This window comes from Pseudolactococcus plantarum (assembly GCF_002441715.1).
GTDB lineage: Bacteria > Bacillota > Bacilli > Lactobacillales > Streptococcaceae > Pseudolactococcus > Pseudolactococcus plantarum.
Window position 1 is genome coordinate 1 of the sequence record NZ_JXJX01000005.1, and the last position, 115,343, is coordinate 115,343.

Genomic DNA, 115,343 nt, shown 5'->3' on the forward strand with positions numbered 1-115,343 from the left:
GTGACTCTAAGATTTAAGGATAGCATCAAAGATTCCATATTCTGGTTCCTTTTTTCTGAAATACCTTTACTGTTTACTGTTATAGACAAAGGTAAAGATAAATATATCTTTTTTAAAATTTTGAAAGAAAGTTTTGCTTTAGCAGTTGTTGTAGATTTTATTTTAAATGCTTGGAGTTTCAATTTTTTCATAGAACTATTTATAGTTCCTATTGCGGTGATTATTACTGGTGTCTATGTTTATTCAGAGAGGAAAAAAGAGCTCGCGAGTGTAAAAAAACTTTGTAAATATATTTTTATGATTTATGCTATTGCCGTAGTCCTGAGAGCATGTGTACACCTAATAACTGATGTGAGCGTTCTGTTAAATATACTCTCATTAAAGGAATTTGTTTTTCCGATATTTATACTAATTATTAATTTTCCGCTTATATACGGTCTTTCGTTATATAGTATATATGAACAAATTTTTATATTAATGAATAAAAATAAATTTAAGAAGAAAATTGCTATTATTAAATTTGCAAAAGTATCTATAACTAAGGCATATGCTGCTAGAACAGATTCAGATATAATATTATCATTAATAGAATCGGAAGAAGCTAATTTGAAAAAGAATCTAATAAAATTAAAATATAAATTGAATTTAAAAATAGGAGATAATTATATGAAGCGTTCAAATTTTTATATTATAATGAGTTCATTATTTCTCATTATTTTCACAACTATATTAGGTTTTTCTAGCAAGATTTTCTTGATTTCCCCTTTACTGTATCAGTATAAAAACATAATTATAAATACAAGTGGGTTCGGCTTACTTCTTTCTATTTTTAGCCTTATTTATTCTATTGGATTCAAAATGAAAAAAAATGAAGACTTATCTTTGGTGAAGAAGTATGCACTATTTAATTTCTTATATCTCATAAATAAACAGTATAAAAATATAGAAGAATTTCCATCTTTTGATAGGCCTGATATACTCTTTTCTAACTATATTAAAGTAGGTTATGAATTGATGCAAGAATGTACTAGTAATATAGAACCTTTAGAAAATCTTTTGACATCTTACGAGTGGGATTCGGTTAAAAGTCTTCAAAATTCACTATACAAGCTTCGCACAACCGTTGGGATAGAGGAGAAAGGATTTGATGAATTTAATACGGAAAAATTTGTGAAATATTATCATATGAAAAAAGACGAGTCTCTCACAAATGGAGATTATAACATATTTCAAAATATGATGGAGAGTTCGATTAATGAGTATATTGAAAGTGTAAAAAGAGTATACAATGAATTAAAGCAATATATTAATTATAAAGAATATAAAAAAAGTTTGTGATTCATTAACGCAAACTTTTTTGTTCCCATAGTTTTTTTACATATAAAAACCCCCATCAAATGACAGGATATTTTTGTGTTTTGCAAAAAAAAAATTATACGCGTTCTCCTTCTACTTGATTAATTTCAATATCGGTTGACCAACCGCTACATTTTTTTCATCAGTAGGTAGCATCTCTTCAAAATCATTTGAATTAGTGATAATAATAGGTGTTTCAGTACTAAATCCTTCAGATTTGATGCCTGCTAAATCGACAGTCATTAAAGGTGTCCCAACTGCTACTTGATCTCCTTTTTTAATATGAGAGGTAAAGTATTTGCCGTTTAACTTCACAGTATCGATACCTATGTGAATCAAAATTTCTGCCCCAGAATCTGATACTAGACCGATTGCATGCATCGTTTCATAAACTATCGTAATTTTACCTGCTATCGGTGATACAAATTCTGAACTTTGAGGTAAAATTGCAATCCCTTTGCCTAAAATTTCTTGGGCAAAGGTATCATCTGATACATTAGTTAGTGGGATCAGCTCTCCTGTCACTGGCGCATATATTTTTTGGAGTTTTTCTTCTGTTAGTGCGTCTTGTGACACCTCTAGTTCTGTTTCAACTACTTTTTCTTCTTTAAATAATAGGTATGACACGATAAAGGCAGTAACAAATGCAATGACACAACCAACTACCGCATAGGCTAGGTTAGTTAACCCATCTTTTCCGATGTATACAGGTAAGGTTAATAAACCAGGTGAGCCTGGTGCATAGCGACGCACCCCCATCAAGCCAAGGAATAAACCACCTAATCCTCCGCCCATCATGGCTGCATAGAGTGGTGTTTTAAATCGTAAATTAATCCCATATAGTGCCGGTTCTGTGATCCCACAGACTGCAGTAAAGCCACTTGAGAACCCTAATTGCTTGATATCATTATTTTTTGTTTTCAACGCAACTGCCAAAGCCGCGCCACCTTGGGCAATATTTGAAGGCATATTACTTGGCCCAATAATTGTATCATATCCTAAATTCATAATATTGGCTGGTCCAAGAGGTACGATACCATAATGTGTACCAGTCATCACTAATAGTGGTAATACAGTCCCTAATACCATGGGTACTAACCACCCAACATGTGCATCCAAGAATAACACAACACTTGCTAAGCCATTACCAATATGAAACCCAATCGGACCTGCGACAACTAGTGCGACTAATCCAGTTACAAATACAGTAATCAGTGGGACAACAAAGAAACTCAGCATTTTAGGTGTGATTTTTTTTGCAAATGCTTCAATATAGCTCATCAACCATATTGTCAAAATAATTGGCACTACAGAAGAGGCATAACTTGCTGGATAGATAGGCAAGAAGCCAAATTGAATACTCTTCCCACTTTCTTTTGCTGCAACTACCATCTGAATAAAGGTGGGATGTAGTAAAATACCACCAATCATCACTGCGAGATAGGTATTAGCTTGGAATTTTTTTGCAGCGGATATGGCAAGAAGTAAAGGTAAAAAATAAAATGCAGCATCAGCCATCAGATTGACAATTTGATAGATTTGCGATGTTGTATCAATCCAGTGAAATGCTGCCAATAAAGCAAGCACTGCTTTTAGCATACCAGATGCGGTGATAGCAGGTAAGACAGGGGTAAAGATACTTGAAATCGTATCTATAAAGCGACTACCTAATCCTTTTTTTTCTGTCGAAGACTTAACTTCTCCAACGCCAATATGGAGTAGTGGCAGGACAAGTCTGTATACTTTTTCCACATCACTACCGATAATGACTTGGTATTGTCCGCCACCTTTTGCGACACCTAATATGCCAGGTGTTGCTTTAAGTACATCAGTGTCGGCTAGTGATTCATCCGTTAAATTGAATCGTAACCGTGTCGCACAATGTGTCAATCCTGATACATTGTCAGCTCCGCCAACAAGTTCAACAATTTTACTAGCTAATGTTTCATAATTCATGTGTTTACTGCTCCTTTTTTAGTTTAGGAACGTGTTTTATTGTGCCGTAATTCTTCTGATATGTATTGTCAAATACATAATTTCATCTGCCGTTAATGTCAGTTGATAATTAGTCTGGAAATAATCACTTATTTTTAAAGTACAAAGATATTCTGCTTTGTACTTCGTCTTAAGCATCATCAGAAAATCTCCATCATCTTCATCAAGATGGCGTCCAGACAACATGCGTTGCATAAAAAATTTCAAATGCGTCACAAATCTTTCATAATGAATGGATGATTCATTTAGCTCGATACCAAAGTGATATCTGACGATCGTGAGGATATCTTTAATCGTCGATAATATTTTTTTGGCTTCTTCTGTTGTGACTGCATCTATATTTGCACTCGCAAAATGCAAGGCGATAAAGGCAGCTTCATCCTCAGGTAAGCTCACACCTAATTGCTGCTTGATGATCTCCAAAGCAAATTCACCTACACTAAATTCGGTTGCATAAAACCGTTTCGTTTCCCAAATCAAGGCATTGCGAATAACAAACCCCTCTTTTGTACGTTCAATCGCAAAATTAATATGATCCAACAATACTGTATATAGTGAATCAGGTAATTCTTTTGCAAGAGATACCTTGCCAAAATCTACAATCTGATTGGTTAATTTGATGACTTCGATGGGTATTTGTGACATTAGTTCCTCAAATCTAAGCGAATTAATATCATCATTCAAAATATAAATTTTTTCAATCTTTTCTGCAATAATCACTTCCCCAGCAGATTTATTAAACCCAATTCCGCTACCCATTACCAGTACTTCTCGATTTTCTTCATCAATTGACCTAACGATATTATTATTAATGACTTTACTTATTAACATACGTCCTCCTTTCTATATGACTTAATTTACTCATTTTTTGTGCAACAAAAAAATCGGCACTACTGCTGCACAGATAAAACACGTCTGCGAAATACAGTAGAGCCGACCTAACGTAACATCCATATTTGCTACCTTTATTATACTTTTTTATTTATAATTTTGCAAGCGCTTACTTACTTTGTTTCATTATTCCTATCATTTTTAAAAAATCTCTAAATCTGATATGTGTAAGCGTTACTTGATACATCACATACATGAGATGTTCAATCAAAAAAATCTCCACTAAAGAGATTTTTTAACTTTATTTTGCAAATTCCACATTTTTTACTGGTTTAGATTGAATTGGTTTTTTTAACAATCTATCAGTGACAATTCCAGCAACCATAGCATCACTCACATTTAGTGCAGTCCTTGCCATATCAATAACTGGTTCAACACTAATAACAAGTCCTACGATGGCAATAGGTAGATTCATTGACGATAAAACGATTAACGATGCAAAAGTTGCACCACCACCAACACCTGCAACACCTAGTGATGAAATGGTCACGATTGCAATCAACGACACAATAAATTGAATAGAAAAAATATTAATGCCAACTGTTGGTGCGACAATCGTTGCCAACATAGCTGGATAAATACCTGCACAACCATTTTGCCCTATTGATAAACCAAAACTTGCTGAAAAATTGGCCACTGCTTCATTGACTTTAAATTTTTCAACCTGTGTTTCAACATTCATTGGTAGCGTTCCAGCACTCGTTCTTGATGTAAATGCAAACAGTAGCGTTGACCAAGATTTACTTAAATATTCTCTTGGTGATACTTTAACCCAAATTAACAGCACTAAATGCAAAGCAAACATCAACAAAATGGCAGCATAACTAGCAATAATAAAGCGACCAAGATTGACTAATGCTGCAAAATCACTAGTCGCCATAACACGTGCCATTAAGGCAAAAATACCAAATGGTGTCAATCTTAAAACTAACGTCGTCACCCGTAAAATGATTTTTTCAAACGATTGAATTAACTCAGCAAATGTTTTAGCTTCACTGCGATACTTCTTTTGAATGCCAAGAAAAGCAATACCTAAAAATACCGCAAATATGACTACTGCAATGGTACTTGTCGGCCGTGTTCCTGCTAAATCAGCAAACACATTACGAGGAATTAGATTCAGTAGCTGTTCAGTAATCGGTACCCCTTTAACTTGAACTTGTTTTTCTGCAAGTGCCGCAATACGTGTTTTCTCAGCTACTCCTTCAGTAAATACAGCACCATTTAAACGAAAAGCAACAACAGCTAAGTAACCGACCACTGCTGATATAGCAGCAGTACCCAGTAAAATCGCAATAACATTACGTGCTAGCTTACCTAAATTTTTAGATACCTCTAACTTCGTAAAGGCGCCGACGATAGAAATAAAAACAAGTGGCATCACAAGCATTTGAAGCAAAGCAACATAGGCATCAGCCACTAAAGAAATCCAAGAGATACTGGTAGAGAAATGAGTTGTCTTTTGAAATAAAAGTCGAATTAAAAGGCCAAAAACAACACCACCTAATAATCCAAAAAGCACTCGCTTGTTAAAACTAATATGCTTAACTTGTAACCTAAAAAGCCACACCAAACTACCAATAAATCCTAATAATATAATGAGTACAGATAAAATAGTCATAAACACTCCTTTAAATTAATATATTATTATTCTCTCATGATAAGGTTATATCTGTTATATGAAAGAACTATCTCCGTGATCATATTTCTTAAAACCATACAGTTAAAGCATTATCAGATTATCTGCAAAAAAGCATTACTAAATTGTTTAGTAATGCTTTTTTATATGCTATTAGTCTTTCAATACATCTATAAGTTGTTGCATCATCACGACACATTTCAATACAAGTCTATTTTTGATAGCTTATTTTTTATTTTTTTTCAAGCGTAGCCCTACTACACCCATCATAACAAGTATCATCCCTGACATCATAGTCAACAGCATCATAATGTTATTTTCTCCTGTTTTCGGTAAACCATTTGTAGTTGGAGATACATCATTTTTGTTATCTGAATTTGGCTTAGGATTAACTGCATCTTTCGTATAGACGTAAGTCACGCTTTGCGCGTCAGCTGTGAACTGACCTGTCGCATTACCTATGATTGACTTGAACGTGTGACCAGGGATATGTTTTACCTCTGTCGTATAGCTATCGCCAACATTACCTGATTGGATCATATCTTCCGCAAGCTTATGACCACTTTCATCTTCATAGCTGACTGTGATATCACCGCCTGATACTGCATCTTTCGTATAGACGTATGTCACACTTTGCGCGTCAGCTATGAACTGACCTGTCGCATTGCCTATGATGGCTTTAAACGTATGACCTGGGATATGTTTTGCCTCTNTGTCACACTTTGCGCGTCAGCTATGAACTGACCTGTCGCATTGCCTATGATGGCTTTAAACGTATGACCTGGGATATGTTTTGCCTCTGTCGTATAACTATCACCAACATTACCTGATTTGATCATGTCTTCGGAAAGCTTATGACCGCTTTCATCTTCATAGCTGACTGTGATATCACCGCCTGATACTGCATCTTTCGTATAGACGTAAGTTACGCTTTGTGCATCAGCTGTGAACTGACCTGTCGCATTGCCTATGATGGATTTAAAGGTATGACCTGCGATATGTTTTGCCTCTGTCGTATAGCTATCACCAACATTACCTGATTGGATCATGTCTTCGGCAAGCTTATGACCACTTTCATCTTCATAGCTGACTGTGATATCACCGCCTGATACTGCATCTTTTGTATAGACGTAAGTTACGCTTTGCGCGTCAGCTGTGAACTGACCTGTCGCATTACCTATGATTGACTTGAACGTGTGACCAGGGATATGTTTTGCCTCTGTCGTATAGCTATCGCCAACATTACCTGATTGGATCATATCTTCCGCAAGCTTATGACCGCTTTCGTCTTCATAGCTAACTGTGATATCACCACCTGATACTGCATCTTTTGTATAGACGTAAGTTACGCTTTGCGCGTCAGCTGTGAACTGACCTGTCGCATTACCTATGATTGACTTGAACGTGTGACCAGGGATATGTTTTGCCTCTGTCGTATAGCTATCGCCAACATTACCTGATTGGATCATATCTTCCGCAAGCTTATGACCGCTTTCGTCTTCATAGCTAACTGTGATATCACCACCTGATACTGCATCTTTTGTATAGACGTAAGTTACGCTTTGCGCGTCAGCTGTGAACTGACCTGTCGCATTACCTATGATTGACTTGAACGTGTGACCAGGGATATGTTTTGCCTCTGTCGTATAGCTATCGCCAACATTACCTGATTGGATCATATCTTCCGCAAGCTTATGACCGTTTTCGTCTTCATAGCTAACTGTGATATCTCCGCCTGATACTGCATCTTTCGTATAGACATATGTCACGCTTTGCGCGTCAGCTGTGAAGTGACCTGTCGCATTACCTATGATGGATTTTAAGGTATGACCTGCAATATGTTTTGCCTCTGTCGTATAGCTATCGCCAACATTACCTGATTGGATCATGTCTTCTGCAAGTTTATGACCGCTTTCATCTTCATAGCTGACTGTGATATCACCGCCTGATACTGCATCTTTTGTATAGATGTAAGTTACGCTTTGCGCGTCAGCTGTGAACTGACCTGTCGCATTACCTATGATTGACTTGAACGTGTGACCAGGGATATGTTTTGCCTCTGTCGTATAGCTATCGCCAACATTACCTGATTGGATCATATCTTCCGCAAGCTTATGACCGCTTTCGTCTTCATAGCTAACTGTGATATCACCACCTGATACTGCATCTTTTGTATAGACGTAAGTTACGCTTTGCGCGTCAGCTGTGAACTGACCTGTCGCATTACCTATGATTGACTTGAACGTGTGACCAGGGATATGTTTTGCCTCTGTCGTATAGCTATCGCCAACATTACCTGATTGGATCATATCTTCCGCAAGCTTATGACCGTTTTCGTCTTCATAGCTAACTGTGATATCTCCGCCTGATACTGCATCTTTCGTATAGACATATGTCACGCTTTGCGCGTCAGCTGTGAAGTGACCTGTCGCATTACCTATGATGGATTTTAAGGTATGACCTGCAATATGTTTTGCCTCTGTCGTATAGCTATCGCCAACATTACCTGATTGGATCATGTCTTCTGCAAGTTTATGACCGCTTTCATCTTCATAGCTGACTGTGATATCACCGCCTGATACTGCATCTTTTGTATAGATATATGTCACGCTTTGCGCGTCAGCTGTGAACTGACCTGTCGCATTACCTATGATGGATTTAAAGGTGTGACCAGGGATATGTTTTGCCTCTGTCGTATAGCTATCACCAACATTACCTGATTGGATCATGTCTTCCGCAAGCTTATGACCATTTTCATCTTCATAGCTGACTGTGATATCACCACCTGATACTGCATCTTTCGTATAGACGTAAGTCACGCTTTGCGCATCAGCTGTGAACTGACCTGTCGCATTTCCTATGATGGATTTAAAGGTATGACCTGGGATATGTTTTGCCTCTGTCGTATAGCTATCGCCAACATTACCTGATTGGATCATGTCTTCGGCAAGCTTATGACCGCTTTCATCTTCATAACTGACTGTGATATCACCACCTGATACTGCATCTTTTGTATAGACATACTGCAGTTCCACATTTTGTACGCCAACAGCAATAGCTTGTTGATTAATATGCGCAATAAAGGCATCAAGCGTTTCTATATGAGAAGCAGCCATTGCTTCTTTTATGGTAATACTTTGCAAGCTACCATTAATTGTTGTAAGCACTTTTGATTTAGTAAGATCAAGCTGGTAACCATTAATGGGTTCTGCGACTGAAAAATTGAAGGTACCTCCAATTTGAGAAGGGACAGCTTTCGACGGTAATAAAGTGTTACCTGACTCATCTAGATAGGTGATAGTGCCGTTAACTGTTATATTATTATAGACATACTGCAGTTCCACATCTTGTACGCCAGCAGTAATAGCTTGTTGATTAATATGCGCAATAAAGGCATCAAGCGTTTCTACATGGGAAGCACCCATTGCTTCTTTTATGGTAACAGTTTGCAAGCTACCATTAATTGTTGTAAGCACTTTTGATTTAGTAAGATCAAGCTGGTAACCATTAATGGGTTCTGCGACTGAAAAATTGAAGGTACCTCCAATTTGAGAAGGGACAGCTTTCGACGGTAATAAAGTGTTACCTGACTCATCTAGATAGGTGATAGTGCCGTTAACTGTTGCTATCTGAGGTTGCCCTTTTCTAGACTTTAAAGTATTATTTTTCAAGTTGTCAGTATCATCTGTTGCATGGTGTTCTGGCGATGTAGGTGTTTGTATTTTTTGTGTTGAGTTAAGTACATCCTCAGTTGATAATTTCTTTTTATCTGTACTATTTTCTGGCGTCTCAATAGTATTTTGCTGTGATTCTTCTACTGTTACTGAATTTGCCAATACACCTAAATCATCAATTGGATTAGTCAATAATACACACAATAGACTAAATGATATACTTTTAATTATAGTTCTATGATTTTTCATTAAATTCCCCTTAATTTTAATCTTTATCTTTAATAAGTATAACACAAATTAGAAAATGTGTATATAAAAATTCAAATATTTTAATTTTCTTTGCATCAGCCAACAAGCTAAGTAATACACCTTTATTCATGCTACATTTACTAACTTTTAGTTATTAACTTTATTTTTTTTCACGCATTGGTTTTATTTATTCATTATTTAATGTCTTTTTTTGATGTGAATTTATAAAAAATAAAACATAAAACTAACTTGTTTGTTCAAAAATAATATAAAACTAAGTTATTTTTTGGTAAATGTATCGTTTAATTTCACCATTTAACTTATCATACAATCATTGTTAGATTTCATAATGCGATAAATAGTGTATCACACAGGTATTCTGTATAGCATATACTTTTAATTTATCTGCTTCTACTATAAGTCCAATAAGTTCAAAATATTTTTTACTGTATAAAAAAACAATATCAAATTTTGATATTGTTTTTTATTATTAGACTTACTTCGCTAATTCATATATCGCTTCTGCATAGATAGCCGAGGCACGAAGCAATACATCTACAGGTATGAACTCGTTTGCTTGGTGCATTGTGTCAACATCACCTGGGAACATGGCACCAAAGGCTACACCACGTTTGAGTAAACGACCAAACGTACCACCACCAATGATTTGTTCATGTCCTTTTAGTCCTGTTTGTTTTTCATACACACTTAAGAGCGTTTCTACCAAAGGATCTTCCATAGGCACATAGTGCGGTGTATGACCATGTGCTGATTTTGTAACACTTTCGACACCTGACAAACTGTTTAGCACATCATAGATCTTATCCTCATCTATCCCTTGCGGGTAGCGGAAGTTAAGTGCTATTGTATTATCATCTTGTTGATCTGAGAATTTGAAGACACCTGCGTTCATAGAGAGCGCACCCATTTTTGTATCTTCAAAAGCAACACCAAGTTTTTCGCCAGCATGATCTTCTATCAGTACTTGACCAGCAATTTTTGTAAATGGTGACACAACACCAATCTCATCTAAGAATTTAGCAAGATAAGTGGCCCCGTTTACACCTTTTTCAGGCATTGCACCATGTGCTGAACGACCATGTAGTGTTACTGTTAATTGACCATCCGCGGCTGACTTTGATTCAAACTTAAGGTTTTTATCTGCATAGTTTGCAACGAAAGCGTCAAATTTTGCTTGAATCTGCTCAATATCACCTGAAATAACAGCTGTTGCTGATTCAGGTACCATATTTTCTCGTAATCCTCCGATAAAACTGTGCAAGTGAACAGCACCAGTATTCTCACCTGAAAAATGTATATACTCGGTAATATTTCCTTTTTCTCCGTTGATAATTGGAAATTCTGCATCTGGAGAGAAACCTAAATCTGGTTCAGGTAGGCCAACATGTTTAAAGTAATAATCCATGTCTCCCCAGCCTGACTCTTCATCAGTTCCGGCAATAAAGCGAATTTTTTTAGTTAACGGCACATTAAGCTCTTTTAATATTTTCAGCCCATAATAACACGCCATCGTTGGCCCTTTATCATCTGACGCGCCACGTGCGTAAATCTTACCATCACGTATCTCAGGTGAATAAGGATCACTTTCCCAGCCTGTCCCAGCAGGCACAACATCCATATGTGCAAAAATACCGATTTCCTCAGCATCATCAGGCAGATCATCTCCATAAGTAAAGTGACCAGCATAATTATCTACATTAGTTGTTTGATAGCCATCGCGTTGTGCTAAGCTTAGAAATTTTTCTAATGCCGCAACTGGACCAGGTCCAAAAGGTGTTTCTGGGGTAACCTTAGCGTCATCTCGTTCTGAATTTATCTTTAATAAAGAGAATAAATCTGCTATCATATCGTCTTTACGTGCTGCAACTTCTGCTTTAAAATCTATTGTTTTCATTTTCGTCCCAAAAGCCTTTCTTTGTATTCATTGTATTCTGCTTCACTGATTAAATCTTCTTCCATAGCAAGTTTTGCCGAAGATAATTTTTCATACATGGTGGCTGTATCATAAACAATTTTAGGCTCTACTACTCTATCAGATGGTACATGATTAGGTTGCATATACTCAGTTTCTTGATCATTATAAGTCGCATTGCTATATAGACGACCATTTTTAATATCACTAACACCTTCTTGAATGCGTTTAGCGATTCGTCTCACAACACTTTTCGTCCAAAAAACCGAAAAATTATCCCCTAGAGATTCTACACGAACATGGCCCCATATAATATGCGTGATAGGTTCGATATTTTTGATATCGTTTAATGGAATTGAGGAAACTTTATGAAAGAATGGTCGCCATCTTGCATAAACAAGTCGATTTTCATTTGTAATGACATAGGCATAATACCCTTGGGTATTAAAAAATTTAGGCATGGGTTGACCACCTTCAATTTCTTCACCCTCATCGTCATCATAATCAGTATGCCGACCAATAAAGCTTGACACAGCAAATTCATCATCTAATAAACTCTCGGCTACAACTTTAAAGTGTAATCTCTGTAGCCACGCTCCCCAAATATTAAACCCTAATTTATTTTCTCTGGCAAAACGATACATATCATCTGCTGTCCAGAGTTGAGCTTTATCTGTCATTTGTCACCTCTTTTTTAGGTCATCAATTTTACCCTTTACAATAGTTTATCAAAAAATGTGAACAATTGTAAAAAAGAAATCAGTTGTCGTCTTCATTTTTTGCTAACACGTCCTTGATACGCTCTGCAACAGCAAGTGGAATACCTATTTCTTGAATGGCTAAAACACTCGCTTCTTGAATTTTGGTCAACGACTTAAACGTTCGCATTAACTTTTGTTTGCGTTTAGGTCCTAGTCCTTCAATACCATCTAATTTACTAGAGAACGTATTTTTGGATCTAACTTGCCTGTGAAACGTGATGGCAAATCGATGGACTTCATCTTGCATTCTTTGCAACAGGAAAAACTCCTGACTTTTTCGACTCAAGGGAACGATCGCGAGTGGCTCACCAAACAATAACTCTTGCGTTTGGTGTTTATCATTTTTGGCCAAACCTGCAATCGGAATATCAAGACCTAAATCATCTAACACCAGTTTTGCCGCATTAATCTGACCAATACCACCATCCATGATGATCAAGTCAGGTAAAACACTAGACTCTTTAATCGCACGACTATAGCGACGTAAGATAACTTCGCGCATGCTAGCATAATCATCAGGTCCAACAACTGTCTTAATCTTGAACTTTCGATAATCTTTTTTAGACGGCTTACCATCTATAAAAACAACCATCGCACTAACAGGACTCGTACCCATGATATTTGAATTATCAAAACTTTCAATCCTGTGTGGTGTTGGAATATGCATCAACGTACCAAGATTGGCTATAGCACCTTGTGTTTTTTCAACACTTTTTTCAACCAGATCAAACTTTTGTTGTAAGCTCACCCTAGCATTTTTAGTAGCCAAATTAACCAGTTGCTTTTTCTCTCCTCTTGATGGTTGGATAACTTTAGTCTGCGTTAATGCTTTAACAGATGCCAAATCAATATCAGAAGGGATCAAAACCTCTTTAGGCGTTAAGTGTGCATTTTCTTTATAGAATTGACCGATATAGGTCAAAAAGTCTTCTTCAGGATCGTTATAGTAAGGAAATAAATTAACGTCACGTTGAATCAATTTACCTTGTCTGACAAAAAAGACTTGAACACACATCCATCCTTTTTCGACAGCATAACCAAATACATCTCTGTCTTGTAGATCGTGGTTCATGACACGTTGCTTCGTTCTGAGTGTGCCGATATGCTTGATTAAATCACGATATTCAGCAGCTTTCTCAAATTCAAACGTTGCTGCCGCAGCATGCATCTTACGATCCAATTCGTCAATGATTTTATCTTCTCCACCATTTAAAAATCGGCTAATTTCCCCAATCATCTTGGTATAAACCTCAGGATTGATGTCAAATACACATGGTGCCAAACATTGATGAATATGATAATACAGACAAACTTTATTCGGTAGTACATGACATTTTCTAAGCGGAAAAATACGATCAAGCAATTGTTTGATCTCATTAGCTGCACTAACATCAGGATAAGGGCCAAAATAATAGGCATTATCTTTTTTGACTTGTCTGGTAATCATCAAGCGAGGATATTTTTCACGGGTAATTTTGATAAACGGATATGATTTATCATCTTTTAACATGATATTATATTTTGGCATGTTTTCTTGGATAAGATTAATTTCCAATAACAAAGCCTCAATATTTGATTCCGTTACAATAAACTCAAAATCGACAATTTCAGAGACTAACAACTCTGTTTTTGTGTCATGAGACCCTCTAAAATACGATCTCACACGATTTCTTAAATTTTTAGCCTTGCCGACATAGATGATCGTCCCATTTTTATCCTTATGTAGATAACAGCCGGGATTATTTGGTAATAGCTCTAGTTTTGCTTTAATCGTTGCATTCATATAGCCCTATTATATCAGATAACACAAAAAAACGCCCCTAAGGACGTTTTTACAACCTTTAATTAAAAGTTGTTAATATCGAAATCTTCACCCAAGAAATCAGCAAGAGAGAATCCTTCTTGTGTTTCTGGTAATGTATATTCTTGTTTTGGTGCACGACGTGGTGCGCGTGGTTTTGAATCACGACGTTGTCCACCGTCTTTATCTGAATCGTTTGAACGTTCTTTACGTGCAGGCGCTTCAGTAAGAGCTTTGATAGACAATGAAATACGTTCTTCAGCAGGTTTTACATCAAGAACTTTAACTTGAACTGCTTGACCAACTGTTAATACGTCTTTAGCGTTTTCAACACGTTCCCATGAAATTTGTGAAATGTGAACAAGACCTTCAACACCAGGGAAAATTTCAACGAATGCACCGAAGTCAGTGATACGTTTAACAGTACCATCAAGTACAGTACCAACTGGTGCTTTTTCTTCGATTTCGTCCCATGGGCCAGGCTGTGTTGCTTTAAGTGAAAGCGATACGCGTCCAGCTTCTTCATCAACTTTCAAGACTTTAACTTGAACAGTTTCGCCAACTTTAACAACATCGCTAGGTTTTTTAACACGGCCGTGTGCTAATTCAGTTACGTGAACAAGTCCATCTACACCACCAAGATTGATGAATGCACCGAAGTCTGTTGTACGTGCAACAGTACCTTCAACGATATCACCTTCATGTAGGTTAGCAAATGCTTCAGCACGTTGTGCTTTAGACTCTTCTTCGATAACAGCACGACGGCTTAAGATAAAGCGTTTTTCAGCTGCGTTTACTTCGATGATCTTAGCGTCAAATTCTTCACCAACAAATTTCTTAGTATCACGAACAAAGTAAGTATCGATCATAGATGCTGGGATAAATCCACGAACACCGTTAAAGTCAACTGATAAACCACCTTTTACGTCTTTTAAGACTTTAACAGTAACAACTTCGCCTTCTTTACCTTCAAGGTCAGTAAATGCTTTACGAGCAGCAAGACGTTTTTCAGAAAGCAAATAAACATTTGCACCTTCTGATTCTTTACCAACGATTTGCTTAACAACTAATAACTCTTTAACATCACCAGATTTAACAAAGTCATTTATATCAGCATCGCGTTCACTTGTAAGTTCACGGAGTGTTAAAACACCTTCAACACCAGTACCAACGATAGCTACAGTAGCTTGATCGTCTTCGACAGTAAGGATTTCTCCACTTACTACGTCACCAACTTTAACGTCACCGACGCTGTTCAATAATTCTTCAAATTCGTTCATCTTTTAAAAAGTTTCCTCCAACAATTTGACTCTATAGATCATTTAAGATAGATATAGTCCTAATAGCTATAGTATCATATTATATGCCAAAAGAAAAGGTATTTTAGCATATATTTATGATATTTCTTTTAGATTTTGTTAACACCTGCTAAAAATGCAATTATTTCATCTTGTCTCCCGTCATGAAGAGCTTGTACGATATATGACCCCACAATTACCCCGTCCACAACTTCATGGAATTTTTCTGCTTGGGCAACTGAAGACACACCAAAACCAGCTAATACTGGAACCTCTGAAAAACTAGATAGTTTTGCCAAATGATCATTCAAGTGTTCACCATAAGTTCGGCCGACACCTGTCACACCATTTACTGTTACAGCGTAGATAAATCCTTCTGCGCCACTAACAAGTTCTTTTTGTCGTTCAACTGTACTTGTTAATGTCACTAGTGGCACTAAGGTAATCTCTGTATCTGCCAGATATGGCATGATCATATTTTCATGTTCACGAGGCACATCTGGTAAGATAAGTCCGGCTACTGGTGTTGCTTTAAGGTCAGCTACAAACTGTTCAATGCCGTACTTATAGATTGGATTGATGTATGACATGATAATCAAAGGAATGTTTGTTTGAATACTTTGAAGTGCTTTGATTACTTTTTTTAGGGTTGTCCCGTTTGCTAAAGCTCTTATCCCTGCTTGTTCAATCACTGGGCCATCTGCTACTGGATCTGAAAACGGGATGCCTATCTCGATTGCACTTGCACCGTTTTCTGCTAAGAAATTGATGGTTTGTGCTAAACCGTCTAACCCATCAACATGATCCCCCGCCATAATATAAGGGACAATTAACATGTCTCCTTTGTCGACCTTATCTTTAAAATAAGTTCCTAACTTTTTCATCCATTTCTCCCATCATCAGTTAGCAAACTGCCATCTCAAACACTTGCTTAAAATTCGCCTTTATCTGCACGTTCTTTAATTTGCGCAACGTCCTTATCACCACGTCCACTGAGACATACAATAATTGACTCGTCTTTACCATAACGTTTCACAAGCTTAGGTAGCTGTGAAATAGCATGTGAGCTTTCTAATGCTGGAATAATCCCTTCAGTCACACAAAGTAATTTAAAGCCTGCTAACGCCTCATCATCTGTTGCTGAGATATATTCAGCACGTCCTGTTTCGTTCCAATGACAATGCTCTGGCCCAAGACCAGGATAATCTAATCCAGCAGAAATACTATAAGCTTCCTCTATTTGCCCATTGTCATCTTGTAATAAACGCATAAGATTGCCGTGAAGAATCCCATCAGAACCTCTGTTGATAGAGGCTGCTGTTTCACCACTATCAAGGCCCATACCTGCAGCCTCTACACCAATCATGGCAACTGAATCATCTGCTACAAATGGATAAAAGAGGCCTGCTGCATTAGATCCCCCACCTACACAAGCCACAACTGCTGCTGGTAACTTACCTTCTTTTTCAAGAATTTGAGCACGAGCTTCACGACCAATAACAGATTGAAAATCTCTTACCATCTCTGGAAAAGGTGCTGGTCCTGCTGCTGTCCCCAAAATATAATGTGTATCTTCAACACTTGCGACCCATGCACGAAGTGCCGCATTCACAGCATCTTTGAGTACACTTGAGCCATCTGTTACAGAAACGACTTCTGCGCCTAAAAGTTGCATTCTAAACACATTTAACTCTTGACGCTTAACATCAACCGCCCCCATATATATCTTACAAGACATACCAAAAAGTGCCGCTGCTGTTGCTGTCGCTACCCCATGTTGCCCAGCACCTGTTTCAGCAATGACTTTATTTTTGCCCATTTTTTTGGCGAGCATGACTTGTGCTAGAGCATTGTTAATCTTGTGAGCGCCTGTGTGGTTTAGGTCTTCTCTTTTAAAATAAATCTTAGCTCCACCTAATTTTTCTGTTAGGTTTTTAGCAAAATAAAGTGGATTTTCACGCCCTACATAATCTTTAAGCAAGTAAGCTAATTCTTTTTGAAATTCAGCATCTACTTGACTAGCCTCATACGCTGCTTTTAGTTCTTTCACAGCATACATCAGTGTTTCTGGTACAAATGTACCACCATAAGTGCCGAAGAACCCTGCTTCATCTGGTTGATTATACGTCATTTGTTACTCCTTTTATCTAAAGTTAAAGTAGCTGTTTGCAAAAATTCAATCTGCTTCTGGCATATCATGCGTGGACAACTTTTTGCTATTTTCTAAAAATAAACTTATTTTTTTCACATCTTTTTTACCATCTGTTTCAACACCGCTTGACACGTCAACGCCAGTCGGTTGAAAAAAAGAAATTGCTTTGCTAACATTATCAGGATTCAATCCACCTGCAACAAAAAACTGATAACCAGATAACTTTGATAATGCAACTTTTTCCCACTCAAATTGTTGTCCACTCCCACCTGCAAACTGTGCTGGTGGTGCATCTAATAAAATCACATGATTTTTAAATGCTGCTATATCAGACGGTAGTTTTCCATTTTTTATACCAAATGCTTTAATGACTGGAACAGCAATTTGATTTGCAAACGCAATGCTTTCATCGCCATGTAACTGTACCATATCAAGTCCTGCTATCTTGATAGTTTGTGCTATCTCATCTAAACTAGCATTGACAAAAAGGCCTACTTTTTTAACAGATTTTGGTACATCTTTTGACAATTGTCTAGCCTGTTCTGGCGTTACTTGTCGTTTACTTTTTGCAAAAACAAAGCCAATATGGCTAGCACCGTTTTCTACCGCTGTTTTCACTGCTTCATCTGTTGATAGCCCACAAATCTTAATCCACATGGCGATCAACCTGTAGGTCCTTAGCCGCTTTTTGTGGATCACCATCTCGCATTAATGCTTCTCCAACTAAAACCGCTCTAAAGTCATGTGCCACTCTTGCTGCTTCAACAGGTGATTTGATCCCTGATTCAGAAATATAAAAACGTGTTGGCTCTTGTAAGGCAATCAAATCTAGACTATTTTGAATGTCAACCTCAAACGATTTCAAATTACGATTATTGACACCAATCAGCTCAGCATTTATCCGATGTGCGACCTCAAGTTCTGCTGCATTATGCACCTCAACTAAGACCTCTAACCCTAAAGATACAGCATAATCATACAGTTCTTGTAGATTTTCTTCTGATAAACAAGCCACTATCAATAACACAATCGTTGCACCACTATTTACCGCACGGATAATCTGCTTTTTATCGATAATGAAATCTTTATTTAACACTGGCACATCCACATGCTTGGCAACTAAACGTAGATCATCGATAGAGCCTTTGAAAAAGACAGGATCAGTTAAGACTGATATCGCGGATACGCCGGCAGCTTCATAGCTTTTTGCTTGTGCTAGCACATCTACTGTCATATTAATCGCACCTAATGATGGTGAGGCACGTTTCACTTCACCAATCACTTGTAAGTGACTCGGATTCTCGCGTAATCTTTGAACAAGACCTTTAGTCTGACGGACTGCTTTAGGTGTTTCTAGTAGCATCTGATTCACTTCATCTTGTTTTTCAATCAGTATTTTTTCAAGAAAATTTTCCATTTAATGCCTTTCTTTGAGTTCTCTACGTTCAAGTTCTATAAATTCAGCTATCATTTTTCGATAGACCTGTTCAACCACGACAACATCCGCGCCACTTTCAGTCGCTATTTTTTTGACTTTCTCAATCACGATCGCAACACGATCAGGTGCTGCTACTTCTGCCTCTGTCGTTTTGAATTTAGCCGCCAGTTTAACATACTCGCCACGCCTTGCCATTAGACCAAACATCTGTTTATCAATAGCATCAATTTTTTGACGGACATCCGTTAAATTTATCGGCATTACTGAATCTCCTGCATCTCAGTTAATTTTGCTAATGCAGCACCACTTGAGATAACCTCACGCGCTTTAGCTACACCATCTTCTATCGTCTCAACTAAGCCTGCTGCAAAAAAGCCTAATCCAGCATTTAACACCGTAACCTCTAAAAATGGGCTTGGGATATTTTTCAGGACATTTTTTAATATCTCAGCATTTTCTTTGCCTTCTCCACCACGTATTTCTTGTAACGTCACACGAGACATACCGATTGATTGATAATCAAAACTGTGTGTGGTAATATTGCCACTCTCATCTAATAAAGCGTAATGATTCATACCATCTAAGCTCGCTTCATCCATCCCATTTGGCCCAGTCACTACAACAGCACGCCGTCTACCTAATGATTTTAAGACTTGGGCAGTTGTTTCCAACAAGTCAGGTCTAGACGTCCCTAGTAATTGCGTATCTAAATCTACAGGATTCGTAAATGGCCCAATCAAATTTAAAACAGTCCGTACCTCTAGTTCCCGTCTCACCGGCATCACATAGCGCATGTTAGGATGAACATGTTGTGCAAAGAGAAAAATTAATCCTGTTTGATCAAAAATGTCTGATAATTCTTCTGGCGTATGATACAAATTAATGCCTAACGCCTCTAAGACATCTGCTGAACCTGATTTAGAGGAAATCGAGCGGTTACCATGCTTAGCCATTTTGACACCACCTGCTGCGAGTACAAAGGCAGCAGTGGTCGAGACATTGAAAGAAAAGGATAAATCGCCACCTGTGCCACAATTATCCATAGCAGTCGTGATTGTTGTCGGTATATCTAATGCTTTTTCCCTTACAACCTCAACAATGCCTGTCATCTCATCAACTGTTTCACCTTTCATAGCAAGTGCAATCAAAATTGCTGATAATTGTGAATCAGTCAATTCACCATTAAACATAGCATTGGCGAGTTGATTAATTTCATAACGCGTCAAATGTTCACGATTCATCAACTTCACTAGATTTTCTTTCATGGCTTCTTCTTTCTATATTATAAGGTTACAAAATTTTCAATCATCTTCAAACCATTTGGTGTACCGATACTCTCAGGATGGAATTGCATTCCATAAATAGGTAAAGATTGATGTTGAATCATCATGATTTCTTGATCATCAGTTGTTTTAGAAACGACTTCAAATCCTTCTGGCATATCTGAAATCACAATCGAGTGATATCTCATAATTTCATAAGCAGTTGGCACATCTGCTAATAAGTCAGATGTCACTAATGTATCCGCGATAGAGGTTTTGCCATGCATGACTTGTTTAGCTAGCGCTAATTTCCCACCAAATACTTCAGCAATCGCTTGATGTCCCAGACAAACCCCTAATAGTGGTTTTTTTTCTGCATATTCGCGTATCAGCTGTTCCATATTTCCGGCATCTACTGGCCAACCCGGTCCGGGTGATAAGACAATTTTATCGGCTTTTTGTGCGACATCAAACAACTTATCATCATCGTTTCTAAGGACTTCAACCGTATCAAACTCACCAATATATTGGGCTAGATTATAAGTAAAACTATCGTAATTATCAACTAATAAAATCATGACTTTCTCCAATCTTCGTCATCGCTTTGGCTTTATTTAATGTCTCTTGATACTCATTTTCAGCGACACTGTCATAAACAATTCCTGCACCAGCTTGTGCATGTGCTAACCCGTCTTTTAAGACCATTGTCCGTAGCGCAATCGCAAAATCCATATCTGAATTACTTGACAAATACCCGATAGCACCAGCATAAATACCACGTTTTGTTTTTTCTAATTCATAAATGCGTTGCATGGCACGAATTTTTGGGGCACCTGATACTGTACCTGCTGGTAAAGTCGCCTTCAAAGCATCCAAACTAGAAACAGTCTCTAACAATTCACCTTTGACAACACTAGTCAAGTGCATGACATATCTAAAATATTCGACTTCCATATATTTTGTGACAGTCACTGTTCCTGTTTTACTGATTTTACCGATATCATTTCGACCCAAGTCGACTAACATCCTATGCTCTGCAACTTCTTTTTTATCGGCAAGAAGATCTACTGCTAATGCATCATCTTCAAGCTCATCTACACCACGTGGTCTTGTCCCAGCTATCGGATTAGTTGTCACGATACCATCTTTTACTGATACCAGACTCTCAGGACTTGCCCCAATAATCTGATAGTCACCAAAATCTAGAAAATATAAATAATTGGATGGATTTGTTAACCGCAAATTCCGATAATAGTCAAAGGGGTTTCCTGTTAGTTTACTAGTTAACCGTTGACTCAAGACAACCTGGAAAATATCCCCACGTTTGATATACTGCTTGGCTTTCTCAACCATGTCGATAAACTCAGCCTTTTCAGTATTAGATGTAAATGAGAGTTTGTTTAATTTTACTGTGTCAAACTCGGCTTTATGAGGACGTGTTAAGTTAGATAAGACTAAGGCCATAGCAAGCTCAAGATCTGCCTGTGAACGACCGCTATAAATATCTGACTCTACAATGTTAATCTGCTCTTTTTTATGATCAAAAATCATGTAAGAATCGTATAAAAAGAAGTGTAAATCTGGTGTGCCAATCACATCTGCAGGTATGTCTCCTAGCGACTCATAAAGTGAAATCGTATCATAGCTAACAAACCCGATCGCACCTCCTGTAAAAGGAAGATCTGAGACAGATTTATCTTTTACAGTTAGTTGCTCTAGATAATCAAGTGGGTCCCCAGATTTTACCTCTCCATTATGTGTTAAGATACCATCTTGAAATTTGAGTTCATGAACAGGATTGTAAGCAATCATAGAGTATCGTGAATTTTCTTTTTCACGGGGAATAGATTCTAAAATTAGCTTATGACGCAAATCTAATCTCAAATAAGCCAAGATTGGCGTAATAATATCAGCATTAATCGTTTTTCTTAACATCATATCACTTACTCTTTCTTTTCAATCAATCGTTATAAAAAAGTCCTCGACGAAATGATAATCATTTCGTCGAGGACGTCTAACACGCGGTGCCACCTCGATTATAGGAAAAAAGCTTTAAAAGAGTCTTTTCCTATCTCTTATTTCCCTCAAACAAGGGAATGTGCGGTATCGGGCACTACCGTGATTTTTATCGTTTCAAATCAATTAGAGTCATCTACTCTAGAACTCGCAGCCCATTCACTTGAAAAAAATCTTGTCTCGCAATGACCGACAAGTCCCTGAAATTTTTTATCCTCAAGTTACTTCTTCTGCTAATGTTTAAATTTTACGACTATTCAGATGATTTGTCAAGCTAAAAGGAGTCTAAAAGTTTACTTATTTCTTGAATTATAAAATTTTTACAATCTAACAAGAAATAAGTCAACTCCCCTTGATTGTTCCTAAACTAAAGTTTGAGTTAATCATCATCTCAGAGATATCATTTTACTGGTGTTAAGGTGATGACAATATTTTTTTCAGTTGATTTTATTGTTAAAAATTTGCTATCAGTAAGTGTCACTTTCTGTTTTGTATCCTTTGGTGTAAGGGTATAACTTTTTGAATCTGTCACTGTTTTAGGTGAATGAACAACTACTTGTATCGCACCTTTACTCCTCATACCATTTTCAATTTTCCATTCGGGTATATCACCAGTATATGAAATCCAATATTCTCCACTAGGAAACTGCTGGCCAATGAGATAGTTTCCAGTATCAGTTAAGCTATAGATTTTATTTTTTAAGGGTATCTTCTCAAATTTTGCAGGCGTTAAAGTAGCCTCTTGACCACTATCTAATCTAATTGCTTCATCTTGATTAAAAAATTGACCAAGTCGACTACTATTTAATTCTGGTAATTGACTGCTATCAGTGTTCTTTGATTTCGTCGTTGTGATATCATAGTAGCCTTCAACTTTTATCTGACTATTTTTAGGACTAGACCCTTCATTTTTCAACAGTTGTTTAGTGCCTAAGTGCTGCATTGGACTATCTTTTTCACCTAATTTCCCTCTATACATTATCGCAGTGAGACAAAGTAACAAAATCAAAGTCATCAAAGTAATCGAAAGCATCAACTTCATTCTTTTTTTCATTTTTTATAAATCCTTTAAATAAATCACGACATCCATCTGCTTAGCAAGTGCTAAATCATGCGTCGCAACAACTAATGTCGTATTCTGCGTCACTAATGATAACAACAAGTCACCAACTTGTTCTCCAGTCTGATCATCTAAAGCACCAGTTGGCTCATCCGCCAAAATAACTTTACATTTTTTAAGTAAGATACGTGCAATCGCGATACGTTGTGCTTGACCTCCAGATAATTCATAGATTTTAGCAGATAAATACGACGCATCTAGTCCAACTTTTTCAAGGACCTTGAGCTGATTTTGCTTATTTTTATCAATGATTTTAAAGTTTTGTGCCACGGTTTTATCATCAATCAACGCATAACTTTGGAAAATATACCCTAAATAGTTTTTAAAATAGCGCTTTTCATTTATCTTCCAGATATCCATACCATCAACTAACACTTGACCACTACTCGGCTTTTCAAGACGACCAATCGCATTTAGTAAGGTTGTTTTCCCACTTCCTGACGTCCCTACCAATGCATACGTTTTACCTGCCTCAAATCTCAAATTAACATCCTGATAGATCATTTTTTTCCCAAACTTTTTACTTAGATGTTTTAATTCAATCATTTACTATCTCCTCCAGTACACTTTTATTCATAACAACGCATCTTTCATTAACTTGACTCTCTTTTTTTCAGAACAAGCTGATGAATGATGGCGATCACTACCACTTCTACAATATAAATCGTACAAACTAAGAGAGCTAGTCGTCTATCTTTAATCAAGAAACTGCTATATAGAGATACACCACCTATCCCTAATAAAAGAGGGGATAGTATCAATAATTCTGCACGACTTTTATGACCTGTGAAAAGGTATGTAATCACCAGTTGTTTAGCATGTTGCTGATACTGATTTTTGAGATACTCCCATATGACAAAGAGTGACGAAATAAGCACACCTAACAAAACTAAGATTCCGCCTTGAATCTGACTCATCATATTTTTTGCTTTAATCTCTGCGTTCTGACTTACCCGATCAATACTCAATAATTGATTTTCTAGCTTTAGTTGTTTCAAACGAGGTAATAATACTGTATTTTTTACAAGAGAATTTTGAAAAGGTCTCCAAATCACTTCTGATCCGAAAGCTAATACATTATCGTCAATAGGTACCTTGTTCTGATTGATATCAACGAGAATTCGGTCAGTTACAACTTGTTTTGGAAAATGATTATCATAAGGAACCTCCTGGTCAAATAAAAACGTTTTTTGCCCATCAGGTATTATGATATACTGCACCTGATCTGATGCAATCTTTTGATAAGCAAAACTATCCGCTAAAACATTATTTTTTATCAGTGCTACATCTTTCTCTAATTTTTTGGGTATGTAAAGTGTTACTAAAAAATTATCTTGCTTTTTCCCATAGTTATTTTGAGGGTAAAGCTTTTGATTTAATTGAATAAAGCCTGAAGAAACATATATCATCTTAGCAGCAAGTTTACTGTCTGTGACAAGAGGGTGTTCAATTTTATTTTGATACCCTGCTTCTTGTGCGCCATCAAAATCAGAAGGTGACATATAGACGAGTGTTTCATCATTGTTGAAACTTTGCAAATACCTTAGCGAATCTTTCGTCTGTGATAGGAACCAATCATGATCTACCATATGATTTTCATCTATATAATCTGAATTATCCATATTAAAATTGGGTTTAACATAATTTTTAATGACTTTCCATTGTGTCAAATCTTGGTGATAACGCTTTAAGGAATTAACCGATCCGACTATGGATTTAGCTGAAAGTGTAAAAATAATGATGGAGATTAGGATACTAATCAAATAGATCAAAGCACCAAATTGATTGATATAACGATTTTTTAGAATACTTGCTATATCCGTCAGTTTTACGAGTAATGCTACTAAACTATTAGCTAAACAAAGCATCAATGCCATCACGACTGACATAATTAAGAGCATCAACCCTAAAATTTGACTATAAACGTGAAACAAGCCGCCATTGATTAAACAAAATACTAAATAAAAGGCACTGTTTACAACCACAAGGGAGCTTAAGTATATCTTTAAATTATCAACTATATAAGTACTTAGCCTTCCGACATGGCGATAAATCATGGCCGATTTAATTAGTAACATCTCGAGTGCATAAATTGTAATCAAAAAAACAAAAAACAAGGTCCAAATACTCGGGGCACGCACCCCACTAAGAAAAGTAATGACTGGTACTAGTGATAGCTGTAAAGGGTTAATTTGCACCTTAAGTTTTTCATCTTGAAGTAACTGTTTAAACTGGGTATTTTCTGTGCCAAGTTTCACATAGTAAATACCTGTTAGTGGAAGCATTTTTAGCTCGTTTAGATGATCGTCATTTATACCAAGTTTTGCTGTTTTTAGCTCACCCTTTTTTGACATAAAAGGTTTATAGATACTGATGTTTGCTTGTTTGGCTGCTTTATCAATCGTTGCAAGTGTTTTATTTTTATCTTTTCCACTATAATTTGTTACCACCAAGATGGTATTCACTGGATATTTGATATCTCGACCAATTTCTTTAATACTCCCCAATAGGATAAGACTTAAAAAAATAGAAAATAAACTGATGATCCCTATACGTAATTTCATAACTTATTTTGTCTCCTATATTTTTCACACAATCGAACAGGTCATTCACTGTTTACTATCATTTTAGATAATAAAACAGATTATCAATAGTTGTTTGCATCATTGATAATCTGTTGCATAATTTGATAAGCTAATCAGACCTGTTATCTTTTACTCACCCCTAGACTGTTCATAAATGTCAATGATATGTGCTTACTTAAAACCAGTAGTAACCCCAGTATGCTTGACTTCTTGCATACCAAATATCATTTACACTTGCTCTGGCCCATCCGAAATTTTTACCATCACTCTGAATGCCTCCTGCGCCATTTGTTACGGATGCAGTTGCACCAATTCGTCTGGTATCCGTTACATTATAGTGTGAGAAATTTCTGCCACCCATTGTCCCATACTGCCAAATATCTAAATACCAGCTACTGGGATTAGCTATAGCTGCTTGTGCGGTTAGTACGCCTGCTGATGCTGTACCAAGTGTCAACATTACAAGTGATAACATCATTATTTTTTTAATTTTACTCATATTACCTTCCTTTTTAGGGTTAACTTTAAAAGATATTCAGATTTAGCTTATATCCGTCATTATACCACCAAAAAATCGCTAAAACGCCAAAATCGCTAATCTGCAAGAATTTTTTATCATCCTTGCAGATTAGCGATTATTATCATATTGAAGTTAGATAGGCTATCAAAGTCTCATGTCTTTATTATGACATCACTTATCCGTTTAGCGATGCCTGAAAGGTCACATGCATGCAAAACTTGCATACAGTTTTCCAGCTCTCCCAAATTGTTTCGATCTTTGTTTTGCTTATACTGCGCTAAGCAATCAAACACATGTAACATTATTTTTTCTTCCATATCTGATGCGACTAACAAGGCATCTAACTCAGCTTTTATATGATCAGCACGACTGTAGTATTCTCCATAAACTAGATGCATATGTAAATGTATCAGAGCTTTCTTCACTTCGGAGGCATGTAAACCTAACAAATTAGATAAGTCATCACACTTCAAAATGTCTAAACCAAACAAGAAAGCCTCTTTTAACTCAAGTACGCTTAAACATGACGAAAAAATCTGTATATCCAACACTGTCCATCGTTGAATACTTGATAGATAGTGATAGATATAGTGTCGTTCCTGACTAGTAATGGCACTGTTACCTATCTCCTTAGCACCTGCTAGCTTAACGATGATATTATAAATTTTATCGATTTGCTTCTTAGGGTCTTGTATTTTTAAATATTCCATGTCACTAGGATTACTGACCATCGCATAATGACTCATTTCTTTGATTATACGATAGTGACGACTGAATTGATCCTGTGGCATCAAGGCAAAAAACTCTGCTGGTGTCATGTCTAGCCCTTGAATAGCTAATAATAAACACGTGGCAGAAAACATATTTACTCCTTTTTCAAATCGAGAAATTTGGGAAGTATGCAGGTAATCACTTGCGATATCAGCGTAAGTATAGCCACGTCTTTCTCGGATCTGTTTATAATACCTACCTAATGTTAGTGATTCATGTGAGACATCTTGTTTGTTCATCATTTTTCCCTATTTCTATAGCCAGATATGCTAAACGCTGTACAAAACCAAACTGTTATACTAAAATTTTACGACGACATTAGTTAATTGTCAAGTATATGACTATAAATTCAGAAAAATTTATCTTAAAGACTGTCCGTAGTTTTGGCAACAAAAAAAACGCCACCCAAAACTTGATGACGTTTTAATCAAATTATTTCATTTCTTTTTTTACTGGGCACGAACAATTACAATCATCACATGCACCACGAGACTTGATATATTTATAGAATGCAAAACCGGAAATCGCAATTGCAATGATAAAAATTAGCCAAGTTTGTATATTCATACATTCACACTTTCTTTAAGAGATGGCGTTAGATAAGTTGGTTTTTTAAATAGGTAATAACACCCGATAGCAAGTGTCACCACAGCAAGTACAGTGCCAATATCTACTCTACCTGTCGCGATACTAGATCCTAGTTGAAACACGATAAAACTAATCGCATAAGCGATACCACACTGGAATCCAACTGCTATACCTGTCCATTTTGCTGTTCCCATCTCACGATAGATGGCACCAATCGCAGCAAAACATGGGGCACATAGTAGATTAAATAAGAGTAGTGTATAGGCAGATAGTTGCGTAAAATTATGTTGCATAGCTGTTTCTAATTCAACACCGGGTTTAGCATGATAGAGAACACCCATCGTTGATACAAGTGTTTCTTTTGCAAGTAACCCTGTGAAGGTAGAAACAGTCGCTTGCCAAGACGTCCACCCAAGTGGTAAGAAGACTGGCATGATGACTCTACCAATATCTGCTAAGATAGATTTGTCAGTTTCCACAACATGCAAGTGAAAATCAAAAGTCTGTAGGAACCATAACAAGATCGTAGCTGCTAAGATAATCGTCCCTGCACGTTTGATAAAACTAATCCCTTTATCAAAAGCATACCGCAGGACATTAGACCATTTTGGTAAATGATAATTAGGTAATTCCATGATAAATGGTGTCACTGATCCACCAAGCATCTTTGTTTTTTTCAGCATAATCCCACTGATAATAATTGTCAAAATACCTACAAAGTAAGCACTTGGTGCGATTAATGAATTGTGTGGGAATAAGGCACCAGCAACTAAAGCGATAACTGGTAATTTTGCTGAACAGGGCATGAACGTTGTTACCATAATCGTAATACGACGATCTCGCTCATTTTCAATCGTCCGGGATGCCATAACGCCAGGAATACCACATCCAGTTGCGATTAGCATCGGGATAAATGATTTACCAGATAGCCCAAAACGTCTAAAAATACGGTCCATGACAAAGGCAACACGACTCATATATCCTGAGTCTTCTAGAACGCCTAGGCAGATAAAGAGGACAAAAATCTGTGGAATAAACCCAAGCACTGCCCCCACACCTGAAATAATACCATCTAATACTAAACTTTGTGCGATCGGCGCGATATGCAAGAAATCAAGAATCTTTTGTGCAATACCTGGCACTAACTCACCAAAGAGCACATCGTTTACCCAGTCTGTACCACTGATACCAACCGTCTGAATACTTATGTAATAAACAGCCCACATAACAAACAAGAAAAACGGTAGACCAAATATACGTGATGTCACAAAGCTATCGATTTTATCTGAGAAATTAAGTCTGATGCCTTGTGATTTGCTCTCAACCATGGCAACCATTGTCGTTAAATATTGATAACGTTCATTCACCACGATACTTTGACGATCATCAAGAAATATTTTTTCAGTGATTGTGACAATCTCAGTTACTTCTTTTTCTTGTGCTGGAGACAGGTGAGCTAACTGAGTCATCTCAGCATCTTTTTCAAATAACTTGATTAAACTAAAGCGGTTCTCTATGGTTGTCACTGCTGATATCTCTGCTATACTAGCTTCAAATCGTTCATCAAAGCTTAGGACAACCTCAGGATTTACAGCCTTTTTACTCGCTGCAATTAAGGCATCAAACCCTTTGTTTTTGAGCGCTGAGATGTTGATGACAGGGATTCCTAGTGCATAGGATAGTTTTTCTATGTCAATAGAGATATTATTTCTCTCTAGTAAATCCGTCATATTCAACGCAAGCACAACAGGCTTACCAATTTCGATCAGTTGCGTTGTTAGATAGAGATTTCGCTCTATATTAGTCGCATCGACGATATTGATGACAACATCATAATCGTCTGATAAAAGATAATCACGCGTCACTTTTTCTTCTGGTGTGAAAGGAGACAGTGAATAGATACCAGGTAGATCTTGGATGGCAATTGTTTTATCCTTTGTATACTTGCCAGACTTACGTGCTACCGTTACACCCGGCCAATTACCTACATATTGGTTAGAGCCAGTTAAAATATTAAATGTCGACGTCTTACCAGAGTTTGGGTTGCCGACCAAGGCAAATCGTTTATTGTCAGTCATTTTCTAGTACGCTCACTTCTACTTTTTCTGCTTCATTTTTTCGTAGCGTCAGCTCATAACCCCTGACATGCAGCTCCATCGGATCGCCAAATGGTGCTACTTTTCTGACATAGATGCGCGTGCCACGTGTTACACCCATATCGAGTAATCTTCTCTTCAAAGCATGATTCAGATCATCAGCTGTATTGCCTGTTGCGATACCTAAAACAAGTGCTGTCTGGCCTGGTTTAACGGTAGAAAGCGTCGTAAAGTGTTCATTACCAATCATTTCCTGTGATAGATCAATATTGGCTAAAATGGTATTATCCAAGGCAATTCGTGAATTATGAATTAAAATAACACCGTTACTATTGTCACGGTTCATCAATGCCACGCGAGCATTTTTAACAAACCCTAAATTTTGTAGGTGTTTTTTTGTTTCAACATCACCATGTATCTGAGCTACAAAGTAGGTCTGCTTTAATTGGCAGGTATTTAATGTGATCATGCTTATATTATGAGGTTAAAAGCTAAAGCATTAACACTCAATCCCTTTCAGATTTCAAAAACTATCAAATAGTCGTATAAAATTCAATTATCTTGTTTATAAAATTATTATAGCATAAAATAGTAAAAGGTGTTATACATATATTGAAAAATATTTTAGTCATAAGGTGTCATACTTTTTTGATGATGTTGCAGTCTGATGAGCATGATGCCACTCAGCTTTATAGACTTTAACTGACTAGTTATATAACCATGTAAACGCAAAAAAAAACTACTCAGATGAGATAGTTTTTTTCAAAATACTTATTTGTTTAACGCTTTTTTAGCTGCATCAGCTAATGCTGTGAAAGCTGCTGCATCAGTAACAGCAAGATCAGCTAAGATTTTACGGTTAACTTCGATTTCAGCTACTTTCAAACCATGCATCAATTTAGAGTATGATAATCCGTTGATACGTGCAGCTGCATTGATACGAGCGATCCATAATTTACGGAAGTCACGTTTCTTTTGACGACGGTCACGGAATGCATAGTTATATGAATTCATTACCTGTTCTTTGGCAGTACGGAACAACGTATGTTTTGATCCATAATAACCTTTCGCAAGTTTCAGTACACGTTTACGACGTTTGCGGCTTACAACGCCACCTTTAACACGAGCCATTTATAGTTCTCCTTATTTATATCTTAATTTAATGTAGTCTATACTTGAGTTAATTCCCTATTATTTAAGAGAATAAACCATTTTACGGATACGTTTGTAATCACCAGTTGATACCATACCAGCTTTACGAAGGTGACGACGTTGTTTTTTAGTTTTTCCGTGGAAACGGTGGCTTGTATAGGCTTTAAAACGTTTAAGTCCTCCAGAACCAGTACGTTTAAAACGTTTCGCTGAAGCGCGGTGTGATTTTTGTTTTGGCATTTTCAAATCTCCTCTAAATTAATGTAATGGTGCTTTATTTCTTTTTCTCACCTGGTGCCAACTGCATAAACATTTGACGACCATCCATTTTGGCACGTTGTTCAACGTGGGCGATATCTTGGGTTGCGATAACGAAATCGTCCAAGACTTTTTGACCAACTTCTTTATGGGTAATCATACGTCCTTTGAATCGGATAGATACCTTAACTTTGTTACCTTTTTCAAGAAACTTAGTTGCTTGACGTAATTTTGTATCAAAGTCATTTTGGTCAATAACTGGAGACAAACGAACTTCTTTAACTGTCACAACAGCTTGATTTTTCTTTTGCTCTTTCAGTTTTTTCTTTTGCTCAAACTTGAATTTTGTAAAATCCATAATCTTAGCAACAGGCGGTGTCGCTTGTGCTGAAATTAATACCAAATCCATATCTAAATCCATGGCTTGATTAAGTGCATCACGTGTCGGTGTAATACCTAATTGATCACCATCTGCCGAGATAAGACGGACTTCGTTTGCACGAATCGCCTGATTCATTGTAACTCGTTCTCTTGCTATGATTGTTCTCCTTACTGTGAATGTCCTGCTGACTAACTGAGCCAACTTCTGCATTGAAAAACAAAACGAGCTTTCCGTAGAAAGCCCGCTATAAATGAACTCTGAAACCAGAGAATAATTTCATTTTGATGCCAAGTAGCTTACGCAGTATTGGCGAGAAAGCGGGGGCTTTCTGCTTTTCAACTTCTCTAGTATATCAGGTTTTAAAGTTATTGTCAACAAAAAATTGATATTATTTCTCTGAAGCATATACAACACGATAAATAGATAAAGTATGCGATAGGATTAACTCAATCCTTAGTTAATCCACAAAGCTTACTAGCTCTTCAACGACTACAGCTTTATCTAATGTTTGTATGACAGGACAGTTCGGTGCAATCATACGTGCTGCACGGCTTACTTTTGCTTGATCAGATACTGCTACGCGCATTCTAAACGTAATACTGATCTGGTTTACAGGTCTTGCTTTTTTTGCATCATCACGCGTATATGTCACTATTGCATCTACCAATTCAAATGCGATATCTGACTTTTCTAAAATACTTTTATAAACATAGATACTACATCCTGCCACTGAGGCAACTAAAGCTTCGACTGGTGAATAACCAATATCTTGCTTTAACACCCAATTACCTGCTGGATGCACTAACTCAACACCTTTTTCTCTCAATACTAATTCCATTGTGCCAACTCCATTCTACTAAAATGATGTATCCAAACGCTAAGCATTTTTTTGCTTCTAGCAACTTTTTACCATCTCAACATAGGTCTTGTCAAGTATAAAGCCTTACCCCTATCGATAGGTAGGCGCGATGTGAAACAATAAAAGCTATGACTCACCTACTCTCTTAACTTTTGATATAATGCATCTGAACAAACTGACCAGACTGTTTGACGCTCTCTAAAATAAAGTCCTGTCGATACTCTCCCTTAGGAAAAAGTGGAATCCCATCACCCAATAGTACAGGTGCGATAGAGATGAATAACTCATCGATCACGCCTTCTTTTAGGCACTCCCGTATCAATTCTCCTCCGCCTACAAGCCAAGTCGGACTGTCTCGTTTTTTCAACAGACTAATATCATCAAACACCTTGATGTTTTCATGTGCAAATCGTCCCTGTAGAGATGAGCTGTGTGTCAATACTAAGGTCTGTTTATCCTGATACGGCCACTCAGCTAAGGTAGGCTTATCAAGCGCACTTAACCACTCAAATGTTCTTTTGCCCATCACGATAATGTCTATCTCGTTAAGAAAGGCATCATAGCCAGTATCACCTGTTACCGATTCAAGCCAAGTTAAGGAATCATCTAATGTTGCAATGTAACCATCCAAACTCTCACCAATAAATAATTTATTCATACAGATCCTTTCCTAGCATTTTATATCATTATAACACGAACATTGTATGATAGTGATCTTAGCAAGATGATATAAGTAGACATCCCAAAGTAACCTACTACACTGACACTTTATATATAGAAGAGATAATTTTTTAAAAAGGGTAATATATCGTAACGAATCTCCTTAGGTAAGTGACAAATACGCCTTAAGTAGTAGTTATTTACGGCTAAATCATGATATACTTTTATAGGTGAGAAAAACATTAAAAAATATTAGTTTGGAGAGATATGACAGTATATCAAAATTTTATTAAAAATGAAAAATTAAGACGATGGGTTGTGTTAGCAATTATAGTGCTGATACTTTACAGTATACAGAGTCTCTTGCCACTTATCTTACTCACTTTTGTTTTTAGTTATCTGGCACATCGCTTTGTCACTTTTATAGAAAAGCACTTAAAATTATCAGGTAAAGTAACCGGATTTATGCTTTATGGTATCATTATCTTTCTAGTGTACTTAGGGATTACTGAATACGTTCCTGTGTTACTCTCCCAAATTAAACAATTAGTCACCGTTGTTAGCCGTTTCTACCAAAAAAATTACTCAGGTGAAAATGCCTTACTTGCTTCTATCTATGATTTATTTAAGCAATATAATTTAGCAGATAAAATCCAGAGTAGTGTCGGCACATTAGTGATTTATTTGACTGGATTTGGTCGTGGCGTATTGGTCCTTGTGTTATCTTTCTTGATGAGTTTCTTTTTTACCATCGATCGTAAAGAAACAAACAAATTTTCAACTCTCTTCTTAAAAGGAGACCTGGCGTGGTTTTTTCAAGATACGTATTACTTACTTCGAAAATTTTTCACAGGATTTGGGGTTGTTCTTGAAACCCAATTTACCATTGCCTTAATCAATACCGTGTTGACAATTATCGCGCTGGGCTTTTTAGGATTTCCTGAATTACTTAGTTTAGGTGTTATGATTTTTCTACTCAGCTTAATTCCGGTTGCTGGCGTCCTCATTTCTTGTGTGCCACTTGCTATTATCGGCTACTCTATGAACGGTCTACGAGATGTCATTTTTGTCTTGATTATTGTCACGTTAATTCATGTACTTGAATCATATATCTTAAATCCACATCTGATGGCACATAAAACAAAAATACCGATGTTCTATACCTTTGTCATTCTCTTTTTAGGAGAACATTTCTTTGGTATTTGGGGATTGATCGTAGGTATTCCAATCTTTAACTTCTTGCTTGATTTATTAGGTGTTAAAGAAATCCCATTTCCAAAACTTATCAGCAAAAAAGAAAAGAAAACTGTGGATGACTAAGTAAACCATATCCATAGTGACCTCATTAATGTATACAGCGATAATAAAAATCCCTTCTGAAATGATTCAGAAGGGATTTTTATTGGTATGTTGTACTTATCTACCTTCCAAATAAACCATTAGAATAGAGATATCTGCTGGATTAACGCCTGAGATACGACTAGCTTGGCCGATCGTTTCGGGATTAATCTTCTTAAATTTTTGTCGTGCTTCTGTTGCAATACTATCTAACACATCCCAATCCATATTTTTAGGGATTTTTTTAGCTTCCAAGCGGTGCATTTTTGCCACTTGATCTTTCGCCTTTTGGATATAGCCTTCGTATTTAATTTCAGTTTCAATCAGCTCTATTACTTTTGAGTCTAACGTTTCTGGTGCATCACCAATGAATTCACAAGCAATCGCATAGGTAATCTCTTGACGACGCATAAATTCTGCAGCTGTCAATGCGTCAGTCAAAGGCTTAAACCCAAGTGCTTCAATCTTAGCATTTGTCGCTGCAATTGGTTTTAGTTTGTGTTTTTTGAGGCGAATCATTTCGTTCTCATATTGGTATTTTTTAATTTCAAATACCTGCCAGCGATGATCATTAACGAGGCCAACTTCTCGACCAAGTGGTGTTAATCTCATATCAGCATTATCATGACGCAAAATCAAACGGTATTCTGCTCGGCTAGTTAAGAGACGATATGGTTCAATCGTCCCTTTCGTCACTAAGTCATCAATCATCACACCGATATAAGCATCTGAGCGTTTAAGGATAAACTCAGGCTTATCTTGTGCTTTGAGCGCGGCATTCATCCCAGCGATTAAGCCTTGGCCTGCTGCTTCTTCATAACCTGATGTCCCATTGGTTTGCCCTGCTGTAAACAAGCCTGAAATCAGTTTTGTTTCAAGTGTCGGACGTAATTGGTGTGGCAAAACGACATCATACTCGATCGCATAACCAGGACGCATCATCTCTGCTTTTTCAAGCCCTGGAATAGATTGTAAAATCTCAAACTGTACATCTTCAGGCATAGAAGTTGATAAGCCTTGTACATAAACTTCCTCAGTATCTCGACCTTCTGGTTCTAAGAATAATTGGTGACGGGGTTTGTCAGCAAACCGAACGATTTTATCCTCTATAGATGGACAATAACGTGGTCCAACACCCTTAACCATACCAGAAAACATCGGTGCACGATGCAGATTATCATGAATAATCGCATGTGTCGCATTTTTTGTATACGTCAACCAACAAGGGATTTGATCCAACAAATAATCTTCATCTTTAGATAAGAAACTAAAGTGATTTGGTTTTTCATCTCCTGGCTGAATTTCAGTTTTGCTATAGTCGATCGTGCTTGATTTGACGCGAGGTGGCGTACCAGTTTTAAAACGACCAATCTCAAACCCTAAATCACGCAGATTATCGGCTAGACCGATAGAGGCTAGAGAATTATTAGGCCCTGATGAATACTTTAATTCACCAATAATAATCTCACCACGAAGTGCAGTACCCGTTGTCACAACAATTGATTTAGCTGAATAAACTGTACCTGTTGCTGTTTTCACACCAGTAATTTTGCCGTCTTCAACTAAAATCTCATCGACGATCGCTTGGCGTAAGGTCAAGTTTTCAGTTTCTTCGATCGTTTTTTTCATCTCACGAGCATATAAATCTTTATCTGCTTGTGCACGAAGTGCGCGAACCGCAGGACCTTTACCAGTATTTAGCATCTTCATCTGGATATAAGTCTTATCGATATTGCGGCCCATCTCGCCACCAAGTGCATCTATTTCTCGCACAACAATCCCTTTAGCAGACCCACCTACTGATGGATTACAAGGCATGAAAGCGACCATATTTAAATTGATTGTCACAAGTAAGGTCTTACTACCCATACGTGCTGCTGCAAGAGCTGATTCACATCCAGCATGTCCAGCCCCAATCACGATGACATCATAATTTTCTTGAATTTGCATCATTTCCTCTATTTCATTCCAAACAAAAAATCAAGCATACGAAAAATAGCAATCTATTTTCCACGGTACTTGACTACCTTGAATTATTATACCTCTAGTTTAGCAAAAATATGCCTAAGGGTCAACACGAACTACTTGTTAGTTTGCGTTTTAGACCGATACTCCAAAGACATCCCTTTCAGTAGGTTTCTGAGTATTTGATCACCTGCTGGTTTATAATTTCTGTGATTTTTGTTACGTAATATGGCAGAGAGTTCATTTGTAGAAACAGACTTACCTGCCTGTCTTAAAAAATCCTGTAAATGCTCAGTCGTATAGGTCATAGCAATCTTAATTTTTTTAATCACGACATTATTAATGACCCCATCAGTTGCCATATCAAAAGTGGCAGGTACTGCTTGACCATCCTTATCTACTTTCACACCTCGTTGGCTGATAATGAATCCATTTAAAAAGCGCTCCAAATTTTCGCGTGATAAAGCAAGATCTCGCTCAGTATCTGGTGCTTGTTTTGTCATGATTTGTCGTAATTCATCGAGTGTAAGGGTTAAGCCACCCAACTCACAGATATGTAGCATATCAGTATCTTTAATATCAAAAGTATAGCGTAGGCGTATTAAAATATCGTTATTATTCATAGGGTAAATTATAGCAAAAATCACTCAGCATTGCTTGACATCATCGTGAGAATAACGGACATAAAAAAAACGTCCGAAGACGTTTCTACTATTATATATAGCTTTTTATTGATATTGCATCACTTGACCATCTTTATAGGCATGATCGATCATTGCACCACCGAGACATTCTTCACCATCATAAAAGACAACGGCTTGACCTGGCGTGATGGCACGAACTGGCTCATCAAAGATAACGTCGACTTTATCACCGCTCACTTTGATGGTGACACCAGTATCTGGTTGACGATAGCGAAACTTAGCTGTACAATGCATCTCGAACGTTTCTGGCATGTCACGCGTAAATGAAACCTCACTAGCATCTAGGCTAGTTGAGTAAAGCGCTTCGTGATGAAAGCCTTGGCCAACATACAAGATATTTTTAGATAAGTCTTTGCCGACAACAAACCAAGGCTCATTATCACCACCATGTTGTCCACCAATACCAAGACCACCGCGTTGACCTATCGTATAGTACATCAACCCAGCATGTTCACCCATATCTCGACCCTCAAAAGTCATCATACGACCCTTTTGAGCAGGTAAGTATTGGCTAAGGAATTGTTTGAAATTCTTTTCTCCGATAAAACAGATACCTGTGGAATCTTTTTTCTTAGCTGTCGCAAGGCCAGCACGTTCAGCTAACTTTCTAACTTCTGGTTTTTCTAGATGACCAAGCGGAAACATCACTTTTTGTAATTGTGCTTGAGTCAGTTGGCTAAGGAAATAAGTCTGATCTTTATTATTATCCGCACCCCGAAGCATATGAACAGTCCCGTCATCATCACGGCTAACTTGGGCATAGTGACCTGTTGCCACGTAATCCGCACCAAGATCAGTTGCGTAGTCAAGAAATGCTTTAAACTTAATTTCCTTATTACACATCACATCTGGATTAGGCGTTCTACCAGCACGATACTCTGCTAAAAAGTACTCAAATACACGATCCCAATACTCCTTTTCAAAGTTCACTGTATAATAAGGAATCCCAACCTGATCAGCCACCTTAGCGACATCTTTGTAATCTTCTGTTGCTGTACAAACACCTAGCTCATCTGTATCATCCCAGTTTTTCATGAAGATACCGATAACGTCATACCCTTGCTCTTTTAACAAAAGTGCCGTTACACTAGAATCTACACCACCACTCATGCCGACCACGACACGTGTTTTTGAATTATCATTTGTCAAAATAATAATCCTCCCATCAAATAGTATTAAGGCGTGGCTCATGCCTCACCTTGTGTTAATGAATCGCTTTGAAGGGCGTTATTAACTTTTTTATTATAGCATGTTTAACAAGCGATTACTAGGCAAGCGACTGATGGGTGTTGTGCTGATATCAGCCTTCTAGGCGTTGACACAAACTCATCATCTCTATCGCTCCGATAGCTGCATCAAATCCTTTATTACCTGCCTTTGTTCCCGCACGTTCTATGGCTTGTTCGATATTTTCAGTTGTCAAAACATCAAACATCACCGGAAGATCATGTGTTAGAGAGACGTGTGCAATCCCTTTTGAGACCTCACTACACACATAGTCGTAGTGCGTTGTCCCACCGCGTATGACAGCACCCAAACAAATAATGGCATCATACTGTCCGGTCTTAGCTAATTTAGCTGCAATAAGTGGGATTTCAAATGCACCGGGTACCCAGGCGATATCGATCTGATCTTCACCTATCTCATGTCGCTTTAAGGCATCCATAGCGCCACCTAGTAATTGACTTGTGATAAAGTCATTAAAGCGGGCGATAACGATGGCTACCTTTACTTCTTTTGCTGTGAAATTTCCTTCAAATGTTGTCATGTCTTATATCACTTTCTATTTTCCATGTTTTAAAACTGATTTTTACAAAATCACGTTTAGTAATCGAGTAGATGCCCCATTTTTACTTGTTTTGTTTGTAAATAGCCTAAATCATAGGCTGTTTCAGGCATTTGTAGTGGTACTCTTTCCTTGACCACAACACCATTTTTCTCTAACTGGTGTACCTTATCTGGATTATTGGTTAATAACCTAATCGTCTCAACATCTAAATCTTTTAGTATTTGTGCACCTTCATAATAATCACGCGCATCGCCTGCAAATCCGAGTGCGAGATTAGCCTCTAAAGTATCCAACCCCTGTTCTTGTAATTCGTAAGCACGCAATTTATTAATCAAACCAATCCCGCGCCCTTCTTGCCTAAGATAGAGTAACACACCACGACCTGCCTGCTCTATTTTTGTCATAGCAGCAGCAAATTGTTGGCCACAATCACACCTTAGAGACCCAAACACATCGCCTGTCAGACATTCCGAATGAACGCGACAGATGATATCTTGCCCATTACTTAGATCACCTTTTACTAAAGCGATATGGTGCGCACCTGTTAGCTGATTCACATAGCCGTACGCTACAAACTCTCCATATTTAGTAGGCATTTTAGTCGTTGTCACTCTGGTTAATATGGGCGCATTTTGCTTTTTGTAGGCCTGCAACTGCTGTATCGAAATCATGGTCAGTTGGTGTGTTTGCGCAAGTTTTTGAAGTGCTTCCAAGCGCATCATTGTCCCATCATCAGCCATCACCTCGCAACATAAACCGACCTCAGACAAACCAGCTAGTTTCATCAAATCTACAGTAGCTTCTGTATGTCCATTTCTTACCAAAACCCCTCCTGCTTTCGCTGTTAACGGAAAGAGATGACCAGGTCTTCTAAAATCACTCGCTTTAGCATTAGGATCAGCACACGCTCTAGCCGTTAAACTACGATCAAATGCTGAAATACCTGTTGTGGTATCGATGTGATCAATGGCGACTGTAAAAGCTGTCTCATGATTATCAGTATTTTTAGCTACCATTTGTGGTAAGCTTAATTTTTTAGCAATCGTCTCTGAAATAGGCATACAAATCAACCCTTTCCCATAAGTTGCCATGAAATTCACTAAGTCAGGCGTTGCAAATTCTCCTGCACAGATGAGATCTCCTTCATTTTCACGATCCTCATCATCTGTTACAATAATTAGCTTACCTTGTCGTAAATCTGCCAATGCTGCTGCAACTGTATCAAACATAGTCACTACCTCTTTTTTCTAACATTTTTTCGATGTACTTACCGATACAATCAGTTTCTAAATTCACAAGATCACCGATTCTTTTTGCCACTAAATTCGTTTGTGCCATGGTATGTGGGATAATAGAAACGTCAAAATAGTCATTGGTAACACTTGCGACTGTCAAACTTATCCCATCGATCGTGATAGACCCTTTTGTGACAACATAGCGTAGTAACTCAGGTTTAGGTCGAATTCTAAACCAAACAGCATTATCGTCTGGCCTAATTGACATAATCACACCAGTACCATCAATATGTCCACTAACGATATGTCCGCCAAATCTACCATTTGCTGGCATAGCACGTTCTAAATTCACTAAGCTTCCTATCGGACGTGCCATCAGCGACGATCTGCGCAATGTTTCATGCATCATATCAGCTGTTGCATCTGTAGCCGTAAGATGCGTTACTGTCAAACATATCCCGTTAACAGCTAAACTATCTCCGACCTGCAAATCACTCAGTACTTTTTGTGCCGTTATCGTAATAATAGCTGAATTCGCACCTTTTTTGACTTGGCGTATTTTTCCAACTTCCTCAATGAGTCCCGTGAACATATTGCACCTCACTCTCTAGTAGGATATCGCCACCTAATCTTGTCACTGTAGGCTTTGATAGGTGATACGCCTCTGACGGTAGCATGACCCCTCGCCCACCAATAGGACTTTTGGCGGTAACACCACCAAAAATGATCGGTGCAATATATGTTTGCACACGGTGGACAATTTGCGCTTCAAGTGCAGCACCATTTAGTGCTTGGCCACCTTCTAGTAAAACACTGTCAATCTGCCGCTCACCTAAGTAAGTCATCAAGGCGTTTAAGTCAACACCCTGCTCAGTTTTAGGTAGTGTGACGACTTGACACCCCGATTTAAGATAAGGCGCGATCCGCAACCGGTCAGTGACACACGTTGCAATAATAGTTGGCACTTCTTTTGCCGTCTGTACAACTCTTGCTTTGCGTGGTGTCTTTAGTGTGCTATCACAAATAATGCGAACTGGTTGATGTGCATCTGCTAGTCTGCAGGTTAGGGATGGATCATCTGCGAGAATCGTCCCAATGCCAACCATAATCGCAGCATATAACTGTCTATCTTCATGTACCTTAGTCCTAGCTACCTCACCTGTAATCCACTTGGATGCACCAGTAACTGTCGCAATCTTACCATCCATGGTCATCGCATATTTCATAACAACATAGGGGGTTAGGGATTGAATATAGTGAAAAAATCCCTGATTAATGGCATCACAAGCTGATTTCAGTACACCAGTCACCACTTCAATACCATGGTTAGCTAAGAGCCCTAAACTTTTCTCTCCTACTAGCGGATTGGGATCAGCTGACCCAATCACGACACGTGAAATCCCTGATTGTATGATTGCCTCAGTACAAGGAGGTGTTTTTCCTTGGTGGCAGCAAGGCGTTAGCGTAACATATAATGTTGCACCAACAGGGGATGACAAACAATTTGCTAAGGCTTCTCGTTCTGCATGAGGATCGCCATAACGCCTATGGTATCCCTTACCTATCACACGACCATTTTTCACAATAACTGCACCAACCAAGGGGTTGGGATTTACCCACCCACTACCTTGTTTAGCTAGCTGTAACGCTAACGACATATACTTCTCTTCTTTCAAATCCCCTCCTTTTGGGACATATAAAAAGCCCAAATGCTAATCATCAGGGCTTTTTTAAGACACAAAAAGAGTACTATCTTCGGCAACAAAAAAACTGAAATGACAAAAAATCATTCCAGAGCACTGTAGCACGAAAACACATCACTTATGTTATCATCTTCTTTCATCCAGACTATACTGTCGGCTTCGGAGTTTCACCGAATCAACCTTGCGGTTCGTGGGCTGTACCACCGGTAGGGAATTTCGCCCTGCCCTGAAGATATTATTTAATTAGTTGTTACGTGACAAGTATATAACAACGCTGAATACTTGTCAACCAAAAATAAAATGAGAAAATGTAGGGTGATTAAGCACACTATTAAAACAATATAGAGATTGCATTTGAAACAGAAACTCAGCCTATCTTTTATTTGAAATTATATGAACACAAAAGACCTACTAGTCTTTAATATGTTAAAATAAAGTATGACAATTTCAACAGCAGAAACGATCTTAACGCTACTTGTCGAAAGAGAAAACGAATGGATCTCAGGGCAAGAACTTGCTGCACAGCTGAACATCTCACGTGCAGCTATCTGGAAAGCTATCACAAAATTAATTAACGACGGATTCATCATTGAAAGTCAACGTGGCCCTGGAAAAGGCTATCGCTATGTCCCCACTGAAAAAATGAGCGAAGCAGGGATTATACATCACCTCAAACATCAGATACCAGTCAAGGTATTTGACTGCTTGACTTCGACCAACACCTTCGCCAAACAAGAACTCATTAATGAGCAGATCACACAACCCACAGTCATCATCGCAAATGTCCAAACTAAAGGCACAGGACATTTCGGTAGATCATTTGATTCCCCTGCACAAACTGGTCTTTATATGAGTATCGCCTTACCACTCAATCGAGAAACCGTACTCAAACCAAGTTTATTGACGGCAGCTATTGCGGTGTCTGTCGCACGCGCACTTGAGGCATTATTTGATATCAAACTTGATTTTAAATGGTGTAATAACCTTTATTACCAAAATCGGAAAGTTGGGGGGATTTTAACGGAAGCCAACGTCAATTTTGAAAGTCAAGTCTACTCTGATTTAGTGGTTGGCATTGGTCTTAATCTAACCAATACACAAACTGAACTAGGCTTTATCACTGATCAACTAGATATCTCTCGTAACCAGATTGCTGCCAGTTTAATTAATCATTTCTTAGATATTTATGGAAGTTATCAAACAGAGAAAACTTTTTTATCAGAATACCGCAGCCGGTTATTAGATTTAGGGCAATATATCGACGTCCAACATGCACAACAAACATTAACAGGAAAAGCACTCAGCATCAACGATGAAGGCATGATGTTGCTTGAAACATCAGATGACATCATCACATTAGACGCAGGAGAAAGTAAGTAACATAAGCATCTGGTTGTGCTTTACGTTACTTATTTTTTTCATATCAAATCATCACATATCGTGATAAAATAGACTTATGACATTAAAAAATTTATTCTTTGATCTAGATGGTACTGTTGTTGAAAGTTCCACAGGGATTATTAACGGCTTTCGCTATGCATTTGACAAGCTGAATTTCCCGCAACTACCAGATGAGACACTCAATACATTTATCGGCCCACCACTTGAAGCCACTTTTCAATCTCTATCAGAAGGAAATTTAGCCTGGGCTGAAAAAGCAACCCGCATCTATCGAGAGTACTATGCTCATAAAGGGATGTTAGAAGCTGAACCTTATGCTGGTATGGTAGAAACGTTAACACAATTAAAAGCTCTTGATTATCAGCTTTATATCGCCACATCCAAAAAAGAAGATGTCGCGATTAAAATGCTTAACTCACTAGGTCTTGATCATCATTTTAAGGGGATTTTTGGGAGTACACCACAAACACCCACCAAAACACTGGTCTTAAAACATGCCTTGCAGACAACCCATTCAGCTGCTGAACATTCAGTGATGATCGGTGATCGAGACTATGATATTATCGGCGGTCAAAATAATCATGTCGCAAAAACTATCGGTGTGTTATGGGGGTTTGGAGGGATTAATGAGTTAGAAAAAGCTGGCACTGACTTAATCATTGATCACCCTAAACAATTGTTGGAGAGTGTGAAGTGAACAATTTAAAATTTAAATCGGTTTTTGATATCATGGGGCCAGTTATGATTGGACCATCAAGTTCTCATACTGCTGGGGCTGTGAGGATCGGCAAAATTGTACACTCGATATTTGGTGAGAAACCTACTGAAGTGAATTTTCATCTCTACCAATCTTTTGCTAAAACCTATCGAGGACATGGGACTGATCTAGCATTAGTAGCTGGGATTTTAGGGATGGAAACAGATGATGCTAGGATCCCTCAATCGCTAGAACTTGCTGATGAAGCTGGGATTAAGATCTTTTGGCACATTCACAAAAATGAAAAAGCTGATCACCCTAATACGGCCATGATTAGCATCCAATCCGAGACTAAAAAAATGTCCATCAAAGGCATTTCAATCGGTGGTGGGTCTATCAAAGTGACTGAGTTAAATGGCTTTGATATTGCACTGAATATGAATACACCAACTTTTATCATTGTGCACCAAGATGTCCCTGGTATGATTGCAAATGTAACCGAATGTCTCTCCTCTCATCAGATTAACATTGCACAAATGAATGTCACTCGAGAAAATGCTGGCGACCAAGCCATTATGATTATTGAGGTTGATTCACGAGAAGTGAGTGATGCTTTAGCTGAAATTAGAGCAATTGAGCATCTGCACAACGTCAACTTTTTTGACTAAATCAATCTATGTTTTCACCACACTGCAGCATCTGAGCTGCAGTGTTCATTTTTACGACTAAATAACTAAAGGAGTTCACATGTTTTATACAATTAAAGAGCTCGTCACACAGGCTGATGCTGCATTTAATGGGTCAATCTCCGAATTGATGATTGCAACAGAAATCGAGACGTCTGGCAGATCTCGAGATGAAATCATATCCCTTATGGCAGAAAACTTATCTGTGATGTTAGCCTCGATCCAACATGGTATGACTGAAAATAAGTCAAGAACGGGATTAACAGGTGGCGACGCTTTAAAACTAGACAACTATATCAAATCTGGTAACACCTTATCTGATACTACCATTTTGACAGCTGCAAGAAATGCTATCGCTGTTAATGAAAGTAACGCACAGATGGGACTAGTTTGTGCCACGCCAACAGCTGGTAGCGCTGGTTGTGTGCCTGCGGTCCTTGCAACTGCCATAGATAAATTATCTCTAACACACGCACAACAACTAGACTTTCTCTTTGTCGCTGGCGCTTTTGGTTTAGTGATTGCAAATAATGCCTCTATTTCTGGTGCTGAGGGTGGCTGTCAGGCTGAGGTCGGCTCAGCTGCATCTATGGCATCTGCAGCGCTTGTCTTAGCAGCTGGTGGTAGTGCAAGGCAAGCAAGTCACGCTTGTGCCATGGTCATCAAAAACCTATTAGGCTTGATTTGTGATCCAGTCGCAGGTCTCGTAGAGGTCCCATGTGTCAAGCGTAATGCAATGGGTGCAAGTTTAGCTTTCCTAAGTGCTGATATGGCACTTGCGGGTATTGAGTCTAAAATCCCAACTGATGAAGTCATACAAGCCATGTATCAAGTTGGTCAAGCCATGCCAAGTGCCTTTCGTGAAACTGCTGAGGGTGGCCTTGCGACAACCCCAACAGGTAAACGGCTCAAATCTGAAATTTTTGGTTAAACATAAGCTTAGAAATTAATTAGCATAATAAAAAAACTTGTCGATATCGACAAGTTTTTTTTATTATCTATGACCAGATACATTCAAGCGGTTCATTGCACGGTGAAGTGCAACCTCAGCACGCTTAGCAGCATCAATATCATGTTTACCTTCTGCTTCTTGTAACTCATTTTCTGCACGACGTTTGGCGCGTTCTGCACGTGTCACATCGATATCTCGATCGCGTTCTGCAGAGTCGGCAATAATTGTGACAACATTATCGCGAACTTCTGCAATACCGCCATTGATCGAAATCCAGTCTACGTGTTTCTCGTCATCAATACGACGTACTTTCAATTCATCAATCTTAAGTGATGCGATAGTCGGGATCATATTTGGTAAAACCCCTAACTCACCATCTACTGTTGAAAGCAGTGTAAAATAGGCATGGTGGTTATAACAGAATCCATTTGGTGTAATGACTTGGACTGTCATATAATCCATATCAGACCTCCTTAGTAACCCATTTTCTTAGCTTTAGCAACTACATCTTCGATTGGGCCAACTGAACGGAAAGCATCCTCAGGAAGTTCATCATATTTACCGGCTAAGATATCTTTGAACCCTTTGACTGTTTCTTCAACTGGAACATATGATCCTGGTTGACCAGTAAATTGTTCAGCCACATTGAAGTTTTGTGACAAGAAGAATTGGATACGACGTGCGCGACCAACGAGTGTTTTTTCTTCATCAGATAACTCATCCATACCAAGAATGGCAATAATATCTTGCAATTCACGGTAACGTTGTAGGACACGCTGAACTTCTGTTGCCACTTCATAGTGTTCTTGACCAACAATTTCAGGTGACAAAGCACGTGAACTTGATGCTAATGGGTCAACGGCTGGATATATACCTTGTTGCGTTAATTTACGTTCAAGGTTGGTTGTTGAGTCCAAATGCGCAAAAGCAGTTGCTGGCGCAGGGTCAGTATAGTCATCGGCTGGTACATAGATCGCTTGGATAGATGTAACTGAACCTTTTTTAGTTGACGTGATACGTTCTTGTAATTGACCCATTTCAGTTGCAAGTGTTGGTTGGTAACCAACCGCTGATGGCATACGACCAAGAAGCGCTGAAACCTCAGAACCGGCTTGTGTAAAGCGGAAAATGTTATCAATAAAGAGAAGTACGTCTTGACCTTCCACATCACGGAAGTATTCGGCAATTGTTAACCCAGCTAAGGCTACACGCATACGTGCACCTGGTGGCTCATTCATTTGACCAAAGACCATGGCTGTTTTTTCAATAACGCCTGATTCTTTCATTTCCTCATAAAGGTCATTCCCTTCACGAGTACGTTCACCAACACCTGTAAACACGGAAATACCACCATGTTCTTGGGCGATGTTGTGAATCAGTTCTTGAATCAAAACGGTTTTACCAACACCGGCACCACCGAAAAGACCAACTTTACCACCTTTTAGATAAGGGGCAAGTAAATCAATAACTTTGATACCAGTTACTAGAATTTCATTAGATGTAGATAATTCATCAAATACTGGTGCTTTTTGGTGAATTGGGCTACGTTCAGCATCTTCTGGGAACGGTGTTTCAAGGTCAATGGTATCACCAATAACGTTGAAGACACGACCAAGCGTATCTTTTCCGACAGGTACACTGATTGGACGACCTGTATCAAGTACTTCAAGTCCACGTTTCAAGCCATCAGTAGACTCCATGGCAATGGTGCGGACAACGCCGTCACCAAGCTCAAGCGCTACTTCAAGTACGATTTTTGTTTTACTATTATCGCCATTGTCTCTGTAGACAATCAAGGCATTGTTAATTTCAGGAAGATTTTCTCCACCTGCAAACTGTACGTCTACAACTGGTCCGATTACCTGTGAAATTTTACCAGAGCTCATATTACCTCCTGTATTATTAGGTTGTGAAGACAGCAGTTTAACTTAGAAACATGATAAGCTGATCATACCTATATGAAGCCTATCATGTTGAGAGTCTTGCTGACTATCTAAATTTTTTTTATTAATCCAATGCACTCGCACCAGCAACAATTTCCGTAATTTCTTGCGTAATTGCTGCTTGACGAGCCCGGTTATACTGGATAGTTAGATCGTTTATCACATTTTTAGCATTGTCTGTTGCTGCTTGCATGGCTGCCATACCGGCGGCATGTTCTGCAGTTTTTGCATCAATGATACTGCCGTAAATCATACTTTCAGCATATTGAGGTAACAGTTGTGCTAGGATTGTATCACGATCAGGTTCTAATTCAAATGGTTGACGATTTGGTGTTGCTTCATTTTCATCTATATCAGAAATTGGCAACATTTTTTCAACACGAACCTGACTAGTTAAAGAATTGATATGGTGATTATAACACACATATAATTCATCAAATAATTCCTGTTGATAAAGACTAACAGACTGATTGACAATCTTACGCACTTCATCAAATGATGGTTGATCTGAGAGACCACGAAGTTCATATGACACATTAATTCCGCGTGCCTTAAAGAAATCAGCTCCCATACCACCTAGTGCAATGATCACATAATCATCTGCTTGACCGTGTTCATCTTTTAACATCTGCATGACAGATTTCAAAATTGAAGAATTATAACCACCAACTAACCCTTTATCAGACGTGATCACGATATAACCTGTCTTTTTAACTGGGCGCTTAATTAGCATTGGGTTGCTTGAACCAGAAGACATTTCTGATCCAATCAAATCTGTCGTAATCGCTCTAACTTTTTGTGCATAAATCTGAAAACTTTTTGCATTTTGTTCAGATTTTGTCAATTTAGCTGCTGAAACCATTTGCATGGCACCAGTAATTTGACTCGTTTTTTTAGTTGAAGCAATTTTGACTTTTATTTCATTTAGCGAAGCTGGCATTGCAAACCTCCCCTATTATTTAAATGTTGATGAGGCTTTGAAACTTTGAATTGCCGCATCCAATTTATCTTCTTCTGGAAGGTCTTTAGTCGTCACAATTGTATCAAGTAAGTCTTTATGATTTGCATCAAAGAAGTCAAATAATTGTGTTTCAAAGTTAAGAATGTCATCAACTGGTACTGTATCAAGGAAGCCATGTGTTAATGCATAAAGAATTAACACTTGATATTCAACCGCAAGTGGTGCATGTAAAGGTTGTTTCAAGACTTCAACTGTTCTACGACCACGGTTCAATTTAGCTTGCGTTGCAGCATCCAAATCTGATCCAAATTGTGTAAAGGCTTCTAACTCACGAAATGATGCCAAATCCAGACGCAATGTACCAGCTACTTTTTTCATAGCTTTGATTTGTGCACTACCACCAACACGAGATACTGAAGACCCAGCGTCAATCGCAGGACGAATACCTGAATAGAAGAGGTCATTTTCTAAGAAAATTTGACCATCTGTAATTGAGATAACGTTAGTAGCGATATAGGCAGAGATATCACCAGCTTGCGTTTCGATAAATGGTAAGGCAGTCATAGACCCCCCACCTAATTCATCAGAAAGTTTAGCTGCACGTTCTAATAGACGTGAATGCAAGTAGAAAACATCACCTGGGTATGCTTCACGACCTGGTGGGCGACGAAGCAAGAGTGACAATTCACGATAAGCAACCGCTTGTTTTGATAAGTCATCATAAACGACCAAAACATGTTTACCATTATACATGAACTCTTCACCCATCGCAGCGCCAGCATAAGGTGCGATAAATAGCAATGGTGATGGTTGTGATGCTGATGCAGTCACAACGATTGTATAGTCAAGTGCCCCATATTTACGAAGTGTTTCCACTTGTGTACGAACTGTTGACTCTTTTTGTCCAATCGCAACATAGATACAGATCATATCTTGACCTTTTTGGTTCAAGATTGCATCGATTGCAATTGTTGTTTTACCTGTTTGACGGTCACCAATGATCAACTCACGTTGACCACGGCCGATTGGTACTAAAGCATCAATCGCTTTCAAACCTGTTTGAAGTGGTTCTGCAACACTTTTACGTTGCATAACACCTGGTGCAACTGATTCAACAGGACGTGTTTTGTCTGTTTTAATATCACCAAGACCATCAACTGGAATACCAAGTGGGTTAACAACACGCCCAATGAGCGCTTCCCCAACAGGAACTTCCATGATTTTACCAGTTCGTTTGACAGTATCACCCTCACGGATATCACCAAATTCACCGAGAACGATGATCCCGATATCAGTTGATTCCAAGTTTTGAGCCATACCATATGAACCATTTGAAAATTCAAGTAGTTCACCACTCATAGCATTTTCAAGCCCATGAGCACGAGCGATACCATCACCTACGTAAGTAACTACTCCGGTCTCAGCGACCGAAAAATCAGGTGTGAAATTTTCAATTTGTTGTTTAATCAGTGAACTGATTTCATTAGCGTTAAAAGCCAAAGATTGTCGCCTCCTTATTTAAATTCAAGCATACTTCTTTTGATAACAATACCTGCTATCTTATTTTTCGAGCGATAAACGCTATGTCCTTAGAAGTCTACGACTCAGTCGTATCTTGCTTTTTATATCATACTTAAATGATCGTTTTTGCAATTTTAGTTAATTGCGATTTAATACTTGCATCAATAATTTTACCGCGGGCATTAATGACAACACCACCTAGTATACTTTTATCAATCGTATTTTTAATTGTTACTTCATTAAGATCAAATTTTGCTTTGATCATTGTTTCAAGTTTTTCAAGTTGCGGTGTTGTTAAAGCAACTGCTGTTGTAACCTCGACATCTGATACTTTAAATAAGCTGTCGGCTTGATTACGAACTTCTTGAATAATCAAAGGTAAAAGCGATAAACGACGATTAACAATCAATGTTTCTAAGAAATTTTTAACTATAGTTGATGAAACTTCTTGTAAGGCTTTGATGACTTTAATTTTCTTTTCATCAGAGTAAGTGACATCTGCTAAAAACGTACCGAGATCTGTTGATTTGATAACTTGATCAAACTCAGCTACTTCCGACAACGTTTCATCTAATAGATTTTTTTCTTGCGCAACTTCAAGTAACGCTTTACTATATTTTTGAGCAATGATGAGAGACATAATTATTCCCCCATTTTTTCCAAGTAACTATCGATTAACTCAGTTTGCGATGATGCATCCAATGATTGACCGATTAGTTTTTCTGCAATTTTGACTGAAATGTCTGCGACATTTCCTTTAATACCAGAAATCGCTTCTTTTTTAGATTGTTCGATTTCTTCGTTGGCACGTTGTTTGATGCGTCTAGCTTCTTCAGATGCTTCAGCAACAATTTTTGATTTGTTTGCATGAGCAGCATCTGTTGCTGTACTGATGATTTTACTAGCCTCAGCACGTGAACCAGCTAATTCTGCTTCACGTTTTTCAGCAAATGTTTCAGCTTGTTTGCGAGCAGCTTCTGCGCTATCAATGTCATCATTGATTTTCGCAGCACGGGCTTCAAGCATAGCCGTAATCATCCCCCAAGCAAATTTCTTGATTAAGTATAGCAAAATCAAGAAAGCGCCTGTAACGACGATGATATTACCAAACATTGAACTAGATGCAGCTTCTAATAAGATAAATTGACTCATGACGCCTCCTTTCTACTCTTCTTCTTCCGCAATTTTTTCGTTAATGTACATCGTTGAAAGCAAAATGAAGACGTAAGATTGGAGTGCACCTACAAATAGTGAAAATGCGGTCCAAAGTACTTCAAGGGCAATTGCAACTGGTAGATAATAAACATGTGAATTACCTACTTGTGCAATCAGGCCAATTACGATTTCTCCGGCAAAGATATTACCAAATAAACGTAAAGCCAAACTCAAAAAGTTAACAAACTCTTCCATAATTTTCATAGGTAGCATTGCTTTTGGTGTTAAGAAAGTATGTTTAATATACCCCATAAACCCAAAACGTTTCAATCCTGATAAAGTTGCAACTAAGGCAACCATCAAAGATAAACTTAATGCAACACCTACGTCTGCTGTCGGCGATTTCCAATAATTCAAACTATTTGCTGTTTCAATTTTAGTCAAGAGACCAATATTATTTGAGACAAAGATGAATGTAAACAAGACAAAGACAAACAATGAATAACGACGCGATTCTGTCGCACCCATGTTATCTTTAGAGACACCGTTGACAAACTCAATCACCCATTCCAACACGTTCTGCTTGCCCGTTGGCCGTAAGGTCATCTTACGACTTGCCCAATAGACAAGACCAAAGATAATCGCACAAGTCAGGACAGTCATAACAAGGACAGCGCCATCAAAGTAAACCGGTCCAATATTAAAAGACCAAGATTTTTCCACGAATACTCACTTCCCTTCTATAAAACGTCAGACGCCTTATTTCAGGACGAAAGTCATAGCAAGAACAATAAAGAATAGTCCTTCAATAAATGCAATACCTAAAAACATGTAAGTACGTAACTTATTTTCAAGTTCTGGTTGACGTGCAATTGCGCTCAAAATATTTGAAACAACAAGCCCGTTACCGATAGTAGCACCAAGTGCAGCGAGTCCTAACCCAATGATTCCTAATGGCATTATTTGCCCTCCTTAAGATGAAATAATTTTCTACGTAAGCTTGCTTACGTTTTTACTTAACATATGAATTCTAGTCCTATTTTTGTCAAATGTCAAACAAAAAATCAGTCTAAAGACTGATTTTCTGAAAAAACTTTGAAATTCCTTAAAAACATCTTAAAAACTATGAAAGACGCTCTTCTTTATGATAAGTTATTGGCAAGAAATCAAAAACACGATCAATCATTTTTGTCCAGTAATACCACTCATGTGTTCCATCAGAAGTTTCATATGTGATATCAAATGCTTTTTCTTTTAAATCAGCCACTGCTATATTATTCGCTTCATAAAGAAAATCTTGATGGCCACACCAAGCATAGAGAATGGGTTTACGACTACCAAATTTTGTTTCAAAATCAGATGCCAATTGTTGAATTGAATTTTTAGACTGATAAAACCGATCTAAATCACCAAAAATCCCTTCCCAATAAGACAAATCCCCTAAACTATCTTGAGGCATCGTCTCAAAACTTAAAGCCCCCGATAAACTGGCTGCATAAGAAAATCGATTTGACGCTAGTGCTATCTTAAAGGCACCATAGCCCCCCATAGAAAGACCTGCGATAAAATTTTTCTCACGTTTAGTTGACAAATTTGGGAGAAAATTTTGCAATACTTTTGGTAATTCGTCTACTATGGCATCATAATATCTTGCACCATAGGTTGTATTGGTATACCATGCTAAATCAGTTGACGGCATGACAATCGCTAGATTAGTATTTCTTATCAATCGATCGATACCCGAACGGTTCAACCATGTATCTTGATTTCCAGACATCCCATGCAACAGATAAAGCACGGGAATATCCGTCATCTCGACATCTTTATCAGGATTTTTGATCGCTTCTGGATAGATAACACTCACATCTCGGACCATACCGAGTACTTCAGAAAAATAGTTTATTTTTAAAATTGCCATATGATGCAATGGGCACAATGCATATGCCGCTCCTCTCTATAAGTTACTGCCCCTCAATTTTATCACTTTACGGTCTTAATGTGCCAAGATTTACCATTTTTTTGAAACTTTATCGCACCTTGTCTGTCAGTGCGATAAACTGCAATTTGATTGCTTTGAAATGTATCCAATGTTTCTTGATTAGGATGCCGATAACGATTATTTAACCCACAAGAAATTAGGGCAATCTTAGGCTTTATCGTTTTGATGAAAGTTTTGGCTGATGACGTTTTAGAGCCATGGTGTCCAGCTTTCAATACATCAACACTGAGTAAAGGATAGCTGTTCAGTAAGGTAGCTTCACCTTCTGATTCTAAATCTCCTGTAAATAAAAACTTAGTTTGATAAAATACCCCATATAAAACGAGTGAATCATTGTTTTTTCCATCACCCGGTAATTTTGGATATAGTATTTCTAAATAGCTATCAAATATCGGAAACTGCTGTCCTACCTCAGCAACTTGTATTGTTGTTTTTGTCTGCTTTAACACGGCTACAAACTTTTTATTGGTTAAACTTCCTTGGCTTACCACAATTTTTTGGACAGGTATGTTGGCTAATACCGTAAGTAAGTCTCCGATATGATCTGCATCAGTATGTGTCACAACAAGCGTATCAATTTTCCCAACGCCTATACTTTTTAAATATGGGATCAAGTTGCTCTCAGCATTATGCTTTTTGGTCCCTTTCTGCCACTTTTTTTCTTTCATAAACTCTATTTTTCCACCTGTATCAATCAGTATGGTGTGTTGATTAAATCGGTCTTGTAAGAAAATACTATCTCCTTGACCAATATCAACAACCGTGATTGTCTCCTTGATTGGATACTTCGTCAACAAACACATCCCAATAAAGCCCATCATCAAAGCAAATCGTATTTTCTGATTTGACCACCTGTCTATCAATACGCCAATAGTGATGAACATGATAATTAACATGGCCGTTGATGGTTTACCTATCACCATAGGCCGAGGCGTCAACTTTTCTATCGACTGAATAGCAGTCTCTAGCCAAATAAAGCAGATATTGAGTTGATTTAGACTGATACCTGTGCTAATAGACACAAAAAAACTAATACTCAAACATGGCAACATTAGGCTGGCAAATAGAAAAGACAATGGTAGCGTTAAGAGCAGCGCAACAGGTTGAAAACTGTAAAATGCGTGCATCAGTAACGGTAAACTAGCCGTTGATAATAAAATCGTCATCATCACTTTGTTTTTGATTTTAGTCTCTTGTTTAATTTTGTACCCAACGATAGAGACAACAAAGACAAAGAAAGTCGATAGTGCACCACCAGTTGTCAATAAAAATTTTGGCTGCCATATAAAAAGGAGTAATAACGTGACACTAAAATTATTGAGAGAGGTAATACCACAAGCACTTAATCCCTTTTGTATGCTAGCTCTAACGACAGAAATAGCCCCACCTGCTAATGCTCCATATATCAGAATAATAGGTATCAAAAGTACAGTAACAATATGCCGCTGAAGCCCACACCTAAGCAATATATGTCTCAAACTATTATATAGAAAAGATACTTGCATCCCAGACAAGGTAAAAAAGTGCATGATGCCTAAGCTCGTATAGATAGTCTCCATCTCATCAAATGATTGGCCAAACTGACCAAAAAGTAGGCCTGTCATATAACTGGATAAGGGATGTGGAAACTGTTTCTCACAAAATAAGATTAGCTTCCTACGTAAATAACGGATGTCCCAGCTATTGATTTTAGTTATAGCAGTGATTTTGTCTATTGTTATAATACGGTAAATATTTTGCGTCTTCAAATACTGTCGGTAGTTAAACCCATTAAAATTTCTTTTACTACCAGCTTTTTCTATCGTAGCCGAAATCTCCAACTCAATAGGCGTAGCTATTGTTTGAAAATAAGTCTGCATCTCTTTTGTTGGTAACCGATAAAAAACCTGATATAGACGACCAGAATGCTTAGCTCTAAACCTGACTTGATCCCCATCAACTTGGATAGTGTCCAGTAAAGGTATCATTTTTGACACACTGTGGTCAGTGGCAAACGCTTTTTCTTCTTGGTATCTGATACCCAAGCAAATACTGGAAAAAACAAAGAGTATCAAACACAACTTGAAAGTACGCCAGATACCATTTTGATAGATAAAACTGAGTAAGGATAGGCCCAAAAAAATAACCAAGATCCAAGAAAATCGAAATACTGTGAAATAGACAAGCACACAACTATAGCTAATAGCAATAGTCGGGATATCAATCCACTGTAATACTCTCCTTAAGTTTATCGATAGACTTCGCACCAAATCCTGAAACATTTACTAACTCCTCTATCGTTTTAAAGTTACCATTTTGTTCCCTATAATCGATGATGTCTTGTGCTTTTTTCATGCCTACACCACTTAATTTTTGAAGCTGTGCTACATCTGCTGTGTTGAGGTTAACTTTATCGGTATCGTTTGGAGATGCAGACTGTGTCACTTCTTCACGCGCTGTAGCTGATTGGTTCGGCATCACTTCACCCACACTCGCAACATAGATGACCATCTCATCAGCAAGTTTTTGAGCTAGATTAATAGCGTTCGTGTCAGCTTGATCTTGCAAACCACCAGCAAGTTTTATGACATCATCTACTCGCTTATCTTTAGATAAGGTGTAGATAGCCGGATGCTTAACTGCTCCCTTTAAATCAACCGTTATCATGTCTGTTTTAGGGTTTTCTTTTGCTTTTGCTTGTTTAGTGGTTGTTGTATGAGTTGAACTAGTCGTAAGATCAAGCGGCTGAACAAGAGGGGGCGTGCGTTTATCACTATCTTGTCTAATCAAAAATATAATGCCTAAACTCAACACGACCAAAACACCACTAACTAAACGCCAATGTGCTTTTAATTTATCAATTAATTTAAATACCTGCATCTCCTCACCTCTTTTTTATATACGAAAAAAACGTCTTACTTACTGTAAGACGTCTTATTTATTTTTTAAGATTTCGCATAAATTGCTTAAATACTTTTTCATCTGAATAGCTTAATACATTTTTGGCATAAACTTTTTCACCAAATTTAGCAATCAAGATCAAGGCCAGGAGTTGTAGGACACCTGCGATAATTGCATCTGTTATAGACGCATACTGGATCGCTAATCTACTTGGCATTAGACTTGGAGATACAAAAGGTAGAAAAGAAAGTACTTTGATAACCATATTAGTTGGCATACTAGAAGATGCGAAACTTGCAACATAACCAATCATAGACAGATAGATAATTGGTTGAACTGCTTGTTGTACTTGACTTTGATCATTAACGATACTCGCGATGATTGCAGTCAACACAAGATAGGATATAACACCTAATATCAACATGATAGCTGCAATCACTAAAAAGCTGATGTCTACACCGTCAAATAACTGTGTCATGCCTTTTACCATCTTATTGCCTTTTAGCACGATAGCTGCTACCCCACCTAATACAACATACGTTAAGAGATGTGTCGCAACTAGCAGACTAATCCCTATGATTTTACCATAGTATTGAATTTTTGCACTTGTTGCAGCGAGTAAAATTTCCATGATCCGATTAGATTTTTCATTAGCAATTTCTTGGGCCATCATACTTGTATAAAAAGTTAACAGCATGAAAATGACAACACCGATACCTAATGACACAAAATAATTCGCCATATTTTTATCATTACCACCACTTGTTTCACCTTTATCACTCTGTGTCTTCATCGTGAGTTTAGCTGGTGTCTGTAAGGCAATCAAATCTTCTTGCTTCAAGTTTAATTTGGCAGCTTTTTCAGCCATACTAATCTGTGTTAGCGCATTTTGAATCTTTGTTTGATCAAATTTTGATCCACTATTTGAAGCCGTAATCAATGTATACTCATCTGATGACTTAACTAAATATCCGTCGATTTTATCATCTTTTAATTGTTTTTTAGCCTCTCCAATATCAGCAACTGATGTAAGTTTAGCATCTATTAATTTCCCAGTTTTTATCGTCTGAACTAAGGCAGTATTATTGACAATCGCAAGGTTGGTGGGACTACCACTTTCTCCTTTAGCTACTAAAAAGCCAATCAAGCCACCAATAATAGGTAGTAATAATGGTGATAAAACAATCAACCAAAAACTAGGTGTCTTGATTTTAACACGATAGACTTGTCCTGCGACTAATTTAAGTTGATTAAACATGTTCTGCTACCTCCTTACGAAATATCTCATCAAGTGTTGGTGGTGCTTGGACAAAAGCTTGTACATAACCAGACGCACTCACTTTTTTAAACAACTCATGACCAACCTGCTCATTAGCAATATGAATCATCCGGCCACTGCCTTGTTTCTCAATACTATTCACACCGTCAATCGATGAAAGCTGTTCATCAGAAAGCTCGCTCTCCACATAAACTTGTGTCCGGCCAAAACTGTTTCTAATCCCATAAATATCGCCTTGAAGGACTACTTTTCCTTTTTTAAGCATGGTCACGTTATCACTAAGACTTTCGACACCACTCATATTATGACTTGAGAAAATAATTGCTGCTCCATTTTCCTTAAGCGTTTTAATTTCATTCATCAATAAACTTGTATTAACAGGATCCAACCCTGTAAAAGGTTCATCCAAAATCAAGAAGTTTGGTCGATGTATTAAGGTTGCTATGAACTGTATTTTTTGGGCATTCCCTTTTGAAAGTGTCTGGACTTTATCTGTCATTTTACCCACAACTTCTAATTTATCCATCCAACTGCCCAACTCTTCTCTAGCATCAGAACGTTTCATACCATGTAATTCAGCAAAATATAGTATCTGCTCTTCCACTGTCATTTTCTGGTAAAGACCACGTTCTTCTGGTAAAAACCCGATTGTTTGTTTCAAATCTTGTGTGATTGGTCTACCATTCCATGTGATCAAGCCTTTATCTGCTTTGATAAAATCAAGTATCATCCGAAAAGTCGTTGTTTTCCCTGCACCATTTTGACCAATCAAGCCCATGATAGAGCCATCTTCAACTGTCATGCTTAACGCATCAACAGCTAGTTTATCTCCAAACTGTTTTGTAATGCCATCTATTTTTAGCATATGCTTCTCCTTATTATATTTTAATTAACATAATGTCAATAGCTCATATTTTCTTTACTATTTCCTTAATTTAACCCATCTGTAGATGAGCATGGCATACACGACCCCAATAAAGGGATAAACGTTAAGTTGTATTGATCCTAAACATAAGACACTTACCATCAAACACGTGGTTAATAGCATCATGATCCAGCCAATATGTGCCCAGACTTCTTGTTCTACTATTTTCCGTCGCTCATCTGTTAATCTTAAACGCGCAGCATTAAGCCGTTTTGGATTATTAAGTAGTCTAAACAACCAAATCAAATGCATTACTAAAGGTATACTACTACCAATAACCATACCATAAAATGTCGATGACAAACCGAATTGCCGATATACGACTAAATACATCACGAGTATAAGTAAAATTCTCAAAGGTAACCAAAGCAGTTGATACCTTTTATACCCCTCATCTGTCTTTATAGTCTTTTTTAATAAATACTTTAACATGACTAGACTCCTTTTCCTATACCTGATTTACTAAAGAAAATATCTTCTATAGTCGTATCGAAATACTGAGCTAATTTGTATGCTAAATTCAAAGACGCAGTATACTTTCCTTTTTCTAAAGAAATAATCGTTTGTCTTGTCACATCCATCTCCTCTGCCAATGCCTCTTGAGATATACCAGCAGCCATCCGATAAGTTTTTATCTTGTTCATCTCATCAGCACCTCCTGTATAGTAAACTTTACGTAAAGTTTACTATACTTTTTCTAACTTGTCAAGAGATCTTTAAATCATTCATAACTAAGACTCTATATTTTCATAAACAAAAAAAAGCAGATGCTTTCACACCTACTTCTTCAGTTAGCCAAGTATTCAATTAGCTTATTTTACTTCTTCAAAGTCACCATCGACAACATTATCATCTTTTGGTGCTTCACCACCAGCTTGTTCACCTGCTGCTTGTTGCTCAGCAGCTGCTTGCTCGTAAAGTTTGACTGCCAAAGCTTGTGCTTTTTCATTTAAAGCGTCAAGTTTTGTTTTCATGTCTTCAAGGTTATCAGATTCTTGTGCTGCTTTTAACTCATCAAGAGCTGCTTGCGCTGCATCACGTTCTGTATCGAATCCTTTACCTTCAGTTTCTTTGATTGTTTTTTCAGTTGCAAAGATTGTTGCATCTACTTCATTTTTAAGATCAACTTCCTCTTTACGTTTTGCATCAGCTTCTGCATTTGCTTCTGCATCTTTCATCATTTTATCGATTTCTTCATCAGACAAACCTGAGTTAGATTGGATAACGATTGTTTGCTCTTTATTTGTACCCATATCTTTTGCTTTAACAGATACGATACCATTTTTATCGATATCAAATGTTACTTCAATTTGTGGGATACCACGAGGTGCTGCTGGAATATCTGATAATTGGAAACGACCAAGCGTTTTATTATCAGCTGCCATTGGACGTTCACCTTGAAGGACATGGATATCTACTGCTGGTTGGTTATCAGCTGCAGTAGAGAATACTTGTGATTTAGATGTTGGAATTGTTGTATTACGATCAATTAATTTAGTGAATACACCACCCATTGTTTCAATACCTAGTGAAAGTGGCGTTACATCAAGTAAGACAACATCTTTCACATCACCAGTAATAACACCACCTTGGATAGCAGCACCCATGGCAACTACTTCATCAGGGTTAACTGATTTATTTGGTTCTTTGTTTGTTTCTTTCTTAACAGCTTCAACCACTGCAGGAATACGAGTTGATCCACCAACCAAGATAACCTCATCAATATCAGAAGCTGATAAACCAGCATCTGACAAAGCTTTACGAACTGGTGTTTTAGTACGTTCAACAAGGTCTGCAGTTAAATCATCGAATTTAGCACGTGTTAATGTTTCTTCTAAGTGAAGCGGTCCAGCTTCTCCAGCCGTGATAAATGGCAATGAGATTTGTGTAGATGACACACCTGATAAGTCTTTTTTAGCTTTTTCAGCAGCATCTTTCAAACGTTGCAAGGCCATTTTATCTTGTGATAGATCAATACCATTTGCAGCTTTGAATTGTGCAACCAAGTAATCAATTACTTTTTGGTCAAAGTCATCACCACCAAGATGGTTATCACCAGATGTTGACAATACTTCAAATACACCGTCACCAAGTTCAAGAACTGAAACGTCAAATGTACCACCACCAAGGTCAAATACTAAGATTTTTTCATCTTTATCTACTTTATCAAGACCATATGCAAGTGCTGCTGCAGTGGGTTCGTTGACGATACGTTCTACTTCTAGACCTGCAATTTTACCAGCATCTTTAGTTGCTTGACGTTGTGCATCGTTAAAGTAAGCTGGTACAGTGATAACCGCTTTTTCAACTTTTTCGCCTAAGTAATCTTCAGCAAAGCCTTTGAGGTATTGAAGAATCATAGCTGAAATTTCTTGTGGTGTGTAAGATTTTCCACCAGCTTCAACTTTATAATCAGTACCCATGTGACGTTTGATTGAGATGATTGTATCAGGGTTAGTTACCGCTTGACGTTTCGCCACTTCACCAACTTGGATTTCACCATTTTTGAAGGCTACTACAGACGGTGTCGTACGGTTTCCTTCTGGATTTGCAATAATTTTAGCTTCACCAGCTTCAAGAACTGAAACTGCAGAGTTTGTTGTACCTAAGTCAATACCAATAATTTTAGACATTATAATTACCCTCTTTTTTTATTTTTTTGTTTTAGTTATCATAGTTTAACGACATTTCGGTCGTTTTTTCAATAGTTCGATTTTAAACAGACGCTTCTGTGCTTATTGATAGATGCTTACCATAGCTGGGCGAAGATTACGCTCATGCAATTGGTAACCTTTTTGTAAAACTTGAGCGATTGTATCAGCAGGATGTTCATCATCTGCTGGAACAGTTTGCACTGACATATGGAAGTTTGGATCAAACTCGCCATCAACAGCCACTTCTGTTACACCTTCTTCTTTCAATGCATTTTGCAAGCTATCAAGTGTCATCTCAAGCCCCTTTTTCACATCTTCAGTTAATCCCTCAACAGCAAGTGCACGTTCCAAGTTATCTAAACTTGGTAAAATTTTACGTGCTAAATCTTGTGAGCGATATTTTAAAAGTGTTTGACGCTCCTCATTTGCACGACGCTGATTATTTTGCATCTCAGCATGTGCTTTCAGATATTTGTTTTCCATCTCATCTAGCTTAGCTTGTAACTCTGCTAACTCATCTATCTCAAGATCAACAACATCTTCAAGCACTGCTTCGTTTTCAACTTCTGTTGCTACTTCTTTTTCAAGCTCTTCTTTTTTCTTTTTCTTAGTCATAACTTCTCCATATATTTTGCTTATATCATTTCATAATGGTTACCATCAAGATATCGATAATAATCACTTAACTTCATGGTTAAGATTTTGGCGATAAGATCCATCGTAGAGACGACTTTCTGATAGTTGAGATCAACCGGACCCATCAGCGCCAGTGTGCCAAGTCCTCTATAAGGTACAACGAATTGTTGTGTCATTAAGGTTATATTTTTGGAAATTTGGTGATTTTCAACAAGTGTCGCATCAAACTTAACACTTCTGACCTCATCTTCAGAAACCATGTCACGTATCTCATGAACAATCGCTTCATCATCCATTAAAATCTTATACAAAGACACGACATCATCTGAGTATTCCAATAAATTCTGTCTACCTGCAGAGATAAGCGTTTCTTTAAATAAGACTTTGAACACATGATCAAAGAGTTGTAACACATCTGTCGTCACCGTAAAATATTTTTGTGTAACTTGTGGGATTTCCGTTAATAATGAATAATGAATATCCAATATTTTTTTCCCGACTAATCGGTCATCTGAAATGAATTTAAACTTCGTTAAATCATCCATCGTCATAGCACGAGGTAGCACAAATTGCATCGTTTTGACAATACCTGTATCAAGTGTCATCACAGCCATAGCAGAATGACTATCTAATTGTACAATGTCAAACTTAGATAAAACTTGATTTTTCATAGAGACGTTTAATACAAATCCAGAAAACCCTGTTAAATCTGCTAGAATTTGAGCGGCCTGTTGATAGAGAACATCAACTTTATAATACTCACCCTCAAATTCTTTCATAACCTGATAAACGTCATTGTTATCTAGCTTTCCAGGTTTTAAGAAATTTTCGACAAAGTATTTATAGCCAGTCACACTAGGTATCCGACCAGATGATGTATGCTCTTTCTTTATAAAGCCTAGCTCCTCTAGTGACATCATATCATTTCTAATCGTCGCACTAGATGCTTTAATCGATGACATCAAGGCTTTTGAGCCTACCGCTTTGTGTGTTTCTGTATATAGCGATATAATTAAGTTTAGAATTTGTTGCTGGCGTTTTGTTATCAAAATGAACACCTCACTTTTAGCACTCGTAGTTACTAAGTGCTAACTACACTTATTATTATATAATGCTATTAAACAATTGTCAAGAATAAAGCATGATTTTTTAGCACTCTTTATATTAGAGTGCTAATTCCATCAAACTTCTCACCTAGTCATCACCAAATAGTTCAAACACGTCAAGGTGCGCTATACTTTTCACGATTTTTATAGAAAGATTGCATATAGCTATACCCTTAACTAGAGGTCAGTCAATACAATGATAAGCAATAAAAAAACTCCCAACAGGGAGCATCTAGCTGTATATCACAACATTAGACAATGAGGCATTAATCTCATTAAATCAATCCACCAGATTTTGAAACGGTGAAAACATTATAAAAGCTAACGACCATCACAACAAATACAAACCATTCGGAACTATTTGCACCAGTTGACCAAGCATAATATACGAAATTACAGATCAAAATAAAAACGATAAAAAGTAACGCATAGATCGTAAATTTCCAAAATTTAGCAATCAAGATGATAAACGCAACAAGTACGATAACATACAAAAGGAACTGAACATTTGTCATACTATTACTATATTGTTCTTTAAGTGCCTCGATCGCTTTATAAATAGTATCATAGATAACTTGAAAAATTTGTAAATTAGGCAAAATATTTTGAATCATTTGCCAAGCCGAATAAATTAGTAACCCAAAGCTTGTGATAAATATAGCTGATGGAGATTTTCCTGAAAACATGGGGATTTTCCTACCTTGTAATAATTTAATAAGACTATTCTACCATAAATCACCTTGTTATATTGTCTTATACGTCAGATTACTTTAATAACTTCAAATATTGTTCTAAAGTCAAATGGTGTGCGGTCATATATTTAGCGTTTTCAACACCAACATAGCGAAAATGCCAGTCCTCATAACCAACACCTGTACTTGGCGTACCGTCTGCCGTAAATCTAAGGACAAACCCATAATTTGGTGCAATCTCAGCGACTTGTTTTGCAGTAGTCGATTCATTTAGGCTATCCACATCTGATAGGTCAATAGCAAGTCCCGTCTGGTGTTCAGACATACCTGCAGGTTGTGAATAGGTTTGAACTTTAGCTTCAGCTGCACTACGGTCTAAGGAAGGATCAGCTGCCATCTCTTGCTCGACATACTGATTATAAAGTGATGTTTGATAAGCGACACTACGGTATCCAGAGATAAAGTGTTCTGCTGGGTTAATTGCTTGTGCAGCAGCTAAGAATGCTTCTGCCGATTTTGCTATTCTGCTATCAACCTGTATATTTCCTATCTGTGTCAGTTCAGGATTCATTTCATCTTTTGGATGCTCACGGTTAACTAACACCATATCCCAGTCAGTCGTTTTACTGTTTGGAAGTGAGGCATCTTTTTTATCACTTGACTTCTCAGATTTAGTCGTCGATTTCGACTGACTTTGAGATGATTTTCCACTGTTTTTAGCTACCTGATTTGTAGATTCACTAGGTTTACCATGTCCTAATGTCGATAGGAAAAATATCAAGATACCAACAAAACCGACGATTAATATGAAAGCAGCAATCAAACGATCGTATCTTGGCGTTTTACGTCTTTTTCTTCGTGAAAGTTGACTACTGGGCATCTAAAATCTCCTGTCCTAAAGTTCTATAACTCATATCACCGATCTTACCGATTGTAAAATTACCATCTTGATAAGTCAGATGGGTAACTGATCCATTATCTAACGCTTGAAATCTAGGTTGACGGCTATCAATTAACTTAATAAATGTTGCTATCGTCAAACCATGGCTGACGATGACAATATTTTCAGCACCTTGTGCCTCAGCCGTTTTCGCTGCATCAAAAAAACCATCTAAAATACGTTTACTTAATACGTCCCAAGGCTCAGCCCAACCAGCTGTATCCACTTCAAGAATACCGTTTGCAATATCCTCATAAGTTAACTCACCCTCTGTTTTGCTACGATAAGCATCTGTGCGAGGTAAAACACCGCCAAATAGTTCACCATCATAACCACCATCTAAACTGCCGAAACACCACTCACGAATACGCTTATCCATCTCATAAGGGATGCCTTCATTCTCGGAATATTTTAAAATAAATCCAATGGTCTGAATCGTTCTGCCGCTATCTGATGAGAATGCTAAATCAAATTTGATATTTTTTGCAGCAAATCCAAGGCCTAATTCAGTCACACCAACCTCACCATCATGAGTTAATGGTGTGTCTGACCAACCTTGCGCACGGCCAATCGTATTAAACATCGTCTTGCCATGTCTGACTAAATAAATATTTACCATTGTACATCCCTCATCTTTTCAAAATTTTTTTATCGTAAGCACCTATCCAATCAAATGAAGATAAAGTGCTTATCCTTATTCACGCTATAAGTCTGCTCATAGTTAAGACATTAATTGTTAAACAGATTACGTCAATTTAATGTATGCATCTTTATTCTAACAAAAAAAAGCAGATTTCTCCACTTTTGATATAGTCTAACTCTTTAATTTTTAAAAGAATGAATCGGCGCAGGGATATGGCCACCTCTAGCAATAAAAGCTGCAGATGACTCCTTGTGAACTGCCATAACAGGTGCAGTACCTAATAATCCACCAAATTCGATTTGATCGCCCACTTTACCTTTAGGGATAACACGAACAGCTGTTGTTTTCATGTTAATGACACCAATAGCAGCTTCATCAGCAATCATAGCAGAAATCGTCGTTGCAGGTGTATCTCCAGGTACAGCAATCATATCCAAGCCAACACTACAGATAGCTGTCATCGCTTCTAGTTTTTCTAGATTTAGCACACCAGCATTAACTGCTGCAATCATGCCCTCATCTTCAGATACAGGAATAAAAGCACCAGATAGACCACCGACTTGGTTACAAGCCATGACACCACCTTTTTTCACTTGGTCATTTAAAAGGGCCAATGCAGCTGTTGTCCCGTGAGTCCCAACCATCTCTAGTCCCATCTCTTCAAGGATACGTGCTACTGAATCACCAACTGCTGGCGTTGGTGCTAAAGATAAATCAACGATACCAAACTCCACGCCAAGACGTTCAGAAGCCATTTTCCCAACAAGTTGTCCCATACGTGTGACTTTGAAGGCTGTCTTTTTGACAACTTCTGCAACCACATCAAATGATTCGCCGCGAACCTTTTCAAGCGCACGTTTTACCACACCAGGGCCAGACACACCGACATTAATCACCACATCTGCTTCACCTACACCATGAAAGGCACCAGCCATAAATGGATTGTCCTCAACAGCATTAGCAAACACGACAAGTTTAGCACAGCTCATATCGTCTAATTTTGATGCTTCTACAATGATTTCACCGATATCACGCACAGCATCCATGTTAATCCCAGTCTTAGTAGAGCCTACATTAACAGAACTACATACATAATCTGTAGCAGCAAGTGCTTTAGGTAAAGAGTCTATCAAAATTTTATCGCCTTTTTGATAGCCTTTTTGAGCTAAAGCTGTAAAGCCACCGATAAAATCAATACCAATTGTTTTGGCTGCTTTATCTAGCGCTAGTGCAAACGGTGTGTAGTCAGTAGCATCAGTTGCTGCACCAATAATTGAGATTGGTGTCACACTAACACGTTTGTTGATAATTGGAATCCCTAACTCGTCCCCAATCATATCTCCAACGTTTACTAAATCTTTAGCCTTAGTTGTAATTTTTTGATAGATTTTTTCACATGCACGCTCAATATCGCTATCGATACAGTCAAGCAGAGAAATCCCCATCGTAATTGTTCGTATGTCTAAGTTTTCTTCTTCGATCATACGAATCGTTTCAAGAATCTGCGTTTGTTTCATCAGGTTACCTTTCTTAAGATAATAGCTAGTCATATCATAGGCGAATGCTGGTTTACATGCAAAAACATCTATCTATAACAGCTATCCGTTTCAACGTCGTTGTATTTAATTCATGATCGCTTATAGTTGGTGCATTGCTTCAAAAATAGCTTCATTCATGATTTTAATATCAACTTTCAAGGACACACCTAATGCTTCTAAATTTGAACGAATATCAGAAAATGAAGCTGTATTATCAATCTCAACAACCATATTCATCGTAAAAAAGCCATCCATAATTGTTTGTGAGATATCAATAATATTTATCTCAAGCTCTGCCAAACGTGTAGAAACTCCAGCTACAATCCCTGTTTTATCTTGTCCAATAACCGTTACAATCGCGCGCATTTGATCTCCTTAATTTTATTATCATATAATAGTTAATATGTATTATATCACAAAAACTACCCTTATAGATAGGTCTCTTGCTAATACTTTTGTCATTAAACCTAAGCTATATTGTTTATCATTATTTATTTTTAGAACATATTAGCTTAGTCAGCGCAAACCTATAAGGTGTGTTATTTGTTATCTTGAGACTTAAAAACACGACGAATCTTATCGTGTTTTTTGTGATGATCATTCAATATGGCTAGCATTGTGCCACTTCAAATACCCGCCATAGGAGCATACTCTTTAATCAAAGCTTCTGCACATTTTAGGCCATCGATAGCAGCTGAAACAATCCCACCTGCAAATCCTGCACCTTCACCGCTTGGGTAAATCCCTTTTGTTGAGACGGATTGAAAGGTGTTCTCATCTCGATTTATCCTTAAAGGAGATGATGAGCGAGACTCCACACCTGTCATTACGGCGTCTAGCATGGCAAACCCATGCAATTTCTTATCAAGCCCTAATAATCCATCTTTTAAGGCATCTGAAATATAGTCTGGAAAGAGCGCAGTTAAATCCGTTGGCTTAACGCCTAAGGCATAACTTGGCGTCACAGTACCCATCTCTTTAGACGGTTGTCCCTTAAGAAAATCACCTACTAACTGTGCAGGCGCTTGATAGGTCCCCCCTCCTAATTCAAAGGCTTTCTTTTCCAGCTCTCTCTGAAATTCAATACCAGCTAGTGGATGATCACTAGCAAAATCTGAAGGAAAAACTTGGACTAAAAGACCACTATTGGCATTTTGTTGATTTCTAGCATGCTCACTCATCCCGTTTGTGACTAGGTATCCTGTTTCTGAAGCTGAAGGGACGACAAGACCTCCTGGACACATACAAAACGTATAAACCCCGCGGCCATTTTTTGCCTTGTGCGTTAATCTATATTCTGCTGCACCTAATCTTTTATGTCCGGCAAACTCCTTATACTGTGCCTTATCGATCACAGCTTGAGGATGCTCCACTCGAACACCTACCGCAAAAGGTTTAGCGGTCATCATCACTCCCGCCTCATAGAGTTCACCAAACGTATCTCTAGCGCTATGGCCTATGGCAAAAATGGCTTGCTGTACGTCAATCACCTCACCAGTACTTAACGTTAAGCTCTTCAACTGCTGTTGTTCAAGATTAACCTGTTTAACCTGTGTATCAAATCTAACTTCACCACCTAGTTTGATGATTTCTTTACGAATATTTTTGACAATATCTCTTAACAAATCTGTACCAACATGTGGGTGAGCTTTATATAGGATTTCTTCTGGTGCACCAGCATTTACCAACTCAGTTAATACTTTTCGACCACGTAAATCCTTGACACGACTGGTCAGCTTGCCATCTGAAAATGTACCCGCACCACCTTCACCAAATTGAACATTTGATTTTGGATTTAACTTACCCTTTTGCCAAAAAGCATCGATTGATTGCACACGTTCATCGACTGCCTCACCACGTTCTAAAACAAGTGGCTTATACCCCATCTGTGCCAGTAACAAAGCAGCATACATCCCTGCGGGACCAAAGCCAACCACAACTGGTCTAGAGGTAAGCTGTTTAACTCCTTTTTGGGGATTTTGATAAGCTAATTCTGGTGTCAAAGCAACATGTTTAAACTTTCCTGTTAAAAATTTATGCTCATCTACTACGGTGATATCCACAGTATAGATAAAATTTATCTCACCCCGTTTTCTAGCATCTATAGACTCTTTGTAAATGCTTAAAGACAAGATATCTTTGGGCTTCATTTTTAGTTTTTTAGCTACTTGTAACTTAACAGCTGATACGTCATCTTGGATGGATAGTTTGATTTGTGTAATTCTAAGCATGCGTCTCTTTCTTTTAACCTTAGCCTAAGCACAGATTGTTCAATGATTTACTATTAATGCTATTATAACATAACAAAAAAACGCTTGAACGCGTTTTTTAATATTTTCTAAATCTTTGATAACGTGCTTCTAGTAATGCTTCACTAGAAAGTTCAGATAAAATAGCTAGTTCAGAGATCAATGCTGCTTTAAGTTCAGCAATAGTATCCTCTTCTGAAATCACTTTATCGACAACACCATTTTCAAGTAAGTGTTTTGAGGTAATTTTTAATAACTCTGCAGCTTCGGGTGCTCTTGATGAGTCTTTCCAAAGAATTGTTGCAAAGCCTTCAGGAGATAGGATGCTGTACATGGCGTTTTCCAACATCCACACACGATCTCCCACTGCTAAGGCAAGTGCTCCACCAGAACCACCCTCACCATTCACAATAGCGATGATTGGTACATTAAGATCACTCATCTCAAAGAGATTTTTAGCAATCGCCTCACCCTGACCTCGTTCTTCAGCACCAGAACCTGGAAAGGCTCCAGCCGTATTGATAAAGGTAATAATTGGTCTACCAAACTTTTCTGCTTGTTTCATCAAGCGTAAAGCTTTGCGATAGCCTTCAGGATGTGGCTGACCAAAATTACGATCAAGATTATCTTGCAGGCTTTTTCCTTTTTGAATCCCAATCACTGTCACAGCTCGACCATCAAGACTTGCAATACCACCTACGATTGCACCATCGTCTCGAAAATTACGATCACCATGAAACTCTATAAAGTCATCAAATACTTCTCTAGCATAATCAAGTGTTGTTAAACGGTCTTGACTTCTCGCTAATTGCACGATCTTATTGGCACTATTAGGCATTTTCTTGTCCTCCTTTAGTAGGCTTAGTATGGAGTTTTAAAATTTGGCCAATAACACCTGATAGTTCAGTACGTTTGACAATCTTATCTATAAAGCCGTGTGCTAGTAAAAATTCTGCCTTTTGGAAATCCTCAGGTAATTTTTCTCTAACTGTCTGCTCAATCACACGACGTCCAGCAAACCCGATTAGGGTTTGTGGTTCTGCTAATATAATATCACCCAACATCGCAAAAGAAGCCGTAACACCACCTGTTGTAGGATCAGTCAACACTGTGATGTACAATAACCCAGCATTGCTATGACGTTTAGCAGCAGCTGATATTTTTGCCATCTGCATCAAGCTCATGATACCTTCTTGCATCCGTGCACCACCAGATGCCGTAAAAATCACAACTGGCAGTTTTTCTTGTGTGGCATGCTCAAACAATCTCGTGATTTTTTCACCAACAACAGTTCCCATAGATGCGATGATAAAATTAGCATCCATGATCCCAATCGCTATTTTTTGCCCTTCAATCGTTGCAACACCAGTTAAAACAGCCTCATCAAGACCTGTTTGTGCTTTAGCTGCTGCTAATTTTTCAGGATAGCCAGGAAACTGCAACGGATCTGTTGAGTCGATACCTGTAAACAATTCTGTAAATGAATCCGCATCTACAACAATATTTAAGCGCTCAAACGCAGAGATTCTAAAGTTATAAGCACAAAATGGACAAACTTTTTCAACACCTAGATCTTTGGTATAGATCGTGTGTTTACAGCCAGGACATTTAGCAAATAATTCATCTGGAATTTCTGGTGTTACTGTGCGTTCGTTACTTCTAGAGCGATTGGGATTGATGCGAATATATTTACTTTTTTTACTAAATAAAGCCATAATCTATTATCAATCCTCTTTTTTCAAATATGTTGGTAAGAATACTTCTCCTAGAAATGCAGTATCGTAATCTCCTGCAACAACTTGTTTATCACATATTAAATCTAACTGAAATTCAGCATTAGTATGCACGCCTTCTACTTCAAGTTCAAAAAGCGCACGTTGCATTTTCATCAAAGCCTCAAAACGATTTTCACCATGAACGATGATTTTTGCAATCATACTATCATAATATGGCGGTATCGTATAGCCTTGATACATAGCTGAGTCAACACGAAGACCCACACCCCCAGAAGGTAGGTATAAATCAGTAATTTTACCTGGACTTGGCGCAAAATTGAATTTAGGATTTTCAGCGTTAATCCGACACTCAATCGCATGACCACTAATTTTAATATCATCTTGTGTAAAGTCTAGTGCTTCACCTGCTGCAATCTTAATTTGATTTTTAACGATATCTACATTCGTTACAAATTCAGTGACAGGATGCTCAACCTGCACACGTGTATTCATTTCCATGAAATAAAACTGACCAGACGTTTCATCAAGTAAGAATTCAATCGTTCCAGCATTTTCATAGCCAACGTATTTAGCGGCAGCAACGGCTGCTTCTCCGATTTGAGCACGTAGTGTATGACCAATCGCTATCGATGGCGCTTCTTCTAACACTTTTTGATTATTACGCTGTAAAGAACAATCACGTTCACCAAGGTGAACAACGTGACCATATTCATCAGCTAAAATCTGTACTTCAATGTGTCTAGCAGGATAGATAACACGTTCCATATACATGGCACCATTACCAAACGCTGCTTGGGCTTCAGCTTGGGCAGATGAAAAATTCGGTACCAATTCTTCTTGAGAATTAACCTTACGAATCCCTTTTCCCCCACCACCAGCTGATGCTTTCAACATCACTGGATAGCCGATTTTTTGTGCCACTTCAAGTGCTTGTGTCGCATCAAAAATTTCACCATCTGAACCTGGAATAACAGGTACATTTGCAGCAATCATCTGTTCACGTGCGTTGATTTTATCACCCATCGTATCCATAACATGTGCTGATGGACCGATAAATTTAACACCAACTTCTTCACATAAATTAGCAAATTTTGAGTTCTCACTCAAAAAGCCAAACCCAGGATGAATTGCTTCAGCGCCTAAAGTGACAGCAGCAGATATAATTTGATGCATGTTTAGATAAGACTCTGTCGCTTTTGCTGGACCAATACAGACTGATTCATCAGCGATTAATGTATGCAGGGCATCACGATCTGCTTCTGAATACACGGCAACAGTTTGGATACCTAATTCACGTGCTGCTCGGATAATACGTACAGCAATTTCACCACGGTTGGCGATTAATATTTTTTTAAACATTTCATTACCCTTTAATTTACTCGCCGATAGCAAAAGTTAACGTACCTTTTGCGGCTAACTTGCCATCCACTGTCGCTTTTGCTTCTACGACAGCAATAGGACCACGACGTTTAATAAATTTAGCATGCAAGATGAGTTGGTCTCCCGGTACAACTTGCTTTTTAAATTTTACACCGTCCATACCAGCATAAAATACTAATTTGCCTTTGTTTTCGGGTCTTGATAACTCTAAAACACCTGCTGCTTGAGCTAGGGCTTCCATGATCAAAACACCTGGCATGACAGGATATTCCGGAAAATGACCATTGAAAAATGGTTCATTAATCGTGACATTTTTCAAGGCTGTAATCTCATCCTCTGAATGTGTCAATACCCGATCAACAAGTAGCATAGGGTAGCGATGAGGTAAGGCTTCCTTTATTTGATTAATATCAATCATTTAATTCGAACCAATTCCTCTCCATACTCAACCATTGCTTCAGGTGATACGATGATCTCTGTCACAACGCCATCTTTTGGTGCTGGAATTTCATTCATAACTTTCATCGCTTCAATGATCAATAAAGTTTGACCTTTTTTAACTGAATCACCAACGCTTATAAAATCAGATTTATCAGGTGCCGGTTTAAGGTATGCAACACCCACGAGTGGACTTGTTACCACTTCGCCTTCAGCAACTTCAGGAGCTGCCTCACTAGCGACTGTTTCTGTAGCCGCTACTACTGACTCTGTTACTTGTGCTTGAGACACTTCAGGTGCGATAGCTGGAGCACTTGCAACTGTAGTTGGTGCTGCTGATGCTACTTGGCTACCAGTGTTTTTAGAAAAAGATAGGTTAAATTCTGACGTTGCGTAAGAAAAATCACGTAATGTAGACCCATCAAATTGCGTCATTAACGCTTTGACTTCATTAATTTGTAAAGACATGTTGCTTTATTCACCTTCCCATTTCTTAAGTGCAATTACGGCATTATGACCACCAAAACCAAAAGAATTTGAAATGGCATAGTTAATGTCATGTTTTTTACCTTCGCCCAGTACAACATTGATCAAGCTAGTATTTTCATCTAGTTCAGTTGTCCCAGCATTAACAGGTGCATATTGATTTTGGATCGCTTGTAAAGTCGCAATCGCTTCAAGTCCACCAGCTGCACCAAGTGCGTGACCAGTTAATGCCTTAGTAGAAGATACTAAAACATTTTCATCATCTCCAAATACACTATGAATGGCAAGTGCTTCACCTTTTTCATTTGCTTGTGTTGATGTACCGTGTGCGTTGATATAACCTACATCACTTGGCTGAATACCAGCTTCAGCTAGTGCGAGTTTCATAGCTTTGGCAGCACCAGAACCTTCTGGAAGTGGTGTTGTCATATGGTGCGCATCATTAGTAGACCCATACCCTACAATCTCAGCTATAATAGTTGCACCACGTTTTTGTGCATGTTCAAGACTTTCAAGTACCAAAATACCTGATCCTTCACCCAAAACAAACCCTGAACGATCTTTATCAAATGGGATTGAGGCACGTTTTGGATCTGTTTCTTTTGTTAGGGCTGTTAAGTTAGCAAAACCACCAACACCTAATTCACAGACTGCTGCTTCTGTACCACCAGCTAACATAATATCTGCATAGCCATGTTTGATTTCATGAAAAGCAGATCCGATCGCATTTGTACCAGCAGCACATGCTGTAACCTCAGCACGACTGATCCCGTTAGCTCTCACGCGTAACGCAACATTTCCTGTCGCCATATTTGCGATAGAAAGAGGAACAAAAAGCGGGGCAATACGTTTTGGTCCACGAGTTGCTAATCTAGCACCTTGCTCTTGGATTACAGGTAAACCACCGATACCAGAACCGATAATTGCACCAAAACGATCATGATCAAGCGCGTTATCTTCTGGATCAATCCCAGCCATATCTAACGCCTCTAAAGCTGCATAAATAGCATAGATACTAAATGTATCCATTCGTTTTTTGTCTTTATGAACAAAGTATTTGTCATAAGGAAAATCTTTGACTTCTCCAGCTACTGTAATACCAGTTTCTGTAGCATCAAATTTTTGAATGACATCTATCCCACTGTTCCCAGCTTCAAGATTTGTCCAGAACGCTTCAGGGGTATTGCCAATTGGTGATGTGATCCCATAACCTGTGATAACGACACGATTTGTCATATTATTTACTCCTCAATTCATCTATAGCGATAATTTTTTACTTAATATTATTTATTGTTTACTGCATCGTTAAACCACCATCGATGGCGATTGTTTGACCTGTGATATACTCTTGGCTTGCAAGAAAGACTGCAGTAGTAGCGATTTCTTCAGTGTTACCAAAACGTTTCATTGGAATTTGTGCTTTCATAGCATCTTTGACTTTATCAGATAAGACATCTGTCATATCGCTTTCGACAAAGCCAGGTGCAATTGCATTTACACGAATGTTACGGCCAGCAACTTCACGTGCGACTGACTTAGTAAGCCCAATCAAGCCTGCTTTTGATGCTGCGTAGTTTGCTTGTCCAATATTGCCCATCAAGCCTACGACAGATGTCATATTAATAATCGCGCCTTGACGTGCTTTCGACATCGGCTTCAAGACTGCTTGAGTCATGTTAAAGGCACCAGTTAGATTGATTTTTAATACTTTTTCAAAATCATCAGCCGTCATTTTAAGCATGAGTTTGTCAGCTGTGATGCCTGCATTGTTGATTAAGATATCTACACTGCCTAAAGCTTCTGTAGCTGCTTCAATCATACGTTTTGCATCCGCAGCATCGCTCACGTCACCAGAAATAGCTGCCACTTTGACACCATATTGGTCAAAACTAGCTAATACCTCCGCTGAAACTTCTGAGCGACCATTGAGCACAACATTTGCCCCAATAGCTGCAAAATGATGTGCAATAGCTAACCCAATACCACGTGTAGAGCCTGTAATAAAGACGTTTTTATTTTTAATTTCCATTTATAGTTGTATTATTTCTCCAAAATTGCGTTAAAGCTTACTAAATCTTCAACATGCACGATACCAACCGTTTTATCAATTTTTTTGACAAAACCAGAAAGCACTTTACCTGGTCCAATTTCGATAAACTCAGTCACACCGAGTGATATCATCGTTTCAATAGACTCATAGAATTTAACTGGTTCCTTAACTTGACGTGTTAACAATGACTTAATCTCATCAAACGGCATCACATGTGCTGTTGTATTAGAAATAAGTGGTTTAGTAAATGCTTGAAAGTCAACTTGTTCTAACTCAGCTGCTAACTTTTCAGAAGCAGGTGCTAAAAGTGCCGTATGAAAAGGTCCTGATACTTTTAAAGGAATCATGCGTTTAACACCTGCTTGTGTCAGCAATGCCAAAGCTTCATCTACTGCAGCAACCTCTCCACCAATCACAATTTGTGCAGGCGTATTATAGTTTGCAGGACTAACGATCCCTTTTTCAGAAGCCGTTTGACAAGCTGCTTCAATTACATCAGCAGGTGTATTCATGACAGCAACCATTTTTCCTGATCCAGTAGGTGCAGCCTCAGCCATATATTGGCCACGTTTTGCAACAAGACGCAATGCATCAGCAAATGATAAGCTACCACTTGCTACTAAGGCTGAATACTCTCCTAGAGACAATCCAGCAACAACATCATAGGTAAAGCCCTTAGATTCAAGTAAGCGTAAAATAGCAACTGATGTTGTCAAAATAGCAGGCTGTGTATATTTAGTTTCAGCTAACTTTTCATCATCCTGATCAATTAACGCACGCAAGTCATAGCCTAAAATTTCAGATGCTTCAGCATACGTATTTCTGACGATGTCAAATGCATCATATAAATCTTTTGCCATACCAAGTTTTTGCGCACCTTGACCCGCAAACAACACGCCTGTTTTTGTCATTTTTCACTCCACTATTTCAAAGACTATCTCACTAATATCGTCATTTTGTAAATAAGCTGATTAGTAAAGACTCGTCATTTTTTTATTTTAATCCAACCATTTAGCCGCAGCTTTGATTTCTTTTTGGAAACCGTTATATAAATCTAGAATAATTTCTTCAACAGTTTCTTCTTTGTTAACTAAACCAGCGATTTGACCTGCCATAACAGATCCATTGTCAACATCACCATGAATAACTGACGCTGGTAATTTTCCAGCTCCCATTTCTTCAAATACTGATAAATCAGGTTCTGCTTGTTTAAATGCTGCAAGCTCTGCCTGTTCAAAGTCTTTTGTCAATTGATTTTTAATTGCTCTAACCGCATGACCAAAATGGCTCGCCGAAACAACTGTTGAAATATCTTTTGCTTTCAACACTTTATTTTTATAATTTGGGTGAGCATTAGATTCTGTTGCGACGATAAAGCGTGTCCCAACTTGAACAGCTTCAGCACCTAACATGAAACTTGCTGCCATCCCTTTGCCATCCGCTACACCACCAGCAGCAATAACTGGTAAATCAACAGCAGCTGAAACTTGGCGAACTAATGTCATCGTCGTCAATTGACCAATATGACCACCAGCTTCCATCCCTTCTGCTACAATCGCATCAACACCAATACGTGACATAGATTTAGCTTGGGCAACACTGGCAACTACGGGAATGACAATCATCCCTTCAGCTTTAAAACGGTCCATATATTTCTTAGGAGAGCCTGCTCCAGTCGTTACAACTTTAACGCCTTCTTCAATTACAAGATCAACAATGTCATCGACAAAAGGTGAGTGTAACATAATATTTACCGCAAAGGGTTTATCGGTAATTTCTCTAATACGCTTGATATGACCACGTACGATATCTTTTGGCGCATTACCACCACCAATGATACCAAAGCCACCAGCTTTTGAGACAGCACCAGCAAGATCACCATCAGCAATCCAAGCCATACCGCCTTGGAAAATAGGATATTCAATATTTAGTAATTCAGTTATTTTAGTTTTCATCTATTATGTCTTTTTATTCTCAAATAGTTTGATTATCAAACTACTAGCGATTAAAAATTTTGAGAACGCTCACACGCTCTCAGAATTTTTATTTATTCAGCAATTTTTGCGTCTACGAATTTAACCAAATCACCTACAGTGTTTAAGCCATCTTCAGTTTCAATTGCAATGTCGTATTCATCTTCGATTTCGTTGATGATTTGGAAAATATCAAGTGAGTCTGCATCAAGTGATTCAAATGAAGTTTCAAGTGTAATTTCACTTGCTTCTTTACCTAATTCATCAACAATAATTTCTTGGACCTTTTCAAATACAGTCATCATTAAATCTCCATTTTTCTATTTTTTTCTATATATATATTATCATCAGGATAGCATAGCAATTTGTTAATTTCAATATTATCCTTAAACTAATATTACCTAAATTTTAACAACAAGTGTGCCCCATGTCAAGCCACCACCAAAACCAGTTAGTACTATCTTTTGAGAACCATCTAGTTTTATCGATCCTGATGCTACCGCCTCTGATAGTAGAATTGGGATACTCGCTGCGGTTGTATTGCCATATTCTTGCATATTTGCTAAGAATTTGCTGCGATCAGTTTTTAATTTACGTGCCATTTTATCTAGAATTCTAGTATTAGCTTGGTGTAAAAGAAAATAATCAACAGCTTCAAGAGGGGTATCTGACTTTTCAAGAGTTTCGAGAATATTTTTTGGTACATCTCTTACTGCAAAGTCAAACACTGCACGGCCATCCATCTTCAAATAAAGCTCATCAGATAAGTTATGAGTTGAAAAAGGTGAACTAGGTTGTGTCCGGTTACTCGTTAAACATACTCCACGTTTTCCATCTGCTTTCAATGACTCTGCTATAATTGATGGTGTTTCTGATAAAGCTTGTAATAAAACGCCACCAGCACCATCACCAAACAAGACACTAGTTGATCGATCTGTCCAATCTACTATTTTTGACATGACATCAGCACCAATGACTATCCCATTTTTGTAGGCACCACTTGCAATCAATTTATCTGCTACTGCTAATGAATAGACAAATCCACTACACGCAGCTGTTAAATCAAAACTAAAAGCATTTATTGCCCCTAAATTCGCTTGCACAATATTTGCTGTACTTGGCATATTGCTATCAGGCGAAATCGTTGCGACAATAATAAAATCAAGTTCTTCTGCTTGTAACCCACTTTTAGCGAGTAATTGTTGTCCAACTTTTGTAGCCAAATCAGACGTATTTTCATCTACTGAAATGTGTCTTTGTCGGATACCTGTTCTTGAACTAATCCACTCATCAGAAGTGTCCATAATCTTAGTTAATGCTTCATTCGTCACGACTTGCTCAGGTGCGTAATGCGCAGCTGCCGTGATCCTCCCAAAACTCATTTAATTTCCTCCAAAAATGTGTGAAGATTTTCCAATCCTGTTTGTAGAATTTCTACTGAATCATCAGGTAGGTCTGCTACAAATCCTTTCACCATCTTCTGATGAAATTTTCGGTGTAGGCGATAAAGTAGCTTACCGCGATGAGATAACGACACATGAACCACTCTACGATCACTTTCACTACGATAACGCTCGATATAGCCTTTTTTCTCTAAACGATTTAAAGAAACAGTGACCGTTCCTACCGTCAGCATCAAATCTTTTGCAATGTCACTAGGTGTAGTCACTTTTGCCTCACCAATACTATCTAGTGTATGCATCTCCTTAATAGAAACATCTGAAAAACGTGATGATCTTAAAGCCGCCTCTTCAATAATCAAGACATTATTAAAGATTTGTGTCAGATACTGATTAATTTTTGTATAATCTACTGTCAAACACATTCTCCCTATTCATAATATATTTGATTATCAAGTTATTTGACTTTCAAATTATATCAAGTTTTGTTTTTTCTGTCAACAATATTTCTGTTTTCACACTAAAATAGACAAGATGCCCATGTATTTATAAACATATTATTTGACAAAACTTCATAGTTTGATAAAATGAGTTATGTAGTTTAGTACATCTAGTATTTAAAACTACATATAGATCTAAAAAATTAAGAATTAAGGATAAAAAAATGAAATTACCAGAACTAAAAATAGGCGATTTAACTGCCAAAGTACCAATCATCCAAGGCGGTATGGGCATCGGCATTTCCTTAAATAGGTTAGCAGGTACCGTTGCAGCCCAAGGTGGTATCGGTATCCTCTCTACTGCTCAAATAGGCTATCAAGAAGAGAAATTCGAGCGTGCTTCTGTTAGAACTAACTTACAAACGATTAAAAAACAACTAGACAAAGCGCGTAGCTTTGCTAAAGGTGGGATTCTTGGTTTTAACGTTATGGTTGCGAGTTTCCGTTATGATGATGTTGTTAGAGCAACTGTTGAGGCAGGAGCTGACGTTATCATCTCTGGTGCTGGACTACCTATGAATTTACCAGAACTTGTTGGTAATGCAAAAACAAAAATCGCGCCTATTGTATCGTCTGTTAAAGCAGCTAAAATTATTTTACGTAACTGGGCTAAAAAATATAATCGTACTGCGGATTTCGTAGTGATTGAAGGCCCTAAAGCTGGTGGACATCTTGGCTTTAAAGCAAGTGAAATCGATCAAGCCATCATCGGTATGGATGATGAAATCGTAAAAATCATTGCGCACGTAAAAGAATATGAAGAAAAATTTAACACAACTATCCCGGTTATTTTTGCTGGTGGTGTTTGGGATCGTTCAGACATTGAACATTACCTTGACCTTGGGTGTTCTGGTGTTCAAATGGCAACACGTTTTATCGGTACACAAGAATGTGATGCGCCAGATGACTTTAAAGATCGCTTCTTGAAAGCAACTGAGGATGACATTCATTTGACAACGTCACCAGTTGGATTGCCAGGACGTGCGATCGATAATAAATTTACAGAAACAATTACTGCTGGAGTGGATGCCTATAAAGCACAACCAGCACCTAAAACACCGATTATTCCAATCGCTAAATGTTTAAACTGTTTACAACATAAATTATGTGACCGCAAAACAATCCCTTACTGTATTAGTGAAGCATTGCTAAACTCTGTTGAGCATAATACAGATATGGGCTTAATCTTCTCAGGAAGTAATGGCTACCGTATTAATGAAATCACAACAGTTAAAGCAATTTTCGATGAGTTAACTGCTTAACCTTTTAAAAACAAGTCAGAGAGTTCATCTTTAGACTTGTTTTTATTTGTTTTGGAAAAATCAGATTATTTTGATAAAATAAACATATTAAACGAATATTGGAGACTATCATGGCAACCTTACAAGCAACTTTTTATGGACATACCTTTGATAATCCATTTATGAACGCCTCTGGTGTACATTGTATGGATAAAACAGAACTCGACGAACTTGCTGCCTCAGCTTCTGGTTCTTTTGTCACAAAATCAGCTACTGCTGACTCTCGTGATGGCAACCCAGAACCACGCTATATCAATCTTGAGCTTGGAAGTATTAATTCTATGGGCTTGCCTAATCTTGGTTTAGCTTACTATCTTGAAGATGCCATCAAACGTCAAGCTGCTAATCCAGACACCCCCTTCTTTTTAAGTGTTGCATCTTATAAAGGGTTCGATGAATATGTCTCAAACATGAAACACATACAAGAAAGTGACTATACTGGTTTAGTAGAACTCAATCTTTCTTGTCCAAATGTACCAGGAAAACCTCAGATGGCTTATGATTTTGAAGACACTGAAAAACTGCTAAATGAAATCTTCAAGTTTTATACAAAACCTTTTGGTGTCAAATTACCGCCTTATTTCGATTTCATGCACTTTGATAAAATCGCTGATGTCCTAAATAAATTTGATATTAAATTTGTGAACTGCGTCAACTCTGTAGGTAATGGCCTGTATATTGATGAAGCTACTGACACGGTTGTCATCAAGCCTAAAGGTGGTTTTGGTGGAATTGGTGGCGAGTATATCAAACCAACTGCACTGGCTAATGTACGTGCGCTCAGACAACGTCTCAACCCAAGTATCGATATCATCGGTACGGGTGGTATTTTAACAGGACGTGATGCTTATGAACATCTCCTTTGTGGTGCTTCTATGCTCCAAGTCGGCACACAACTCCATAAAGAAGGGCTAGGTGTGTTTGAACGTCTTAATACTGAACTGCTAGCGATTTTAGAGGCAAAAGGTTATACATCTATCGCTGATTTTAAAGGAAAATTAGCTACTTTAGATTAAACAGTTACAAGCTAAGTTAGCACTACTAATAAGCAAAAAAACACAATTCTAGATCTAGAATTGTGTTTTTTTGTAGCGTGTATCTGTAATAAGCTTTATTATATGGGACTATCGTATGAAGTATCTCTTCCCAATCTTAAATTTAATCATTTCTGAAGTCAAAAATAGAGTTATCGCTAAAAGTAAATATGCCATAAATAACACCATTAGCATATCATAATTGTGCGATACAACTTTTTGAATGTTAATAGGGAAGACAACATAATAAAGGAGTGAATAAGCAGATAAAACAATTAAGATAATAATGAAGAAAGTCATTAAGATACCTTTTATTTTTCGAAGAAATATCTGTCTAACTATTTCTTTTGGCGCCAACCCTAAAAAAGCCATAATTTGGATATCATGCTGCGATAGCAGATACATGGTTTGAAAATTGTTGACGATGAAAAAAAGGCAAAACACCATAGTCCCAATTAGCAGTATCGCCCCAACTATACTCAATAGTCTCATTAAGTCGCCAAGTAAATAACCAGTATCCCCAGTTAATAGTTTAGCAGCTAGACGATTAAACTGATGATGCTGTTCTAAAAATCGTCTACTCGTATCAAGTAAAATAAAAGTAACCGATAATGCAAGTGCAAATAAGCACTCGACAACAATCATTTTTTTAGTGGTGTATAAGTGTTTCATTTTTAATTTCAACAACCTTTGCATCAATAGGTATATCAACATAATTGTGGCTGACAATAATAACCGTTGTGCCAAACTGTTTTCGGAATTCGTCAAATATGTCTATAACAAGTTTACTATTTTTAGGATCTAAATTACCTGTTGGTTCATCAGCAAGTATATAGGGTGTTTTCATCATGAGCGCTCTTAATATCGCAACTCTCTGTTGCTGGCCAATCGATAATTCTGACACTAGCATATCTTTTTTGGTATGCAACGTCAACTTTTCCATTAATGCGTCATATAATGTTTTATCAAAAGGGGTTCTTGTCTGGCTAAAATAAAACTTAATATTTTGATCTACAGAAAAATGGTTAAAAAGATTGAGCTGCTGTGGTATATAGGCGACACTTCGTCTATGCTGAATCAACTCGTTTTGAGTTTGAAACAGTCTTTTTAGATCTCCAAAATATACTTCTCCACTTGTTTTAAATGGTATACCAGAAAGAAATGCCAATAAACTTGACTTACCTATCCCACTTTTACCAATAATAAAGTTTAATTGGTCATTATCAAAAGAACATGTTGCATTTGAGAAAATAATGCTACCATTAAATCCATATAAAGTCAGTGCTTTTAAATTTATCATCATATTCAAATGACTAGTGATTGATCCACTATAACCTTTCTAATTATCAAAAAATAACTCCTACATGCCTCTAGTATCAAATATAATCTAACATCGTTACTTATTTAAACTTTTCTATAGTCGTTGTTTTATCGCCAACTTAATTAAATTGTTCACTTTATTTTATTAATCACCAGTATAGCAAAGTAATAAAGTATTGTCAATTCTAAAATATCATTTCGATTTTACTTTCAAAAAAAAACAAGTGATCACTCACACTAGTTTATCATATGACCAGTTGTGTTTCACTTGTTTTTATATTAGATTAAATATGAATTGGCATACCGTCTGCTAATTCACTTGTATCCATGATTGCTTCACCTAACGTTGGATGTGGGTGAACAGTCATCGAGATATCTTCAGTCGTCAAACCATTTTCGATTGCTAAAGAGAATTCACTGATCAAATCGCTCGCACCAGGTCCAGCAATTTGTGCACCGATTACGACACCAGTCTTTTTATCACTTAACATACGAACAAATCCTTTTGTTGCATTCATCGTGATGGCACGACCATTCGCAGCAAACGGGAATTTACTGATCATAAAGTCCAAATTCTTCTCTTTGGCTGTTTCGATCGTTTCACCCATTGTTGCCAATTCAGGATCACAGTAAGCAACAGCAGGAATAGAGATCGCACAGTTTTTAATGTCTTGTCCAGCAACATTACCAGCGGCAACTTTTGCTTCATAACTCGCTTTGTGAGCAAGCATTGGTCCTTCAACAACATCTCCGATTGCATAGATATGGCTAACACTTGTTTGTTGATGATCATTAACAACAATTTGTCCGCGATCAGTCAACTTGACATCTGTTGTATTTAGGCCTAGTTCATCAGTATTGGGTCTACGACCTACTGATACTAAACAGTAATCAGCATCGATTTCATGTGTTTCACCGTCAAGTTCATAGACGACTTTCACTGATCCATCATCTTGAATGGCCTCTTTAGCCTTAGCGTTGGTAATAATCTCAACACCTTTTTCTTTGAAATCATCGACAACAAAGCTGTACATCTCTTTGTCAAATCCATTTAAGATGTGTGGCAAGCCTTCAAGAATTGTTACTTTACTCCCTAAGTTTGCATAAGCACCAGCAAGTTCACTACCGATAACACCGCCACCGATAACAACCAAATGTTTTGGTACCTCTGGTAGGCTAAGTGCACCTGTTGAGTTAACAACACGGTTCTTAAATGCAAATCCTGGAATTTCGATAGGACGGCTTCCTGTTGCGATAATACATTTTTCAAATTCTAAAAGATGGCTCTCATCTTCTGAGATAACATTAATCACTTGGTTGTCATTAAATCTAGCTTCACCACGTAAAATTTCAATTTTATGTTTTTTCAACAACATCGCAATACCACCGGTAAGGGTATTCACAACTTTTTCATTTTTCCATTTTTGTGTTTCATCCCAGTTCAATGTTGCACCTTTAGAATGCACACCCATGATACTGTTTGTTGAATGAATTTGCGAATAATAGTTATGACCTGCGTTAATCAATGCTTTAGATGGAATACACCCAACGTTTAAACAGACACCACCGATAAAATCACGTTCAATGATTGTCACGCTTTGCCCTAACTCTGCTGCACGAATCGCTGCAACATAGCCACCAGGACCACTACCAATCACGACAGTTTCAACACTTTTCGCTTGACTACCTACTACCATTAACTTATACCTCCATCAGCATGTATGCTGGATCATTCAACATTTTTTTCAAGTCATTCATCGCACTTTGTGCTAACATACCATCCACTAAGCGGTGGTCAAATGACAAGGAAAGTTTCATCATGTTACCCACAACAATCTCTCCTTCTTCGTTGACGATCGGCTCTTTAGCGATAGTACCCAAGCCAAGAATAGCCGCTTCATTGACATTAATTACTGGTGTAAACCAGTTACCTCTTGCACTACCAATATTTGAAATGGTAATTGTAGAACCACTTGCAACATCAGGTGTTAATTTACCATCACGTGCACGTTCTGCCAGTTCAGCAATTTCTTTAGCAATTGCTAAAATTGATTTTTGATCTGCATTTTTCACAACAGGTACAAATAGACCACTTGGTGTATCAACCGCAATACCAACATGAATACCATCAGGGTAGACGATCTCTGATTTAGCCATATCAACATGCGCATTTAAGTCTGGGAAATTTTTCACCATAGCAGCCAAAGCTTTTGCGACATAAGCCATATAGGTTAATTTCACATCTTGTTTTAGCGCAATTTCTTTAAATGTTGCACGATGTGCCATCAATTTAGAAACTTCAACCTGTTCAAACAAAGTAACATGTGGCACATTTTGTTTTTGGCTAGTCATATTTTTAGCGATTGCTTTACGGATTGGTGACATCGCTACACGACCAGCTTTTTCAGATTTAACTGGTGCTTGTGGTGCTTTAGTTTCTGATTCAATTGCAGGTGCGTCTGGTGCTGCTTGTGATGGCGCTTCAGGTGTTGTTGGTGCCATATCAGTTGTAGCACTTGCACCAGACAAAGCATTTTTAACATCTTCAAGTGTGATATTCCCACGTCGACCAGTTGCTGCTACTGTTGTTAAATCCACAGCATTTTGTCTAGCAAAACGACGAACACTAGGCATAGCACGAAGTTTACCAGCAATAACTGGTGCGCCTACTTTACCTGATGTTTCCGATGGAACTTCTGTTGGCGCTTGTGCTTCTGCTTGTGGCGCTTCTGCTTTATCTGCTGCTGGTGCTGCCGCTTGTGTCAGTGCTGCATCTGCAGCTCCTGATCCATCCCCATCAAATTCTACTAAGGGTGCGCCAACCTCAACGATTGTGCCAGCTTCAACATATAGCTTTGTGATGGTCCCAGTATATGGTGACAAGATCTCTTGTAATAATTTATCGTTTTGTACTTCTGCGATTGGATCATCTTCTTTAATCGTATCGCCCACTTTAACTAGCCAAGAAGCGATCTCGCCTTCTGCCATACCTTCGCCGACATCTGGCATTTTAAAGATTTCTGTCATAATTTCACTCCCTTATTCAAACTCTACTACATTTTTAACCGCAGTGACAACATCGTCCACTTGTGGTAACCAGTCGTTTTCTGCTGCACCAAATGGATAGATACTATCTGGAGCAGATACGCGACCAATTGGTGCTTTCAAACTGAGGATAAAACGTTCTGAAATCTCAGCCATGATTGCACTTGCGATACCTGCTTGGCGTTGTGCTTCTTGTGCAACGACAACACGACCAGTTTTTTCTACAGATTGGCCAATTGTTTCGATATCGATAGGACTAACTGTTCTTAAATCGATAACCTCAGCATGGATACCTTCTTTTTCAAGCGCATCTGCTGCTTTCAAACATACTGGTACCAGACCACCATAAGTCACGATAGTCACATCATCTCCAGCTTTAGCAACAGCCGCTTTATCAAGTGGTGTCGTATAGTAGCCTTCAGGGACTTCGCCTTTAATCGAGCGGTAGAGTTTCAAGTTTTCTAGAAAGACAACTGGGTCATTTGATTCGATTGCTGATAATAACAAGCCTTTTGCATCTGCAGGATTACTTGGCATCACAACACGTAAACCAGGAGTTTGTGCCATTAGGCCTTCCAAATTATCGGCATGCATTTCTGGCGTATGTGTCCCACCACCATAAGGTGCACGAACGACAATTGGAAATTCACGTGTGCCATGGAAACGGAAACGATTTCGAGCCATTTGTGCCACGATAGAATCCATTACCTCAAAAACAAATCCAAAGAATTGGATTTCCATGATTGGACGGTAACCTTGTGTTGTCAGACCAATCGCAGCACCACCAATGGCACTCTCAGCTAGAGGCGCATCAAATACACGCTCATCTCCGTATTTTTGATTTAAGCCATCTGTTGCGCGGAATACACCACCATTTTTACCGACATCTTCCCCGAAAATAAGGACGTTGTCATCTTTTTCAAGTGCTAAATCCATAGCCTCTGTAATCGCTGCGATATATGTTTTTACTGCCATTTACTTGCCTGCCTCTCTGAATTTTTCGATTTGTTCTTTTTGTACAAAACCAGGTTGTTCAAAAGTCGTTTCGATAAATTCTGAAATTTTTTGTTTTTGAACGTTATCAGCTTGTTTTACTGCCGCATCTATTTCTGCGTTAACTTCTTCTTTATAGTCAGCTTCGATTTGCTCACTCCAAAGCTCTTTTGCTTCTAAGAAAATACGCATACGGATCAATGGTTCGACTTTTTCCCACTCTTCGATAGATTCTTTAGTCCGGTAACGAAGTGGGTCATCCCCACTCATAGAATGTGGTTCCAAGCGGTCAGTAAGTGTTTCAATCAGTACAGGACCATTTCCAGATACAGTCCACTCACGCGCTTTTTTAGCTGCAAGATAGCAAGCAATTGGATCCATACCATCTACAACGATACTAGGAATACCAGCTCCCCAACCTTTAGAAGCTAAATGAGGTGCAACTGTTTGTACTTTACGTGGTGTAGAAATCGCATACCCATTATTTTGGATAATGAAAACAGCATTTGCTTTAAAAGCACCAGCAAAGTTCATCCCTTCGTAAGTATCTCCTTGTGAAGATCCGCCATCACCAGTATAAGTATATGCACAGGCAGCTTTACCACGTTTTTTCATCCCAAGACCAATACCAGCTGCTTCAACAAACTGAGCACCGATAATAATTTGAGGGAACCACGTGTTAATCCCTTCCATCAAGTTACCTTCATAGTGACCACGGCTCCATAAAAATGCTTTATAAATAGGGAATCCTTTGTGAATCATTTGTGGAATGTCACGGTAACCTGGCATCAAATAATCCTCATCGTTAAAGGCAAAACTTGTTGCAGTTTGACTCGCTTCTTGTCCACGTGTTGGTGCCACAAAGCCAAGACGACCTTGTTTTGCTAATTTAACACTACGTTCGTTTAATACAAGCTGTTTGATCATGCGTTTCATCAATTCAACCAATTGGTCGTCTGATAAATCAGCTGCTTCAAACCCAGCTTGATCAATAATTTTGCCATCTTTATCTAATACTGATAATTCTGGAAAACTGTCAGCTTGTTGTACTAACTGTTGTTCAAAATTTAAAATTTCTAATGCTTGACTCATATATTGCGTCTCCTTTTACTTGCCTTTAGTTATACTTGCTCATGAATGAGCGATAGGACTTCCTCATTTGAAATGCTACCAAAGTAACGCTTATCTTGATGATCATCCAAAATATCGCGAATCGCTTCTTCTTCAAATGGCTTACCTATTAATTCTGGTGTCAATCTCTCAATATCTTCCACACCAAGGAAATCTCCACCGAAATAGATATTTTTAATTAATCCTTTTTCAATTTCTGCCTTGATATCTAAGATACCACCATCGAATTTTTCGTGGGCATGATAGTTAAACACAGGACTTTCGCCATAGTTCCATTCCCAAGTTGCAAATTTTTGCGTTTCAAGTTTTTTGATTTGATTGAGCTGTTCTTGTGTGAGTTGAATCGGTTTATCTTTCCCATGATCACTTAACTCTTCGATCAAGGCATGCTTAAATGCTTCGATTGTTAAGTCTGGTGCATATTCTTTTATACTACCTACACGACTGCGTACACTTTTGACAGCTTTTGAGATAAATTTTTCATCGCTAACATTTAGGACACGAACCATTGTATCAATATTCACATCAAACATCAAAGTACCATGATGCATGAGGTAACCATCCTGATAACGTTGGGCATTACCACTAATTTTTTTACCAGCTAAGACCAAATCGTTTCGACCGGTGATCTCGACTGGAATGCCTAACTTATGAAGTGCTGTTACCATCGGTTGTACAAATACTTTCCAATCAACAGCCTCAGGATTTGCGACTGGTATGATAAAAGTGAAATTTAAATTTCCTTTATCATGGTAGACTGCACCACCACCAGTAACACGACGTACGACTTGAATGTCTTTTTCTTTTACAACTGCTTCATTAACTTCTTCATAGGTATTTTGGTGCTTACCCACAATAACCGCATTCCTATTTTGCCATAAGGCAAATACTGGTGCTTGCGGTTTTAAATTCGTCAGTAACCACTCATCCATCGCAATATTAAACGGTGCCTCCAAATTTTGGTTGACGACATATTGCATTTAGTTTCCTCCAACATCCGTAAAATTGAAATCGCTTTCCACATACTATTATTCACTGTTTTTCACTTTTTTTCAACTATTTTGGCTGGAAATTTTCACAAACTTTTGTGTATAATGAAATATAGCAAAATTGAGGAGTTTTAATTTGAATTTTTATACAAGTGATGCTGTAACCCTAGCCTATTCTATCTATGGTGAGGGCACACCTATCCTATTTTTGGCTGGTTACTCAGGCACGACATATAGTTGGTCAGCACAAACTGATTTTTTTAGTCAAGCTGGTTTCCAGTGTATTCATCTAGATAAACGTGGGCATGGCGAAAATACTGATATTTTATCTGGCTTAAGAATTAGCCGCTTAGCACAAGATATCAAAGAGTTAGTCACATTGCTTGATATCAAACACTTCCATCTAGTCAGTCACTCTTTAGGTGCGGGTGTTGCCTATGAATACATCAGTTTGTTTGGAGAATCAGATATCCTCTCATTGACTGTCATAGATGTACCACCTAAAGCGATCAATACAGACAAATGGCAGCTTGGCATGTACAACTTGACCTGGCATACCATCTCAGAAACTGTTGCTAATTTTTCACATGTTGCACTTACAGCAAAAAAAATTGAAACTGATTTACTGCGTCAAATGCATCAAGGTCATTACAAGTTTAATTTTTTAACAACTGCTCCTTTGGTCTCAGATTTTTTAACAAAGGATTATCGAGATGTTTTAACAACATTAACATGCCCAACCTTATACATCGCAGGCGAATTATCCCCGTTATTTCCAGATAAGCTAACCCAATATTATCAAGAAAGTAATCCACACGTCACAACCTTTACTGCTAAAGAGTGTGGACATCTACCTTACGCAGAAAGCCCAGAAGAGACGAATCGGGTCATGGTGGACTTTATTTCAAAACATTGAGTAATTAAAAAGGTGACCCCTTAACTGGGGTCGCCTTTTTAACATTAAACAGCTCGCTGTTTGTGTTACAAACTCGGTCCGTCTATAAGTTAGCACCTACATTATCAAGTAATTCAGCAATACCCGCTGGATTGTTACCTCCAGCCATAGCCATATCTGGTTTACCACCACCACGACCATCAATAAATGGTGCAAGAGCTTTTACCAAGTTACCAGCCTTGATTGATTCTGATTGACTTGCGACAAGTACATTAACTTTTTCTCCGATTTTAGCAACAAGCACTAAAACATCTGAACTATTTTTTTGTTTCCAAATATCTGCTAGATTTCTAAGGCCACCGGCATCACTTACAGTGACTTGCTCAGCAATATAGCTTGTGCCATTAACTGTTTGGACACTTTGGAAGATTTCATCTGATTGCGCTGACGCAATTTTCGCTGATAAACTTTCAACTTCTTTTTGAGCAGCCTTAAGCTCAAGTTGTAAGCTTTCAACTTTTGAAGCAGTTTGGCTAACTTGAGGTGATTTAACCAATCCTTGAACTTCTTTCAAGACAGCTTCTTGTGCTTTAAAGGCTTCAAAGGCTTTCTGTCCAGTGAGCGCCATGATACGACGTGTACCAGAGCCGATACCTTCTTCTTTAATAATTTTAAATAAGCCGATTTCACTTGTATTTGACACGTGTGTCCCACCACAAAGTTCAACTGAATACTCACCGATTGTTACAACACGTACAACCTTACCATATTTTTCACCAAAGAGGGCCATAGCGCCCATTTCTTTAGCAGTATCAACATCAGTTTCAACAGTTAAGACATCGATTGCTTGCCAAATTTTTTCATTCACTTGACGTTCAATCTCAGATAATTCATCTGCATTAACTGCTTCAAAATGTGTGAAGTCAAATCTTAAGAAATCAACTTCGTTTAGTGACCCCGCTTGTGTCGCATGGAGACCTAATACGTTATGAAGTGCTGCATGAAGTAAATGTGTTGCAGTATGATTTTTAATGACATTGTTACGACGGTGTTGATTGATTGCTAATTGATATGTCTCACCTTCGAACAGTTCCGTCAAAATTTCAACAGTATGTAGAGGTTGACCGTTTGGCGCTTTTTGCACATCAGTCACGTTAGCCACAACAACTCCAGCAGCATCTTTAATCACACCATGGTCAGCTACCTGACCACCCATCTCAGCGTAGAAAGGTGTTGTTGCAAAGATAACTTGAGCAGTCCCTTTAGCAGCTTTTACACGTTGATCATCTTGCACAATCGCTAGTAAAGGTGAACTTAAAGCGACTTGTGTATAAGAAAATTCTGATTGATCTTGTAAAGCAGTCAAGACTTCAGATTGCTTATTCATCGACCCACCTTTGACAACGGCAGCACGTGCACGTTCTTGTTGGGCTGTCATTGCTGCTTCAAATCCAGCATGATCAATCTTGAATCCTGCATCTTCGGCTAATTCTTCTGTTAACTCTACTGGGAAACCATAGGTATCGTATAATTTAAAGATATCAGCACCATCAAGTGTCTCTTGATTTTCTGATTTTAATTTATCGACCACTTCATCAAATAGTTTACTACCTGCATCAATTGTACGTGCAAACGTTTCTTCTTCACGCTTGACTATTTTTTCGATGAATTCACGTTTCTCTAATACCTCTGGGTAGTAAGAAGCCATGATTTCACCAACTATTTTAACTAATTTATACAAAAATGTATCTGTGATACCAAGTTTTCGACCATGCATAACTGCACGACGTAAAAGACGACGCAAGACATATCCACGGCCTTCATTTCCTGGTAATGCGCCATCACCAATCGCAAATGATAATGAACGGATATGATCAGCGATGACTTTAAAGCTCATATTATCACCGTAAGGATCATATGTTTTACCAGATAATTGTTCGATTTGGCGAATGATTGGCATGAACAAGTCGGTTTCAAAGTTAGTATGTGCGCCTTGAATAACAGCAACCATACGTTCTAATCCCATACCCGTATCAATATTTTTATGTGGTAACTCTTGATACTCACTACGTGGCACACTTGGATCAGCGTTAAATTGACTTAACACGATATTCCAAATCTCGATATAACGATCATTTTCAATATCTTCGGCTAAGAGTTTTATTCCGACGTTATCTGGATCAAAACTTTCTCCACGGTCAAAGAAAATTTCCGTGTCGGGTCCACTCGGACCAGCACCAATTTCCCAAAAATTATCTTCGATAGGAATCAAATGATCTGGCGCTACACCAACTTCAATCCAGCGGTTATAAGAATCTTTATCTGCTGGATAATACGTCATATAAAGTTTATCGACTGGGAAATCAAACCATTCTGGACTTGTTAGTAGTTCAAACCCCCAAGTGATCGCCTCCTTACGGAAATAATCACCGATAGAGAAATTCCCTAACATCTCAAACATCGTATGGTGACGAGCTGTTTTACCGACATTTTCGATATCATTTGTCCGAATCGCTTTTTGTGCATTGGTAATCCGTGGATTTTCAGGTATCACTGATCCATCAAAATATTTTTTTAATGTTGCCACGCCTGAATTAATCCAAAGCAGAGTCGGATCATTGACAGGCACTAAACTAACAGATGGCTCAATCGTATGCCCTTTTGACTTGAAAAAGTCAAGGAACATTTGGCGTACTTCCTGTGATGTCATTTTTTTCATAATTAGTGTATACTTTCTATTTTTTTAATTTGTAGATGCAGCAGAAGATGAGCGTTGTTGTTCTTTCACATAGTCAATGGCAACAACAAGCGAAATAACAACATCTGAATAACTCTCCTCATACACATCGACCGTGTAAGTTGAAGTCAATTTAAACCATTCTTGAGAGATGTTTGCGACAACACGCCCTTCACGGCTTAATTCAAAATTCATATCCCAAAAATTACCCTGAATATCCAGACCTAAATCTTTAATCTCATAGCGAGGTCTAAAGAATGAGAAGCCTTTTGCAATCCGAAAGCTTCTGCCATCAGTTAAGGTGACATCAAACTTAGGTAAAAATTGTAATAAAACTTTAGTGATTTTAGCAACCTGTTGACCATCTGGTTTACTAATCTCAAAATACTTAGGAATCTTTAAAAAACTTCCCGTTACTTGATAAGCTAGATTATCGTAACTATCTTTGATATCAAATTTCCCACCAAGTGAAAACATTTTTTGCTTAATGATATATCGTGTCATGTCGTCCCCTTCATTACTTGTGAAGTAATTAACAATTTAAAAAGAAAAACTTTATCGTAAGCAAGGGGCGCAAAAAACGCGGTACCACCCTCATTCACGATAAAGTATCGTCTCTAGTTGTTTGGTAGAGCAGGAATCTCTGCTATTAAGCACTGACCAAATCTGACACGTCTCACTATCGTTGTCTCTCTGTTTGATTTGGTTATTTTATTTTGAAGTTCCAGGAGTAGATTCAAATGCAGAAAATGTATTTGAAAATTCAGTTGGTTTCACTTTAACATTATATTGTTTTAAATATTTGGTAATCACTGAATTCACAAAAGAGGTATCAGCTTGTTTATTTTTAATGATGACCTCTTTCAACTCAGATTTGTATTTCTTCCAGTCAGTCCCTTTATCAGCATTTTTGATCATTTTGATCACATAAAAAGCTGGCGCTCCTGTTTGTGGATTTGTAACAGAAACAGGTGCTTGTGAAACCTCACCGTCTTTCAACTTAAATGCTGCCGTCATCACTTCAGTCGGTACAGATGCACTAGATGAATCAAAAGAAATTTGCGCGTTAGCTTTTTTAGCTGTTGCATCAAAATCACTCGCATTTTTCTGAGCATCAGCTATTTTGGCTTTAGCTGCATCTTCAGTTGCTTCAGATACAACATAGGCTGAAACCTCAGGATGATACGTTTCAAATGTTGATTTGTACAAATCATCTGAGAATTTGATATCATTTACCACTGCTTGTTTCAATAATAATTGAGAGCGGATAGAATCTTTATATGAATTTTCAGTATAGCCTGCTTGTTGCAATGCTGATGCAAAGTTAGACCCTAGTGATTTCTTTTGCGCATCAAATTCTTTTGTAACATCTTTGTCTGACACTTTTTTACCAAATTCTTTTCCAAAAATTTTATTAAAGGTCATATTTTGCAACAAAGTAGATGCCCCAGTTGTAGGAAACTCTTTAGTTTCTTTGTAAAGGTCTGATACACGAATTGTATCACCTTTCATCGTGATAATATCGCTATCAGCGCTATTTTTCCCACAAGAAGCAAGCGTAATACCTGCAAGACCTGTTGCAACAACAATACCAATTTTTTTAAAATTCAATTTATATTTTACCTTTCAAGTTTGTTGTTAAGGTTTATTTTTAAAAATAACTAACAACATCCTCTATTATAACACAATTTCTTATGTAAACCTTAACTCAACTCAGCTCAACATATTCAGCATCTTTTCGGATCATTAAGATACCGTCTCCTAATGGAACTAGTGTTGCTGTTAACCCTGGATTTTTAAGGGTTGCAGCAAACAATTTATGCAACCCTCTATAAATACCTCGTTGATTACGTTTGACTTCCTCGATAGGTTTTGCCACATCGCCACCTTGAAAAACATCATCAATAATCACAACACCACCGACTGATAGCTGTTTTAAAATATGGGGTAAGAAAACGATGTATTTGGATTTAGCAGAATCCATAAAAGCAAAATCATAAGCACCAGTCAACGTTGCTAATACATCATTTGCATCACCTTCTAGCAAGTCAATCTGATTTTCTTGATCATATTTTTGGAAATTTTGTCTAGCTAGTTCAGCCATTTCTGGATTTCGCTCTATCGTCGTTACCTTTGCATCTGGCACTGTTTGTGCCATTAACAAAGCAGAAAAACCGATAGCAGTTCCCACTTCCAAAATATGTTTAGGCTGTAAAGCTGCTAGTAAAAATTGAAAGTAAACCACAGTTTCATGTGGAATGATTGGCACATTTTCCTCATGTGCAAATGCCTCTAATTCTCCTAAAAATCCTGGCAAAACTGCCTGTTCCTCTCTCATGAACGACACAATTTCAGGTTTTACAACAGGACGACGCATATTATGATTAGAATATTCATTATAAGATTTAACACTTACTGCATCTTGATCTGATTTACTAACTATTTCCATTTTAAATTTGTTCACCTTTTTCGACAATTTTTTCTAATTCGATTAACCGTTTTTCAAATAACTTAAAGGCATCTGCTAAGTATGTTTTAGATGTCATATCTACACCTGCTTTAGCTATCACATCTAGTGGGTAATCCGAGGATCCCGCTTTAAGATACTCTAAATACCGTGCTTTGTCCTGCTCATTACCGTTGACAATCTTTTCTGCTAAAGCAGACGCAGCAGCAAAGCCAGTAGCATATTGGAAGACATAATAATTGTAATAAAAATGTGGTATTCTTGCCCATTCATACTGAATTTCTGGATTATGCTTGGCAGATAGACCGTAATACTTTTCATTTAAGTCAGCATATAACTGGTTTAAATACTCACTTGTTAAAACAATACCTGCTGCATCTGCTTCATGGATCGCATGCTCAAACTCAGCGAACTGTGTTTGTCTATAGACTGTCCCTCTAAAGCCATCTAAAAAATGGTTGAGGATAGCGAATCTAGTTTTAACATCTGAAACCTCGTTTAACAATGTCTCAGTCAAGATATTTTCATTAGTCGTAGACGCAATTTCTGCAAGAAAAATACTATAGTCCCCATAAACATAAGGCTGATGATCACGTGTAAAACTACTGTGCATACTATGGCCCATCTCGTGCACTAAAGTAAAGAGGTTGTCTAATGTGTCTTGCCAGTTCAACAACATGAACGGATTTGTGTCATAAGACCCGCCTGAATAAGCACCTGAACGTTTGCCTTTGTTTTCATGAACATCAATCCATTTTTCGTTGAAACTACGCGTCACTCGCTCTAGATAATCTGGTCCAAAAACAGCTAATGTCTCTTGTGTTTTAAGTACCGCTTCATCATAAGTAAACTTATACTCTAGTTGAGATAAGGGAGCGTAAACATCATACATCTTCACCTCATCTAGTCCTAAAATATCGGCGCGTAACTTGATATATCGATGTAAAAGTGGTAAATGTTCATTAACTGTATCGACTAATGTATCATATACAGATTCTGGGACATGGTTGTTTGACAATGCTGCCTCTCGAGCAGACTGATAGTGTCGTGTTTTTGCTGTAAAATTATGTACTTTAACATTAGTTTGTAATGTTTTAGCATAGGTATGTTGATACTGTTGATAGACTTGATACATCGCCTGATAGGCTGACTGTCTAACCTCACGATTAGCTGACTCCATAAAGGTCATGTAATTTCCATGTGTTAACGTAGTCGCTACACCTTGATCATCTTTTACTTTTGGAAAAATAATATCTGAATTATCCAAGATTTCAAAAGTCTCTGCACCTGCACCAAATATTTCAGAAGCCCCCGCGAGTAAAATTTCCTCAGCGTTAGAAAGCACATGCGCTTTTTTTTCAAAAAGTTGTTGGAAAAAATGGCCATAAGCTTGTAATTTCGGTTTATCGATATTGAACTGAGCAAATTTTTCTTGTGATAAACTCATAAATTCCGGTTCATAAAATGCAAAGCTTTCGCTAAACTTAGCATATAAGGCGGATACTTTTGCTTGATAGGCTTGATAAATGCTAACTGTCGTATCTTGATCATGTTTCATCGAGGCATAGACGTATAGTTTTTCAACACGTTGCATCAGTGCTAACTCTAATTCAGTAATCCTTAATAAGTTTTCTGCACTATCGACTAATGTACCAGCAAGGCCCTTAGCTTCATCTAATTCTGCTAGCACCTGACTTAACTCTTTTTCAAACAACTGATCTGTTTCAAAAATTGTCGTCAAATCCCATTGATAATCTTGTGAAAGTTCGTCTCTTTTTTTTACCATTTGTGCCTCCTTTTGCGAGTTATGTCCTATTATTTTAACATAAAACAAGGATTGAAACAGAAGTTTCGGTTTACTTTCAGTACTTTTCACGATGATTTTATGAGCTAGATCCTCTTCAAGTTACCATCAAAAAAAGTTGCATAGACTAAAGGCGAGTAAAGAGGCGCGTCTCGGTGCGTGTGTTGATAGTCAATAAACTGCTGATAATAAGACTTGATAGGTTTTGTTACCTGACAAAACTCTGGTACTTTGATTCCCTCAAACTGATAAGTTAAATAATTTAATCCGACTGGACATACCTGATTCATATCTTGTTTGTCGGCTAATATATGTTGTCCATGATGATAATATAATTCTTGTATCTTTAACCATTTGGGGTGTTTATAGTGTAGTTGACGTCTGATATAGTTAGCGATATCATGTTTTGGTTGCACGCGCAACTCAGATCCAGTCTTTAGAAAGGGTTGCCTGAGTATCGTTAATAACTCACCACTACCAAATGCGAAGTGTTGTACTAGATAGTGTAAGCTACCTGTGATATCTTCATGTATGAGGTAATTCAACCTTAGCTCTTTTTTTTGATCATCTATCTCCCAATAGTAAAAGCCGACATGCAAGGAAAAATTTAAGAATTGTTGTTTAAGTACTGTTAAACGATGACCGAGCCATAGTTTTTTTCCTGTCAACCAAATCACCTGATAGTCTTTACTCAGATAGCCTTTCGTGCGTTCTTGTAATTTAGCTACAGACAGCATACTGCATTGCACCTCAACTGCAAGTTTATCATTGACTAATAAATCAGGAATTTGCTGCAATTCAGGTAAAAACTGCTCAACTGAAACCTGCGCTGTTTTAGCAAACCAATAAAAGAGATCTTTTTTTAACGATAAGTGCTGAAAACTTTCATTTTCTGAATTGTAAGCACAAGATAGTAACCTCACATGTGCAAAATGAGGCATTCTTACCTGACCATGTTTTAAATATACACGCTGCCGACATGCAGGACATACCAGATGCTGAGTTTTCAATTCAGCTATTTGAGAGGTCTTAAGACACAATAAATTAATCACTTGTCCACCTTGATCTAATGCAACTAACATAAGTTCACCTCTTCTTAACTTATAATACTAGTACGAAAAAAAGAACTATGTTGCTCATAGTTCTTTTTTGATCAAGCTAGCTAAACTGCCTACTGCCAAGATTGGTATAAGTCATCCATGACTTGAACACCTGATACCGTCATCTCCTCAGTCATGATTGGACTTTCTAAAGCACCGGATAAGATCATCTGATTCACGTGTCTAACCTCAGCTACAAAATCACTGTCAAACGCTGCGTGAAGCTCACGCAACACATGACCTGATAAATCATACAGCGTTGCTTTTTTTGCCCGCCAAAATTCAGGGATAACTAATTTCCCTTTAGTTCCTTGAATCGTCATGACTTTATCAAGACCAATCTTAGTCGTTAGAAAAACATTAGCCAATACCCCAGTATCAAATTTCAAGAGTACTTTTGCTTGCATATCAGCTTCTCCTGCCACCATATCTGATATGCCGGAAAATGAGGTGATCTTAGCACCAAAAATATATTGTAAATAACTCAAGGCATAAGGTAGCATAAAGTGAACTGTGCCACCACCAGCATCAAGATCCTTAAACCAACTAATGTGTTCGACACTCGCATAAGCTGTGACACTATCTACTGATAAAATATCACCAATTTCATCTGATTCTACCACTTCTTTAATCAGTGCTGTCAAAGGTAAGAAAACTGATTTTTGAGCTTCCATTAAAAAGAGATGATGCTGTTTAGCTATAGCAAACAGTTCTTTAGCCTCAGCAGCTGTCAGTGTAAAAGGCTTCTCTAACAAGACATGTTTCCCAGCTAAAAGTGCTTTTTTTGCTTCTGGAAAATGACCCTTATTGTAAGTGGCGATATAGATCACATCTATGTCACGATCTGCATAAAGTGCTTCGTGGCTACCATAAGCTTTAGGAATCTGATGTTTGTCAGCAAATTTTTGCGCGGCACGTAGCGTCCGACTGGATACTGCAATCACCTCACCATGCTCACTAAATCGAACACCTTCGATAAATCTTGGCACAACTTGGGCGGTAGAAACAACCCCATATTTTATTGTTTTCATAGTCTTATTTTAGCATTAACCTAGCTAATATTTCAACGATTCCGTCTCTAAGCACCTCACCATATAACAGGATAGTCATCAAGCTAGCAACTTATAATAAAACGCTACCAACGACTAAAAATATAGCCAAATAGATGACATTAATTAAGGTAAATTGATAGAAAAATTTTAGTGTTGTCTGATCAGTTGTGTTGAGAGAATATTGTCTTAGTGCAAGTAGATTAGCGAGCGATGCAATTAATGTTCCTAAACCACCTACAGTTACGCCTAAGTATAAGGCTGGGATGTGAGTGGTAAATTTTGATAGCAATACTGCTGCCGGCACATTACTGATGATCTGACTGATCCCAACGCCACTATAAAATACTGAAAATTTAGTATGCGTCATCGCGACAATCATCTCATGTACCAAAGGAATACGACTGATTGCACCAACAATGATGAAAAAATTGATAAAAGTCAAGATGATACTAAAATCTATTTTTTCATGAATCCGCCTATCGATATAAATTGCATAAGCAAGACTTGCAACAAAAGCTAACAAATAAGGAATAATTGATAGGACGCCTAATAGGACAAAGATCGTCACGATATATAAAATCAAAGAGCCTTTAGCCTCTACTTCATTTCCCTCGCCTAGACTCGAATCTATTTTAGTCTTTGGAAAAAACAAAAGACTAATGAACACGCTAATCAGACTGATTAAGCCAATAGGTAATGACAAGGACATAAAGGATAGAAAATTCAAATGATAAAATGATGCCAAATAAATATCTTGAGGATTGCCTATTGGGGTAATGGCGCTACCTAAATTCGCATAGACTGTCATTAAACTAATCACAGGTATTTTGGGGATGTTAACTTTCTTAGTAATTTTAAAAATGATGGGTACGAGTGTTAAAATTGCCACATCATTGGTAAAAATCATTGACCCTATAAAAGAAAAAAGCAAAATAACCAAAGTAAGCATTCTAGTCGTTGCACACTTGGCAATCATTAAGTTTGCAATGTAAGTTAAAATCCCTAATTGCTCATAGATAGAGACCATGATAATCAAACTTAACAAAGACACAATCGTTTTTAAATCTATATCCGAGGGTGACACTGTGCCAAATAACAACGCTAAAATAGCGAGGCCACCAGTCACTAAAAATATCTTATCTGCTATTATTTTTTTAAAAAAAATCATCTGTCGTCTGCCTTTTCATACTGTATTAGGAATAAGTAAATTCTAACACAAATAAGTGAGTAGTCCGAAAAAAACGAAAAATAAATTTGAAACCAAACGCGTTCGTCGGATAAAAAAACCTCAAACGTCAAGATAACTCTTAACTTTTGAGGCGTTTTTTTATAAGTGGAGCCAAACTTGCGATACTAATCCCCATCTTCATGAGCGCAGATTACAAGATTCACTCAGCTTTTTATATGTCGATCACGATTAAAATAATCCTGAAATGTTACCACTGTTATCAACATCCATATTCAGTGCTGCTGGTTTTTTCGGCAGACCAGGCATGGTCATGATATCACCAGTTAAAGCGACAATAAAGCCTGCACCTAGTTTAGGTACTAATTCACGAATGGTAATATCAAAGTTTTCTGGTGCCCCTAAAAGTGTTTGGTCATCTGAAAAACTGTATTGCGTTTTTGCCATACAAATTGGGAGAGTTGTCCAACCATTTTGTTCAAATTCTTTTAACTGATTTTGGGCTTTTTTACTGAACGTAACTGTGCTACCACCATAAATTTTTGTCACGATTGCTTCTATTTTTTCTGGAATACTATCGCTTAACTCATATAAATAGTTAAAGTGACTAGTTTCTTGACAGGCATTCACCACTTTTTCAGCTAAATCTAGACCCCCACTACCGCCTTTAGCCCAAACTTGCGTTAATGAAAATGCCACATGTTTATTAGCAATAAGTTCAGATAAGGCAGTAATTTCAGCCTCAGTATCTGTCACAAATTCATTAATCGCGACAACAACAGGTAACCCATAGCCTTGAATATTATCAATATGTCGATTTAAATTAGCAAATCCTGCTTTTACAGCAGCAATATTTTCTTTTTCAAGTTCATGCTTTGCTACACCACCATGCATCTTCAAAGCACGAACAGTCGCCACAATCACGACTGCATCAGGCGTTTTACCAAGTTCACGTGTCTTGATATCGAGAAACTTCTCACCACCTAAATCAGCACCAAATCCAGCTTCAGTGACCGTAAACTCTGCCGCATTTAAGGCCGCTTTCGTCGCAAGCACACTGTTACAGCCATGTGCAATGTTTGCAAACGGACCACCATGAATAAAGGCCGGTGTCCCTGCTATTGTCTGAACGAGATTAGGCTTAAGTGCATCTTTTAAAAGCACACTAATCGCACCTGCAATCTCCAAATCTCCAACGGTAACAGGCTTGCGATCATAGGTATAGGCCACGACAATTTTAGACAAACGTGTTTTTAGATTATCAATTGAGGTCGCTAAGCAAAATACAGCCATGATTTCACTTGCAACTGTGATATCAAAGCCATCTTCACGTGGCACACCATTAATTGGTGAGCCTAATCCGCCGATGATTTGACGAAGCTGTCGATCATTTAAGTCTACCACGCGTTTCCAAATCACACGACGTGTATCTATATTTAGTGCGTTACCTTGATGAATATGGTTATCTAATAAGGCTGCAATTGCATTGTTTGCGGTCGTTATCGCATGCAAGTCTCCAGTAAAGTGAAGGTTAATGTCCTCCATAGGTAAGACTTGTGCATACCCACCACCTGCTGCACCGCCTTTAACGCCCATGACAGGACCAAGTGATGGTTCACGTAAGGCGATCATCGTTTGGTGTCCTAATTGATTCAGCGCATCTCCTAATCCTATCGTTACTGTGGATTTACCTTCACCAGCTGGCGTAGGATTAATCGCAGTCACTAAGACTAATTTTCCGGTTTCACGTTCTTGTAATTTTGCAAGTCCATCAAAAGTAATTTTGGCTTTATACTTACCATACTGTTCTATATCATCAGGTGATATACCAGCTTTTGAAGCGATGTCAGTAATCAATGCCATAGATGATGCTTGTGCAATTTCAATATCAGATTTTACCACAGGAGATCCCCAATTCTTTATCGTTTCTTCATATTATACCAAACAATGAACAGGATTTAGTGCTTTATCCTATTTTAAAATTTTATTACGAATTAAATGTTCGTGTTATGTCACATTTCAGGGTCTCTTTTTTCCAAAAGAAAAACGATAAGGCATGCTTATCATTTTTTATTGAACTTAAACCCTTATAGTGCTGTTGCAAAAGCAACAAGGCCAAAGATGATCCCTGGAAAATTAGCCGTTGCTAAGGCTAAATCTCTCGGCTTTTTACCCAAACCATAAATCACCCACAACAAGCAGTTTACTGCAGCGACAAAAGGTTGAATTGGATTCCCTTTTGCTCCTGCTAAATTATCTGCTATTTGAGGTATGTAAGACACATACATCATGATTGACATCGCTGTTGCAAGCCAACTCAAATATTTAATGAATTTTTCTTGATTCATTTTTCCATCCTTTCAACTGCACGCCTATTCAGTATACCAAATCTAGTGATTATGTTCAAAAACGATGCACTACAGATCGTTATCTTCTGACCTATCAGATCATAGATAGTAGCTCAATTCATATGAGTAAGAGCTATTATCATCTATTACCTTTCATTAAAAAAAACAGTTGATTGCTCAACTGTTCGGTTACTTTTTAGACATCTTAACTTATGACGACTGATTTTTTTCATGCCAAAATTTAATCTGATCTGGTCGAAACCCTGACCAGTATGCTAATTCAGCCTCAGTTTCATCATCAATAATTTTGATGAGTGGTAGAGAAGTAATCTGGTATTTCTCTTTTAGCTTTTCTACCTTCTTCTCACTCCATGTTCTTTTGACTTCATCTTGACTATCAAGTTCAATAGAATTCGTTTCCTCTGAATTACCATAATAAGTATTTTCATAAGGCATTCCTAAACTATCCATCAATTTAGTTGTCATTTTACATGGCATACAATGTGGTTTTGTATATAAAACTGCATGAACTGAACTCATTTATCCTTATCCCCTTTCTTACGCAAGAAGAAAAAAATAATAATGACAATGATAATAATAATTCCACCGATAAACGGTAGCATCTTTAAGACTTGCTCTCCTGTATTTGGTAGCATAACAACTCTCCTTTGATTGCGATAACGTATGAGGCAATAGATTCATTACCTGACGATAAACGTGTTAACTTACTTAAACTTAAGGCTTAACACAACAGTTTTATTATACCATATCTACCAAATTCTTGTTGACCTGCGTTAAGCGTTTGGTAGCTTAGATTATCTGGTGATGCCATAACAAACAAGTATGGTTGATATCGGGAGAGCTAGAGTTTGCTTATTGGGTTAGTAGGTTTAGATGATATTACTAAAGAGTCACTCTGACTATGTTTTCAGTATTACTGCAAAGTGCTATTTTTGCCATATTTTTGCCATATAGTACGAAACAAAACAAAAAAACAACCTCGCGAACAGCGTGGTTGTCATCTTTTTCCAGTTAAATTATTTAACCGCATCTTTCAAAGCTTTACCAGCTTTGAATGCAGGAACAGTTGTTGCTGCAATTTTGATAGCATCACCAGTTTGAGGGTTACGACCTTCACGTGCTGCACGTTCGCGAGTTTCAAAAGTACCAAAACCGATCAATTGAACTTTTTCACCTTTTGCAAGGAATTCAGAAACTGAAGCGAATACAGCGTTTACTGCTTTTTCTGCGTCTTTTTTAGTTAATTCAGCAGATTCTGCAACTTTTGCGATTAATTCTTGTTTGTTAGCCATTTTAAAAATGTCCTCCAATAATTATTTTTACCCTTAGGCAAACTTTATTATAGCAACTAACTCCTATTAAAGCAAGTAAAAACGCGATTTAGAGCACTTTTATCTTTAATTTATCAAAAAATAGTGTTTTTACTTACTTTTGCATCACATGAAAGACAAACTGATCTGATTTGATGTCTAGTTTACCTGCTTGAAGAAAGGTATCTTTACCTATCGCTATTTGTGGTAAATCAATCAATACCTCTTGTTTATTGGCATTTATATTAACAAAAGGCGGTAGTTTATAAGCACCTTTGATATAGCTCAATGCTGTTTTAGCAGGTAAGCTAAGTGTCCCTATCGAAATACTTGTCACTTGTAGGTTAATTGAGCCATCATTTAGTGCATAAGGTTCAAAATAAAGATACAGTGGGATTTTAGTACCAAATAATTTATAAGATCCTTCAAGTACTGCCTTATCAGATAAATAAAACTTATAGGTCATTTGATTACCTTGAAACTCATTGAGATACTTATTCATGACTGTATTTAGTTGCTCGGTATTTGTCGATAGATCAGCTACTTTATTAACACCCTTGATCACACTGACTTTGTCTAATAGCTGTTGATCTCTATGACGGGTAATTCTATAACCGATGACACCTACTACAGCAATATTAACCGCTAATAGCAATAAGCACCCATACTTCCAGTATTTATTTTTCATTTCTATGCTCCTTATATGCTCTAGCGACTGCATCGCTCATAATTTTATAACCAATATTATTTGGATGAAAATGATCTTCATCAAATAAAGCATCATTTGTAATCGTTTTTGTTTCCTGATTACTTTCACTCACACCTTGATCACCGTTTATGCCTTTGTATATCAAGTCGTTAATTGGCACAAAATACATATTAACTTGCTGATTAACAATGGCTTGACTGGCTTCATTCCACTTATCCGTAATGGTTTGCATCTCTACAATATTTGGAAAGTTAAGATAAAAAGGATTATAAATACCAAGTACAAAAACCTGTGCATCTTTATTTTGTTGACGAATATACGTAAATAAATCACTGAGTTGTTTTTGATACTCTAGAGCTGGTTTTTCAAAAGAGCTTTCTGATAAATTTGTGAGGTTAGTCCGAATGACTTTCATCACATCATTACCACCTACTGTCAACGTGATCACATCAGCTTTTTTAAGCGCTGATTGAATTTTTGTTTGTTTGGTGATTTGATTGTATATTTGTTTTGAGGTATTTCCGGCTACACCAAAATTTTGATAGACAACGCTCACATCATACGTATCATCAAGCTCATGTGCAAACAAAGGTACAAATCCTCCCTGTGAGGTCTTGTCCCCCACACCTTGTGTTAGGGAATCACCAATCGCAACATAATTGATTCTTTGATGTGCCAATCGTAATTTTTCGTACTTATTTGTCATCTCTGAGTTGACTGGTCTGAGCCAAAAATAATTAACAGTGAAAAAAATGACAAAAATTGCCATCACAAAGACGACAACTTCAAGCATCCAACGAATTAATAACCCTTTATATTTATTGTGTCTCATCCTATTCCTTTTATTGTCTAACACGTAGACATCATAATTAATATATGATCACAGTCCTACCTGCTATTTTATCAATAACAGTTAACTTAAAATAAATTATTTTTCGAATTCAATCATCAAGGCCCAAGCACCTGGCCCAGTATGTGTCGCTACAGTAGAATTCGTATCTAATACTGGAATCTCTTGGTCAACCAAAGGTTGTAACTGATTTTTCATGTGCATTGCAAAAGCTAGATTTTCAGCATGAGAAATCCCGATTTGTTTCACTTTTCTACCCGAAATTCTTGTTTCAAAACTATCTAACCATTTTTGGAATGTCTTATTCCCTCGCCCTTTTAGCATCGGCTGTAAAGTGGTATCGACAAATTCCATTACGATTTTAATATTTAATAACCCACTTAAAACACCTGTTACACGGTTGACACGACCACCTTTTACCAAATTATCAAGGTTCGAGATACCGATATAAAGTTCAGTCTGTTCTTTCGTTTTGGTAACTGCTGCTATGATTTCTTCTTTTGTTGCGCCATTAGCAGCTAGTTTGGCAGCTTCAATAACTTGAAACGTCAAGCCTTGATCAATAAAATCACTATCAAGTACTGTCACATCGGCATGAGATAACATTGCCCCTTGACGTGCAGCTTCAACTGTTCCAGATAAAGCCTTAGTCAGATGAATACTGATAATCTCACTCCCGTCCTCAGCTAATTTGTCATATACTTCTGAAAAAACACCTACAGGCGGCTGTGACGTCTTAGGCAAAGCTTTACTTGCTTTCATTTTTTCCATAAATGCTTCAACTGATAAATCGGTATCCTGATATAGGACACCATCTATTAAAATAGCGAGTGGTACAATTGTAATATCATATTTCTCAATAAGCTCTGGGGCAACTGTAATTGTTGAATCCGTTACAATTTTAATCGTCATTTTCAAACTCTTTCCTGTTAGCAATCACAAAAAAAGTAAATAAACTTATCAGTGATCCCAAAAATATGTTATACTTTAGATGAAGTGGTTTTCAAAACTAGATGTTGTTTAAGAACCTCACTTAACTTATTATATCAAAATTTGATGAAATTTCCATCATGTACATGCAATATCAAGATCGTTTAGCTAAGCTAAACCGTATTATACAATTAGAAACTAGGTATCTTTTTGAAAAAATCTAAGGCTTATATCATCACCAATGAAATATTCAATGCTTTGACACACGGCATCGGTTGTGGGCTTGCAATTGCTGGTCTCATTTTACTTGTTTTAAAAGGTGCTGCTAATCATTCAGCTATACAAGTCGTCAGTTATGCGATTTATGGCACAACTTTAGTTTTACTCTTTTTATTCTCAACATTATTTCATAGTCTCATCTTTACGCGGGCAAATCAGGTATTTCAGGTATTTGATCACTCGTCCATCTACCTCCTAATCGCCGGTACTTATACACCATACTGCCTCATCACACTAAATGGTTGGCTAGGGTGGACACTTTTTGGGATTGTTTGGGCATGTGCGTTTACAGGTGTTGTCTTGAAATCTATTTTCTTACCAAAATGGGATAGTGTACCAAAACTATCTACGATTTTATATGTTATCATGGGCTGGCTAATTGTCTTTGCCTTAAAACCACTTTGGGATGCACTTCCTCACCCTGGTGTCTGGTTATTATTTGTTGGTGGTGTCCTTTATACTTGTGGTGCTTATTTTTACTCATTAACATTTCCTTATGCTCACGTCATCTGGCACTTATTTGTCATGGCAGCAGCTGTATTGATGTGGTTCTCAGTCTATCTTTATATCTAAGTTGTCTTAGCGCATCTGATAACAACTCATAACTCACTTAACATGTTCTCAAAATCTTGAGAGCATTTTTTTATGCTCAAACTTGGCTTTTTTAAAATTATAAGCACAAACTGCTGATCATTCAGCCCTATCGTTATACGTTTAAAGACAAGCTAAAAATGCCATTTAATCGCCAAATGATAAGTTATTAATTAGTAACTATTAACAACTAAATGAGCTCTATTTTTGCCGTTTAATAACGGAAAAAATAGGAATGGTTGTAACTAGTGATTTATAGTACTATGACAATATCAGATCAAGTCAAACAACTAAGCTGGCATCTGTTTTTTAGCAACACCACAAAGATCGAGAGATTTTATTGCTATCCCTATACCATCATATAAGACTACAGATGATGGTATGCAAGAAAGAAAGGTAACAACATCATGAAAAAAATACTTATTATCTGCGCAGCAGGCATGTCATCTTCAGTGATGGCCCAAAAAACAACAGACTATTTCAAACAAAAAGTCATTGATATTGTTGTTGATGCCACTACGGCTACAGAAGGTACCAAAGCGATTGAGACACGTGATTTTGACCTCTTTATTATTAGCCCACAAACCAAGATGTATTTTAAACAGTTTGCAGAAGCAGGCGCACGAGTAGGAAAACCAGTTGTTGAAATTCCTTTCCAAGCTTATATCCCAATTCCTTCAGGTATTGAAAAATTGGCTAAACTCATTACAGATAACCTCCCTAACTGATGGCTAATGTAGGACAACTTTTTGGGGAGAAATCACGATATGCTTAAAAAAGAAATCAAGTTACTTCAAACCCTCTATCAAAACAAAGCATATTTCTTAACCGCTTCTGAGATCGCTAATGCAATAGGCATGTCAGAAAGAACTGTGCGCACTTATATCCAACAGGTTAACAAAGTATTAAGTATATATGGGGCTGAGATCATCGCTAAACGTGGTATAGGGTTTAAACTAGAGGTTTCTCAAGCTGATAAATTTGAACACTATTTTCAAACACAGATCACCTCAAACAAGTTAGCATCACCTAAGACTGTAATAGAAAATCGTGAAAATTATTTATTAACACGCTTACCGCTAAATGATTCATCTGTTTTATTTGACACCTTGATGTCTGAATTATTTATTAGTCGTTCAACCTTATCTAAGGTATTTCGCAAACTAAAAGAACGGCTATTACCTTACCAGCTGACCATCCAATCACGAGCTAGAAAAGGCGTCTATATTAGTGGGTCAGAGCGTGATAAACGACGGTTTATTATGGCTTACTTCTTTGGACAACATTATGTCGCATGTATCCAAGAATATCTTGGTGATACACAATTCTTCTCAGGCATCCAACTAGAAGCCATTACTTTGATTATTATTGAGGAATGTCGCCAAGCACAGCTTAAGATCCAGGATTTTGTCATTCAAAACTTGGTGTTGCATTTAGCGTTAAGTATTAATCGGCTTCAAAAAGCAATTAGCTTATCAAGCAATGAAATAGGACACGTATCTGAAACAGCACTTGCTTATCAAGTCGCGCAAGGGATCATCACGCGCGTAGAAGCACTACAAAACATTAAGTTTCCTCGCCAAGAAGTGGCATTTTTAGCCTTGCATCTGGTTTCTAACTCACCTACTCCTACTCCTACTCAAGAAATAGCACCACTGATACTAGAGGCAGAGATTAGAAACTGTCTAATAACTTCTCAGCAGTACGCCTCTTATCATTTTTTAGAGGATACCGAGTTGATCAGTGCACTTATCGCTCATATCACTGCCATGCAATTACGTATTAGAAATGGCATGGTACTGGTTAATCCACTACTAGATAAAGTTAAAACTAATTTCGCTCCAATATTTCAACTCACGAAAGATATCCTAAGTAAGATGCCGCATTTATCAAATCAGCCAATTTCTGAGGATGAGTGGGCATATTTAACATTGCATTTTATGGTAGCAATTGAAAAAGCAAAAGATAAGCAACCAATACGTGTCCTTGTGGTCTGTGCAACGGGCATCGGTAGTGCACAGCTTTTAAAAACACGTATCGAAAAAACATTTGGTAACTTACTACGTATCGTAGGGCTCCATGGTTACTTTGACTTAAATCAAGCTATGTTACAAGATGTAGATGTCATCATCTCGTCAATTGATTTACAGCATCTCGTCTTTACCGTTCCAACTGTTCATGTTAGTATCTTTTTGGATAACGATGATACCAAAAGAGTAGCTGACATCATTAATACCTTGAGACCGCCAACACACCACTTTAAATATGAAGCAGTCTCAACACTGACACTTAGTCAAAAGCGTCAGATTTGTCAACAGTTATTCTCAGCTGATTTCTTTTTAAAAACATCAGAAACTCAAAAGTCGAGAGTAATAGAGTCATTACTACAGAAACTAGCACAACAAGAAGATAATAATTATCTAACAAAAATGTCCGAACAGCTTAAATCCCGAGAACAACTAAGTTCTATCATGTTTAGCGACAGTATCGTCGTCCCACATCCGGTTATCCCACAAGGAACGACGGCAAAAATAGCTGTTGCCATTTCAGAACAAGGTATTAAGTGGGATACTGACACAATTCATTTTGTGTTCTTATTATCACCATCAAAACTAGAGAATCCTCATCTAACAATTGCAACTAAAGCAATCGTTGCACTACTTGAGTTACCGGATGTTCAATCAAGATTACTAAAAGTAGACAACTTTAATGACTTTATAGACTTGTTCTTATCACTCATATAGCTCAATATTAGAAATAGAGGTACTCATGGATCAAACCAAAGAAACACTCCAAGTTACTGCTTTTGAACTCATCTTACACAGCGGCAACGCCCGCACACGTATCCACGAAGCTTACGACTTAATGGAAAAAAATGAGTTTACTGCTGCTGATCAGAAATTATTAGCAGCACACGATGAGTTAATACTCGCTCATCATGTGCAAACGACTTTATTACAAAATTATGCGAAAGGTGAAGAAATTATTATAGAAATCATTATGGTGCATGCACAAGATCACTTGATGACGACCATGACGTTAAAAGAAGTAGCTGAACGTATGAAATTATTGTATCAACGTACCAGTTAAGCCAGCAAGAGTAAAGGAGGTAGTCATGAGCCAACCAGCAACACAACCACTCACAACTGAACAACAGCAAAACACCCTAAAAATCATGAGGTATAATCGCTTTCTACTGATTCGTTATGTTTGTTCCTTTCTATTTTTCATCAATCTATATGCTAGCCTTTTCTATTTCATGAATCGATCATCTTTATTTGTCATACCATTAATACTTATTTTGGCACAGCTTCCTGCTATATGGGAGCAAATTAAACTCTACAGTACACCAACTAGCCATGTCACCTTGACAAAACGGTTCTTGATCTTACAAACAATTATACTGCTTGGGGCATGTATCACGTGTGTGACACCATTATTTAGTCTTTCCTTTCCATTTTTAACTGCGATCTTCACAAGTAGACTGATGATTGTCATCAGCAGTCTATGTTTAATAGGCATTTGTTTAGGCATGCTAATCAGATTAAAGAAAATATCACGTCGTGAGGATAAACAGTTTAAACGGATACAACACTATTAGCAATCACTATAATATCAATCACATTGAGGTGAGTTGTTTCAAATAATATAATCATAGCTTCGTGACTTTAGACACCTCAGCGACATGATTGGACAGTTTGAGTTTCAAGTCACCTCTTAGAAAAGAGGAAAACATGAATAAAGGATTTGCTATCTTAGAAAAATATCTAATGGGTCCAATGGGCAAATTAGCATCATTTCGTATCGTTCGTGCCATCATGGGCGCTGGACTTGCCAGCATACCATTTACTATTGTTGGTTCTATGTTTCTAGTCTTTAATATTTTACCTTTGACTTTCCCTGGCCTTGAAACCTTATTTAATGCCACATTCTTTAAATTTAGTGATCTATATATGCTTGCTAACAAGTGTACAATGGGTATTTTATCTTTGTACTTCTCTATTGTTATCGGTTATGAATATACAAAAATCTTTGAAGAAGAAGGTATGGCGGTCAATCCTTTAAACGGTGCATTACTATCAGTTGCTGCTTTTTTCATGTCTATTCCAGAATTAGTTCATGAAAATGGTAAATTTGTACTTGTTCAAAGCCTTACAAAAACAGAAAATGTTGTTGGTGGTTGGCGGATCGGCGGATCAAGTCTTGATCGTTTAGGTACATCTGGTATCTTCACAGCTATCATCATGGGCGCACTCGCAGTTAATCTTTATATTCTTTGTGTCAAAAAAAACCTTGTCGTGAAAATGCCAGATGCTGTGCCACCTGTTGTTAGTCGTGCGTTTACAGCCTTAATTCCTGCATTTGTCATTACCTTTGCAACTTTGATTATCAATGGTATGCTTGTTGCTTTAGGCACTGATATATTTAAAATGGTTGCAATTCCCTTTGGTTTCGTAGCTAATCTAACAAATTCTTGGCTTGGTGTCTGTGTCATTTATTTCTTCATTAATGCGCTATGGGTGGTCGGTATACACGGTGCAAATATCATTGGTGCTTTCATCGGCCCTATCACATTAGCAAATTTAGATGTCAACATTGCAGGAGGACGTATTCCGTTTGCTGGAGAATTTGCAAACTCTTTTGTCATTATGGGCGGATCAGGTGCAACATTAGGTCTCTGTCTTTATCTTGTTTTTTTGGCAAAGTCTGAGCAACTTAAAATACTCGGCAAAGCATCTATTGTGCCAAGTATATTTAACATTAATGAACCTTTAATTTTTGGTATTCCTATTGTATATAACCCTTACATGGCAATACCGTTCTTCTTAGCACCAATTACTACCGCATCTATTGCTTATTGGGCCATTAAGTTAGAGTTTGTAAATCCAATCATTGCACAAGTACCATGGCCAAGTCCAATCGGTCTAGGCGCTTTCATTGGTACAGCAGGTGATTTTCGTGCAGTAATTTTAGCTTTCCTTACTTTCTTTGTTGCTTTTACTATCTACTATCCGTTTGTCAGATTTTATGATGCAAAACTATTTAAAGAAGAACAGGCAACACTTGCTAACTAAATTATCATCCATCAAAAAAACTCAAGTACATCTGTACTTGAGTTTTCTATATGATAATGCGCTAGGCTTAGGTTACGATGAGTTTACTTATCACTAGTAAGAAGTGGACTTCTTTTTTTTACTGACTATCTGATCACAGCTTTTGTCACATACCCAGTCAATCGTTTCAATAACAACTCTGATTCATCAACAAAAGTAGTCGTTAATTGCGTTGTTTTGCTTGTTTCATTATATAAAACAACAGGCAAATTGCCAGGAAACTCTTTTAAAATCTGAGAAATCTTGACATTTTTAGTCGTATCAGGAATCGCTAACCACAGCTTTTTGTCAGTTTCTTCAACAGGGACAAGTCCATCTGCAACAAGTTGAATACGATCATTACGTTCAGAGACCTTACCAGTAATTAAGTAAAACCCATTGAGGGATAACTCAGGTAACACGTGATGATAAACCTCAGGAAACAACGTCACATCTAAATCAGATACAGTATCTGAAACACTCAGAAAAGCCATAGTAGCACCTGTTTTTGTTTTATGTGTTTTAAGTTGCGTCACTTGAACTAACACAGTTGCTTTTTGACCCACAAGGAGTTGCCTAATTTCCGTAAAATTACCTTGTCTTTTTTGAGCAATGCGCATCAAAGGATGTTCGGTTATCGCAATACCCATCAACTCAAATTCAAACTGATACTTTTCTGCATGACTATAGTCATCATATGCTGTATATGAAAAAGTTAACCCTGAAGCTGAGTCATTAAATAAATCTGTTTGAAAAACAGAACTAAACTCAATCAGCTTAGGTAAGTTTTCGACCAACTTTCGACGATTCGTATCAAATTCATCAAATGCACCGATTAAAATAAGTGGTTGAATGACGGCAACTTTTTGGAAATTTGTTGGTATCTTTTGAATAAAGTCTTGTAGACTTGTAACAGGCCGGTTGTCTAAAATCCAAATGGCTAAGTCACGCGATAAGCCTTTTATCGCGCGCATGCCAAGAAAAATCTGCGTCTCTGATAATTTATCATAGTAAGGCAGTCGATTAATTGAGATGGGCGATAGGTGAAAGCCACTCTGCTTTGCGTCTGTTAATAATGTGATGCGCTTACTATCTTTTAGCATCACCTCGTAAAATACATCTGGGTAATGCGCTTTAAAATAGGCCATCTGAACTGCTAACGCACCGTAGCCAAAAGCATGTGATCGATTAAAGCCATAATTGGCAAATCTTTCGATTAACTCATAGATTTCAACTGCCTTTTCTTTTGTATGACCATTGGCTAAGCTACCTGAGATAAAAGCGGTTTTTAACTGTTCAAATTCATTGCCCTTTTTCTTAGATATGGCACGTCTAAGTAAATCGGCACGACCTAGAGAAAAGCCTGCAAAAACCTGTGCCACTTGCATAATCTGCTCTTGGAAAATCATGATACCATAGGTTGGCTTTAAAATAGAGGTGATACTATCATCTGGATAAACGACAACCTCCTCACCGTGACGGCGCTTGATAAACTCTGGTATAAACGCAGATGGTCCTGGTCGAAATATAGACGTTGCTGCAACAACATCAGCAAACTCTGTTGGCTTTAGTTGTCTCAAGAAATTCATCATTTGTGGATTTTCAAACTGAAAAATCCCTAAAGTACGACCTTCTCTAAATAACGCTAAGGTCTGTTCATCATCTAAGTTGATTTGACTGACATCAATTTGCTTATCGTAGCGTTTGTTAACCAAATCACGCATGTCATTGATATATGTTAAATTTTTAATACTCAAAAAATCGAATTTAATTAAGCCAATCGCTTCAACATCATGTGCTTCAAACTGTGTGATAGGCAGTGTTTCACCAGGTGCTAATGGCAAATAGTTTGTTAAATCTTTTGCTGCTAGTACAACACCTGAAGCATGTACAGATTTTTGACGCGGGATGCCTTCTATTTTTTGTGCATAGTTAAAAATTGATTGTAGTCGCGTATCGTTCATAATCTCAGCTCGAAAACGATTATTTTTTTCGTATTCTTGAGCTAAGTTGTCTGATCGACCAATCATGCTAGAGACATGTGAGACTTCAACTTCTGTCATGCCAAATACTTTTGCGACATCGCGAAAACTCTGTTTCATCCCAAATGTAGAAAAGGTCATGATTTGTGCGACATGACTACTGCCATATTTATTTTTCACATAGGATAAAATCTCAGCGCGCTTCGTATCAGGCATGTCGATATCAATATCGGGTAAACTGGCACGTTCAGGATTTAAAAATCTTTCAAATAGCAAGTCGTTTGCTACCGGATCAACACCTGTGATTTGTAGTGCATAAGCAACTAATGATCCTAAAGCTGATCCTCGTCCCATTCCCGTATAGATATTTTCACTACGTGCATATCGAATAACATCGGAAACAATCAGAAAATAATCATCAAATCCCATCTCATGGATTGTTGACAACTCATGTGTGAGTCTTTTTTGATAGATATCTGTCCATTTTCCCTGAGCAGTCAGAAACGATTCAGCAATCTTGCGTAATGTATGTGATGATACCTCTTCTTTGTTAAAAACGGGTAGCGCCAGCACGTCAGATTTACCATCATCATAGTCAATTTCTGAGACCAACTTATCCAGAGTTGCTAGACTAGCTGCACCAAATACTTTACTAATTTCTTCCTCAGGTCGTAAGTGTTCTGTATGTGTGACAGTAAGACTTTCATCTAGTTTTGTCCCATTTTTAATGTGTTGTAAAATTGTCAGTGTATAGGCATCTTCTTGCGCTAAATATTTGACGACAACAAACGGAATACTAGGACGCAAAAACTGTTGGTCGCTCGGCTTTAACAACCCTACAAAAACATCTATATCTGGTAATGCACTTAAAACACTCTCAACTGCATACTCTGAAGGGACCACGATGGCGACATCTGCTAAATGACTGGCAATATCTGAAAAATGATGGTGACCAAAGTTTTTATTGCTGGAAATCCTATATAAGTTGCTTAATCCTTTAGGCGTTTTAGCAATAAAAGTTAGCTGTATCGGCACGCTATCAATCACAAAAGTAGCCTCGAATGAGACAACTGGTTGTATGTCTAATGCTTTGGCTAAGGTAATAAATTGATGTGCACCGTGTAGATTATCAACATCTGAAATCCCTAAGGTTTGATAACCTAGAC

At 37.7% G+C, this 115,343-nt stretch carries 110 protein-coding genes, 1 pseudogene and 1 riboswitch (1 of these 112 running past the window's edge); of the genes and pseudogenes, 15 read left to right on the forward strand and 96 right to left on the reverse strand.

The annotated features are described in order from the left end of the window. Positions 1-1,338, forward strand: a 1,338-nt coding sequence (locus RU87_RS09620) for a hypothetical protein (protein ID WP_208611603.1), incomplete at its 5' end; no start/stop codon positions are given. A 111-nt stretch (positions 1,339-1,449) separates the two neighbouring features. Here the strand turns inward: RU87_RS09620 and RU87_RS03665 are convergent. The 29 genes and pseudogenes from RU87_RS03665 to RU87_RS03810 all read right to left on the reverse strand — a co-directional run bounded on the left by RU87_RS03665 (position 1,450) and on the right by RU87_RS03810 (position 33,454). Next, positions 1,450-3,312: a beta-glucoside-specific PTS transporter subunit IIABC gene (locus tag RU87_RS03665; RefSeq protein WP_068164906.1), complete on the reverse strand. Its 1,863-nt coding sequence runs from the start codon at positions 3,310-3,312 to the stop codon at positions 1,450-1,452. 36 nt (positions 3,313-3,348) lie between these two features. Then, entirely contained in the window at positions 3,349-4,182 is an 834-nt protein-coding gene (gene licT / locus RU87_RS03670) for a BglG family transcription antiterminator LicT (RefSeq protein ID WP_068164903.1), read from the reverse strand. A gap of 301 nt (positions 4,183-4,483) precedes the next feature. Beyond that, a complete protein-coding gene (locus RU87_RS03675) occupies positions 4,484-5,863 on the reverse strand; it encodes an L-cystine transporter (protein ID WP_068164900.1) in 1,380 nt (459 codons plus the stop codon). Between the two features lie 243 nt (positions 5,864-6,106). Then, positions 6,107-6,593: MucBP domain-containing protein (locus RU87_RS09980; RefSeq protein WP_425268482.1), on the reverse strand; the 487-nt coding region annotated here is incomplete at its 5' end. A gap of 1 nt (position 6,594) precedes the next feature. Then, positions 6,595-9,804, reverse strand: a pseudogene (locus tag RU87_RS09985) (MucBP domain-containing protein); the annotation flags it as partial. Between the two features lie 496 nt (positions 9,805-10,300). Next, a complete protein-coding gene (gene pepV / locus RU87_RS03690) occupies positions 10,301-11,719 on the reverse strand; it encodes a dipeptidase PepV (protein WP_068161568.1) in 1,419 nt (472 codons plus the stop codon). After that, on the reverse strand, positions 11,716-12,417 hold the full coding sequence (locus RU87_RS03695) for a hypothetical protein (RefSeq protein WP_068161564.1): 702 nt from the start codon (positions 12,415-12,417) through the stop codon (positions 11,716-11,718). Before RU87_RS03695 ends, pepV begins: the two co-directional genes overlap by 4 nt. 79 nt (positions 12,418-12,496) lie before the next feature. Beyond that, positions 12,497-14,281, reverse strand: coding sequence for an excinuclease ABC subunit UvrC (uvrC, locus tag RU87_RS03700; protein ID WP_068161558.1), 1,785 nt, complete (start codon positions 14,279-14,281; stop codon positions 12,497-12,499). Positions 14,282-14,343: 62 nt separating this feature from the next. Continuing rightward, positions 14,344-15,579, reverse strand: a complete 1,236-nt coding sequence (gene rpsA, locus RU87_RS03705; protein WP_068161555.1) for a 30S ribosomal protein S1 — start codon at positions 15,577-15,579, stop codon at positions 14,344-14,346. Between the two features lie 128 nt (positions 15,580-15,707). Further along, on the reverse strand, positions 15,708-16,481 hold the full coding sequence (gene trpA / locus RU87_RS03710) for a tryptophan synthase subunit alpha (protein ID WP_068161553.1): 774 nt from the start codon (positions 16,479-16,481) through the stop codon (positions 15,708-15,710). A gap of 47 nt (positions 16,482-16,528) precedes the next feature. Beyond that, entirely contained in the window at positions 16,529-17,728 is a 1,200-nt protein-coding gene (gene trpB, locus RU87_RS03715; RefSeq protein ID WP_068161550.1) for a tryptophan synthase subunit beta, read from the reverse strand. Between the two features lie 45 nt (positions 17,729-17,773). Then, positions 17,774-18,406, reverse strand: a complete 633-nt coding sequence (locus RU87_RS03720; protein ID WP_068161546.1) for a phosphoribosylanthranilate isomerase — start codon at positions 18,404-18,406, stop codon at positions 17,774-17,776. Further along, positions 18,396-19,166, reverse strand: coding sequence for an indole-3-glycerol phosphate synthase TrpC (trpC, locus tag RU87_RS03725; protein ID WP_068161543.1), 771 nt, complete (start codon positions 19,164-19,166; stop codon positions 18,396-18,398). The genes RU87_RS03720 and trpC overlap by 11 nt, the downstream gene beginning before the upstream one ends. Further along, positions 19,167-19,448 carry a chorismate mutase gene (locus tag RU87_RS03730; protein WP_068161541.1) on the reverse strand — a complete coding sequence of 94 codons (282 nt, stop codon included), beginning with the start codon at positions 19,446-19,448 and terminating at the stop codon, positions 19,167-19,169. Then, positions 19,448-20,452, reverse strand: a complete 1,005-nt coding sequence (gene trpD, locus RU87_RS03735) for an anthranilate phosphoribosyltransferase (RefSeq protein ID WP_068161538.1) — start codon at positions 20,450-20,452, stop codon at positions 19,448-19,450. Before trpD ends, RU87_RS03730 begins: the two co-directional genes overlap by 1 nt. A 17-nt stretch (positions 20,453-20,469) precedes the next feature. Continuing rightward, positions 20,470-21,027 carry an aminodeoxychorismate/anthranilate synthase component II gene (locus RU87_RS03740; protein ID WP_068161535.1) on the reverse strand — a complete coding sequence of 186 codons (558 nt, stop codon included), beginning with the start codon at positions 21,025-21,027 and terminating at the stop codon, positions 20,470-20,472. Continuing rightward, complete coding sequence (gene trpE, locus RU87_RS03745; protein ID WP_068161597.1) at positions 21,011-22,384, reverse strand: anthranilate synthase component I; 1,374 nt, start codon at positions 22,382-22,384, stop codon at positions 21,011-21,013. The genes RU87_RS03740 and trpE overlap by 17 nt, the downstream gene beginning before the upstream one ends. A gap of 481 nt (positions 22,385-22,865) precedes the next feature. Then, positions 22,866-23,519, reverse strand: a complete 654-nt coding sequence (locus RU87_RS03750; protein WP_068161532.1) for a hypothetical protein — start codon at positions 23,517-23,519, stop codon at positions 22,866-22,868. Positions 23,520-23,522: 3 nt separating this feature from the next. After that, positions 23,523-24,131 carry an ATP-binding cassette domain-containing protein gene (locus tag RU87_RS03755; RefSeq protein ID WP_068161529.1) on the reverse strand — a complete coding sequence of 203 codons (609 nt, stop codon included), beginning with the start codon at positions 24,129-24,131 and terminating at the stop codon, positions 23,523-23,525. Between the two features lie 47 nt (positions 24,132-24,178). After that, the gene (locus RU87_RS03760) at positions 24,179-26,149 is read right to left on the reverse strand and encodes a hypothetical protein (RefSeq protein WP_068161526.1); all 1,971 of its coding nucleotides are present in this window, start codon (positions 26,147-26,149) and stop codon (positions 24,179-24,181) included. Between the two features lie 196 nt (positions 26,150-26,345). Further along, the gene (locus RU87_RS03765; RefSeq protein ID WP_068161523.1) at positions 26,346-26,669 is read right to left on the reverse strand and encodes a hypothetical protein; all 324 of its coding nucleotides are present in this window, start codon (positions 26,667-26,669) and stop codon (positions 26,346-26,348) included. A gap of 173 nt (positions 26,670-26,842) precedes the next feature. Continuing rightward, positions 26,843-27,703: a helix-turn-helix domain-containing protein gene (locus tag RU87_RS03770; protein ID WP_082782149.1), complete on the reverse strand. Its 861-nt coding sequence runs from the start codon at positions 27,701-27,703 to the stop codon at positions 26,843-26,845. Between the two features lie 321 nt (positions 27,704-28,024). Continuing rightward, complete coding sequence (feoB, locus tag RU87_RS03780; RefSeq protein WP_068161519.1) at positions 28,025-30,127, reverse strand: ferrous iron transport protein B; 2,103 nt, start codon at positions 30,125-30,127, stop codon at positions 28,025-28,027. Next, positions 30,120-30,614: a ferrous iron transport protein A gene (locus RU87_RS03785; RefSeq protein WP_068161516.1), complete on the reverse strand. Its 495-nt coding sequence runs from the start codon at positions 30,612-30,614 to the stop codon at positions 30,120-30,122. The genes feoB and RU87_RS03785 overlap by 8 nt, the downstream gene beginning before the upstream one ends. Before the next feature lie 302 nt (positions 30,615-30,916). Further along, entirely contained in the window at positions 30,917-31,276 is a 360-nt protein-coding gene (rplT, locus tag RU87_RS03790; RefSeq protein ID WP_068161512.1) for a 50S ribosomal protein L20, read from the reverse strand. Positions 31,277-31,336: 60 nt separating this feature from the next. Continuing rightward, complete coding sequence (gene rpmI, locus RU87_RS03795; protein WP_003140675.1) at positions 31,337-31,537, reverse strand: 50S ribosomal protein L35; 201 nt, start codon at positions 31,535-31,537, stop codon at positions 31,337-31,339. Positions 31,538-31,571: 34 nt separating this feature from the next. Then, positions 31,572-32,072: a translation initiation factor IF-3 gene (gene infC, locus RU87_RS03800; RefSeq protein ID WP_068161510.1), complete on the reverse strand. Its 501-nt coding sequence runs from the start codon at positions 32,070-32,072 to the stop codon at positions 31,572-31,574. 322 nt (positions 32,073-32,394) lie between these two features. After that, on the reverse strand, positions 32,395-32,775 hold the full coding sequence (locus tag RU87_RS03805) for an OsmC family protein (protein ID WP_068161508.1): 381 nt from the start codon (positions 32,773-32,775) through the stop codon (positions 32,395-32,397). 166 nt (positions 32,776-32,941) lie between these two features. Then, positions 32,942-33,454 (reverse strand): dihydrofolate reductase family protein, encoded by a 513-nt coding sequence (locus tag RU87_RS03810; protein WP_068161507.1) that lies wholly within the window; start codon positions 33,452-33,454, stop codon positions 32,942-32,944. 269 nt (positions 33,455-33,723) lie between these two features. On the opposite strand from RU87_RS03810, the gene RU87_RS03815 reads away from it, so the two are divergent. Continuing rightward, positions 33,724-34,776: an AI-2E family transporter gene (locus RU87_RS03815; protein WP_068161504.1), complete on the forward strand. Its 1,053-nt coding sequence runs from the start codon at positions 33,724-33,726 to the stop codon at positions 34,774-34,776. Between the two features lie 96 nt (positions 34,777-34,872). On the opposite strand, the gene mnmG is transcribed toward RU87_RS03815, so the two are convergent. The 7 genes from mnmG to ribD form a co-directional block, all read right to left on the reverse strand. After that, complete coding sequence (mnmG, locus tag RU87_RS03820) at positions 34,873-36,744, reverse strand: tRNA uridine-5-carboxymethylaminomethyl(34) synthesis enzyme MnmG (RefSeq protein WP_068161501.1); 1,872 nt, start codon at positions 36,742-36,744, stop codon at positions 34,873-34,875. A 131-nt stretch (positions 36,745-36,875) separates the two neighbouring features. Continuing rightward, positions 36,876-37,382, reverse strand: a complete 507-nt coding sequence (locus RU87_RS03825; protein WP_068161594.1) for a YehS family protein — start codon at positions 37,380-37,382, stop codon at positions 36,876-36,878. Between the two features lie 105 nt (positions 37,383-37,487). Then, on the reverse strand, positions 37,488-38,612 hold the full coding sequence (gene mnmA / locus RU87_RS03830; protein WP_341864811.1) for a tRNA 2-thiouridine(34) synthase MnmA: 1,125 nt from the start codon (positions 38,610-38,612) through the stop codon (positions 37,488-37,490). Between the two features lie 151 nt (positions 38,613-38,763). Beyond that, positions 38,764-39,231: a 6,7-dimethyl-8-ribityllumazine synthase gene (ribH, locus tag RU87_RS03835; protein WP_068161495.1), complete on the reverse strand. Its 468-nt coding sequence runs from the start codon at positions 39,229-39,231 to the stop codon at positions 38,764-38,766. 56 nt (positions 39,232-39,287) lie between these two features. Beyond that, entirely contained in the window at positions 39,288-40,481 is a 1,194-nt protein-coding gene (locus RU87_RS03840) for a bifunctional 3,4-dihydroxy-2-butanone-4-phosphate synthase/GTP cyclohydrolase II (RefSeq protein WP_068161490.1), read from the reverse strand. Continuing rightward, on the reverse strand, positions 40,474-41,079 hold the full coding sequence (locus tag RU87_RS03845; protein WP_068161487.1) for a riboflavin synthase: 606 nt from the start codon (positions 41,077-41,079) through the stop codon (positions 40,474-40,476). The genes RU87_RS03840 and RU87_RS03845 overlap by 8 nt, the downstream gene beginning before the upstream one ends. After that, positions 41,060-42,163: a bifunctional diaminohydroxyphosphoribosylaminopyrimidine deaminase/5-amino-6-(5-phosphoribosylamino)uracil reductase RibD gene (gene ribD / locus RU87_RS03850; RefSeq protein WP_068161485.1), complete on the reverse strand. Its 1,104-nt coding sequence runs from the start codon at positions 42,161-42,163 to the stop codon at positions 41,060-41,062. Before ribD ends, RU87_RS03845 begins: the two co-directional genes overlap by 20 nt. A gap of 151 nt (positions 42,164-42,314) precedes the next feature. Further along, positions 42,315-42,428, reverse strand: a riboswitch (FMN riboswitch). A gap of 200 nt (positions 42,429-42,628) precedes the next feature. Here ribD and RU87_RS03855 point away from each other — a divergent pair. From RU87_RS03855 to sdaAA, 4 genes are all read left to right on the forward strand, one after another. Then, positions 42,629-43,570, forward strand: coding sequence for a biotin--[acetyl-CoA-carboxylase] ligase (locus RU87_RS03855; RefSeq protein WP_082782147.1), 942 nt, complete (start codon positions 42,629-42,631; stop codon positions 43,568-43,570). A 76-nt stretch (positions 43,571-43,646) separates the two neighbouring features. Continuing rightward, on the forward strand, positions 43,647-44,288 hold the full coding sequence (locus tag RU87_RS03860; protein WP_068161482.1) for an HAD hydrolase-like protein: 642 nt from the start codon (positions 43,647-43,649) through the stop codon (positions 44,286-44,288). Beyond that, positions 44,285-44,956: an L-serine ammonia-lyase, iron-sulfur-dependent subunit beta gene (gene sdaAB / locus RU87_RS03865; protein ID WP_068161481.1), complete on the forward strand. Its 672-nt coding sequence runs from the start codon at positions 44,285-44,287 to the stop codon at positions 44,954-44,956. Before RU87_RS03860 ends, sdaAB begins: the two co-directional genes overlap by 4 nt. 79 nt (positions 44,957-45,035) lie before the next feature. Next, a complete protein-coding gene (gene sdaAA / locus RU87_RS03870) occupies positions 45,036-45,905 on the forward strand; it encodes an L-serine ammonia-lyase, iron-sulfur-dependent, subunit alpha (RefSeq protein WP_068161478.1) in 870 nt (289 codons plus the stop codon). 63 nt (positions 45,906-45,968) lie between these two features. Here the strand turns inward: sdaAA and RU87_RS03875 are convergent, their stop codons facing one another. The 36 genes from RU87_RS03875 to fabT form a co-directional block, all read right to left on the reverse strand. Further along, positions 45,969-46,388: a F0F1 ATP synthase subunit epsilon gene (locus RU87_RS03875; protein WP_068161475.1), complete on the reverse strand. Its 420-nt coding sequence runs from the start codon at positions 46,386-46,388 to the stop codon at positions 45,969-45,971. A gap of 11 nt (positions 46,389-46,399) precedes the next feature. Then, a complete protein-coding gene (gene atpD, locus RU87_RS03880; protein ID WP_068161474.1) occupies positions 46,400-47,812 on the reverse strand; it encodes a F0F1 ATP synthase subunit beta in 1,413 nt (470 codons plus the stop codon). 121 nt (positions 47,813-47,933) lie between these two features. After that, positions 47,934-48,809, reverse strand: a complete 876-nt coding sequence (locus RU87_RS03885) for a F0F1 ATP synthase subunit gamma (protein ID WP_068161471.1) — start codon at positions 48,807-48,809, stop codon at positions 47,934-47,936. A gap of 15 nt (positions 48,810-48,824) precedes the next feature. Further along, positions 48,825-50,330: a F0F1 ATP synthase subunit alpha gene (gene atpA, locus RU87_RS03890; protein ID WP_068161467.1), complete on the reverse strand. Its 1,506-nt coding sequence runs from the start codon at positions 50,328-50,330 to the stop codon at positions 48,825-48,827. Between the two features lie 133 nt (positions 50,331-50,463). Further along, a complete protein-coding gene (locus tag RU87_RS03895) occupies positions 50,464-50,991 on the reverse strand; it encodes a F0F1 ATP synthase subunit delta (RefSeq protein ID WP_068161465.1) in 528 nt (175 codons plus the stop codon). A gap of 2 nt (positions 50,992-50,993) precedes the next feature. Then, entirely contained in the window at positions 50,994-51,503 is a 510-nt protein-coding gene (gene atpF / locus RU87_RS03900; protein WP_068161462.1) for a F0F1 ATP synthase subunit B, read from the reverse strand. 12 nt (positions 51,504-51,515) lie between these two features. After that, positions 51,516-52,229 carry a F0F1 ATP synthase subunit A gene (gene atpB / locus RU87_RS03905; RefSeq protein ID WP_068161460.1) on the reverse strand — a complete coding sequence of 238 codons (714 nt, stop codon included), beginning with the start codon at positions 52,227-52,229 and terminating at the stop codon, positions 51,516-51,518. 36 nt (positions 52,230-52,265) lie between these two features. Next, on the reverse strand, positions 52,266-52,466 hold the full coding sequence (gene atpE / locus RU87_RS03910; protein WP_068161458.1) for an ATP synthase F0 subunit C: 201 nt from the start codon (positions 52,464-52,466) through the stop codon (positions 52,266-52,268). Positions 52,467-52,629: 163 nt separating this feature from the next. Next, positions 52,630-53,424 (reverse strand): alpha/beta hydrolase, encoded by a 795-nt coding sequence (locus RU87_RS03915; protein ID WP_068161453.1) that lies wholly within the window; start codon positions 53,422-53,424, stop codon positions 52,630-52,632. Positions 53,425-53,486: 62 nt separating this feature from the next. Beyond that, on the reverse strand, positions 53,487-55,766 hold the full coding sequence (locus tag RU87_RS03920; protein WP_082782146.1) for a DNA internalization-related competence protein ComEC/Rec2: 2,280 nt from the start codon (positions 55,764-55,766) through the stop codon (positions 53,487-53,489). Next, on the reverse strand, positions 55,705-56,364 hold the full coding sequence (locus RU87_RS03925) for a helix-hairpin-helix domain-containing protein (RefSeq protein ID WP_068161450.1): 660 nt from the start codon (positions 56,362-56,364) through the stop codon (positions 55,705-55,707). The genes RU87_RS03920 and RU87_RS03925 overlap by 62 nt, the downstream gene beginning before the upstream one ends. Before the next feature lie 58 nt (positions 56,365-56,422). Then, entirely contained in the window at positions 56,423-57,643 is a 1,221-nt protein-coding gene (locus RU87_RS03930) for an ABC transporter permease (RefSeq protein WP_068161447.1), read from the reverse strand. Next, positions 57,636-58,529, reverse strand: coding sequence for an ABC transporter ATP-binding protein (locus RU87_RS03935; RefSeq protein ID WP_068161444.1), 894 nt, complete (start codon positions 58,527-58,529; stop codon positions 57,636-57,638). The genes RU87_RS03930 and RU87_RS03935 overlap by 8 nt, the downstream gene beginning before the upstream one ends. Before the next feature lie 57 nt (positions 58,530-58,586). Continuing rightward, a complete protein-coding gene (locus RU87_RS03940) occupies positions 58,587-59,021 on the reverse strand; it encodes a hypothetical protein (RefSeq protein ID WP_068161441.1) in 435 nt (144 codons plus the stop codon). Positions 59,022-59,023: 2 nt separating this feature from the next. Continuing rightward, positions 59,024-59,233 carry a helix-turn-helix transcriptional regulator gene (locus RU87_RS03945; RefSeq protein WP_068161436.1) on the reverse strand — a complete coding sequence of 70 codons (210 nt, stop codon included), beginning with the start codon at positions 59,231-59,233 and terminating at the stop codon, positions 59,024-59,026. Positions 59,234-59,401: 168 nt separating this feature from the next. Next, positions 59,402-61,222, reverse strand: a complete 1,821-nt coding sequence (gene dnaK, locus RU87_RS03950; RefSeq protein ID WP_068161433.1) for a molecular chaperone DnaK — start codon at positions 61,220-61,222, stop codon at positions 59,402-59,404. 102 nt (positions 61,223-61,324) lie between these two features. Next, the gene (gene grpE, locus RU87_RS03955) at positions 61,325-61,858 is read right to left on the reverse strand and encodes a nucleotide exchange factor GrpE (RefSeq protein WP_068161431.1); all 534 of its coding nucleotides are present in this window, start codon (positions 61,856-61,858) and stop codon (positions 61,325-61,327) included. A gap of 20 nt (positions 61,859-61,878) precedes the next feature. Further along, a complete protein-coding gene (gene hrcA, locus RU87_RS03960) occupies positions 61,879-62,928 on the reverse strand; it encodes a heat-inducible transcriptional repressor HrcA (protein ID WP_068161428.1) in 1,050 nt (349 codons plus the stop codon). Between the two features lie 332 nt (positions 62,929-63,260). After that, on the reverse strand, positions 63,261-63,671 hold the full coding sequence (locus RU87_RS03965; protein WP_068161425.1) for a hypothetical protein: 411 nt from the start codon (positions 63,669-63,671) through the stop codon (positions 63,261-63,263). 79 nt (positions 63,672-63,750) lie between these two features. Beyond that, positions 63,751-64,557, reverse strand: coding sequence for a M15 family metallopeptidase (locus tag RU87_RS03970; RefSeq protein WP_068161422.1), 807 nt, complete (start codon positions 64,555-64,557; stop codon positions 63,751-63,753). Continuing rightward, positions 64,547-65,236, reverse strand: coding sequence for a histidine phosphatase family protein (locus RU87_RS03975; RefSeq protein ID WP_068161419.1), 690 nt, complete (start codon positions 65,234-65,236; stop codon positions 64,547-64,549). Before RU87_RS03975 ends, RU87_RS03970 begins: the two co-directional genes overlap by 11 nt. Positions 65,237-65,439: 203 nt before the next feature. Then, positions 65,440-66,777 carry a PFL family protein gene (locus RU87_RS03980; protein WP_068161412.1) on the reverse strand — a complete coding sequence of 446 codons (1,338 nt, stop codon included), beginning with the start codon at positions 66,775-66,777 and terminating at the stop codon, positions 65,440-65,442. Between the two features lie 120 nt (positions 66,778-66,897). Beyond that, positions 66,898-67,164, reverse strand: a complete 267-nt coding sequence (locus tag RU87_RS03985; RefSeq protein WP_068161408.1) for an ACT domain-containing protein — start codon at positions 67,162-67,164, stop codon at positions 66,898-66,900. Positions 67,165-67,424: 260 nt separating this feature from the next. Continuing rightward, positions 67,425-69,029, reverse strand: a complete 1,605-nt coding sequence (locus RU87_RS03990; RefSeq protein WP_068161405.1) for an NAD(P)/FAD-dependent oxidoreductase — start codon at positions 69,027-69,029, stop codon at positions 67,425-67,427. A gap of 97 nt (positions 69,030-69,126) precedes the next feature. Further along, entirely contained in the window at positions 69,127-69,885 is a 759-nt protein-coding gene (locus tag RU87_RS03995; RefSeq protein WP_068161403.1) for an acetyl-CoA carboxylase carboxyl transferase subunit alpha, read from the reverse strand. Continuing rightward, positions 69,878-70,762: an acetyl-CoA carboxylase, carboxyltransferase subunit beta gene (gene accD, locus RU87_RS04000; protein ID WP_068161400.1), complete on the reverse strand. Its 885-nt coding sequence runs from the start codon at positions 70,760-70,762 to the stop codon at positions 69,878-69,880. The genes RU87_RS03995 and accD overlap by 8 nt, the downstream gene beginning before the upstream one ends. 9 nt (positions 70,763-70,771) lie before the next feature. Further along, positions 70,772-72,142: an acetyl-CoA carboxylase biotin carboxylase subunit gene (gene accC / locus RU87_RS04005; RefSeq protein ID WP_068161398.1), complete on the reverse strand. Its 1,371-nt coding sequence runs from the start codon at positions 72,140-72,142 to the stop codon at positions 70,772-70,774. Between the two features lie 16 nt (positions 72,143-72,158). After that, positions 72,159-72,581, reverse strand: coding sequence for a 3-hydroxyacyl-ACP dehydratase FabZ (gene fabZ / locus RU87_RS04010; RefSeq protein WP_068161393.1), 423 nt, complete (start codon positions 72,579-72,581; stop codon positions 72,159-72,161). Further along, complete coding sequence (accB, locus tag RU87_RS04015) at positions 72,578-73,069, reverse strand: acetyl-CoA carboxylase biotin carboxyl carrier protein (protein ID WP_068161390.1); 492 nt, start codon at positions 73,067-73,069, stop codon at positions 72,578-72,580. The genes fabZ and accB overlap by 4 nt, the downstream gene beginning before the upstream one ends. A 6-nt stretch (positions 73,070-73,075) precedes the next feature. Continuing rightward, positions 73,076-74,323 (reverse strand): beta-ketoacyl-ACP synthase II, encoded by a 1,248-nt coding sequence (gene fabF / locus RU87_RS04020; RefSeq protein WP_068161387.1) that lies wholly within the window; start codon positions 74,321-74,323, stop codon positions 73,076-73,078. Positions 74,324-74,381: 58 nt separating this feature from the next. Then, positions 74,382-75,116, reverse strand: a complete 735-nt coding sequence (fabG, locus tag RU87_RS04025; protein ID WP_068161383.1) for a 3-oxoacyl-[acyl-carrier-protein] reductase — start codon at positions 75,114-75,116, stop codon at positions 74,382-74,384. 11 nt (positions 75,117-75,127) lie between these two features. Continuing rightward, positions 75,128-76,048 carry an ACP S-malonyltransferase gene (fabD, locus tag RU87_RS04030; RefSeq protein WP_068161375.1) on the reverse strand — a complete coding sequence of 307 codons (921 nt, stop codon included), beginning with the start codon at positions 76,046-76,048 and terminating at the stop codon, positions 75,128-75,130. A gap of 87 nt (positions 76,049-76,135) precedes the next feature. Next, the gene (gene fabK, locus RU87_RS04035; protein WP_068161368.1) at positions 76,136-77,092 is read right to left on the reverse strand and encodes an enoyl-[acyl-carrier-protein] reductase FabK; all 957 of its coding nucleotides are present in this window, start codon (positions 77,090-77,092) and stop codon (positions 76,136-76,138) included. A 92-nt stretch (positions 77,093-77,184) separates the two neighbouring features. Then, positions 77,185-77,412 (reverse strand): acyl carrier protein, encoded by a 228-nt coding sequence (locus RU87_RS04040; RefSeq protein ID WP_068161584.1) that lies wholly within the window; start codon positions 77,410-77,412, stop codon positions 77,185-77,187. Positions 77,413-77,511: 99 nt separating this feature from the next. After that, positions 77,512-78,492, reverse strand: a complete 981-nt coding sequence (locus RU87_RS04045) for a beta-ketoacyl-ACP synthase III (RefSeq protein WP_068161357.1) — start codon at positions 78,490-78,492, stop codon at positions 77,512-77,514. Next, positions 78,489-78,929, reverse strand: a complete 441-nt coding sequence (gene fabT / locus RU87_RS04050) for a fatty acid biosynthesis transcriptional regulator FabT (RefSeq protein ID WP_244173067.1) — start codon at positions 78,927-78,929, stop codon at positions 78,489-78,491. The genes RU87_RS04045 and fabT overlap by 4 nt, the downstream gene beginning before the upstream one ends. Positions 78,930-79,174: 245 nt before the next feature. Here fabT and RU87_RS04055 point away from each other — a divergent pair, with 245 nt between their 5' ends. Both RU87_RS04055 and RU87_RS04060 read left to right on the forward strand, forming a co-directional pair. Continuing rightward, on the forward strand, positions 79,175-80,272 hold the full coding sequence (locus tag RU87_RS04055) for an NAD(P)H-dependent flavin oxidoreductase (protein ID WP_068161355.1): 1,098 nt from the start codon (positions 79,175-79,177) through the stop codon (positions 80,270-80,272). Positions 80,273-80,382: 110 nt separating this feature from the next. After that, positions 80,383-81,327, forward strand: coding sequence for a dihydroorotate oxidase (locus RU87_RS04060; protein WP_068161354.1), 945 nt, complete (start codon positions 80,383-80,385; stop codon positions 81,325-81,327). A gap of 108 nt (positions 81,328-81,435) precedes the next feature. Here RU87_RS04060 and RU87_RS04065 read toward each other — a convergent pair whose 3' ends face one another. The 7 genes from RU87_RS04065 to lplA form a co-directional block, all read right to left on the reverse strand. Beyond that, complete coding sequence (locus RU87_RS04065; protein ID WP_068161353.1) at positions 81,436-82,017, reverse strand: hypothetical protein; 582 nt, start codon at positions 82,015-82,017, stop codon at positions 81,436-81,438. Continuing rightward, positions 81,995-82,645, reverse strand: a complete 651-nt coding sequence (locus RU87_RS04070; protein ID WP_167373825.1) for an ATP-binding cassette domain-containing protein — start codon at positions 82,643-82,645, stop codon at positions 81,995-81,997. The genes RU87_RS04065 and RU87_RS04070 overlap by 23 nt, the downstream gene beginning before the upstream one ends. Positions 82,646-82,949: 304 nt before the next feature. Continuing rightward, positions 82,950-84,362 (reverse strand): dihydrolipoyl dehydrogenase, encoded by a 1,413-nt coding sequence (lpdA, locus tag RU87_RS04075; RefSeq protein WP_068161346.1) that lies wholly within the window; start codon positions 84,360-84,362, stop codon positions 82,950-82,952. Positions 84,363-84,366: 4 nt separating this feature from the next. Next, a complete protein-coding gene (locus tag RU87_RS04080; protein WP_068161339.1) occupies positions 84,367-85,692 on the reverse strand; it encodes a dihydrolipoamide acetyltransferase family protein in 1,326 nt (441 codons plus the stop codon). Positions 85,693-85,704: 12 nt separating this feature from the next. Further along, positions 85,705-86,685: an alpha-ketoacid dehydrogenase subunit beta gene (locus tag RU87_RS04085; RefSeq protein ID WP_068161338.1), complete on the reverse strand. Its 981-nt coding sequence runs from the start codon at positions 86,683-86,685 to the stop codon at positions 85,705-85,707. Further along, on the reverse strand, positions 86,686-87,795 hold the full coding sequence (locus RU87_RS04090) for a thiamine pyrophosphate-dependent enzyme (protein ID WP_068161336.1): 1,110 nt from the start codon (positions 87,793-87,795) through the stop codon (positions 86,686-86,688). A gap of 29 nt (positions 87,796-87,824) precedes the next feature. Then, entirely contained in the window at positions 87,825-88,814 is a 990-nt protein-coding gene (gene lplA, locus RU87_RS04095; RefSeq protein WP_068161333.1) for a lipoate--protein ligase, read from the reverse strand. Positions 88,815-88,959: 145 nt separating this feature from the next. On the opposite strand from lplA, the gene RU87_RS04100 reads away from it, so the two are divergent. After that, a complete protein-coding gene (locus tag RU87_RS04100; protein WP_068161331.1) occupies positions 88,960-89,739 on the forward strand; it encodes an alpha/beta fold hydrolase in 780 nt (259 codons plus the stop codon). 82 nt (positions 89,740-89,821) lie between these two features. Here RU87_RS04100 and alaS read toward each other — a convergent pair whose 3' ends face one another. The 16 genes from alaS to RU87_RS04180 form a co-directional block, all read right to left on the reverse strand. Continuing rightward, a complete protein-coding gene (gene alaS / locus RU87_RS04105) occupies positions 89,822-92,437 on the reverse strand; it encodes an alanine--tRNA ligase (RefSeq protein ID WP_068161328.1) in 2,616 nt (871 codons plus the stop codon). Positions 92,438-92,461: 24 nt separating this feature from the next. After that, positions 92,462-92,959, reverse strand: coding sequence for an LURP-one-related/scramblase family protein (locus RU87_RS04110; protein ID WP_068161326.1), 498 nt, complete (start codon positions 92,957-92,959; stop codon positions 92,462-92,464). A 207-nt stretch (positions 92,960-93,166) separates the two neighbouring features. Next, a complete protein-coding gene (locus tag RU87_RS04115; RefSeq protein ID WP_068161322.1) occupies positions 93,167-94,066 on the reverse strand; it encodes a peptidylprolyl isomerase PrsA in 900 nt (299 codons plus the stop codon). A gap of 97 nt (positions 94,067-94,163) precedes the next feature. Next, a complete protein-coding gene (locus RU87_RS04120) occupies positions 94,164-94,904 on the reverse strand; it encodes an O-methyltransferase (RefSeq protein ID WP_068161320.1) in 741 nt (246 codons plus the stop codon). 1 nt (position 94,905) lies between these two features. Continuing rightward, on the reverse strand, positions 94,906-96,708 hold the full coding sequence (gene pepF, locus RU87_RS04125; RefSeq protein WP_068161317.1) for an oligoendopeptidase F: 1,803 nt from the start codon (positions 96,706-96,708) through the stop codon (positions 94,906-94,908). 104 nt (positions 96,709-96,812) lie between these two features. Beyond that, positions 96,813-97,808 (reverse strand): competence protein CoiA, encoded by a 996-nt coding sequence (locus tag RU87_RS04130; protein WP_068161315.1) that lies wholly within the window; start codon positions 97,806-97,808, stop codon positions 96,813-96,815. A gap of 89 nt (positions 97,809-97,897) precedes the next feature. Beyond that, positions 97,898-98,857 carry a Gfo/Idh/MocA family protein gene (locus RU87_RS04135; RefSeq protein WP_068161313.1) on the reverse strand — a complete coding sequence of 320 codons (960 nt, stop codon included), beginning with the start codon at positions 98,855-98,857 and terminating at the stop codon, positions 97,898-97,900. Between the two features lie 91 nt (positions 98,858-98,948). Beyond that, on the reverse strand, positions 98,949-100,046 hold the full coding sequence (locus tag RU87_RS04140) for an SLC13 family permease (RefSeq protein WP_068161311.1): 1,098 nt from the start codon (positions 100,044-100,046) through the stop codon (positions 98,949-98,951). Between the two features lie 249 nt (positions 100,047-100,295). After that, positions 100,296-101,966, reverse strand: a complete 1,671-nt coding sequence (locus RU87_RS04145; protein ID WP_082782144.1) for a formate--tetrahydrofolate ligase — start codon at positions 101,964-101,966, stop codon at positions 100,296-100,298. A 185-nt stretch (positions 101,967-102,151) separates the two neighbouring features. After that, the gene (locus RU87_RS04150) at positions 102,152-102,412 is read right to left on the reverse strand and encodes a SemiSWEET family transporter (protein ID WP_068161308.1); all 261 of its coding nucleotides are present in this window, start codon (positions 102,410-102,412) and stop codon (positions 102,152-102,154) included. A gap of 210 nt (positions 102,413-102,622) precedes the next feature. Next, positions 102,623-102,952, reverse strand: coding sequence for a glutaredoxin family protein (locus RU87_RS04155; protein WP_068161304.1), 330 nt, complete (start codon positions 102,950-102,952; stop codon positions 102,623-102,625). Then, positions 102,949-103,068, reverse strand: coding sequence for an LPXTG cell wall anchor domain-containing protein (locus tag RU87_RS04160; protein WP_082782143.1), 120 nt, complete (start codon positions 103,066-103,068; stop codon positions 102,949-102,951). Before RU87_RS04160 ends, RU87_RS04155 begins: the two co-directional genes overlap by 4 nt. A 381-nt stretch (positions 103,069-103,449) precedes the next feature. Next, on the reverse strand, positions 103,450-103,725 hold the full coding sequence (locus RU87_RS04165) for an HU family DNA-binding protein (protein ID WP_068161301.1): 276 nt from the start codon (positions 103,723-103,725) through the stop codon (positions 103,450-103,452). Between the two features lie 133 nt (positions 103,726-103,858). Then, on the reverse strand, positions 103,859-104,431 hold the full coding sequence (locus RU87_RS04170; protein WP_068161298.1) for a YpmS family protein: 573 nt from the start codon (positions 104,429-104,431) through the stop codon (positions 103,859-103,861). Continuing rightward, the gene (locus tag RU87_RS04175) at positions 104,421-105,284 is read right to left on the reverse strand and encodes an SGNH/GDSL hydrolase family protein (protein ID WP_068161296.1); all 864 of its coding nucleotides are present in this window, start codon (positions 105,282-105,284) and stop codon (positions 104,421-104,423) included. Before RU87_RS04175 ends, RU87_RS04170 begins: the two co-directional genes overlap by 11 nt. Before the next feature lie 96 nt (positions 105,285-105,380). After that, positions 105,381-106,214: a DegV family protein gene (locus RU87_RS04180; protein WP_068161293.1), complete on the reverse strand. Its 834-nt coding sequence runs from the start codon at positions 106,212-106,214 to the stop codon at positions 105,381-105,383. 228 nt (positions 106,215-106,442) lie between these two features. On the opposite strand from RU87_RS04180, the gene trhA reads away from it, so the two are divergent. From trhA to celB, 6 genes are all read left to right on the forward strand, one after another. After that, positions 106,443-107,084, forward strand: a complete 642-nt coding sequence (gene trhA / locus RU87_RS04185; RefSeq protein WP_068161273.1) for a PAQR family membrane homeostasis protein TrhA — start codon at positions 106,443-106,445, stop codon at positions 107,082-107,084. 425 nt (positions 107,085-107,509) lie between these two features. Continuing rightward, positions 107,510-107,830 carry a PTS cellobiose transporter subunit IIB gene (locus RU87_RS04190; RefSeq protein ID WP_068161270.1) on the forward strand — a complete coding sequence of 107 codons (321 nt, stop codon included), beginning with the start codon at positions 107,510-107,512 and terminating at the stop codon, positions 107,828-107,830. Between the two features lie 39 nt (positions 107,831-107,869). Further along, positions 107,870-109,846 (forward strand): BglG family transcription antiterminator, encoded by a 1,977-nt coding sequence (locus RU87_RS04195; RefSeq protein WP_068161268.1) that lies wholly within the window; start codon positions 107,870-107,872, stop codon positions 109,844-109,846. Between the two features lie 25 nt (positions 109,847-109,871). Continuing rightward, positions 109,872-110,192: a PTS cellobiose transporter subunit IIA gene (locus RU87_RS04200; RefSeq protein ID WP_068161265.1), complete on the forward strand. Its 321-nt coding sequence runs from the start codon at positions 109,872-109,874 to the stop codon at positions 110,190-110,192. 25 nt (positions 110,193-110,217) lie between these two features. Further along, positions 110,218-110,703, forward strand: coding sequence for a hypothetical protein (locus RU87_RS04205; RefSeq protein WP_068161263.1), 486 nt, complete (start codon positions 110,218-110,220; stop codon positions 110,701-110,703). Between the two features lie 133 nt (positions 110,704-110,836). After that, entirely contained in the window at positions 110,837-112,177 is a 1,341-nt protein-coding gene (celB, locus tag RU87_RS04210) for a PTS cellobiose transporter subunit IIC (protein WP_068161254.1), read from the forward strand. Between the two features lie 125 nt (positions 112,178-112,302). Here the strand turns inward: celB and RU87_RS04215 are convergent, their stop codons facing one another. Then, on the reverse strand, positions 112,303-115,343 hold the 3' portion of the coding sequence (locus RU87_RS04215; RefSeq protein ID WP_068161252.1) for a DNA polymerase III subunit alpha. It continues 85 nt past the right edge of the window; 3,041 of the gene's 3,126 nt are visible here — the last part of the coding sequence; its start codon lies beyond the right edge, outside the window; its stop codon occupies positions 112,303-112,305.

What these genes read in the sequence shown, in the direction of transcription:
- RU87_RS03965 (WP_068161425.1), bottom strand. Translation starts at nt 63,671, where the DNA reads ATGTTTTCAGGAAAATCTCCATCAGCTATATTTATCACAAGCTTTGGG.
- RU87_RS03730 (WP_068161541.1), bottom strand. Translation starts at nt 19,448, where the DNA reads ATGCCGATAAATTTAACGGATGTCCGTCAAAAAATTGATGCTATTGAT.
- RU87_RS03995 (WP_068161403.1), bottom strand. Translation starts at nt 69,885, where the DNA reads ATGCCTAATAGTGCCAATAAGATCGTGCAATTAGCGAGAAGTCAAGAC.
- dnaK (WP_068161433.1), bottom strand. Translation starts at nt 61,222, where the DNA reads ATGTCTAAAATTATTGGTATTGACTTAGGTACAACAAACTCTGCAGTT.
- RU87_RS03695 (WP_068161564.1), bottom strand. Translation starts at nt 12,417, where the DNA reads ATGACAGATAAAGCTCAACTCTGGACAGCAGATGATATGTATCGTTTT.
- rpsA (WP_068161555.1), bottom strand. Translation starts at nt 15,579, where the DNA reads ATGAACGAATTTGAAGAATTATTGAACAGCGTCGGTGACGTTAAAGTT.
- RU87_RS04170 (WP_068161298.1), bottom strand. Translation starts at nt 104,431, where the DNA reads ATGAAAAATAAATACTGGAAGTATGGGTGCTTATTGCTATTAGCGGTT.
- RU87_RS03920 (WP_082782146.1), bottom strand. Translation starts at nt 55,766, where the DNA reads ATGTTTCAGGATTTGGTGCGAAGTCTATCGATAAACTTAAGGAGAGTA.
- infC (WP_068161510.1), bottom strand. Translation starts at nt 32,072, where the DNA reads ATGAATCAGGCGATTCGTGCAAACGAAGTCCGTCTTATCTCGGCAGAT.
- RU87_RS04190 (WP_068161270.1), top strand. Translation starts at nt 107,510, where the DNA reads ATGAAAAAAATACTTATTATCTGCGCAGCAGGCATGTCATCTTCAGTG.
- RU87_RS04205 (WP_068161263.1), top strand. Translation starts at nt 110,218, where the DNA reads ATGAGCCAACCAGCAACACAACCACTCACAACTGAACAACAGCAAAAC.
- RU87_RS04070 (WP_167373825.1), bottom strand. Translation starts at nt 82,645, where the DNA reads ATGATAAATTTAAAAGCACTGACTTTATATGGATTTAATGGTAGCATT.
- RU87_RS04085 (WP_068161338.1), bottom strand. Translation starts at nt 86,685, where the DNA reads ATGGCAGTAAAAACATATATCGCAGCGATTACAGAGGCTATGGATTTA.
- RU87_RS03940 (WP_068161441.1), bottom strand. Translation starts at nt 59,021, where the DNA reads ATGTTAAAGTATTTATTAAAAAAGACTATAAAGACAGATGAGGGGTAT.
- RU87_RS03805 (WP_068161508.1), bottom strand. Translation starts at nt 32,775, where the DNA reads ATGGAATTAGTATTGAGAGAAAAAGGTGTTGAGTTAGTGCATCCAGCA.
- RU87_RS03815 (WP_068161504.1), top strand. Translation starts at nt 33,724, where the DNA reads ATGACAGTATATCAAAATTTTATTAAAAATGAAAAATTAAGACGATGG.
- uvrC (WP_068161558.1), bottom strand. Translation starts at nt 14,281, where the DNA reads ATGAATGCAACGATTAAAGCAAAACTAGAGCTATTACCAAATAATCCC.
- RU87_RS04165 (WP_068161301.1), bottom strand. Translation starts at nt 103,725, where the DNA reads ATGGCTAACAAACAAGAATTAATCGCAAAAGTTGCAGAATCTGCTGAA.
- RU87_RS03985 (WP_068161408.1), bottom strand. Translation starts at nt 67,164, where the DNA reads ATGCGCGCGATTGTAACGGTTATTGGACAAGATAAAACAGGGATTGTA.
- RU87_RS04130 (WP_068161315.1), bottom strand. Translation starts at nt 97,808, where the DNA reads ATGTTAGTTGCATTAGATCAAGGTGGACAAGTGATTAATTTATTGTGT.
- licT (WP_068164903.1), bottom strand. Translation starts at nt 4,182, where the DNA reads ATGTTAATAAGTAAAGTCATTAATAATAATATCGTTAGGTCAATTGAT.
- RU87_RS04055 (WP_068161355.1), top strand. Translation starts at nt 79,175, where the DNA reads ATGAAATTACCAGAACTAAAAATAGGCGATTTAACTGCCAAAGTACCA.
- RU87_RS03825 (WP_068161594.1), bottom strand. Translation starts at nt 37,382, where the DNA reads ATGAATAATAACGATATTTTAATACGCCTACGCTATACTTTTGATATT.
- RU87_RS03740 (WP_068161535.1), bottom strand. Translation starts at nt 21,027, where the DNA reads ATGATTTTATTAGTTGATAATTACGATAGTTTTACTTATAATCTAGCC.
- RU87_RS03990 (WP_068161405.1), bottom strand. Translation starts at nt 69,029, where the DNA reads ATGCTTAGAATTACACAAATCAAACTATCCATCCAAGATGACGTATCA.
- RU87_RS04120 (WP_068161320.1), bottom strand. Translation starts at nt 94,904, where the DNA reads ATGGAAATAGTTAGTAAATCAGATCAAGATGCAGTAAGTGTTAAATCT.
- trpB (WP_068161550.1), bottom strand. Translation starts at nt 17,728, where the DNA reads ATGACGTATAATCAACCAGATGAAGCAGGGTTCTTCGGCACTTATGGT.
- RU87_RS03855 (WP_082782147.1), top strand. Translation starts at nt 42,629, where the DNA reads ATGACAATTTCAACAGCAGAAACGATCTTAACGCTACTTGTCGAAAGA.
- RU87_RS03935 (WP_068161444.1), bottom strand. Translation starts at nt 58,529, where the DNA reads ATGCTAAAAATAGATGGCATTACAAAACAGTTTGGAGATAAACTAGCT.
- RU87_RS03810 (WP_068161507.1), bottom strand. Translation starts at nt 33,454, where the DNA reads ATGAATAAATTATTTATTGGTGAGAGTTTGGATGGTTACATTGCAACA.
- RU87_RS03980 (WP_068161412.1), bottom strand. Translation starts at nt 66,777, where the DNA reads ATGAAACAAACGCAGATTCTTGAAACGATTCGTATGATCGAAGAAGAA.
- grpE (WP_068161431.1), bottom strand. Translation starts at nt 61,858, where the DNA reads ATGACTAAGAAAAAGAAAAAAGAAGAGCTTGAAAAAGAAGTAGCAACA.
- trpD (WP_068161538.1), bottom strand. Translation starts at nt 20,452, where the DNA reads ATGAAAGAAAATCTAGTGAAGTTGATGAATCGTGAACATTTGACGCGT.
- RU87_RS03930 (WP_068161447.1), bottom strand. Translation starts at nt 57,643, where the DNA reads ATGTTTAATCAACTTAAATTAGTCGCAGGACAAGTCTATCGTGTTAAA.
- RU87_RS03975 (WP_068161419.1), bottom strand. Translation starts at nt 65,236, where the DNA reads ATGGTAAATATTTATTTAGTCAGACATGGCAAGACGATGTTTAATACG.
- RU87_RS04065 (WP_068161353.1), bottom strand. Translation starts at nt 82,017, where the DNA reads ATGAAACACTTATACACCACTAAAAAAATGATTGTTGTCGAGTGCTTA.
- RU87_RS03760 (WP_068161526.1), bottom strand. Translation starts at nt 26,149, where the DNA reads ATGAAATTACGTATAGGGATCATCAGTTTATTTTCTATTTTTTTAAGT.
- RU87_RS04140 (WP_068161311.1), bottom strand. Translation starts at nt 100,046, where the DNA reads ATGATTTTTTTTAAAAAAATAATAGCAGATAAGATATTTTTAGTGACT.
- RU87_RS03845 (WP_068161487.1), bottom strand. Translation starts at nt 41,079, where the DNA reads ATGTTCACGGGACTCATTGAGGAAGTTGGAAAAATACGCCAAGTCAAA.
- RU87_RS04155 (WP_068161304.1), bottom strand. Translation starts at nt 102,952, where the DNA reads ATGAGTTCAGTTCATGCAGTTTTATATACAAAACCACATTGTATGCCA.
- pepV (WP_068161568.1), bottom strand. Translation starts at nt 11,719, where the DNA reads ATGAAAACAATAGATTTTAAAGCAGAAGTTGCAGCACGTAAAGACGAT.
- trpC (WP_068161543.1), bottom strand. Translation starts at nt 19,166, where the DNA reads ATGGAAAATTTTCTTGAAAAAATACTGATTGAAAAACAAGATGAAGTG.
- RU87_RS03750 (WP_068161532.1), bottom strand. Translation starts at nt 23,519, where the DNA reads ATGAAAAAAAGAATGAAGTTGATGCTTTCGATTACTTTGATGACTTTG.
- trpE (WP_068161597.1), bottom strand. Translation starts at nt 22,384, where the DNA reads ATGTTAAGAAAAACGATTAATGCTGATATTATTACGCCAATCTTGGCT.
- RU87_RS03755 (WP_068161529.1), bottom strand. Translation starts at nt 24,131, where the DNA reads ATGATTGAATTAAAACATCTAAGTAAAAAGTTTGGGAAAAAAATGATC.
- RU87_RS03970 (WP_068161422.1), bottom strand. Translation starts at nt 64,557, where the DNA reads ATGCCCAGTAGTCAACTTTCACGAAGAAAAAGACGTAAAACGCCAAGA.
- RU87_RS03925 (WP_068161450.1), bottom strand. Translation starts at nt 56,364, where the DNA reads ATGCAGGTATTTAAATTAATTGATAAATTAAAAGCACATTGGCGTTTA.
- RU87_RS04060 (WP_068161354.1), top strand. Translation starts at nt 80,383, where the DNA reads ATGGCAACCTTACAAGCAACTTTTTATGGACATACCTTTGATAATCCA.
- RU87_RS03895 (WP_068161465.1), bottom strand. Translation starts at nt 50,991, where the DNA reads ATGTCTCTCATCATTGCTCAAAAATATAGTAAAGCGTTACTTGAAGTT.
- RU87_RS04200 (WP_068161265.1), top strand. Translation starts at nt 109,872, where the DNA reads ATGGATCAAACCAAAGAAACACTCCAAGTTACTGCTTTTGAACTCATC.
- RU87_RS03885 (WP_068161471.1), bottom strand. Translation starts at nt 48,809, where the DNA reads ATGCCAGCTTCGCTAAATGAAATAAAAGTCAAAATTGCTTCAACTAAA.
- RU87_RS04180 (WP_068161293.1), bottom strand. Translation starts at nt 106,214, where the DNA reads ATGACGATTAAAATTGTAACGGATTCAACAATTACAGTTGCCCCAGAG.
- celB (WP_068161254.1), top strand. Translation starts at nt 110,837, where the DNA reads ATGAATAAAGGATTTGCTATCTTAGAAAAATATCTAATGGGTCCAATG.
- RU87_RS04110 (WP_068161326.1), bottom strand. Translation starts at nt 92,959, where the DNA reads ATGACACGATATATCATTAAGCAAAAAATGTTTTCACTTGGTGGGAAA.
- atpD (WP_068161474.1), bottom strand. Translation starts at nt 47,812, where the DNA reads ATGAGCTCTGGTAAAATTTCACAGGTAATCGGACCAGTTGTAGACGTA.
- atpE (WP_068161458.1), bottom strand. Translation starts at nt 52,466, where the DNA reads ATGCCATTAGGAATCATTGGGTTAGGACTCGCTGCACTTGGTGCTACT.
- RU87_RS04195 (WP_068161268.1), top strand. Translation starts at nt 107,870, where the DNA reads ATGCTTAAAAAAGAAATCAAGTTACTTCAAACCCTCTATCAAAACAAA.
- RU87_RS04150 (WP_068161308.1), bottom strand. Translation starts at nt 102,412, where the DNA reads ATGAATCAAGAAAAATTCATTAAATATTTGAGTTGGCTTGCAACAGCG.
- accB (WP_068161390.1), bottom strand. Translation starts at nt 73,069, where the DNA reads ATGTCTTTACAAATTAATGAAGTCAAAGCGTTAATGACGCAATTTGAT.
- rpmI (WP_003140675.1), bottom strand. Translation starts at nt 31,537, where the DNA reads ATGCCAAAACAAAAATCACACCGCGCTTCAGCGAAACGTTTTAAACGT.
- fabF (WP_068161387.1), bottom strand. Translation starts at nt 74,323, where the DNA reads ATGACAAATCGTGTCGTTATCACAGGTTATGGGATCACATCACCAATT.
- trpA (WP_068161553.1), bottom strand. Translation starts at nt 16,481, where the DNA reads ATGAAAAAGTTAGGAACTTATTTTAAAGATAAGGTCGACAAAGGAGAC.
- RU87_RS04175 (WP_068161296.1), bottom strand. Translation starts at nt 105,284, where the DNA reads ATGAGACACAATAAATATAAAGGGTTATTAATTCGTTGGATGCTTGAA.
- fabK (WP_068161368.1), bottom strand. Translation starts at nt 77,092, where the DNA reads ATGAAAACTAAAATAACTGAATTACTAAATATTGAATATCCTATTTTC.
- RU87_RS03765 (WP_068161523.1), bottom strand. Translation starts at nt 26,669, where the DNA reads ATGAGTAAAATTAAAAAAATAATGATGTTATCACTTGTAATGTTGACA.
- RU87_RS03875 (WP_068161475.1), bottom strand. Translation starts at nt 46,388, where the DNA reads ATGGATTATATGACAGTCCAAGTCATTACACCAAATGGATTCTGTTAT.
- RU87_RS04160 (WP_082782143.1), bottom strand. Translation starts at nt 103,068, where the DNA reads ATGCTACCAAATACAGGAGAGCAAGTCTTAAAGATGCTACCGTTTATC.
- pepF (WP_068161317.1), bottom strand. Translation starts at nt 96,708, where the DNA reads ATGGTAAAAAAAAGAGACGAACTTTCACAAGATTATCAATGGGATTTG.
- lpdA (WP_068161346.1), bottom strand. Translation starts at nt 84,362, where the DNA reads ATGGTAGTAGGTAGTCAAGCGAAAAGTGTTGAAACTGTCGTGATTGGT.
- RU87_RS03665 (WP_068164906.1), bottom strand. Translation starts at nt 3,312, where the DNA reads ATGAATTATGAAACATTAGCTAGTAAAATTGTTGAACTTGTTGGCGGA.
- accD (WP_068161400.1), bottom strand. Translation starts at nt 70,762, where the DNA reads ATGGCTTTATTTAGTAAAAAAAGTAAATATATTCGCATCAATCCCAAT.
- RU87_RS03720 (WP_068161546.1), bottom strand. Translation starts at nt 18,406, where the DNA reads ATGTGGATTAAGATTTGTGGGCTATCAACAGATGAAGCAGTGAAAACA.
- atpF (WP_068161462.1), bottom strand. Translation starts at nt 51,503, where the DNA reads ATGAGTCAATTTATCTTATTAGAAGCTGCATCTAGTTCAATGTTTGGT.
- lplA (WP_068161333.1), bottom strand. Translation starts at nt 88,814, where the DNA reads ATGCAATATGTCGTCAACCAAAATTTGGAGGCACCGTTTAATATTGCG.
- RU87_RS03675 (WP_068164900.1), bottom strand. Translation starts at nt 5,863, where the DNA reads ATGACTATTTTATCTGTACTCATTATATTATTAGGATTTATTGGTAGT.
- feoB (WP_068161519.1), bottom strand. Translation starts at nt 30,127, where the DNA reads ATGACTGACAATAAACGATTTGCCTTGGTCGGCAACCCAAACTCTGGT.
- alaS (WP_068161328.1), bottom strand. Translation starts at nt 92,437, where the DNA reads ATGAAAAAAATGACATCACAGGAAGTACGCCAAATGTTCCTTGACTTT.
- fabD (WP_068161375.1), bottom strand. Translation starts at nt 76,048, where the DNA reads ATGACAAAAACAGGCGTGTTGTTTGCGGGTCAAGGTGCGCAAAAACTT.
- RU87_RS03840 (WP_068161490.1), bottom strand. Translation starts at nt 40,481, where the DNA reads ATGTTTGATACAGTTGCAGCAGCATTGGCAGATTTACGACAAGGTAAG.
- RU87_RS04080 (WP_068161339.1), bottom strand. Translation starts at nt 85,692, where the DNA reads ATGACAGAAATCTTTAAAATGCCAGATGTCGGCGAAGGTATGGCAGAA.
- RU87_RS03770 (WP_082782149.1), bottom strand. Translation starts at nt 27,703, where the DNA reads ATGATGAACAAACAAGATGTCTCACATGAATCACTAACATTAGGTAGG.
- mnmG (WP_068161501.1), bottom strand. Translation starts at nt 36,744, where the DNA reads ATGCAAATTCAAGAAAATTATGATGTCATCGTGATTGGGGCTGGACAT.
- RU87_RS04045 (WP_068161357.1), bottom strand. Translation starts at nt 78,492, where the DNA reads ATGAGTTTTGGGAGGATCACGGCAGCTGCGCATTACGCACCTGAGCAA.
- RU87_RS04090 (WP_068161336.1), bottom strand. Translation starts at nt 87,795, where the DNA reads ATGAGTCAAGCATTAGAAATTTTAAATTTTGAACAACAGTTAGTACAA.
- RU87_RS03915 (WP_068161453.1), bottom strand. Translation starts at nt 53,424, where the DNA reads ATGGCAATTTTAAAAATAAACTATTTTTCTGAAGTACTCGGTATGGTC.
- RU87_RS03785 (WP_068161516.1), bottom strand. Translation starts at nt 30,614, where the DNA reads ATGATCACATTAAATACCTGCCAATTAAAGCAGACCTACTTTGTAGCT.
- accC (WP_068161398.1), bottom strand. Translation starts at nt 72,142, where the DNA reads ATGTTTAAAAAAATATTAATCGCCAACCGTGGTGAAATTGCTGTACGT.
- fabZ (WP_068161393.1), bottom strand. Translation starts at nt 72,581, where the DNA reads ATGATTGATATTAATCAAATAAAGGAAGCCTTACCTCATCGCTACCCT.
- sdaAA (WP_068161478.1), top strand. Translation starts at nt 45,036, where the DNA reads ATGTTTTATACAATTAAAGAGCTCGTCACACAGGCTGATGCTGCATTT.
- fabG (WP_068161383.1), bottom strand. Translation starts at nt 75,116, where the DNA reads ATGGAAATTAAAAATAAAAACGTCTTTATTACAGGCTCTACACGTGGT.
- ribH (WP_068161495.1), bottom strand. Translation starts at nt 39,231, where the DNA reads ATGACAACATTTGAAGGAAATTTCACAGCAAAAGAAGTAAAGGTAGCC.
- rplT (WP_068161512.1), bottom strand. Translation starts at nt 31,276, where the DNA reads ATGGCTCGTGTTAAAGGTGGCGTTGTAAGCCGCAAACGTCGTAAACGT.
- RU87_RS04135 (WP_068161313.1), bottom strand. Translation starts at nt 98,857, where the DNA reads ATGAAAACAATAAAATATGGGGTTGTTTCTACCGCCCAAGTTGTGCCA.
- RU87_RS03945 (WP_068161436.1), bottom strand. Translation starts at nt 59,233, where the DNA reads ATGAACAAGATAAAAACTTATCGGATGGCTGCTGGTATATCTCAAGAG.
- RU87_RS03860 (WP_068161482.1), top strand. Translation starts at nt 43,647, where the DNA reads ATGACATTAAAAAATTTATTCTTTGATCTAGATGGTACTGTTGTTGAA.
- RU87_RS04040 (WP_068161584.1), bottom strand. Translation starts at nt 77,412, where the DNA reads ATGACTGTATTTGAAAAGGTCCAAGAAATTATTGTTGATGAATTAGGT.